The 115,343-nt window shown below is 37.5% G+C and carries 130 protein-coding genes, 1 pseudogene and 2 other annotated features (2 of these 133 running past the window's edge); of the genes and pseudogenes, 37 read left to right on the forward strand and 94 right to left on the reverse strand.

What is annotated here, in order from left to right:
* Together M3189_RS15165 and M3189_RS15170 are read left to right on the forward strand one after the other, a co-directional pair.
* Nucleotides 1-708, forward strand: the final stretch of a protein-coding gene (locus M3189_RS15165) for a nitrate/nitrite transporter (RefSeq protein WP_251634922.1). 792 nt of this gene lie to the left of the window's left edge; the window shows 708 of its 1,500 coding nt (coding positions 793-1,500); the start codon falls outside the window, past its left edge; its stop codon occupies nt 706-708.
* Between the two features lie 204 nt (nt 709-912).
* The gene (locus M3189_RS15170) at nt 913-2,214 is read left to right on the forward strand and encodes a NarK family nitrate/nitrite MFS transporter (RefSeq protein ID WP_251634923.1); all 1,302 of its coding nucleotides are present in this window, start codon (nt 913-915) and stop codon (nt 2,212-2,214) included.
* 60 nt (nt 2,215-2,274) lie between these two features.
* Here M3189_RS15170 and fdhF read toward each other — a convergent pair whose 3' ends face one another.
* Nucleotides 2,275-4,356, reverse strand: a complete 2,082-nt coding sequence (fdhF, locus tag M3189_RS15175; RefSeq protein ID WP_251634924.1) for a formate dehydrogenase subunit alpha — start codon at nt 4,354-4,356, stop codon at nt 2,275-2,277.
* 137 nt (nt 4,357-4,493) lie between these two features.
* The gene (locus M3189_RS15180; protein ID WP_251634925.1) at nt 4,494-7,037 is read right to left on the reverse strand and encodes a PAS domain S-box protein; all 2,544 of its coding nucleotides are present in this window, start codon (nt 7,035-7,037) and stop codon (nt 4,494-4,496) included.
* 306 nt (nt 7,038-7,343) lie between these two features.
* Here M3189_RS15180 and yhfH (M3189_RS15185) point away from each other — a divergent pair, with 306 nt between their 5' ends.
* The 4 genes from yhfH (M3189_RS15185) (at nt 7,344) to M3189_RS15200 (ending at nt 8,247) form a co-directional block, all read left to right on the forward strand.
* Entirely contained in the window at nt 7,344-7,478 is a 135-nt protein-coding gene (gene yhfH, locus M3189_RS15185) for a protein YhfH (RefSeq protein ID WP_095249655.1), read from the forward strand.
* Between the two features lie 82 nt (nt 7,479-7,560).
* Nucleotides 7,561-7,695 (forward strand): protein YhfH, encoded by a 135-nt coding sequence (yhfH, locus tag M3189_RS15190; protein ID WP_251634926.1) that lies wholly within the window; start codon nt 7,561-7,563, stop codon nt 7,693-7,695.
* 110 nt (nt 7,696-7,805) lie between these two features.
* Entirely contained in the window at nt 7,806-7,976 is a 171-nt protein-coding gene (locus tag M3189_RS15195; RefSeq protein ID WP_251634927.1) for a hypothetical protein, read from the forward strand.
* Nucleotides 7,977-7,995: 19 nt separating this feature from the next.
* Entirely contained in the window at nt 7,996-8,247 is a 252-nt protein-coding gene (locus M3189_RS15200) for a transcriptional regulator SplA domain-containing protein (protein ID WP_251635569.1), read from the forward strand.
* Between the two features lie 44 nt (nt 8,248-8,291).
* Here the strand turns inward: M3189_RS15200 and M3189_RS15205 are convergent, their stop codons facing one another.
* On the reverse strand, nt 8,292-8,477 hold the full coding sequence (locus M3189_RS15205; protein ID WP_179159289.1) for a cold-inducible protein YdjO-related protein: 186 nt from the start codon (nt 8,475-8,477) through the stop codon (nt 8,292-8,294).
* 101 nt (nt 8,478-8,578) lie between these two features.
* Here M3189_RS15205 and M3189_RS15210 point away from each other — a divergent pair, with 101 nt between their 5' ends.
* Nucleotides 8,579-8,725, forward strand: a complete 147-nt coding sequence (locus tag M3189_RS15210; protein WP_251634928.1) for a hypothetical protein — start codon at nt 8,579-8,581, stop codon at nt 8,723-8,725.
* 14 nt (nt 8,726-8,739) lie between these two features.
* Here M3189_RS15210 and M3189_RS15215 read toward each other — a convergent pair whose 3' ends face one another.
* A complete protein-coding gene (locus M3189_RS15215) occupies nt 8,740-10,668 on the reverse strand; it encodes an endonuclease MutS2 (protein WP_251634929.1) in 1,929 nt (642 codons plus the stop codon).
* A 494-nt stretch (nt 10,669-11,162) separates the two neighbouring features.
* Here M3189_RS15215 and M3189_RS15220 point away from each other — a divergent pair, with 494 nt between their 5' ends.
* Nucleotides 11,163-11,867, forward strand: coding sequence for a Crp/Fnr family transcriptional regulator (locus M3189_RS15220; RefSeq protein ID WP_251634930.1), 705 nt, complete (start codon nt 11,163-11,165; stop codon nt 11,865-11,867).
* 95 nt (nt 11,868-11,962) lie between these two features.
* Nucleotides 11,963-12,562: an SCO family protein gene (locus M3189_RS15225; protein ID WP_251634931.1), complete on the forward strand. Its 600-nt coding sequence runs from the start codon at nt 11,963-11,965 to the stop codon at nt 12,560-12,562.
* Nucleotides 12,563-12,614: 52 nt separating this feature from the next.
* Here the strand turns inward: M3189_RS15225 and M3189_RS26970 are convergent, their stop codons facing one another.
* The gene (locus tag M3189_RS26970) at nt 12,615-12,749 is read right to left on the reverse strand and encodes a hypothetical protein (protein ID WP_256989117.1); all 135 of its coding nucleotides are present in this window, start codon (nt 12,747-12,749) and stop codon (nt 12,615-12,617) included.
* Between the two features lie 216 nt (nt 12,750-12,965).
* Here M3189_RS26970 and M3189_RS15230 point away from each other — a divergent pair, with 216 nt between their 5' ends.
* Entirely contained in the window at nt 12,966-14,591 is a 1,626-nt protein-coding gene (locus tag M3189_RS15230; RefSeq protein ID WP_251634932.1) for an ABC-F family ATP-binding cassette domain-containing protein, read from the forward strand.
* Between the two features lie 38 nt (nt 14,592-14,629).
* On the opposite strand, the gene M3189_RS15235 is transcribed toward M3189_RS15230, so the two are convergent.
* On the reverse strand, nt 14,630-14,761 hold the full coding sequence (locus M3189_RS15235) for a YuzL family protein (RefSeq protein WP_133367054.1): 132 nt from the start codon (nt 14,759-14,761) through the stop codon (nt 14,630-14,632).
* Between the two features lie 97 nt (nt 14,762-14,858).
* Between M3189_RS15235 and M3189_RS15240 the strand changes: the two genes are divergently transcribed.
* The 3 genes from M3189_RS15240 to modB all read left to right on the forward strand — a co-directional run bounded on the left by M3189_RS15240 (nt 14,859) and on the right by modB (nt 16,691).
* Nucleotides 14,859-15,101, forward strand: a complete 243-nt coding sequence (locus M3189_RS15240) for a YkuS family protein (RefSeq protein ID WP_251634933.1) — start codon at nt 14,859-14,861, stop codon at nt 15,099-15,101.
* Nucleotides 15,102-15,240: 139 nt separating this feature from the next.
* A complete protein-coding gene (gene modA / locus M3189_RS15245) occupies nt 15,241-16,020 on the forward strand; it encodes a molybdate ABC transporter substrate-binding protein (RefSeq protein WP_251634934.1) in 780 nt (259 codons plus the stop codon).
* A 5-nt stretch (nt 16,021-16,025) separates the two neighbouring features.
* On the forward strand, nt 16,026-16,691 hold the full coding sequence (gene modB, locus M3189_RS15250) for a molybdate ABC transporter permease subunit (protein ID WP_251634935.1): 666 nt from the start codon (nt 16,026-16,028) through the stop codon (nt 16,689-16,691).
* 28 nt (nt 16,692-16,719) lie between these two features.
* On the opposite strand, the gene M3189_RS15255 is transcribed toward modB, so the two are convergent.
* Nucleotides 16,720-17,868, reverse strand: a complete 1,149-nt coding sequence (locus tag M3189_RS15255) for a D-alanyl-D-alanine carboxypeptidase family protein (RefSeq protein WP_251634936.1) — start codon at nt 17,866-17,868, stop codon at nt 16,720-16,722.
* Between the two features lie 156 nt (nt 17,869-18,024).
* Entirely contained in the window at nt 18,025-20,100 is a 2,076-nt protein-coding gene (locus tag M3189_RS15260; RefSeq protein ID WP_251634937.1) for a phosphatidylglycerol lysyltransferase domain-containing protein, read from the reverse strand.
* Between the two features lie 186 nt (nt 20,101-20,286).
* Between M3189_RS15260 and M3189_RS15265 the strand changes: the two genes are divergently transcribed.
* The 5 genes from M3189_RS15265 (at nt 20,287) to yidC (ending at nt 25,330) form a co-directional block, all read left to right on the forward strand.
* Complete coding sequence (locus M3189_RS15265) at nt 20,287-20,739, forward strand: cupredoxin domain-containing protein (RefSeq protein WP_251634938.1); 453 nt, start codon at nt 20,287-20,289, stop codon at nt 20,737-20,739.
* A gap of 328 nt (nt 20,740-21,067) precedes the next feature.
* Nucleotides 21,068-23,293 carry a formate C-acetyltransferase gene (gene pflB / locus M3189_RS15270; RefSeq protein WP_251634939.1) on the forward strand — a complete coding sequence of 742 codons (2,226 nt, stop codon included), beginning with the start codon at nt 21,068-21,070 and terminating at the stop codon, nt 23,291-23,293.
* 63 nt (nt 23,294-23,356) lie between these two features.
* Complete coding sequence (gene pflA / locus M3189_RS15275) at nt 23,357-24,097, forward strand: pyruvate formate-lyase-activating protein (protein ID WP_251634940.1); 741 nt, start codon at nt 23,357-23,359, stop codon at nt 24,095-24,097.
* 123 nt (nt 24,098-24,220) lie between these two features.
* Nucleotides 24,221-24,526, forward strand: coding sequence for a hypothetical protein (locus M3189_RS15280; protein WP_251634941.1), 306 nt, complete (start codon nt 24,221-24,223; stop codon nt 24,524-24,526).
* 18 nt (nt 24,527-24,544) lie between these two features.
* Complete coding sequence (gene yidC / locus M3189_RS15285) at nt 24,545-25,330, forward strand: membrane protein insertase YidC (protein ID WP_251634942.1); 786 nt, start codon at nt 24,545-24,547, stop codon at nt 25,328-25,330.
* Nucleotides 25,331-25,362: 32 nt separating this feature from the next.
* Here the strand turns inward: yidC and M3189_RS15290 are convergent, their stop codons facing one another.
* On the reverse strand, nt 25,363-25,953 hold the full coding sequence (locus M3189_RS15290; RefSeq protein WP_251634943.1) for a GNAT family N-acetyltransferase: 591 nt from the start codon (nt 25,951-25,953) through the stop codon (nt 25,363-25,365).
* Nucleotides 25,954-26,001: 48 nt separating this feature from the next.
* Nucleotides 26,002-26,208 carry a DUF6501 family protein gene (locus tag M3189_RS15295; protein ID WP_251634944.1) on the reverse strand — a complete coding sequence of 69 codons (207 nt, stop codon included), beginning with the start codon at nt 26,206-26,208 and terminating at the stop codon, nt 26,002-26,004.
* 221 nt (nt 26,209-26,429) lie between these two features.
* On the opposite strand from M3189_RS15295, the gene sda reads away from it, so the two are divergent.
* Nucleotides 26,430-26,555, forward strand: a complete 126-nt coding sequence (gene sda, locus M3189_RS15300; protein WP_373558151.1) for a sporulation histidine kinase inhibitor Sda — start codon at nt 26,430-26,432, stop codon at nt 26,553-26,555.
* 29 nt (nt 26,556-26,584) lie between these two features.
* Here sda and mnmH read toward each other — a convergent pair whose 3' ends face one another.
* From mnmH to trpE, 9 genes are all read right to left on the reverse strand, one after another.
* On the reverse strand, nt 26,585-27,682 hold the full coding sequence (gene mnmH, locus M3189_RS15305; RefSeq protein WP_251634945.1) for a tRNA 2-selenouridine(34) synthase MnmH: 1,098 nt from the start codon (nt 27,680-27,682) through the stop codon (nt 26,585-26,587).
* Between the two features lie 203 nt (nt 27,683-27,885).
* A complete protein-coding gene (locus M3189_RS15310) occupies nt 27,886-28,278 on the reverse strand; it encodes a hypothetical protein (protein ID WP_251634946.1) in 393 nt (130 codons plus the stop codon).
* Nucleotides 28,279-28,404: 126 nt separating this feature from the next.
* The gene (gene trpA / locus M3189_RS15315) at nt 28,405-29,190 is read right to left on the reverse strand and encodes a tryptophan synthase subunit alpha (protein WP_251634947.1); all 786 of its coding nucleotides are present in this window, start codon (nt 29,188-29,190) and stop codon (nt 28,405-28,407) included.
* Complete coding sequence (trpB, locus tag M3189_RS15320) at nt 29,190-30,392, reverse strand: tryptophan synthase subunit beta (RefSeq protein ID WP_251634948.1); 1,203 nt, start codon at nt 30,390-30,392, stop codon at nt 29,190-29,192. Before trpB ends, trpA begins: the two co-directional genes overlap by 1 nt.
* Nucleotides 30,367-31,014 (reverse strand): phosphoribosylanthranilate isomerase, encoded by a 648-nt coding sequence (locus tag M3189_RS15325; protein ID WP_251634949.1) that lies wholly within the window; start codon nt 31,012-31,014, stop codon nt 30,367-30,369. The genes trpB and M3189_RS15325 overlap by 26 nt, the downstream gene beginning before the upstream one ends.
* Complete coding sequence (trpC, locus tag M3189_RS15330) at nt 31,011-31,799, reverse strand: indole-3-glycerol phosphate synthase TrpC (RefSeq protein ID WP_251634950.1); 789 nt, start codon at nt 31,797-31,799, stop codon at nt 31,011-31,013. Before trpC ends, M3189_RS15325 begins: the two co-directional genes overlap by 4 nt.
* Before the next feature lies 1 nt (nt 31,800).
* The gene (gene trpD, locus M3189_RS15335; protein ID WP_251634951.1) at nt 31,801-32,826 is read right to left on the reverse strand and encodes an anthranilate phosphoribosyltransferase; all 1,026 of its coding nucleotides are present in this window, start codon (nt 32,824-32,826) and stop codon (nt 31,801-31,803) included.
* Nucleotides 32,798-33,409 (reverse strand): anthranilate synthase component II, encoded by a 612-nt coding sequence (locus M3189_RS15340; protein WP_251634952.1) that lies wholly within the window; start codon nt 33,407-33,409, stop codon nt 32,798-32,800. The genes trpD and M3189_RS15340 overlap by 29 nt, the downstream gene beginning before the upstream one ends.
* A complete protein-coding gene (gene trpE / locus M3189_RS15345; protein ID WP_251634953.1) occupies nt 33,406-34,788 on the reverse strand; it encodes an anthranilate synthase component I in 1,383 nt (460 codons plus the stop codon). Before trpE ends, M3189_RS15340 begins: the two co-directional genes overlap by 4 nt.
* A 68-nt stretch (nt 34,789-34,856) precedes the next feature.
* Nucleotides 34,857-35,107 (reverse strand) — a binding site (T-box leader).
* Between the two features lie 34 nt (nt 35,108-35,141).
* Nucleotides 35,142-35,396 (reverse strand) — a binding site (T-box leader).
* 176 nt (nt 35,397-35,572) lie between these two features.
* On the opposite strand from trpE, the gene M3189_RS15350 reads away from it, so the two are divergent.
* The gene (locus M3189_RS15350) at nt 35,573-36,850 is read left to right on the forward strand and encodes an MFS transporter (protein WP_285889686.1); all 1,278 of its coding nucleotides are present in this window, start codon (nt 35,573-35,575) and stop codon (nt 36,848-36,850) included.
* A gap of 55 nt (nt 36,851-36,905) precedes the next feature.
* Here M3189_RS15350 and M3189_RS15355 read toward each other — a convergent pair whose 3' ends face one another.
* The 4 genes and pseudogenes from M3189_RS15355 to M3189_RS15365 form a co-directional block, all read right to left on the reverse strand.
* Complete coding sequence (locus M3189_RS15355) at nt 36,906-37,298, reverse strand: 4Fe-4S dicluster domain-containing protein (protein WP_251634954.1); 393 nt, start codon at nt 37,296-37,298, stop codon at nt 36,906-36,908.
* Nucleotides 37,264-37,488, reverse strand: a complete 225-nt coding sequence (locus M3189_RS15360; RefSeq protein ID WP_251634955.1) for a hypothetical protein — start codon at nt 37,486-37,488, stop codon at nt 37,264-37,266. The genes M3189_RS15355 and M3189_RS15360 overlap by 35 nt, the downstream gene beginning before the upstream one ends.
* Nucleotides 37,489-37,593: 105 nt before the next feature.
* Nucleotides 37,594-37,806: pseudogene (locus tag M3189_RS27170) on the reverse strand (4Fe-4S binding protein); the annotation flags it as partial.
* Between the two features lie 28 nt (nt 37,807-37,834).
* A complete protein-coding gene (locus M3189_RS15365; protein WP_285889687.1) occupies nt 37,835-38,416 on the reverse strand; it encodes a DMSO/selenate family reductase complex B subunit in 582 nt (193 codons plus the stop codon).
* 259 nt (nt 38,417-38,675) lie between these two features.
* Here M3189_RS15365 and M3189_RS15370 point away from each other — a divergent pair, with 259 nt between their 5' ends.
* Nucleotides 38,676-38,987, forward strand: coding sequence for a DUF6509 family protein (locus M3189_RS15370; RefSeq protein ID WP_251634956.1), 312 nt, complete (start codon nt 38,676-38,678; stop codon nt 38,985-38,987).
* A 30-nt stretch (nt 38,988-39,017) separates the two neighbouring features.
* Here the strand turns inward: M3189_RS15370 and M3189_RS15375 are convergent, their stop codons facing one another.
* The 4 genes from M3189_RS15375 to M3189_RS15390 form a co-directional block, all read right to left on the reverse strand.
* Nucleotides 39,018-39,221, reverse strand: coding sequence for a cold-shock protein (locus M3189_RS15375; RefSeq protein WP_251634957.1), 204 nt, complete (start codon nt 39,219-39,221; stop codon nt 39,018-39,020).
* 118 nt (nt 39,222-39,339) lie between these two features.
* The gene (locus M3189_RS15380) at nt 39,340-39,540 is read right to left on the reverse strand and encodes a cold-shock protein (RefSeq protein ID WP_251634958.1); all 201 of its coding nucleotides are present in this window, start codon (nt 39,538-39,540) and stop codon (nt 39,340-39,342) included.
* A gap of 238 nt (nt 39,541-39,778) precedes the next feature.
* Complete coding sequence (locus M3189_RS15385) at nt 39,779-40,741, reverse strand: nucleoside hydrolase (RefSeq protein WP_251634959.1); 963 nt, start codon at nt 40,739-40,741, stop codon at nt 39,779-39,781.
* A gap of 135 nt (nt 40,742-40,876) precedes the next feature.
* On the reverse strand, nt 40,877-41,776 hold the full coding sequence (locus tag M3189_RS15390) for a Ku protein (RefSeq protein WP_251634960.1): 900 nt from the start codon (nt 41,774-41,776) through the stop codon (nt 40,877-40,879).
* 129 nt (nt 41,777-41,905) lie between these two features.
* Here M3189_RS15390 and M3189_RS15395 point away from each other — a divergent pair, with 129 nt between their 5' ends.
* Complete coding sequence (locus tag M3189_RS15395) at nt 41,906-43,738, forward strand: DNA ligase D (RefSeq protein ID WP_251635574.1); 1,833 nt, start codon at nt 41,906-41,908, stop codon at nt 43,736-43,738.
* A 369-nt stretch (nt 43,739-44,107) separates the two neighbouring features.
* Here M3189_RS15395 and dapF read toward each other — a convergent pair whose 3' ends face one another.
* The 6 genes from dapF to M3189_RS15425 form a co-directional block, all read right to left on the reverse strand.
* Nucleotides 44,108-45,088, reverse strand: a complete 981-nt coding sequence (gene dapF / locus M3189_RS15400) for a diaminopimelate epimerase (RefSeq protein ID WP_251634961.1) — start codon at nt 45,086-45,088, stop codon at nt 44,108-44,110.
* 62 nt (nt 45,089-45,150) lie between these two features.
* Nucleotides 45,151-45,936, reverse strand: coding sequence for a hypothetical protein (locus M3189_RS15405; RefSeq protein WP_251634962.1), 786 nt, complete (start codon nt 45,934-45,936; stop codon nt 45,151-45,153).
* Between the two features lie 149 nt (nt 45,937-46,085).
* Complete coding sequence (locus M3189_RS15410; RefSeq protein WP_251634963.1) at nt 46,086-46,865, reverse strand: ABC transporter permease subunit; 780 nt, start codon at nt 46,863-46,865, stop codon at nt 46,086-46,088.
* The gene (locus M3189_RS15415; protein WP_251634964.1) at nt 46,862-47,770 is read right to left on the reverse strand and encodes an ABC transporter ATP-binding protein; all 909 of its coding nucleotides are present in this window, start codon (nt 47,768-47,770) and stop codon (nt 46,862-46,864) included. The genes M3189_RS15410 and M3189_RS15415 overlap by 4 nt, the downstream gene beginning before the upstream one ends.
* Nucleotides 47,770-47,970, reverse strand: a complete 201-nt coding sequence (locus tag M3189_RS15420) for a PLDc N-terminal domain-containing protein (protein WP_251634965.1) — start codon at nt 47,968-47,970, stop codon at nt 47,770-47,772. Before M3189_RS15420 ends, M3189_RS15415 begins: the two co-directional genes overlap by 1 nt.
* A 101-nt stretch (nt 47,971-48,071) precedes the next feature.
* Nucleotides 48,072-48,395, reverse strand: coding sequence for a DUF4870 domain-containing protein (locus M3189_RS15425; RefSeq protein ID WP_251634966.1), 324 nt, complete (start codon nt 48,393-48,395; stop codon nt 48,072-48,074).
* Nucleotides 48,396-48,567: 172 nt separating this feature from the next.
* Between M3189_RS15425 and M3189_RS15430 the strand changes: the two genes are divergently transcribed.
* Together M3189_RS15430 and M3189_RS15435 are read left to right on the forward strand one after the other, a co-directional pair.
* Complete coding sequence (locus M3189_RS15430) at nt 48,568-49,692, forward strand: amidohydrolase (RefSeq protein ID WP_251635576.1); 1,125 nt, start codon at nt 48,568-48,570, stop codon at nt 49,690-49,692.
* A gap of 312 nt (nt 49,693-50,004) precedes the next feature.
* The gene (locus M3189_RS15435; protein WP_251634967.1) at nt 50,005-50,565 is read left to right on the forward strand and encodes a GNAT family N-acetyltransferase; all 561 of its coding nucleotides are present in this window, start codon (nt 50,005-50,007) and stop codon (nt 50,563-50,565) included.
* 52 nt (nt 50,566-50,617) lie between these two features.
* Here the strand turns inward: M3189_RS15435 and M3189_RS15440 are convergent, their stop codons facing one another.
* Both M3189_RS15440 and M3189_RS15445 read right to left on the reverse strand, forming a co-directional pair.
* Complete coding sequence (locus M3189_RS15440; RefSeq protein WP_251634968.1) at nt 50,618-50,776, reverse strand: hypothetical protein; 159 nt, start codon at nt 50,774-50,776, stop codon at nt 50,618-50,620.
* A gap of 125 nt (nt 50,777-50,901) precedes the next feature.
* Complete coding sequence (locus M3189_RS15445; protein WP_251634969.1) at nt 50,902-51,681, reverse strand: SDR family oxidoreductase; 780 nt, start codon at nt 51,679-51,681, stop codon at nt 50,902-50,904.
* 194 nt (nt 51,682-51,875) lie between these two features.
* Between M3189_RS15445 and M3189_RS15450 the strand changes: the two genes are divergently transcribed.
* A complete protein-coding gene (locus M3189_RS15450) occupies nt 51,876-52,304 on the forward strand; it encodes an Hsp20/alpha crystallin family protein (protein ID WP_251634970.1) in 429 nt (142 codons plus the stop codon).
* Nucleotides 52,305-52,341: 37 nt separating this feature from the next.
* Here the strand turns inward: M3189_RS15450 and M3189_RS15455 are convergent, their stop codons facing one another.
* Nucleotides 52,342-52,809, reverse strand: coding sequence for a FixH family protein (locus tag M3189_RS15455; RefSeq protein WP_251634971.1), 468 nt, complete (start codon nt 52,807-52,809; stop codon nt 52,342-52,344).
* A gap of 2 nt (nt 52,810-52,811) precedes the next feature.
* The gene (locus M3189_RS15460; RefSeq protein ID WP_251634972.1) at nt 52,812-53,099 is read right to left on the reverse strand and encodes a hypothetical protein; all 288 of its coding nucleotides are present in this window, start codon (nt 53,097-53,099) and stop codon (nt 52,812-52,814) included.
* A 96-nt stretch (nt 53,100-53,195) separates the two neighbouring features.
* Between M3189_RS15460 and M3189_RS15465 the strand changes: the two genes are divergently transcribed.
* On the forward strand, nt 53,196-53,438 hold the full coding sequence (locus M3189_RS15465; RefSeq protein WP_251634973.1) for a DNA alkylation repair protein: 243 nt from the start codon (nt 53,196-53,198) through the stop codon (nt 53,436-53,438).
* 42 nt (nt 53,439-53,480) lie between these two features.
* Here the strand turns inward: M3189_RS15465 and M3189_RS15470 are convergent, their stop codons facing one another.
* Together M3189_RS15470 and M3189_RS15475 are read right to left on the reverse strand one after the other, a co-directional pair.
* Nucleotides 53,481-54,302 carry a hypothetical protein gene (locus tag M3189_RS15470; RefSeq protein WP_251634974.1) on the reverse strand — a complete coding sequence of 274 codons (822 nt, stop codon included), beginning with the start codon at nt 54,300-54,302 and terminating at the stop codon, nt 53,481-53,483.
* Nucleotides 54,303-54,372: 70 nt separating this feature from the next.
* Nucleotides 54,373-55,311: a CobW family GTP-binding protein gene (locus M3189_RS15475; RefSeq protein WP_251634975.1), complete on the reverse strand. Its 939-nt coding sequence runs from the start codon at nt 55,309-55,311 to the stop codon at nt 54,373-54,375.
* 117 nt (nt 55,312-55,428) lie between these two features.
* Between M3189_RS15475 and M3189_RS15480 the strand changes: the two genes are divergently transcribed.
* Nucleotides 55,429-56,139, forward strand: a complete 711-nt coding sequence (locus M3189_RS15480; protein ID WP_251634976.1) for an AlbA family DNA-binding domain-containing protein — start codon at nt 55,429-55,431, stop codon at nt 56,137-56,139.
* A gap of 43 nt (nt 56,140-56,182) precedes the next feature.
* Here the strand turns inward: M3189_RS15480 and M3189_RS15485 are convergent, their stop codons facing one another.
* From M3189_RS15485 to deoD, 3 genes are all read right to left on the reverse strand, one after another.
* Nucleotides 56,183-57,679 (reverse strand): S41 family peptidase, encoded by a 1,497-nt coding sequence (locus tag M3189_RS15485; RefSeq protein WP_251634977.1) that lies wholly within the window; start codon nt 57,677-57,679, stop codon nt 56,183-56,185.
* Nucleotides 57,680-57,810: 131 nt separating this feature from the next.
* A complete protein-coding gene (locus M3189_RS15490) occupies nt 57,811-58,611 on the reverse strand; it encodes a M15 family metallopeptidase (protein ID WP_251634978.1) in 801 nt (266 codons plus the stop codon).
* A gap of 104 nt (nt 58,612-58,715) precedes the next feature.
* Entirely contained in the window at nt 58,716-59,420 is a 705-nt protein-coding gene (gene deoD / locus M3189_RS15495) for a purine-nucleoside phosphorylase (RefSeq protein WP_251634979.1), read from the reverse strand.
* Between the two features lie 160 nt (nt 59,421-59,580).
* Here deoD and M3189_RS15500 point away from each other — a divergent pair, with 160 nt between their 5' ends.
* Nucleotides 59,581-59,718, forward strand: a complete 138-nt coding sequence (locus tag M3189_RS15500) for a hypothetical protein (RefSeq protein WP_095250585.1) — start codon at nt 59,581-59,583, stop codon at nt 59,716-59,718.
* 48 nt (nt 59,719-59,766) lie between these two features.
* Here the strand turns inward: M3189_RS15500 and M3189_RS15505 are convergent, their stop codons facing one another.
* The 5 genes from M3189_RS15505 to M3189_RS15525 all read right to left on the reverse strand — a co-directional run bounded on the left by M3189_RS15505 (nt 59,767) and on the right by M3189_RS15525 (nt 62,289).
* Complete coding sequence (locus M3189_RS15505) at nt 59,767-60,075, reverse strand: YodL domain-containing protein (protein WP_251634980.1); 309 nt, start codon at nt 60,073-60,075, stop codon at nt 59,767-59,769.
* A gap of 99 nt (nt 60,076-60,174) precedes the next feature.
* On the reverse strand, nt 60,175-60,945 hold the full coding sequence (locus M3189_RS15510) for a sporulation protein (RefSeq protein ID WP_251634981.1): 771 nt from the start codon (nt 60,943-60,945) through the stop codon (nt 60,175-60,177).
* A 13-nt stretch (nt 60,946-60,958) separates the two neighbouring features.
* Complete coding sequence (locus M3189_RS15515; protein WP_251634982.1) at nt 60,959-61,720, reverse strand: serine/threonine protein kinase; 762 nt, start codon at nt 61,718-61,720, stop codon at nt 60,959-60,961.
* A gap of 44 nt (nt 61,721-61,764) precedes the next feature.
* A complete protein-coding gene (locus M3189_RS15520) occupies nt 61,765-61,944 on the reverse strand; it encodes a hypothetical protein (protein WP_133367100.1) in 180 nt (59 codons plus the stop codon).
* A gap of 171 nt (nt 61,945-62,115) precedes the next feature.
* A complete protein-coding gene (locus M3189_RS15525; RefSeq protein ID WP_081954691.1) occupies nt 62,116-62,289 on the reverse strand; it encodes a YozD family protein in 174 nt (57 codons plus the stop codon).
* A 178-nt stretch (nt 62,290-62,467) separates the two neighbouring features.
* On the opposite strand from M3189_RS15525, the gene M3189_RS15530 reads away from it, so the two are divergent.
* A complete protein-coding gene (locus tag M3189_RS15530) occupies nt 62,468-62,635 on the forward strand; it encodes a hypothetical protein (protein ID WP_251634983.1) in 168 nt (55 codons plus the stop codon).
* A gap of 3 nt (nt 62,636-62,638) precedes the next feature.
* Here the strand turns inward: M3189_RS15530 and M3189_RS15535 are convergent, their stop codons facing one another.
* Together M3189_RS15535 and M3189_RS15540 are read right to left on the reverse strand one after the other, a co-directional pair.
* On the reverse strand, nt 62,639-63,349 hold the full coding sequence (locus M3189_RS15535) for a hypothetical protein (protein WP_251634984.1): 711 nt from the start codon (nt 63,347-63,349) through the stop codon (nt 62,639-62,641).
* A 131-nt stretch (nt 63,350-63,480) separates the two neighbouring features.
* The gene (locus M3189_RS15540; protein WP_251634985.1) at nt 63,481-63,702 is read right to left on the reverse strand and encodes a YozE family protein; all 222 of its coding nucleotides are present in this window, start codon (nt 63,700-63,702) and stop codon (nt 63,481-63,483) included.
* A gap of 113 nt (nt 63,703-63,815) precedes the next feature.
* On the opposite strand from M3189_RS15540, the gene M3189_RS15545 reads away from it, so the two are divergent.
* Complete coding sequence (locus M3189_RS15545; RefSeq protein ID WP_251634986.1) at nt 63,816-64,919, forward strand: AI-2E family transporter; 1,104 nt, start codon at nt 63,816-63,818, stop codon at nt 64,917-64,919.
* A 39-nt stretch (nt 64,920-64,958) separates the two neighbouring features.
* Here the strand turns inward: M3189_RS15545 and M3189_RS15550 are convergent, their stop codons facing one another.
* The 10 genes from M3189_RS15550 to M3189_RS15595 all read right to left on the reverse strand — a co-directional run bounded on the left by M3189_RS15550 (nt 64,959) and on the right by M3189_RS15595 (nt 78,926).
* Nucleotides 64,959-65,240 carry a YokU family protein gene (locus tag M3189_RS15550; protein WP_251634987.1) on the reverse strand — a complete coding sequence of 94 codons (282 nt, stop codon included), beginning with the start codon at nt 65,238-65,240 and terminating at the stop codon, nt 64,959-64,961.
* An 11-nt stretch (nt 65,241-65,251) separates the two neighbouring features.
* On the reverse strand, nt 65,252-66,685 hold the full coding sequence (gene ablA / locus M3189_RS15555; RefSeq protein ID WP_251634988.1) for a lysine 2,3-aminomutase: 1,434 nt from the start codon (nt 66,683-66,685) through the stop codon (nt 65,252-65,254).
* Between the two features lie 323 nt (nt 66,686-67,008).
* On the reverse strand, nt 67,009-68,394 hold the full coding sequence (locus tag M3189_RS15560; protein WP_251634989.1) for a sigma-54 interaction domain-containing protein: 1,386 nt from the start codon (nt 68,392-68,394) through the stop codon (nt 67,009-67,011).
* Nucleotides 68,395-68,447: 53 nt separating this feature from the next.
* On the reverse strand, nt 68,448-69,302 hold the full coding sequence (ablB, locus tag M3189_RS15565) for a putative beta-lysine N-acetyltransferase (protein WP_251634990.1): 855 nt from the start codon (nt 69,300-69,302) through the stop codon (nt 68,448-68,450).
* 68 nt (nt 69,303-69,370) lie between these two features.
* The gene (locus M3189_RS15570; protein WP_251634991.1) at nt 69,371-70,792 is read right to left on the reverse strand and encodes an aldehyde dehydrogenase family protein; all 1,422 of its coding nucleotides are present in this window, start codon (nt 70,790-70,792) and stop codon (nt 69,371-69,373) included.
* 75 nt (nt 70,793-70,867) lie between these two features.
* Nucleotides 70,868-72,136 carry a peptidase gene (locus M3189_RS15575; protein WP_251634992.1) on the reverse strand — a complete coding sequence of 423 codons (1,269 nt, stop codon included), beginning with the start codon at nt 72,134-72,136 and terminating at the stop codon, nt 70,868-70,870.
* A gap of 34 nt (nt 72,137-72,170) precedes the next feature.
* A complete protein-coding gene (locus M3189_RS15580; protein ID WP_251634993.1) occupies nt 72,171-72,836 on the reverse strand; it encodes a 3-oxoacid CoA-transferase subunit B in 666 nt (221 codons plus the stop codon).
* Complete coding sequence (locus tag M3189_RS15585) at nt 72,821-73,513, reverse strand: CoA transferase subunit A (RefSeq protein ID WP_251634994.1); 693 nt, start codon at nt 73,511-73,513, stop codon at nt 72,821-72,823. The genes M3189_RS15580 and M3189_RS15585 overlap by 16 nt, the downstream gene beginning before the upstream one ends.
* Complete coding sequence (locus M3189_RS15590; RefSeq protein WP_251635578.1) at nt 73,514-74,860, reverse strand: aspartate aminotransferase family protein; 1,347 nt, start codon at nt 74,858-74,860, stop codon at nt 73,514-73,516.
* Between the two features lie 103 nt (nt 74,861-74,963).
* A complete protein-coding gene (locus M3189_RS15595; RefSeq protein ID WP_251634995.1) occupies nt 74,964-78,926 on the reverse strand; it encodes a tetratricopeptide repeat protein in 3,963 nt (1,320 codons plus the stop codon).
* Between the two features lie 142 nt (nt 78,927-79,068).
* Between M3189_RS15595 and M3189_RS15600 the strand changes: the two genes are divergently transcribed.
* Nucleotides 79,069-80,433 carry a TrkH family potassium uptake protein gene (locus M3189_RS15600; protein ID WP_251634996.1) on the forward strand — a complete coding sequence of 455 codons (1,365 nt, stop codon included), beginning with the start codon at nt 79,069-79,071 and terminating at the stop codon, nt 80,431-80,433.
* Between the two features lie 169 nt (nt 80,434-80,602).
* Here M3189_RS15600 and M3189_RS15605 read toward each other — a convergent pair whose 3' ends face one another.
* Both M3189_RS15605 and M3189_RS15610 read right to left on the reverse strand, forming a co-directional pair.
* The gene (locus M3189_RS15605; protein ID WP_251634997.1) at nt 80,603-82,069 is read right to left on the reverse strand and encodes an NAD(P)/FAD-dependent oxidoreductase; all 1,467 of its coding nucleotides are present in this window, start codon (nt 82,067-82,069) and stop codon (nt 80,603-80,605) included.
* 178 nt (nt 82,070-82,247) lie between these two features.
* Nucleotides 82,248-82,397 carry a YjcZ family sporulation protein gene (locus M3189_RS15610; protein WP_251634998.1) on the reverse strand — a complete coding sequence of 50 codons (150 nt, stop codon included), beginning with the start codon at nt 82,395-82,397 and terminating at the stop codon, nt 82,248-82,250.
* A gap of 119 nt (nt 82,398-82,516) precedes the next feature.
* On the opposite strand from M3189_RS15610, the gene M3189_RS15615 reads away from it, so the two are divergent.
* Nucleotides 82,517-83,107: a DUF502 domain-containing protein gene (locus tag M3189_RS15615; protein WP_251634999.1), complete on the forward strand. Its 591-nt coding sequence runs from the start codon at nt 82,517-82,519 to the stop codon at nt 83,105-83,107.
* A gap of 26 nt (nt 83,108-83,133) precedes the next feature.
* Here M3189_RS15615 and msrB read toward each other — a convergent pair whose 3' ends face one another.
* The 3 genes from msrB to rsgA form a co-directional block, all read right to left on the reverse strand.
* Nucleotides 83,134-83,568, reverse strand: a complete 435-nt coding sequence (msrB, locus tag M3189_RS15620) for a peptide-methionine (R)-S-oxide reductase MsrB (RefSeq protein ID WP_251635000.1) — start codon at nt 83,566-83,568, stop codon at nt 83,134-83,136.
* Nucleotides 83,565-84,101 (reverse strand): peptide-methionine (S)-S-oxide reductase MsrA, encoded by a 537-nt coding sequence (gene msrA, locus M3189_RS15625; protein WP_251635001.1) that lies wholly within the window; start codon nt 84,099-84,101, stop codon nt 83,565-83,567. Before msrA ends, msrB begins: the two co-directional genes overlap by 4 nt.
* Nucleotides 84,102-84,221: 120 nt before the next feature.
* Nucleotides 84,222-85,292, reverse strand: coding sequence for a ribosome small subunit-dependent GTPase A (rsgA, locus tag M3189_RS15630; protein ID WP_435368091.1), 1,071 nt, complete (start codon nt 85,290-85,292; stop codon nt 84,222-84,224).
* A 305-nt stretch (nt 85,293-85,597) separates the two neighbouring features.
* Between rsgA and M3189_RS15635 the strand changes: the two genes are divergently transcribed.
* A complete protein-coding gene (locus tag M3189_RS15635; RefSeq protein ID WP_251635002.1) occupies nt 85,598-86,344 on the forward strand; it encodes a DUF4397 domain-containing protein in 747 nt (248 codons plus the stop codon).
* Between the two features lie 34 nt (nt 86,345-86,378).
* On the opposite strand, the gene M3189_RS15640 is transcribed toward M3189_RS15635, so the two are convergent.
* The 6 genes from M3189_RS15640 to M3189_RS15665 form a co-directional block, all read right to left on the reverse strand.
* Nucleotides 86,379-86,954 carry a YpmS family protein gene (locus M3189_RS15640; RefSeq protein ID WP_251635003.1) on the reverse strand — a complete coding sequence of 192 codons (576 nt, stop codon included), beginning with the start codon at nt 86,952-86,954 and terminating at the stop codon, nt 86,379-86,381.
* A 7-nt stretch (nt 86,955-86,961) separates the two neighbouring features.
* Nucleotides 86,962-87,783 (reverse strand): SGNH/GDSL hydrolase family protein, encoded by an 822-nt coding sequence (locus M3189_RS15645; protein ID WP_251635004.1) that lies wholly within the window; start codon nt 87,781-87,783, stop codon nt 86,962-86,964.
* Nucleotides 87,784-87,891: 108 nt separating this feature from the next.
* Nucleotides 87,892-88,470, reverse strand: a complete 579-nt coding sequence (locus M3189_RS15650; protein ID WP_251635005.1) for an SCO family protein — start codon at nt 88,468-88,470, stop codon at nt 87,892-87,894.
* Nucleotides 88,471-88,546: 76 nt separating this feature from the next.
* Nucleotides 88,547-89,701, reverse strand: coding sequence for a Ger(x)C family spore germination protein (locus M3189_RS15655; protein ID WP_251635006.1), 1,155 nt, complete (start codon nt 89,699-89,701; stop codon nt 88,547-88,549).
* Complete coding sequence (locus M3189_RS15660) at nt 89,685-90,806, reverse strand: GerAB/ArcD/ProY family transporter (protein ID WP_251635007.1); 1,122 nt, start codon at nt 90,804-90,806, stop codon at nt 89,685-89,687. The genes M3189_RS15655 and M3189_RS15660 overlap by 17 nt, the downstream gene beginning before the upstream one ends.
* A 12-nt stretch (nt 90,807-90,818) precedes the next feature.
* A complete protein-coding gene (locus M3189_RS15665; protein WP_251635008.1) occupies nt 90,819-92,336 on the reverse strand; it encodes a spore germination protein in 1,518 nt (505 codons plus the stop codon).
* 195 nt (nt 92,337-92,531) lie between these two features.
* Here M3189_RS15665 and M3189_RS15670 point away from each other — a divergent pair, with 195 nt between their 5' ends.
* Nucleotides 92,532-93,419 carry an MBL fold metallo-hydrolase gene (locus M3189_RS15670; protein ID WP_251635009.1) on the forward strand — a complete coding sequence of 296 codons (888 nt, stop codon included), beginning with the start codon at nt 92,532-92,534 and terminating at the stop codon, nt 93,417-93,419.
* A gap of 28 nt (nt 93,420-93,447) precedes the next feature.
* Here the strand turns inward: M3189_RS15670 and M3189_RS15675 are convergent, their stop codons facing one another.
* The 6 genes from M3189_RS15675 to tapA all read right to left on the reverse strand — a co-directional run bounded on the left by M3189_RS15675 (nt 93,448) and on the right by tapA (nt 98,266).
* A complete protein-coding gene (locus M3189_RS15675) occupies nt 93,448-94,290 on the reverse strand; it encodes a DegV family protein (RefSeq protein ID WP_251635010.1) in 843 nt (280 codons plus the stop codon).
* Between the two features lie 129 nt (nt 94,291-94,419).
* Nucleotides 94,420-94,671 (reverse strand): DUF2535 family protein, encoded by a 252-nt coding sequence (locus tag M3189_RS15680; RefSeq protein WP_251635011.1) that lies wholly within the window; start codon nt 94,669-94,671, stop codon nt 94,420-94,422.
* 484 nt (nt 94,672-95,155) lie between these two features.
* A complete protein-coding gene (locus tag M3189_RS15685) occupies nt 95,156-95,755 on the reverse strand; it encodes a TasA family protein (protein ID WP_251635012.1) in 600 nt (199 codons plus the stop codon).
* Nucleotides 95,756-95,834: 79 nt separating this feature from the next.
* Entirely contained in the window at nt 95,835-96,674 is an 840-nt protein-coding gene (locus M3189_RS15690; RefSeq protein WP_251635013.1) for a TasA family protein, read from the reverse strand.
* 89 nt (nt 96,675-96,763) lie between these two features.
* Complete coding sequence (gene sipW / locus M3189_RS15695; protein WP_251635014.1) at nt 96,764-97,333, reverse strand: signal peptidase I SipW; 570 nt, start codon at nt 97,331-97,333, stop codon at nt 96,764-96,766.
* Nucleotides 97,334-97,381: 48 nt separating this feature from the next.
* Nucleotides 97,382-98,266 (reverse strand): amyloid fiber anchoring/assembly protein TapA, encoded by an 885-nt coding sequence (tapA, locus tag M3189_RS15700; protein ID WP_251635015.1) that lies wholly within the window; start codon nt 98,264-98,266, stop codon nt 97,382-97,384.
* 350 nt (nt 98,267-98,616) lie between these two features.
* On the opposite strand from tapA, the gene M3189_RS15705 reads away from it, so the two are divergent.
* Nucleotides 98,617-98,964 (forward strand): XRE family transcriptional regulator, encoded by a 348-nt coding sequence (locus M3189_RS15705; protein WP_251635016.1) that lies wholly within the window; start codon nt 98,617-98,619, stop codon nt 98,962-98,964.
* Here the strand turns inward: M3189_RS15705 and M3189_RS15710 are convergent.
* The 3 genes from M3189_RS15710 to M3189_RS15720 all read right to left on the reverse strand — a co-directional run bounded on the left by M3189_RS15710 (nt 98,930) and on the right by M3189_RS15720 (nt 100,706).
* On the reverse strand, nt 98,930-99,244 hold the full coding sequence (locus M3189_RS15710) for a CalY family protein (protein WP_251635017.1): 315 nt from the start codon (nt 99,242-99,244) through the stop codon (nt 98,930-98,932). The two genes, M3189_RS15705 and M3189_RS15710, sit on opposite strands and share 35 nt — an antisense overlap.
* A 400-nt stretch (nt 99,245-99,644) precedes the next feature.
* Nucleotides 99,645-100,388, reverse strand: a complete 744-nt coding sequence (gene tatC / locus M3189_RS15715; protein ID WP_251635032.1) for a twin-arginine translocase subunit TatC — start codon at nt 100,386-100,388, stop codon at nt 99,645-99,647.
* A gap of 123 nt (nt 100,389-100,511) precedes the next feature.
* Nucleotides 100,512-100,706, reverse strand: coding sequence for a twin-arginine translocase TatA/TatE family subunit (locus M3189_RS15720; protein ID WP_251635034.1), 195 nt, complete (start codon nt 100,704-100,706; stop codon nt 100,512-100,514).
* A gap of 309 nt (nt 100,707-101,015) precedes the next feature.
* On the opposite strand from M3189_RS15720, the gene M3189_RS15725 reads away from it, so the two are divergent.
* Nucleotides 101,016-101,255, forward strand: a complete 240-nt coding sequence (locus tag M3189_RS15725) for a hypothetical protein (protein WP_251635036.1) — start codon at nt 101,016-101,018, stop codon at nt 101,253-101,255.
* A gap of 62 nt (nt 101,256-101,317) precedes the next feature.
* On the opposite strand, the gene M3189_RS15730 is transcribed toward M3189_RS15725, so the two are convergent.
* From M3189_RS15730 to M3189_RS15760, 7 genes are all read right to left on the reverse strand, one after another.
* The gene (locus tag M3189_RS15730) at nt 101,318-101,818 is read right to left on the reverse strand and encodes a dihydrofolate reductase (RefSeq protein ID WP_251635038.1); all 501 of its coding nucleotides are present in this window, start codon (nt 101,816-101,818) and stop codon (nt 101,318-101,320) included.
* Nucleotides 101,815-102,609, reverse strand: coding sequence for a thymidylate synthase (locus M3189_RS15735; RefSeq protein WP_251635040.1), 795 nt, complete (start codon nt 102,607-102,609; stop codon nt 101,815-101,817). Before M3189_RS15735 ends, M3189_RS15730 begins: the two co-directional genes overlap by 4 nt.
* A 70-nt stretch (nt 102,610-102,679) precedes the next feature.
* Nucleotides 102,680-103,384 (reverse strand): anthrax toxin lethal factor-related metalloendopeptidase, encoded by a 705-nt coding sequence (locus M3189_RS15740; RefSeq protein ID WP_251635041.1) that lies wholly within the window; start codon nt 103,382-103,384, stop codon nt 102,680-102,682.
* Nucleotides 103,385-103,681: 297 nt separating this feature from the next.
* Complete coding sequence (locus M3189_RS15745; protein ID WP_251635583.1) at nt 103,682-104,254, reverse strand: TerD family protein; 573 nt, start codon at nt 104,252-104,254, stop codon at nt 103,682-103,684.
* 67 nt (nt 104,255-104,321) lie between these two features.
* Entirely contained in the window at nt 104,322-104,948 is a 627-nt protein-coding gene (locus M3189_RS15750) for a TerD family protein (RefSeq protein WP_251635043.1), read from the reverse strand.
* A 211-nt stretch (nt 104,949-105,159) separates the two neighbouring features.
* Nucleotides 105,160-106,263 (reverse strand): toxic anion resistance protein, encoded by a 1,104-nt coding sequence (locus tag M3189_RS15755; RefSeq protein ID WP_251635045.1) that lies wholly within the window; start codon nt 106,261-106,263, stop codon nt 105,160-105,162.
* Nucleotides 106,264-106,267: 4 nt separating this feature from the next.
* On the reverse strand, nt 106,268-107,905 hold the full coding sequence (locus tag M3189_RS15760; protein ID WP_251635047.1) for a YceG family protein: 1,638 nt from the start codon (nt 107,903-107,905) through the stop codon (nt 106,268-106,270).
* A gap of 219 nt (nt 107,906-108,124) precedes the next feature.
* Here M3189_RS15760 and M3189_RS15765 point away from each other — a divergent pair, with 219 nt between their 5' ends.
* A complete protein-coding gene (locus tag M3189_RS15765) occupies nt 108,125-108,370 on the forward strand; it encodes a hypothetical protein (protein ID WP_251635049.1) in 246 nt (81 codons plus the stop codon).
* Here the strand turns inward: M3189_RS15765 and M3189_RS15770 are convergent.
* The 8 genes from M3189_RS15770 to M3189_RS15805 form a co-directional block, all read right to left on the reverse strand.
* Nucleotides 108,357-109,166, reverse strand: coding sequence for a hypothetical protein (locus M3189_RS15770; protein WP_251635051.1), 810 nt, complete (start codon nt 109,164-109,166; stop codon nt 108,357-108,359). The genes M3189_RS15765 and M3189_RS15770 overlap by 14 nt on opposite strands.
* A complete protein-coding gene (locus M3189_RS15775; protein WP_251635053.1) occupies nt 109,163-110,284 on the reverse strand; it encodes a cysteine protease StiP family protein in 1,122 nt (373 codons plus the stop codon). The genes M3189_RS15770 and M3189_RS15775 overlap by 4 nt, the downstream gene beginning before the upstream one ends.
* Entirely contained in the window at nt 110,238-111,632 is a 1,395-nt protein-coding gene (locus M3189_RS15780) for a phosphoribosyltransferase family protein (RefSeq protein WP_251635055.1), read from the reverse strand. Before M3189_RS15780 ends, M3189_RS15775 begins: the two co-directional genes overlap by 47 nt.
* Nucleotides 111,574-112,770 carry an HpcH/HpaI aldolase/citrate lyase family protein gene (locus M3189_RS15785; RefSeq protein WP_251635057.1) on the reverse strand — a complete coding sequence of 399 codons (1,197 nt, stop codon included), beginning with the start codon at nt 112,768-112,770 and terminating at the stop codon, nt 111,574-111,576. The genes M3189_RS15780 and M3189_RS15785 overlap by 59 nt, the downstream gene beginning before the upstream one ends.
* Before the next feature lie 76 nt (nt 112,771-112,846).
* A complete protein-coding gene (locus M3189_RS15790; RefSeq protein ID WP_251635059.1) occupies nt 112,847-113,617 on the reverse strand; it encodes a TerC family protein in 771 nt (256 codons plus the stop codon).
* 73 nt (nt 113,618-113,690) lie between these two features.
* Nucleotides 113,691-114,272, reverse strand: a complete 582-nt coding sequence (locus tag M3189_RS15795; protein WP_095250535.1) for a TerD family protein — start codon at nt 114,270-114,272, stop codon at nt 113,691-113,693.
* A 99-nt stretch (nt 114,273-114,371) separates the two neighbouring features.
* Nucleotides 114,372-114,950, reverse strand: a complete 579-nt coding sequence (locus M3189_RS15800; protein WP_251635061.1) for a YpjP family protein — start codon at nt 114,948-114,950, stop codon at nt 114,372-114,374.
* Nucleotides 114,951-115,132: 182 nt separating this feature from the next.
* Nucleotides 115,133-115,343, reverse strand: partial view of a BrxA/BrxB family bacilliredoxin gene (locus M3189_RS15805; protein ID WP_251635063.1) — the 3' portion only. The gene runs 224 nt beyond the window's last position; only the last 211 of its 435 coding nucleotides appear in the window; the start codon falls outside the window, past its right edge; its stop codon occupies nt 115,133-115,135.

The raw sequence follows: 115,343 nt of genomic DNA on the forward strand, positions 1-115,343 counted from the left end.
AATCCATTTTTTATTCTAATGGGTGTTTTTACTGGACTTACTTTCGCCGGTTTCCTATTGGCATTTACTCCATCGCTGCCCATTTACTCATTTGGCTGTTTATTTGTGGCGATTTGTGCAGGACTCGGAAATGGTACCATTTTTAAATTAGTACCTTTATATTTTACGAAACAGGCAGGAATCGTAAATGGTATTGTATCAGCGATGGGTGGGCTTGGAGGCTTTTTTCCGCCAATCATTTTGACCATACTCTTTAATTGGACTGGACACTATGCAATTGGCTTCATGTCGCTATCAGAATTTTCATTAGCAGCTTCAATCTTAGTCGTCTGGCTCTACTTTCGTGAAAAGCAGGATATTTCCGCCCAAATTGTCAATCATGCTACCGATGGAATAACGGTTACAGATAAAAATGGAATTATTCAGAGTGTCAATCCCGCTTTTACAAAAATAACTGGTTATAGCATGGATGAGGTGATTGGCAAAACACCGAGTGTTCTTCAATCTGGAGAACACGATAATGCCTTTTATAAAAAGATGTGGGATAGTTTGATAAATGAAGGCTACTGGGAAGGATTCATTTGGAACAAGCGAAAAAGCCAAGAAATCTATCGAGAATGGTTAACGATTACTGCCATTCGCGATGACATTGGGGAAACAAAGAATTATGTTGCCATGTTTCATGAAGTTGATGACGCAAAGAAATAAGACCTTCTTCGGAGGGTCTTTTTTCTTTTACGAGCCTCCTCGAACAAAATATTACAACTTTTTGTCTTTTTCCTCAAGTTCACATTTCCTTCACTATATTTGTGACGTACGTCACAAAAATCATGTTACCATCTGTTTTATAGTAAAAACACAAACAACATCCACGTAGAAAAAAATGAAAGTGGATTTAGGGAGAGATATTAAATGGCACGAATTAATTATTGGAATCCTGAGGATGAAAAGTTTTGGAAAGCAGAAGGAAAAAAACATGCACAACGAAATCTATGGATTTCCGTTCCTTCTTTAATGCTAGCGTTTATTGTTTGGCAGATTTGGTCTGTGGTTGCGATAAGACTAAATGATATTGGCTTCAATTTTACAGATGAACAATTATTCACATTAGCAGCAATCCCAGGACTTGTTGGAGCGACTCTTCGATTTGTGTATACTTTTGCAGTCGGATCGATTGGCGGAAAAAACTGGACAGTGATATCAACAGCAGTGTTAGCCATCCCCGCTATTGGTATTGGCTTTGCGGTACAAAATCCTGACACTCCCTTTTCGATTATGTTACTGTTAGCAGCACTTTGTGGTCTTGGTGGAGGTAACTTCTCTTCCTCCTCAGCAAATATTAGCTTTTTCTTCCCGAAAAAAGAAAAAGGCACAGCGTTAGGGATTAACGGTGGTTTAGGGAACATGGGTGTTTCAGTTGTACAATTTGTAACACCATTAATCGTTACAACTGGTGCCTTTGCATTTGCAGGTAAAGGTCAAGTATTAGCAAATGGTCAACAAATATGGTTACAAAATGCAGCATTCATTTGGGTCATTCCGATTGTGATTATGACATTACTTGCTTACTTTAAAATGGATAATGTACCAGGAGCAAAACAATCTGTTTCAGATCAATTTGTTATTGTTAAACGTAAACACACTTGGATTATGACCGTACTTTATATCGCAACATTTGGTTCTTTCATTGGCTATTCAGCGGCATTCCCGCTTCTATTAAAATCACAGTTCCCTGAATATATTTCACTTGCCTTCCTTGGTGCGTTAGTTGCTGCTGCAGCAAGACCTGTTGGAGGCTGGCTGGCAGATAAATTTGGCGGAGCTAGAGTAACAGCATATGTATTTGTAGTTATGGCCATTGGGGCAGTAGGTGTTATTTATTTCTTAAATCTTAATCAGTTTGCTGGTTTCTTAGGTTCATTCCTTGTTCTATTCTTGGCATCTGGTATTGGCTCTGGGTCAACCTTCCAAATGATTCCAACCATTTTTATTCCAAAAGAAGCTGCGCCGGTTATTGGATTCTCAGCAGCGTTTGCAGCCTATGGTTCCTTCCTTATTCCTAAGCTTTTTGGATGGTCCGTTGAAACAACAGGTTCATATGTAACAGCATTTTATTTCTTCATTGGCTTCTACGTTATAGCTTTTGCACTGAACTTTTTCTACTATCAAAGAAAAACAATTGAAGTTAAACAATTGGTTAAACAAGCTGGGTAAACCCCCAGCTTGTTTTTTTACATAGTAGAAGGCACGGAATTTAAAATTCCGTGCCTTTTTTTATATTCGGGATATTGCTACTGCACATGCTTTATATTCTGCTGTTCCTGATATCGGGTCGTATTCGTTTAATGTTAAGACATTTGTTGGTGTTTCACTCCAGTGGAAGCTCATGAATACAAGTCCAGGAACAACCATATCTGTAATTTTTGCTTTAACAGTCAGTTCTCCTCTACGGGACCGAACCTGAACCACTTCCCCGTCGACAATCCCTAAAGCCAGGGCATCATCTGGATGAATATCTACCGTTTCTTCGGTTTGTTTGACCTTTACTCCCGGTGCATAGTAACGTGTTTGCGAATGTGTGTTATACGATTCATACCGTCTGCCTGTAGTTAAGGTAAAAGGAAACTCATCATCTGGGAGTTCCAATGGTTCTGTGAAATCTACCGGTACAAATGGTGACTTTTTCACAACAGGTTCCTGATTGTGAAACCTCTCATGCATGATAAATGTGCCGGGATGATCCTCAGTTGGGCAAGGATAGTGGATGCTATATTCTTTTTCTAGTCTTTCGTAAGAAATACCACCATACATCTCCCAAGCGAGTTTTCTGACTTCATTCCAGATTTCTTCACTATTTGAATAGTTCATTGGATAGCCCATTAGCGTTGAAAGCTCACACAGTATAACCCAATCTTCTTTAACATTTGGTCCCGGTTCAACGGCTTTACGAACTCTTTGAACTCTTCGGTCTGTATTGGTGTAGGTTCCATCAACCTCTCCCCATGAACAAGCTGGAAGGACCACATCTGCCATTTTTGCACTTTCTGTTAGGAATATATCCTGGACAATTAACAAATCTAGTTTTTCCATTAGCTTTTTTGTATGGTTCATATGAACATCAGCGAGTAATGGGTTCTCTCCAATGATATAAAGTGCCTTTAATTCACCATTTTCTAGACGGTCAAAGGTTCTTGTTTGCGTGTCACCAACATGAGGGTTTAGCGTAACATTCCATTCTTTCTCATAACGCGCTCGGTATTCATCATTGACTAAACTCATCGATCCTGCCAGTTGGTTTGGCAGGCATCCCATATCTCCTGCACCCTGGACATTGTTTTGCCCTCGTAATGGCATAATACCTGTACCCTCTTTACCGATATTACCAGTTAATAAAGCCAGATTCGCTATATCAAAGACATTATTAACACCACAATGATGCTCTGTAATTCCAAGTGTGTACGCAATCATTGAACCACTTGAACTAGCATATTCCCTGGCTGTGGTTACTATATCCTCAGCATTTAAGCCAGTAATGGTAGCAGCATATTCAGGTGTGTACATCTCAACATGCTTTTTTAATGACTCAAAATCGATCGTAAATTGCTGAATAAACTCTTCGTTGTACAGATTTTCCTTTATAATAACCCGAAGGAAGGCATTTATCAGTGCGATATCTGTGCCGACATTGATTTGCAAATGACGATGAGCAAATTTAACCATGTCAATCCTTCTTGGATCAATGACAATTACTTTAAGTCCATTTTTTATTGCTTTCTTTATTCGGTTCGCTATAATCGGATGTGCCTCTGTGGTATTTGACCCCATTAGCAGCAATACTTCTGCTCTATCAAAATCCTCTAACGTATTTGTTGGGGAACCGTTTCCAAAAACAGTTGCCAGACCGGCAACACTTGGTGCGTGTCAGGTTCGATTACATCCATCAATATTATTACTGCCAATCACTGTCCTCATGAATTTTTGTGTTACATAATTGGATTCATTGGTTGTTCTAGCACAAGCAAACATCGAGATTGCATTAGGGCCCCAAGTATCTCTTATTGAGGATAATTTATCTGCAATAAATTGATAGGCCTCATCCCATGTTGTTTCCACTAATTGTCCCGCTTTTCGAATAAGTGGATTGAGTAATCTATTGTTCGAATGAACGTATTCATAAGCAAAGGCACCTTTCACACAGGTCTGACCTTTATTCACAGGTGCATCTTTATCACCGCGTATTTTCATTATTCGATTATCTTTGACTTCTAACACTAAACCGCAGCCTGTGCCGCAATAACCGCAAATCGTTTTAACAAAATTTGCTTCCCCCACATTTTCCCCTCCTAATTCAAACATTTGTACTTATATAAACATATTAATCTATTTATCCTAAATGTAGCTTTGTTTTTTTAAAAAATAATTGTCTATTTTTTGAATTGTTTGAAAGGGCAGCAAAAAAAAAAAAAACGGAAGACAGTGTCTTCCATTTTTCATCATGCAGGTTTTGCAGGTAAGAGGATATTGAAAGTTGTTCCTTTATTTGGCTCACTCTCAACAAAAACTTTTCCATTATGATTTTCAATAATTTTGAATGAGACCATTAATCCAAGTCCGTTTCCATTTTTCTTCGTTGTATAGAATGGTTCACCGAGTTGTTTTAATTTTTCTTTTGGTATCCCAACCCCAGTGTCCTGAATGGATATTTGGACATTATTGTCCTGAATCATTGTTTTCACGTGCAGTTCCCCGCCATTTGGCATTGCTTCTATCCCGTTTTTAATAAAGTTCAAAAATACTTGCTTTAAGCGGTTTTCGTCACACTCAATTTGGATAATTTCATGGGGACAATCAAACGTCAGTTTAACATGCTTCTTTCTTGCTTCAAATTCTAAAAGGGAAACCACATTTTTAATTACTGGAACCACGTTCTTTTCCTCTAACTCCACCATTTTAGGTTTTGCCAAAACCATGAAGTCCTCTACAATAGTATTTACTCGCTCAATTTCATCTAAAATGATATTCATAAATTCCAAACGTTCAGGATCTTGCTCATCTAATGTTAGAAACTCTGCATAGCCCTTCATAGATGTCAGCGGATTACGAATTTCATGGGCTACACCCGCTGCTAATTGGCCAACAGCAGCTAGCTTATCCTGTCGATGGAGTACTTCTTCCGTTTTCTTACGTTCTGTAATATCATTTCGAATCGCTACATATTGATATGGCTTTCCATTTTCATTTAAGAAAGGAACAATCGTCGTGTCCACCCAATAGTAAGTTCCATCCTTGGCTTTATTTCTTATTTCGCCTTTCCAAACCTTTCCTTCACCAATCGTTTTCCACAAATCCTTAAAGAATAATTTTGGATGTTGGCCTGAGTTTAAGATGGCATGGTCTTTTCCAATAATCTCTTCCCGGCTATATTTTGAAATCTCACAGAACTTATCATTTACACTTGTAATAATTCCTTTCGCATCTGTAAAGGCAACAATTGTCGATTGGTCGAGCGCAAAACGTATATCTGTATTATCCTTTATTGATTCCTTTAAATGCTCTTCTGCTCTTTTCCGATTAGAAATATCGGTACGAATGGCAACATATTGATATGGCTTCCCATTGTCATTTAAAAATGGAACGATAGTCGTGTCAACCCAATATAGTGTACCATCTTTTGCACTGTTACATATTTCGCCCTTCCATACCGCGCCTTGACCAATCGTCCTCCAGAGATTTTTGAAGAAATCTTTAGAATGGTAGCCAGAATTTAAAATTCTATGATCCTCACCTAGTAATTCCTCCCGGCTGTATTTCGATATTTCACAGAATTTATCATTTACACTAGTAATCTTTCCCTTTTCATCTGTAATCGCAATAATAGACGATTGATCAAGGGCAAAGGTAATATCTTGAGTTTCTTTTATCGATGCTAAAAGAGACTGCTCCGCATTCTTTCGATTGGTTATATCAGAACGAATGGCAATATATTGAATAGGTTTCCCCTTTTTGTCTAAGAAAGGGACAATCGTTGTATCTACCCAATAAAAAGAACCATCTTTTGCTTTATTTCTAATCTCACCCCTCCATGTCTTCCCCATTTGTATAGTTGTCCACAAATCCTGAAAAAACTCTTTAGGGTGATACCCTGAATTTAACATCCGATGGTTCTTTCCGATAATTTCTTCCTTTTTATACTTTGAAATTTCTTCAAACTTATCATTGACATAAACAATCGTACCTAAAGGATCAGTAATGGCTACAATTGTCGATGCATCTAAAGCAGCTTTGATATCATTTAGGTTCGTATCCGTTTCGGCTAGTTGCTTACTAATTAAGGTACTAGAGGCTATTAACCCGCTTATTATTAAAACTGTTACAAATAATACCAGGTAGATTAAGAATGTCTCCTCATTAATGATTTCATTCAGTGGATTATTGGTAGAAATAATCGTCGAGGCTCTTTTTAAAAGAAAATGCCCTTCTACAATCGCACCTGAAATAATAAGGGCACTAATTGGTTTTAACCATGTCTGATTTCCTTTTGAGTATGTTTTAGATGAAAAAAGAATCCATAGGGAAAATAAAAAAGACCCAAATATTAATAGTCCCGAAAACACAAAAATCGGAACATTATATTCAATCGTCAGATTCATAGCATAAATACTTATAATATGAATAGCAAAAACTGCTGTTGTTAAAAATAAACTCCCAAAAAACAAATGAATTGCACGAACTTCTTTACCGAATAAAGGAATAAAGGCCATTCCTGAAAAGGCAATCCCTATAATGATAGACAAAATCGTCAGTGGAATTTGGTAATTAGAAAAACGATTTATATCTGCAGCTATTAACCCGACGAAATTCATGACCCATATCCCTACTCCCATCGATATAGAGCCGCCAAGATATAAAAGCCTTTTATTATTCTTTGAATTTTTTATTAACGTAAACATATCTAAACCTGTATATGAAGCCATGATGGTTAGCGCTATGGCGATAACAATTAAAAATGGATGAAATTCGCCAGAAACTGTATCCATTTACGGCATTCCCCCTTTGAGCTTTTCTCTTTCTACTCTGATTGTAATGGAAACAAATTCGGTAGGGAAGTGTTTTAGTTCACAAAATTGTCGAATTTACATTATTTTAACCAAATAATATTTTTACGACGTACATAGCAGGAACAAACTTGCACAAAATATTGATACAGGATAAATGAATCATTTTTCAAAAAAATTAAATTATTTATCAAAAAGGACTACACAAATTTACTTTTTTTGATTATACTGTACTACAACAGGTTGGTAATAAATAAACTGTATTAAAAAAGGAGGAGATTTTTAATCATGTTAGTAAATCCAGTTGAATTTTTCCGCACTTTACAAAAAAAGGAATGTCCAGAATGTGGGCAGCACATGGAAGAACAAGCAGAGAGCTACTTAATGGAATGCGATCGCTGTTTAGCCAAAAGAGAAGAATAAAGATACCATAATTTTTTTCAATATACTGTACTACAACAAATCAACGGTTAATAAACTGTATTAAAAAAGGGGAGGTATACGAATGTTAATGAGTCCAGTTGAATTTTTCCGCACTTTACCAAAAAAGGAATGTCCAGAATGCGGGCAGCATATGGAAGAGCAAGCAGAAAGCTATTTAATGGAGTGCGACCGCTGTTTAGCTAATAAAGACGAATAGAATAGAAGGTATCTGCTCCCCAAGTCGAATGGGGAGTTTTTTTGTATTCTATATTAAGGAAGGAATAAACACATTTCAGATTGCAGAAGCTTAGTTAAGGAGGTGTTTGTGTGGCAAAAGATACTACTTCTTTTAAAAAGAAGCAAACATCCATTCAAGGGGGAATATATCCTTCTCAAAAATATGTTCCAGGTGATTCAGTCGACAAACATAAGGATATAGAGGATGCGACAATCATGTTAGCTGGCGATGAAATTCGTCAACAAAATGAAAATCTATAAAAGAGGAAGGTAAATGGATATGGACATAGTTGATATTTCAAGTGCTAAGCCAGGAGATGAAGTTTTTGTCATCTATCGTAATCCACATGTACCAACTGTTGCTAATATACAGGCTGCTGAAATTGTCACTCATCCGAAGGATCCAAATGCACTTGCCTTATTCTTAAACGAAACCTTTCATGTGATTGAAGACGATGACGCTCTTTTCCCTACTTCTGAATCTGCTCAAAAAGCATACGAAGGTCATTTCTTTGATTTTGGAGAAGAATAAAAGACTGTCATTTATTTTGACAGTCTTTTTGAATACATTCCTCTTTATATTTTCGGAAGCTCTCTTATTTCTGTTGCCATTTCATTTCCACACATTGGACAAAGCAAGTCGTCTGTTACAAACTCTTTTCGCATCCAGCCAATACAGGCATTGTCCATGCAAGAATAGATTTCGGTTTCAAGCATAATTACTTCAATTTCTTCATCCTTAGCCCTTTTACCATAAAAAATGGGAACCGCCTCCTTTTTTTATAGTATGTACCAAAAATGTCCTTTTCATTTGTTCAAAAGTAATCTTTACCATAAAACAAAATTAGGAAGGAATATTTTAAATGAAATCGAACGAAAAAAAAGTAACTGTAGTTGGAACCAATATCGAAGAGGTAAAGAGATTAAACAGCCAGTCAGGCTTAAGTTATAACCAAGTAAAACAGCTGCTTGCTGAAAAATACGCTAATAATCAGCAGCCTTCCAAGTAGGAAGGCTGTTTCCTTTATATATCTGTATAATCAATGATTATCTCATTATCATGCCTTTTTGAAAGTATTTTACTTTTCTTCCTATTCTCTTTTGATTGAAAGATAATATCAAAATCATAATCGTCTGGATATAGTTCTTTAGCAGCGATATAGAGCTTTATCCTTTTGTGGTTGACGGATACTTTCTCTCCTTTGACCTGAATCAGATAATTTCCTTGTTGATCAGGACCACTATACACAATCCCGAGTTCATTAGTTGGTGAAATCTTCACATTGTCCCCTTGTAAGAATTCAGGAATCTTATCCTCCCGTATAACGGCTTTTTTTCGGTTTTTGTATTTATTTACAATTACTTGTTTTTCTAATTCCTTCTGTTTCCAGAAATCTGTTTCTTTATTAGCATAGTTTTTATTTTCTTTATAAGTTACTTGATGTGCTCTCTCTATAATTTTCGGATGAATCCCTAGTTTTAAAGCAATTGCAAATGCCTGACTCTCCCCTCCTCTTCCGATAGTAAGAGTGTACGTCGGACTAAGGGTCTCAATATCAAATTCCATCGACCCATTAATAAATCCTGGATGTTCTTGTGCAAACTCTTTTATTTCACTATAGTGGGTCGTAGCTAAAAGCATCGCTCCTTTATTGAATAGCTGCTCTAAAATTGCAGTCGCTAGTCCCATTCCTTCCCCTGGATCAGTTCCTGAACCAAGCTCATCGAGAAGAACTAAAGTCTGGTCATTTGTATTCTTAAGGATTTCAATAATATTGACTATCCGCGAACTAAATGTACTTAAATTTTCAGTAATACTTTGGCCGTCACCAATATCCACTAGGATACGTTGAAAGATATTTAGATTACTTTCTTCTGATGCTGGGATATGGAGACCGCACTGTACCATGAGAGTCAACAAACCTACCGTTTTTATACTTACAGTTTTTCCGCCCGTATTAGGTCCGGTTATCACTAGTGCATTTTGGCCAGCCTTCATTTCTAATGATAACGGAACGGCTTTATCATCAAGGAGAGGATGCTTAGCCTGAATTAATTTTATCTCCTGCTCATCATTAACCCTTACTTTAACACCATTAATAGAACGACTATATTTCGCCTTCGCAAACAAAAAGTCGTAATGGACCATTGTTTCAATGGCTAATACAATTTGCTGCTCTTTCTCTTCTACTAATCCGGTTAAATAGGACAAAACCTTTTGGACTTCGACATCTTCATCTGCAAACAGCCAGGTTAATTGTTCTTGGTAAACAGCAATTTCTTCAGGTTCAATAAATAATGTTGAACCTGAAGCAGAAGTATCTAAAACAGTTCCTTTAATTTTATTTCGATATTCCTTCTTAATTGGAATAACATATCTTCCATCTCTTTGACTGACAACATTCTCTTGTAGATACGTTTTATATTTGTTAGATCGAATCAACTGCATCGTTTTTTCTTTTAGTCGCTCTTCATGAATGGCAATCTGTTTTCTAATTTTCAATAATTCTTTTGTTGCATAATCATCTACCCTTCCATTTCGAATACAGCGAATAATTTCACCAGCAAGCTCCGGCAATTCCTCAATCACATCCACATATGAGGTTACTCTTGGAGCATAGTATTCCTTATCCTTCATGAATCTGCGCATTTTTCCGCAACACTCTAAGAAATCATAAAGCTTAGATAATTGGTCGGGTCGCAGTGCGATACCTTTGTTTAATTTAGATAATATTTGTTCCATCCCTCCCAGACCATGAACTGGTACACTCGAGCTCTTCTTGAGTATTTCGACTGCTTCAGACACTTCATCCAGCCAAGCTTCAATTTGTTTTAGATGTGTAGATGGGGTAAGATTATTGATTTTTTCTTTCCCTTCATTCGTCAATGCAAATGCTGCTATTCTTTCTTTAATTTCTTGTACTTCCAAAACTTTAAACGTATGAGTATTCAATGTTTTTCCCTCCAAAATAAAATAAAAATAGCCGCAATGAACAATGTCATCGCGGCTAAGCTAAATAAAACGAGTATTTGCTCGTTTTTGTATACATAATTTTATCCATAAAAAAACTGTCTACTTAGTAGGTACACAGCAGCATGGAGAAAAACTGTATGCTTGGTATGCCCATTGTTCTTAACTTCATTCCAAAACGCACTCAAATAGGCCTATATTCATTCATAAAAAATGAACAAGGCAAAATGGAATGAAAATATCCAATTGATTGGATTAGTTAAGAACGACACCTAACATACAACATACTCCCTTATTAAGAAGATAATAATTCCTTTAAAGAATACAATAATCAGAATCATTTGTCAAAGCAATCAACCTCTTTTAGTATATGCAAAAAGTCATAAATGTTTAACAGTATTGACTTTATATTGACTATTTCTTTACTTGTTTAGCACTTATTATTAACGTAAGTCGTATAATTACAGGTGGGATAAATGACTACTGACACACAATCAGAGAATCTGTTAACCAACGAATTAATAGAACTCTTACAGTATGCAGGAAGAATAATTGAAATAAAAAAGGGATCGTTTCTATTTCAAGAGGGTCAGCCTGCCTCAGAAATGTTCCTTATACTAGCTGGGAGAATTCAAATATCGAAAATGAATGCTGAGGGTGAAGAATTATATTTACGCTTATGCTCGGGGCATGACATCATTGGTGAGCTGACTCTCTTTACCGAGGATCCAAGATATATTTTTAATGCAAGAGTAATTGAAGATGGACATGTGGCTGGTATTCAATTAGACATGTTAGAGAAAGCGTTATTTCAAAACAGTAATCTTGGCTATCAATTTATTAAATGGATGAATGATCATATTAGAAGAACCATGACTAAATTTCGAGATTTAGTACTATACGGTAAAAAAGGTGCACTATATTCTACATTAATTCGATTATCAAATAGCTACGGCTTACATAAAGAGGATGGTATACATATCACCGTCCCTATTACCACACAGGATTTAGCCCATTTTTGTGGAACAGCTAGAGAAATCGTCAGTCGACTGCTAACGGACTTGAAAAAAAAGCAAATTATTTCTATCGACCATAAAAAAATCATCATTCATAATATTGATTTTCTTAAGGTAGAAAATGATTGCGGAAACTGTCCAGTTTCCCATTGTACGATTGACTAGATGGAGTTTTGTCTCTCCATCTTAATTTTGTTCACGAAATATCCACATCTTTTTACAAAAAACTTCTTTATCCTTTAAGATAGGAGGGAGAAAATATGAAAAAAATCTATCTAATATGTAGTTTAGCAGTGTTTCTATTGATTACAGCTGGAATCTCTTTTTTTCTCATAAGGGATGCAAGCTCCAAAGTACCTGCAAATATTACCTTGATTAATCAGAATGGTGAATCTTATAGTTTTGGTGATGATAAAAAACTTAAACTTGTTGAATTTATTTATACGAATTGTCCAGATATTTGCCCCACCACTACGCAAAAGATGGTGCAATTACAAAGTGATTTAGAAAAAAGCAACGTCTTCGGTAAAGAAATTGAATTCCTTACGATTACTATAGATCCCTACCATGACACACCTGAAGTAATACAAAAATATATGAAGGCTTTTGAAATTCCAAATTCTGATAATTGGATTTTCCTCACTGGTGATCAAGAAAACATCAAAGCTGACCAAAAAAAGATTAGGGAAGTTGCAGAATCACTCCAGTTTCAATACAAAGACCCAGGGAATGGTCAATTTGTTCATACGTCGTTTACCTATTTAATTGATGATAACAATAAATTCATTTCAAAGTTCCCAATGGGAGAAGATTTTGATAAACAAGAAGTCTATGAAGAAATCATGGATGAAATTAAATAAGTGCATAAAAAAAGCGGTTAGTCCCTAGGATTAATCGCTTTTTAATACCTATTTAATTCACGGATGAAGGAAACTTTTTTATTTGTTGCAGAGATAATAGGTAGTTGGACTTTGGTTTGGTTAAACTTGCTTTTATTCCGGCCTGTTTTAACTTGTTAACGAGTTCAGTAAGTTGCTTTTTCGACATACTTCTCACCTACTTTATTCCTTCACTTCTTCTTTACAATAATTCTACAACAAAAATATGAATAAAGTGTGAAAACGAAGAAAAAAAATTAGAAAAATTTTCTGCAATTTATTTTATTTTCTTCTATTAAATTCTCTCCTTCTACAAAGAATTCGCTCTTCATCCAATTTAATGGTATAATTAGTAGATATTTTGCTGTTGGAGGATAATGATAAAATGATAACTGTTAGTAACGTAAGTTTAAGATATGGTGACCGTAAGTTATTTGAAGATGTAAACATTAAGTTTACACCTGGAAATTGCTATGGCCTAATTGGTGCAAATGGTGCTGGAAAGTCAACATTTCTAAAAATCCTATCTGGAGAAATTGAATCTCAAACCGGTACTGTTCAACTTGGTCCAAACGAACGGATGGCTGTATTAAAACAGAACCATTATGAATACGAGGAACAAGAAGTATTAAAGACCGTCATTATGGGTCACGCAAGACTATATCAAGTAATGCAAGAAAAAGATGCAATCTATATGAAGGAAAACTTCACAGATGAAGATGGAATGAAAGCAGCCGAGTTAGAAGGTGAATTTGCTGAACTAAATGGTTGGGAAGCAGAGCCAGAAGCATCTATTCTTTTAAAAGGTCTAGGTATTGGAGAAGACTTACATTATAAAAAAATGGCTGATTTAACTGGTTCTGAAAAGGTAAAGGTTCTTTTAGCGCAGGCTCTATTTGGCAGACCTGACGTACTACTACTGGATGAGCCGACGAACCACTTAGATATTAAGGCTATTCAATGGTTAGAAGAGTTCTTGATTAACTTTGAAAATACAGTCATTGTCGTATCCCATGACCGTCATTTCTTAAATAAAGTTTGTACTCATATTGCTGATTTAGACTTTGGTAAAATTCAAATTTATGTAGGTAACTATGATTTCTGGTATGAGTCAAGTCAATTAGCTACAAGACTTACTTCTGATGCCAACAAAAAGAAAGAAGAAAAAATTAAAGAGCTACAGGCTTTTATTGCTCGATTTAGTGCGAATGCTTCTAAGTCAAAGCAGGCAACTTCTCGTAAGAAGCTATTAGATAAAATTACGCTAGACGACATTCGACCATCCTCTCGCCGCTATCCGTTCGTAGGGTTTACACCTGAACGAGAAATTGGTAATGATTTATTAATGGTGGAAGGATTAACAAAAACAATTGACGGTGTAAAAGTCCTTAATAACGTAAGCTTTTTTATGAACAAGGGTGATAAAATTGCTCTTGTTGGACCGAATGAAGTTGCGAAAACAACTCTTTTCAAAATATTAATGGGTGAAATGGAAGCTGACAGCGGAACATTTAAATGGGGTATTACCACTTCTCAAGCGTATTTCCCTAAGGATAACTCCGAGTATTTTGAAAACAGCGAATTGAATTTGGTTGATTGGCTTCGTCAGTTCTCTCCTAAAGATGAAAGCGAAAGCTTCTTAAGAGGATTCCTAGGCAGAATGTTATTTTCTGGGGAAGAAGTGCTTAAGAAAGCAAGCGTCCTTTCTGGAGGAGAAAAGGTTCGTTGCATGCTCTCTAAGATGATGTTAAATGGAGCAAACGTTTTACTTCTTGATGAGCCGACAAACCATCTTGATTTGGAATCTATTACTGCATTAAACAATGGGTTGATAAACTTTAAAGGTTCTCTTCTCTTTTCTTCTCATGACCACCAGTTTATCCAAACTGTTGCAAACCGGATTTTCGAATTAACACCAAATGGATTAGTTGATAAGCAAATGACTTATGATGAGTATTTAGAAAATAGTGATGTTCAAAAACAAGTGGCAGAGATGTATAACAATAATTAATAAGTAAAGCGGGCACATCGGGTGCCCGCTTTTCTTTATTAATCTTTCTTCTGTTTTCTACGTGAGGATGATGCTTCTCTTGTTCCTGTTTCTGTTGTTGTTGTTCCTTGGCCTTCAACCTGCGGCGACGCTAGGCCAATGGTGGATGGATCCTTTTTTCGTTTTCCCATGGTTACACCTCCTCTTTTAGTTTTTGAAGATAATCGTGACTTATACAGAATAATTATGGGGAACTTTGGCATGCTATTGATTGAGGAGGTGTTTTGTATGGCGAAAATTGGTGTAGAAGAATCTCTATCAGATATTCAACAAGCCTTAAGAGAAAAAGGACATGATGTGGTTCAATTAAGACAGGAATCTGATGCACAGAGCTGCGATTGCTGTGTTGTTACAGGTTTAGATTCTAATGTAATGGGTATGCAGGATACCTTTACAAAAGGCTCAGTTATTGAAGCAAATGGAATGACCGCAGATGAAGTCTGTCAGCAGGTAGAAAGCAGACTCCAGTAAGCCTAAATCAACACAATCATGTATTTTTTACCTAAACTGCCACATACGGCAGTTTTTTTTATACCTCATACTTTAATCAATAATTTTCTTTCGTTATAATGATAGAGACACTTTGATAGATTTTGAGAGGACGTAATACATGAAAAAGTTATTTCTTGTCGGTCTTGCCCTTGTCGTACTTGGTCTATCGGCATGTTCATCTAAGGAATCATCCCAAACAAAAACAGTAGAATTGACCATTTCTGCTGCTGCAAGTCTTAATGAGTCTCTAATAGAAATAAAAGGGAATTTCGAGAAAGAAAATAAAAACATCAAAATTTTGTACAATATAGGAAGCTCAGGGGCTTTGAAACAACAAATCCTTCAAGGAGCACCAGTCGATATTTTCCTTTCTGCATCACATGATCAATTTACCGAATTATTTCAAGAAGGTTTAATCGATGAAGAAAGGCAGATTGATTTCTTAGGTAACCAGCTTGTATTAATCACTAACAAAGAAAATCCTGTACAACTGAATGGTTTTGCTGATTTAACCAACAGTCAAATCAAAAAAATGGCAATAGGTATACCAGAGTCTGTTCCAGCCGGTAAATATGCGAAACAAACACTCCAAAATACCGGTGTTTGGGAACAAATTCAACCCATTGTCATTCAAACAAAGGATGTCCGACAAGTACTTACTTATGTTGAAACAGGTAATGTTGACGCAGGTATTGTTTATATGACAGATGTAAAAGCATCTGATAAGGTTAATGTTGTGGCAGTTGCAGGTGAACAGACTCACGATCCGATTATTTATCCTGCAGGCATAATAAAAACCACACCTCATAAATTGGAAGCTAAGAAATTTCTTGACTATTTACAAAGTGATACCGCAAAAACAATTTTTGAAAAATATGGCTTTATAGTATTGGATTGATGATCATGCTTGCATATGAATTTTGGCAACCCCTTAGATTCTCTATAGAAGTCGCTTTTATATCCGTCATTATTGTTAGTTTTTTTGGCATATTGTTTGCTAGACTATTATATAACAAGAAATTCAAAGGAAAAATGCTGCTTGAAACCTTCCTGATGATGCCTATCGTTTTACCGCCAACGGTGATAGGATTTTTACTTATTTACTTTTTTGGAAGAAACAGTCCAATCGGTGCTTTAATCGAGGGATTTTTCCAACATTCCATCATGTTTACACCCTGGGCAGCGATTATTGCTTCAAGCACGGTTGCATTTCCACTTATGTATCAATCTGTTAAATTAGGTTTTCAATCAGTCGATAAAGATATAGAAGATGCAGCTAAGGTAGATGGCGGAAGCAGAGGAAAGGTATTTTTATTAGTATCCCTGCCATTGACGCTTCCTGCAATAATCTCCGGGCTGATAATGAGCTTTGCGCGAGCTTTAGGTGAATTTGGAGCAACATTAATGTTTGCTGGGAATATCCCAGGAAAAACACAAACAGCTCCAACAGCGATTTATGTTGCGATGGAATCCGGTAACATGAGCTTGGCTTGGTCCTTCGTTCTATCAATGGTACTCATTTCTTTTCTCATGCTGCTACTTTCGAATATGATTCAAAAAAAGTCATGAAGAGTCTATCTCTTCATGACTTTTTTCATCATGGTCTTTTCACCAATTTTTTTCTTACACCCAGAAAAAGTCCTGCACATGCAAAAAGAATAATTCCATAAATAATATTTACACTGCTCTCCTCACTAGTTAACAGCTTTTCCTCTTTTACTTTACCATTTACTGGTTCAAATTCTTTTGCTTCTAGTTGTATAGTTTGAGTGACTACACCATCGTTCACTACTTCGAGTATACCTTGATTTGTAATACTTTCTTCTGAACCATCGACATGCTCTGTAATAACAATATCACTTATAGTGTAATATTCTTTTTCTTTCATTTTGAATAACTCGTCTTGTTTAATCACACGATGGTGAAAGTTTTTCAAACCATATTCTATCAGTCTTTCGGTATCCTGATAAGTATCCTTGCTTCTTTCCCCTTTTAATACGATTGCAGTCAGCTTTATATTTTCATTTTCCGCTGTTGTTGCTAATGTATGTTTTGATTCATTGACAAAACCAGTTTTTCCACCAGTAATTCCTTCAAAAGGAATCTCCCCTTTTAAAAGACGATGGTGGGTCAGGAGTGTCGTTTCCCAGGACTCCCCACTCCAAGGAAGCTCCTTGGTTCCGAAAATTTCAGTGAACACAGGATTTTTTTTTGCATAATTGGTTATTAAGCCTAAATCTTTTGCAGTTGTATAATGATTTTCATTAAACAATCCATTTGGATTAGTAAAATTTGTATTGCTTACCCCGATTTGCTCCGATAAATACTTATTGATATTTACTGCAAACTGTTCTACACTTCCGTCAATATGTTCAGCGATTGCTACTGCTGCATCATTCCCTGAGTTAATCAACATTCCTTGGATTAACTTTTTTAAAGGTACCTTTTCACCTTCAACTAAATAAACCCTTGTTCCCTCTTCCTTTACTGCCCTTGGACTTATGGTAACAACATCATCAAGGTTTCCATTTTCAATTGCATAGATGGCTGTTGCAATTTTCGTCAAACTTGCAGGGTATAATTTTTCATCACTATTTTTATTATATAAAATGGCACCTGTTTCTGAATCCATTAGCACTGCAGCTTCACATTTTATATCTAAAGGCTCGGTTTCTTGTGCGTAGCTATTTGTTTGGTTTGATAAGAGAAGAAATAATAGCATAAAAAGTGATACAAACTTTGACAATTTACAACATCCTTACTTTTTATTTATCTTCTGATTTTATCAAATTCTCATTGAATGTAAACGTTTATAGAACAATTGTTATTCAAATGAAAGGTTATTAAAGTGATTTTGAAATAATCGCAATAAAAAATAGCTCAGCCATAGCCGAGCCATTTCCTACCTTCGTCGCTTTGAAAGTAATAATGTTATTTGAGTCATTGTTAATGGTAAAGAAAATGTTGATTTTCTTCTATAACCTAAGTATGTAGACTCCCACTTGTTTGTATATTCTTCTTTAAATTTTCTTAATCCTTGAAATTGATTTAGCTCGTTTCCATGTAGATAAATTTGCGCTGCAATTTTTTCACTAACAAATGCATATTTCGAAACTCTCCCGCCTAATTTAAAAAAGGTATAGCCGTTTCCATGTAGATATGGCAGCATATCATCACTAACCTGGTAGAAGACGGGGGTGTATCCATAGCGGTCTGCTTGTTCCTGAAACTCCTCAATCGCATTCGATAATTCGTTATTATCACCTATTAGATCCCCAAGTATCACTAGTTTATCTGCATACTGCTGAAAAGGTATTAAGACATTCTTCTTGCTATTCCAATAAATATATTTATCATCGAGTAATCGTAAATGCGACAAACTTCCATAATAGGTATTTATATGTTCTAGGATCGCTTCTTCTTGACCAATCGAAGTTTCAAATTTCCACTTTTTCGGCTTACTTATTACATATCCTGTAAAAAGGATAAATAATGCAATCAGTAGTCCAATCATCGCAGAGCTGAATAAATCTGATGAATCTTCAATAACATAAGGCAAGAATTGGGACGGGATGGTAATTTTAGAAGATGGCAAATTAGAATAGCCAATCACCAAATACATTGAAATAATAACCGTAATTATCAAGATATCAACTGTAGTTTTCCCCCACGTAAGGACATAACTTTCCCGATAAAAATGTCCTTTTGACGTTCTTAGCAATAATGCAACGGTAATAAGAAAAATAGCTTCCTCGTAATCAATTCCTTTAAAGATAGAAAACAAGGCGGCAAGAATTAACACAAGCATGGTCAAATCGTAAGTTCTTTTTACGCTGTATTCTATCCCTCGTGATAACCCAAGTAAGAGGAAGCCTGCGGCCACAGAGAGCTGATGAGAAATATTAATGATTGGAAAAGATAGTATTTCCTGAGCGATTCTAAGTCTATCTATTATGCCTGGTACACTAGCAGACAATAGCAGGATTAGACCAGAAAGAAAAACGAGAATCGTAACTACGACATGACTAATATTTTGGAGGATTGTGTTAGGAATATTACTCCATGACTTGTTCCATTTCTCCCAATAACGTTTAATAAAAAGTACCGTACTGAATAAAAACGGAATCAAATAATATCCAATCCGGTAGAATAATAGGATAACTAGAACTTTTTCTTCCGGAACATGTAAGTCCTGCATTCCCCAAATAAAAACGAGATCAAATGAACCAAGCCCACCTGGTATCATACTGATAATACCAGCACAAGCCGCCACAACATAAACCGGAAAAAGCTGTTCAAATGTAACAGGTATTTCCATACTCCAAGATAAAAACCAAATACCACAAAAAACGGCTGTCCACTCTACTATTGAAATTAAAAAAAGTTTTACTCCTGCCACAAACGTGATAAAAGGCTGCTTGTCTCTCTTATTTTTAACTATATGAATGCCAAAAAATAATGGCAAGTATAAAGATATACCCAGTACGCCAAAGTAAAGCCATTTTGTTTGTACAAAAATGGGATGGTTGCTGAAACCGAGAGCTACTAATAGTCCAAACAAAGACATTCCAGTCATATAAAAAAAAGAAACAGCCGCAATACCTCCTACCAACCTTCGCTTATCCTTTTCAAATATATGATAGAAGTAGGTTCTTAACATTGCCCCGATTAAGCCGCCAAAGCCAAATAAATTCGAGTAGGTATTCACAATTAAAGCTTGTTCCAGGACTTCTTTTTTTCTAGCCTTTATTCCAAGAATTTTCATTAGCATTACATCATAGAGAAGCATAGGTAACACTGCAGCAAACATTACTACAAAGATAAGGATTAAAGTCCAAGACCGTAGTTGTACAATTTCAGTTTGAAGTAATCCTAGATCTAAATTCCCAATAAACTTTTTCAATTCAAGTAAAGCAAACACTAATAAGAGTAAGGGAAAGAGAAATTTTACAACTGTAAATGTTTTTCTTTTTTTCATACGATCGCTTACCACCTGTACTTTCATTCCTACATTAACTATAAACTTATCAGCTGGAAAATCAAAGTAATTATCACATTTCTAGAGTATATGTACTAGCAATAAAAAAAAATTATTAAAAAGAGACAAGTTTACCTCCCTTCTCTGCATAAACATGGAATAGGACAAATTATTGGGGGGTTACTAATGAAGTTTTTAGTAGTAAAGAAAGATACACTTGTTTTTATTTTGGTAACAGCATTCTTACTCGTAACGATTTCTGCCTGGTTCTTGTTAAAAGCTGGTGATACAGCAGTTTTCAATCAAACAGCTAGTGAGGATATTAGAGAAATTCATATGGTCACAGTAGAATATAACAGTACTACAAAAGATGGAAAGGAAATAGAAGTATACCGTTGGGATCCAGGAACAATTAATGTTGACGCTGGTGAAAAGGTAAACCTTTACATTAGTGGTATTAATGGCGAAGAGCATCCCTTCTATATTGAAGGTACAGACATTAAAGGTACCGTCAAAAAAGGGGAAGAAACAATGGTGCCCCTCCAAATTGATAAAGAAGGTACGTATCGTTTGATTTGTGAAGTTCATGGAGACAGAGATCATAATGGGCCAATGATTGCTGACATTATCGTCGATTAAAAGCAGGAGATTTCTCTCCTGCTTTTTTAATTGTAATTGGGTACCTGTTTCATTGGTTTACACTATAAACATGTTGGTATTATTGATTTCTTCTTATATAACAGTTTGAGTTTTTTCTCAAATAATTATAGTACAGTTTTTAAAAGACGATTTTTACTACTCCTAACACAGGGTATAAAAAACCTTGATAAATCAATAGAATTTAAGGTTCACAATATGTTAACAATATTTGTGATTCCATTCACAAGAAACCTGTTATACTTTAGTTAAGAAATAACAGCAACACTGTTATATTAAAATTCATTCAAACTTATGAGGTGAAATAATAATGGAACAATGGAAAGGTTTTACCAAAGGTACATGGACAAAAGAAGTTAACGTTCGAGATTTCATCCTAAAAAACTACAACCAATACGAAGGTGACGACAGCTTCCTAGCAAGTGCAACAGATGCAACAAACAAGCTTTGGGAGCAAGTAATGGAATTAACAACACAGGAACGTGAAAAAGGCGGAGTCCTAGACATGGATACTGAAACAGTATCTACCATTACTTCTCACACTCCTGGTTACTTAAATGAAGAACTTGAAAAAGTAGTTGGTGTTCAAACTGACAAGCCTTTTAATCGCTCTATGCAGCCTTTCGGTGGAATTCGGATGGCAAAAGCAGCATTAGAATCTTATGGATACGAACTAAATCCAGAAATTGAAAGATTCTTTACAGAGTTTCGTAAAACACACAACCAAGGGGTTTTTGACGCTTATACCGATGAAATGATGTTGGCTCGTAAGGCAGCGATTATTACAGGACTTCCTGATGCTTATGGCCGTGGTCGTATTATCGGTGACTATCGTCGTGTAGCACTATACGGAGTAGATTTCTTAATCAAGGAAAAACAAAATGATCAAAAGAATACAAGCAAGGTAATGACGGAAGACAATATGCGTCTTCGCGAAGAAATTGCAGAACAAATTCGTGCACTAAAAGAATTGAAAGAAATGGCCAGCAGTCACGGCTTTGATATTTCACAGCCAGCTACGACTGCTCAAGAAGCATTCCAATGGTTGTATTTTGGATACTTAGCTGCTATTAAAGAGCAAAACGGTGCCGCAATGAGTCTTGGACGCGTATCTACTTTCCTAGATATTTATATTGAAAGAGACTTGGAAAATGGTACTTTAACCGAAGTGGAAGCACAGGAAATTGTTGACCATTTTGTCATGAAGCTTCGATTAGTAAAATTTGCACGTACACCTGATTATAATGATTTATTCAGCGGTGACCCAACTTGGGTAACAGAGTCAATTGGTGGTATGGCATCTGACAGTCGTTCACTTGTAACAAAAAGCTCTTTCCGTTTCCTACACACATTAGATAACTTAGGTCCAGCACCAGAACCAAACCTAACCGTACTATGGTCACCACAGCTTCCTGAGAACTTTAAAAAATATTGTGCAAAAATGTCAATTAAAACTAGCTCTATCCAATATGAAAACGACGATATCATGCGTCCTGAGTACGGTGATGATTATGGAATTGCTTGCTGTGTATCTGCTATGGAAATTGGTAAACAAATGCAGTTCTTCGGCGCCCGTGCGAACCTTGCAAAAGCTCTACTCTACTCCATTAACGGTGGTGTGGATGAGAAATTAAAGATTCAAGTGGGACCACAATATCAGCCAATCACTTCAGAAGTATTGAATTACGAAGAAGTTATGCAAAAGTTTGATCAAATGATGGAATGGCTTGCAGGTCTATACATCAACACCTTGAATGTTATTCACTATATGCATGATAAGTACAGCTATGAAAGAATTGAAATGGCTCTACATGACTCTCAAATCTTACGTACCATGGCAACAGGTATCGCTGGATTGAGTGTAGTAGCTGACTCATTAAGTGCAATTAAATATGCTGAAGTGAAAGTCATTCGCGATGAAAACGGCTTAGCTGTTGATTTTGAAACAACTGGCGACTTCCCTAAATACGGAAACAACGATGACCGTGTTGACAGTATTGCGGTTGAAATCGTAAAAACATTTATGAAAAAATTACGTAAGCACCAAACCTACCGTAATTCCGTTCATACAATGTCAATCTTGACGATTACTTCAAACGTAGTTTATGGTAAGAAGACTGGTAATACACCAGACGGCCGTCGTACTGGCGAACCATTCGCACCAGGTGCAAACCCAATGCATGGTCGTGACACAAAGGGTACACTTGCTTCTCTATCTTCCGTTGCTAAACTGCCATACAGCTCAGCAATGGATGGAATTTCAAATACTTTCTCCATCGTTCCTAAAGCATTAGGTAAAGAAGAAGAAAGTCAGGTTCGAAATTTAGTTTCTATCTTAGACGGATACGCAGTCAAATCTGGTCACCATCTAAATGTTAACGTCTTTAATAAGGAAACATTAATGGATGCAATGGAACATCCAGAATTATATCCACAATTAACCATTCGTGTTTCCGGTTATGCGGTTAACTTCATCAAATTAACAAAAGAACAGCAGTTAGACGTAATTAACCGTACTTTCCACGAATCACTATAATCGTAGATTTTGGGGCTCCTTTTTAAGGGGCTCCTGCTTTAAAAATAAAGGGGGATCTTCTTCATGAACGGAAATATTCATTCTATTGAAACATTAGGAACAGTCGACGGACCAGGTATACGCTATGTAGTATTTACACAAGGCTGCCTATTACGCTGTCAGTTTTGCCATAACGCGGATACATGGGAAATCGGCAGCGGCAAACAGATGACCGTTTCCGAAATCATGGATGATCTCATGTCCTACCTTCCTTTCATCCAATCTTCTGGTGGAGGAATTACTGTCAGCGGCGGTGAACCACTTCTACAAATACCTTTCCTTACTGAATTGTTTAAGGAATGTAAGAAGAAAGGGATTCATACGACCATTGATTCTTCTGGAGGCTGTTTTTCTCACTCTAAACTATTTATTGAACAGCTTGAAGAGTTATTAAACTATACGGATTTGATATTACTTGATTTAAAACATATTAACCGTAAAAAACATATCCAATTAACGGGTATGGCAAATGACCATATTCTTGAATTTGCTAAGTTTTTATCTGATCGTAAAGTACCTGTATGGGTGCGCCATGTCCTCGTCCCTACTGTTTCAGATGATCCAGAGGATCTTCAAAAACTTGGGGAATTTATTGGTACATTAGAAAATGTCCAAAAGATTGATATACTGCCTTACCATAAGCTCGGTGTTTATAAATGGGAAGCACTAGGATTAGAATATCCATTAAATCATGTTGAACCACCTTCTGAGGAAAAAGTGGATTTCGCATATAAGATGATTACAGCACACTGGAAAAATCAGTAGCTGAGAGGGAAAATGCTGCTCTACAGTTGAGCAGCATTTTTTGATAATTTGTTTAAATTGCTTCTTAACCCTTTCTCCTTTATACTCAATTCAGGTAGCAGTTAAAAAGCGAGGTGATTATTTTTGTACCAATTGCTCATTGATTTTACTGATACAAATGCGTTAGAAGCACTATATTTAAGTCTATATTTCGGTGTAATTATTAAAGTACTCTGGGCATGGAATGTGGAATATTGCTTTATGGGATCCATAAGCGAACCCGCACATACAAAAATCAATCACCCATTGTTTATTTATAAGAAGAAATGCTCTGTAAATAGAAATCTTATTCTAAATCGTATCTTTAAATATATTCGTAGAAAAGAAAGTTCACAAGATGATACAGAAGATCCTATTTCCTCCTCCCTATTACAGCTAAAAACATTTTAACCAATTTTAGGAGGAAATATGAAAAACAAATCTTCTTTACCAATAGTATTACTGTTAACCTTAACTACGATCTTACTTTCTGCTTGTTCAGCAGCAGATGGAAAAGGTGATGGATTTTTTAATACGTATTTTGTCGAACCATTTACTGTTTCTATACATTTTCTAGCTGAGTTTTTCAATGGAAGCTATGGGTTATCGATTATTCTTGTTACCCTCATCATTCGACTGATATTAATGCCGTTTATGCTAAAGCAATATAGAAATCAAATGAACATGAAAGAGAAAATGGATGTCATGAAGCCTGAAATGGACGCCATCCAAAAGAAAATGAAAGATGAAAAGGATCAAAAAAAGAAACAAGAAATGCAGCAGGAATTAATGGGTCTTTATCAGAAACATGGTGTCAATCCATTAAATATGGGGTGTTTACCTCTTCTGATTCAAATGCCGATTCTAACGGGCTTTTATTATGCGATTCGTGGTTCTGAAGAAATTGCAAGCCACCGTTTTCTATGGTTTAGTCTTGGAGAACCTGATATCATCATTACTATCATTGCAGGTGTTATATATTATTTCCAATTTAAGGTCTCACAGTCTAATATGCCATCTGCTCAAGCGCAACAAATGAAATTCATGGGGCTATTGTCCCCACTTATGATTGTTATATTCTCTTTCAGTTCGCCTGCGGCACTTCCACTTTATTGGGCAGTAGGTGGTACGTTTTTAATTCTACAAACATGGTTAAGCAGAAAGATCTATCAAAAAGGAAAAGAAACAGAAATGAAAGCAAGTACAATGAATTAGTAACGAAAAGAAGCATTGGGCTCCAATGCTTCTTATTTTCGGTCAAGTTTCCTTCCTACGTTTAACTTTACCTTCTCCCACTCATTATCAAGGATGCTGTAGAAGACCGTGTCTCGAACATATCCACCCGATAGTTTTCTATCCTTTCGTAACGTACCTTCTTTTACAGCTCCTATTCTTTCGATTGCTTTTTGAGAACGGAGGTTTCGAGAATCTGTTTTAAGCTGAACACGCCTAACCTTCCAGCTTTCAAATGCATGTTGAAGAAGCAGATATTTACATTCCGTGTTTACTCTGGTCCTCCATGTATCAGGATGATACCAAGTGGATCCAATTTCTAGACTATTATGTTCAGGTGAAATATCTAGATACCTTGTACATCCAATAATTTTGTCTTCCTGAGTAACAACAGTAAATGTGTAATCGATACCCTTTTCTCTCTTTTGAATAGCAGAAGCAATCATTTGCTCCATTTCTGCTTTACTCCTCACTGTTGTAGCCATGTAGGTCCAAATCTCATCAGGTTTAGCTGCTTCCCATAATCCGTCGATATGCTCAATGCTGATGGGAAGTAGTTTAACTGTTTCCCCTTTTAACTCAAAAAGCTCATTCCACATGCTCATTTATCTCCCCCCTATTTGTATAAAAAAATAGACTGCAGGCTTGGCCTATCAGTCTACATTTTGGAAATATTCTTTATAAAATCCGCCGACCTTGCCGGTATTGTCAATAATATAATAAAACTCTTCTGTTTCATTTTTCACATCATATATCTTTCCAGCAGTTAAAGCTTTATTTACAATATATTTTTTAGCATCCGTATGTACACATTTTACTTTTTTTACTGTTTCACGATCGCGCCATGTTAAATGAATCATCCTAGCACCGTTCCTTTCCGTTAATAACTATTCCTTAGTTAGTATAATCAAATGGGACAGTGTAGCGCAACTAAATTTCATTGGTGGCTTATGAAATATTAATATGGTTTTAATATGACAAATTTGTGAATTGGGTTCTCAAATGGAAATAAAACGATTACAATATAAAAAACTGAATATTCAATTCACTTTCCAAAGGAGGCATTCTTAAATTGAAAATTATGAGTAACGAACTATTGGTAGTTTCGTATCGGGATGCAGTGAAGTCTGGGAAAGAAAAAGAATGGATAAAGATTTTAAAGGATGAAATTAAACGTCGTGGATTAAGGCCATTTAAAAATCGATAACTTTTGCCATCTGAATGAAGAACCGCCGATTATGTTCGGCGGTTTTTTACTGTAATACTTTCAAAGACCTCTTTCTCATTTACAAAAAGCTTATCAATTTCTGCCATTACCTTCATACTTGCTTGGTTAGCATCGTCTGCATAGACGTCAATAAACTTTCCTTCATATTCAAGAGTGGCATGATCATAGCGGGGATCATAATAATGCTCTAGTAAAATACCAATCATTGTTTGATAATCCTTATTTTCTAAAGTTTGAATCAGTGCTTTTTTCATATCCTGATCTTTAATTCTTCTCAAGATTTTTTCAATCCCAATTGAAATTTGATCATGATACCAAGGTTCATTTTGATAAGGCAATACATATTCGTATACAAGCTGTACAACCCTTTGTTCTATAGGGGTGTGGATATAAATATTAATCCCTTTCATCTTCTTATCCATAAGCTCTTCAGGCTGAACAGCTTTCCCAATTCGTTTGCTTTCTGCTTCCATAACAAAATATGCAGAACCCTGAATTTCTTGAAGACCTTTGTATAAAAGGGAATCGAATATCTTTTGATTATTTCCTTCTCCAAGCCCGATTGTGCCAAATATAGATCCTCGATGAGCAGCCATTTCTTCAAGGTCTAGTATTGGATACCCATGAGACTTCATATTCTTCAAGACTTCTGTCTTACCTACTCCAGTAAATCCATGTAATACAACTGCTCTTTCTGGAATCATCGTTGGAATTCGCTTAAGAATATATTGTCTGTATGCTTTATAGCCGCCTGTTAGTCGCATTGCATAAATCCCAGCAAACTCTAAAAAGGTGACAACTGCCTTGCTTCTCATTCCCCCGCGCCAGCAGTGAATGATTAACTCTTCCCCATTTTGCATTGCTTCTTGGATTTGCTTTAGAAGCGCAGGAATTTTAGGTGAAACAAATTCCATTGCTCGCCATTTCGCTGTTGCTTGTCCCTGATGTTTATAAATAGTTCCGATTTCCTCACGCTCTTTGTCCGTAAATAAAGGAATGTTAATTGCATCCGGAATTGATCCATCTTTAAACTCAATAGGTGAACGGATATCAATGATGATAGGATTCTTTATTGTTTGTAATTCCTCAACCGTTATTTCCTTCATTTTATATTAACTCCTCTTTTTTACATAAATAGGCTCAAACAAACAAAACTTCCAAGACTGGAAGTTTCAAATCAATAAATGAAAGGGTAAACCCTAATAAATGGTTAGTTTACAAAAAAGTTCAGTAAAAGTATAGACTAATTATATAAGAGTTATACAGAGGTATCAAGAAGACATTCCTGCCAATTTGATAGGTAGAAGTTTTACCTGAAGGGGATTCCTGTTAATTTTTCAATGGCACGACAAAATCGTTTCCAGTCTGGCGGAAAACATTCAATTCCTTCAATCTCATAAACTTTGTGTTTTGTATTTACCTTAATCGACCAATACTTCCCATCAAGAATGATTCCTCCTTCTTTTCGATAAGAGGGCTCCCATTCCCAGATTTTCATTGAATAAATTTCACTTTTAAATTCCACTACGTTACCGATTGATTTATTCTCAAGATTGGTAAATGGGAGGATATTGTCTTTATTTCTCCATTCAAAGACAGTAAATGTATTCCGAAAAAAATCAACATGAACTTTGTAGGACCTACCAGAAAAACCATCAATACCTGCAATTAATGAGTTGATTGTTTCTTTCACCTTCATCATACATCCTCATCCTAACTTAACCAAACTTAATCCTCTAACAAAATTATAGTAAATAATCTCTAGAGCTTCTGTAACAAATGACACTGACACAAAAAAATCCACTCGGTTTGAGTAGATTTTTTGATTCTATCTAATGTTTTTTTCTGGTTTAAGAACAGACATAAAGCTTTCCAATCCATGGATGTCCTTTTTATTGAGTAAATCGACAATCTTACTGCCGACAATCACTCCGTCGCAATGTGGAGTTAACTCCTTAATTTGACTTTCGGTTGATATTCCAAATCCAGCCACAACCGGAATCGGACTTACTTCCTTCACTTTCTTTAAAAATTCCACCACTTCTTGATCGAATTCAGTTCTCGTTCCAGTTATACCTTTTACCGTTACTGTGTATAAAAAGCCTTTACCACGACTCGATATCTCTTTAATTCTCTCTCTCGGTGAGGTCAGCGTAACTAGCCGAATTAATTCAATCCCGGCATTTTCAAGCTCTGCAGCTAGCAAATCTTCTTCTTCGATAGGTAGATCAGGAATAATACATCCGTCTACTCCAGCCTTCGCAATATCTTGTGCGAATGTAGAAATGCCATATGAATAGATCGGATTTAGGTAAGTCATAAGTACGATAGGGATAGAAACTACTTCTCTGGCTTTTGTAAGTTCAGCAATGATTCCCCTTAATGTTGTTCCATTTTGCAGCGACCTAATCCCTGCTTGTTGGATGGTCGGACCATCTGCGACAGGATCGGAAAAAGGAACCCCTACTTCAATGAGAGTCGCACCAAATTTCTCTAAAGTACTGAGCGTTTCAGTTAAAATATTCAGTCCGCCATCTCCAGCCATAATATAGGGAATAAATGCTTTTCGATCTTGTTCATGTAATGCCTTAAATGATTGTTCAATTCTATTCATTATGCCCTCTCCCTTTCTAACCGTTCTTTTACAGCCATTACGTCTTTATCTCCACGGCCTGACAAACAAACAACTATATGCTCTGTTTCCTTCATTTGAGCAGCAAGTTTAACAGCAAAACTGATAGCATGAGCACTTTCTAGAGCTGGAATAATACCTTCAAGTTTAGATAAAAGTCCAAAGGCATCCAATGCTTCGCTATCCGTTATCGACTGATAATTCGCTCTTCCACTGTCTTTTAAGTAGCTATGTTCTGGTCCTACACCGGGATAATCAAGTCCAGCTGAAATCGAATGTGCTTCGATGATTTGCCCATCATCATCTTGTAATAAGTACATGAGTGCACCATGGAGAACTCCTGGTTTTCCTTTTGTAAGTGAAGCAGCATGAAAGTCGGTGTCAGTCCCTTGTCCGGCCGCTTCTACACCATAAAGGCTTACTTCTTTATCTTCGATGAAGGGAAAGAACATTCCAGCGGCATTGCTGCCACCGCCGATACAGGCTACAACGGCTTCAGGGAGCTTTCCTTCCTGTTCAAAAAACTGCTTTTTAGTTTCTTTGCCAATTACACTTTGAAAATCTCTCACCATTACCGGAAAGGGATGAGGACCCATAACTGAACCTAATAGATAGTGTGTATCTTCCACATGTTCCACCCAGTAGCGTAAAGCTTCATTTACGGCATCCTTTAAGGTTGCGCTGCCAGAAGTAACGCTAACGACCTTTGCACCAAGCAGCTCCATTCGAAAGACATTTAAGGCCTGTCGTTTGATGTCTTCTTCTCCCATAAAAATAATGCAATCAAGATTTAATAAGGCGCAAACTGTAGCGGTTGCAACTCCATGCTGTCCTGCACCAGTTTCTGCAACGATTTTTCTTTTTCCCATTCTAAGTGCCAACAAAGCTTGGCCAATAGCATTATTGATTTTGTGGGCACCTGTATGGTTCAGGTCTTCCCTTTTAAGATAAATTTGTGCTCCGCCAGCGTATTTTGTAAGATTTTTTGCAAAATAAAGCGGTGTCTCTCTTCCCACATATTCCGATAAATATCCATCAATTTCTGCTTGGAAACTTGGGTCCTCTTTTGCAATTTTATACGCTTCATCTAGTTCAAGAACGGCTTTCATAAGTGTTTCAGGTACAAATCTTCCGCCATAAATACCAAATTGCCCTTTATCATTCGGCAGTGTATATGAATTCATTTTCAGTTCCTCCTGTTTGGCTCCCTTTAGCCTTAATTATGAATAATTGGATTTTGTTGAGATCCTTTTTCCCTTCTGTCTCAACACCGCTGCTTACGTCGACCATGTACGGTTTAATAAGATTAATTGCCTCTTCCACATTTTCCTTATGCAATCCACCGGCAAGAATCACTTTTTTATCCTTAAGATTCTCTGCAGAAATGCTGTTCCAATCAAAGGATAAGCCGTTTCCACCTCTGTATTTCCCTTTAGGTCCGTCAATCAAAACGTATTCACACTTATAATTCTCTATTGATTTTAAGCTCTGTTCGTCGTGGATACTTATTGCCTTAATTACCGGGTACGAAAGGGATTCACTAAACGCTGGCGTTTCATCTCCATGTAACTGAACATGAGTGAGACCCACACTTGATGCAATTTCCTCTATCTTTTCTTTCGTCTCATTGACAAAAACCCCAACTTTTACTACTTCTTTGGGTAAATGGGCAATAATCTCCTTTGCTTTTACTTCAGAAATCTTACGCTTGCTTTCTGCAAAAACAAATCCGAGGGCATCCGCACCATAATCAACAGCTGCAATTGCCGTAGTAAGGTCCGTAATACCACAAATTTTCACCTTCATTTTTTCAAACCTCCTGCAAGCGGCAGCCTGAAATCCTTGAAGGATTGTGATAGGTCAGGGCTTTTCATGAATGCTTCTCCAACTAAAATTCCATTTGCCCCTGCATCTCGGACTCGCTCCACATCCTCCTTCTGGTGTATACCACTTTCACTAATAAGAAAGGCACCTGCATCCTTAATGGATTTTGCTAAAGATTCCGTTACCTCCAGTGAGACAGTAAAGGTCTTTAAATCTCGATTGTTAACACCGATTAATTGGGCACCTAATTGAAGGGCACTCTCTAACTCAACTTGATTGTGAACCTCCACTAACACCTCTAAATTTAAGCCTACTGCATATTGATACAACTTGATAAGGGTTTCTTGATCCAATGCCGCTACAATCAGGAGGATGATGTCTGCTCCATTTTCTGCAGCCATGTCAATTTGAATGGAATCAATCATAAAATCCTTGCAGAGGATGGGCAAATCCACTACCTCTCTTACAGCTCTTAAATCTGAAAAGGAGCCTTTAAAAAAAGTTGAATCGGTTAGTACAGAAATAGCTGAAGCTCCTGCCTGATCATACCTTGCTGCCTGCATGGCGGGATCCACTCCATTGTTAATGATTCCTTTCGATGGTGAAGCACGTTTGAATTCTGATATAATAGCAATTTCATCTGCTTTGGTTAATTTTTGAATAAAGGATCTTCTAGGCTTCGCTTCGATTTTAAGCAAATTTTCTTTGCGAAGTTTTTGGACTTCTTTTTGTTTTTCCTCAATAATTCGATCTAATATGGTTTCCAAACTATATCGCCTCTCTTTGACCTTTTCTTGTCATTTCGATTAAACCTTGTAATTTCTCATAGGCAGCCCCTGAGTCAATGACATCCCTTGCGATGTTTATTCCATCAGCGATGTTTTCTGCCCTTCCGCTTGCGTAAATTCCGATTCCTGCATTTAATAGCACTGTATCTCGACAGGCACCCTTTTCGCCAGAAAGTACATTCTTAAGAATAACCGCATTTTCTTTCGAATCTCCGCCCTTAATGGCACTGTTATCATACTGTGGAAGTCCCACTTCATCTGGTACAAAGCTTTGCTTAGTTATCACTCCATCTTCTAAAAGTGTAAGATGGTTCTCCCCCTGAAGCGAAGCCTCATCCATAAAGCCTGCACCATTAATGACGACTGCTCGTTTACGCCCTAGATTTTGCAGTACTTCTGCAAATACAGGAAGTAAATCCCTGCGATAGACACCGAGTAATTGATAGTCCAAGTCGATAGGATTCGTAAGTGGTCCGATAAAATTGAAAATGGTAGGGATTTTCAACTGTCTTCTAACAGTCATTACCTTTTTAAGTTTGGGATGAACATGCGGTGCAAATAAGAATGCAATACCAAGCTCATCGAGAATCTCTTCTGTTCGTTCTACCGATAAATTTAAATTAATTCCTAAATACTCAAGCACATCCGCACTTCCCGTTTTGCTTGATATACTCCGGTTTCCATGTTTAGCAACAGGAATTCCTGCACCTGCAATGACAAATGCCGAAGTGGTACTTATATTAAAACTCGAAGAACCATCTCCGCCAGTACCGCAATTATCAATAACATTCGGAAACTTCTTACGAAATGGCAGAGTGTTCTCCTTAAGACCTTTGACGATGCCAGTAATTTCATCCACCGTTTCACCTTTTGATTTTAAACCCATTAAAAAGGCAGCAATTTCACTTTCAGAAACTTCTTCACCTAATAGTAAGTCCATCGCCTCCTTCATTTGAGGCTCTGTAAAAGATCCACCGTCAGCTAATTGGAGTAGATAATTCTTCATTTTTCATCTTCCCTTCTATCTGAGTTAAAAAGTTTTTGAGCAATTGCTTTCCTGATGGTGTGCCAATCGATTCAGGATGAAACTGCAAACCGAATACGGGATAATATCGATGTTTTATTGCCATTACTTCTTGGTCATCCATAGATTGAGCGACACATTCCAAATCAGAAGAAAGAGTATTCTTATCGATAACCAACGAATGATAACGCATTACCTCTAATGGTGAAGATAAATAGGCAAAAATTCCGAAGCCATTATGTGTGATTTGTGATGTTTTTCCATGTTTAATGAAGTTTGCTCTTCTAATTTCACTGCCAAAGGCAGCACCGATTGCTTGATGTCCTAAACAAATCCCTAGGATAGGAAATTCTTGATATAAATTTTGAATAACCTCAATGCATATTCCCGCCTCTTCTGGTTTCCCAGGTCCTGGTGACAGGATGATGGCCTTTGGATTCATTTCCCTTATTTGCTCTATAGTAAGTTGATTATTTCTAATAACCAATACGGATTCTCCTAATTCGCCTAGATACTGATAAAGATTAAAGGTAAAGGAGTCAAAATTATCAATTAGTAAAATCATTGTTCTCCCTCCAAGAAGGTTTTTAATTTATTTATCGTTTCTTCATACTCTGACTCAGGATTGGAGTCGTGTACAATTCCTGCTCCAGCCTGTATATAAGCGGTTCCTTCTTTCAAAATCATCGTACGAATGGCTAAAGCAAAATCTATATTCCCGTTGGCGGATAAATAACCTATCGCACCGGAATAAAGGCCGCGTTTTGATTTCTCTAATTTATTAATAATCTCCATCGCTCTTATTTTCGGTGCCCCTGAGACTGTACCGGCTGGAAGACAGGCAGCCAGTGCGTCAAGATTGCTATGTTCCTTGGTTAACGTTCCGCTAACTTCTGATACAAGATGGATGACATGGCGAAACTTTTCAACCTGCATATATTTATCCACCGTTACAGATCCAAATTCACAAACTCTGCCTAAGTCATTTCTCCCAAGATCAACGAGCATTTTATGCTCTGCCAACTCTTTTTCATCACTCTTTAACTCTTTTTCAATCAAGTGGTCTTCCACAGCTGTTTTTCCTCTTCTTTTTGTTCCTGCAATTGGATTGGCATACACCTGTGTACCTCTAGTCTTTATTAGGCTTTCTGGAGAAGAACCGATGACGGTATAATCCTCGAAATCAATATAAAACATATAGGGTGTAGGGTTATGGGCACGATGTTTACGATAAAGTGATAATGGTGAGCCTTGAAACGATGACTTCATTCTTCTTGAGAGAACCACCTGAAAAATATCACCTGCGACTATGTGCTCTTTGGCAATTTCTACATTTTTGATAAATTCTTCTTTTGAGGTTTCGGACTGAAAGCCTGTAAACTGAAAAGGTTTGTCATCCTGATAAACAGCAGGCTGCTTCAGCTCCTTCATTCTGCGTTCCAGCCTGTTTTCAAGTAAGTCACTATCACCATTTTCAGATAAAGATAGTCCGCAAATTGTAATTTTTTCTTCAAGATGATCAAAAACGACGACTTCTTCATAAAACATTAAATGAACGTCCGGCATTTGCAGTCCATTTGGATACTCTTCGCCAATAACTTCGAATTGACGGATAATATCATAGCCGACATATCCCATTGCCCCGCCGATAAACGGAAAAGGTGCTTCCTCAATCTGTGGCAGCAATGTCTTAATTATGTCAAGTGGATTACCTTCTATAACCTTCTTATCACCATTTCGATAATGTATTTCATTTCTGTTACCTTTGGAGATGAGTTCAAAGGCTGGGTCAGCTCCAATGAAAGAGTAGCGTCCTGAGTCATGGTATTTATGTGAACTTTCTAATAAGAATTTTTTGTTTCCACTAATCTTCTGCAAAATAGAAATTGGAGTGAATGTATCTCCTTTTAATTCCTTCAAAATAAAAGCATTTTTTGTTTTCATACTTTCTGCATCCCTTCGTAAAAAAATAAAAAATCGTCCTCTATATGCATAATTAATAACTTATGCATATAGAGGACGATTCTTAGTCGTGGTGCCACCTCATTTTGAAGCTGTTACTTTCAGCTTCCTCCTTCAGATACAGAACAAATAAAGTCCGATACCCTATCCTTTTAACGGTGGAACTCCGTGCGGCCCTACTTTACGTTCAGGCAGCCTCTCACAAGTCCATTCCACATATCCATTCATATCGGGCTCTCACCATCCCCGACTCTCTGATAAAGAATGATATAAGTGTACTACTCTTGTTCAACGATTTTATTTTATAAATTAAAAACAAACAGGGCCCTCCATCCAAAAAGGACGGAAGACCCGTGGTGCCACCTTCATTAGCCAAAAATCAGCTCACTTTACCGATATCGAAGCACTTTACATGCTTTTAATATCTGCCTCTTTTAACGATGAGGATTTCGCCAAAGCCTACTGACCCTATAGGAGGTTCGGTTTGGAGGCTCCGAAGTCCATTCACTTAAACGTCTACACTGATTTGCACCAACCATCAGCTCTCTAGAGAATCCGTAAAAGTTACTACTCTTCATCAATGCCCTTCGTATTGATTTTTATATTAAACCATTTTCAATCCTACTGTCAACATTAATTTTTAGAAAATTCAATTTCGGAGACATAAGGTTATTCCATTTAAAGGATTACTATTTAATAGTTATTTTGAAATGAAGATGTCAATATTAACATTATCACATCATGATGAAGGCGGGATAGAAGAAAAATGGATCATATTGAACAATTATGCCCAAGTTCAGAGGCTGTGAGAAATAAATCCTCCTCAGCTGGAAAAAAGAAAAAATCAGATGAAGTATCCAAACAAAAGTGGGCAATACTCTCACTTTCATCCATTCCGTTAGTTATGACTTTAGGGAATTCCATGTTAATACCTGTGCTGCCCTCCATGGAAAAAAAATTATCGATTTCTTCGTTTCAAACGAGTATGGTCATAACCGTATATTCGATTGTTGCCATTTTCTTGATACCTGTCGCAGGTTACCTATCTGACCATATTGGCAGGAAAAAGGTAATCATTCCAAGCCTTATTATTGCTGGACTTGGAGGATTACTATCTGGATGGGCTGCATGGAAACTTGATAATGCCTATTGGTTGATATTAGTGGGCCGTGCCCTTCAAGGGGTGGGAGCGGCGGGTGCTGCCCCAATTGTACTTCCTTTAGTGGGTGATATGTTCAAAAATGACGATGATGTCAGCAGCTGTTTAGGCTTAATTGAAACGTCTAATACCTTTGGGAAGGTTCTTAGCCCTATATTAGGAGCTTTATTAGCAGGAGTTATCTGGTTTTTACCTTTCTTTTCATTTCCAGTGTTTTGTTTCATATCGGTTATCTTGGTAATGCTTTTAGTTAAGTGCCCAGAGCCTTCAAAACCTATTCCCTTTAAACAATTTTTTATCAATGTAAGGAAAACCTTTACAGAGAAAGGTAAATGGTTATACGCGATCTTTTTTATTGGCGGAATCCTTATGTTAGTACTTTTTGGAATATTATTTTACCTATCTGAAATTTTTGAAACGAAATATGGTATTAAGGATGTTAAGAAAGGATTATTTTTGGCTTTACCACTCGGAGCACTTTGTTTATCTTCTTTTATTGCAGGAAAGGTAATCAAAAAAAATAAAGTCCTCATGAAATGGCTCACCTTTGGAGGGATTATTGCAGCTGCTTTATCCATTTTGGCTCTATGGTTCTCGATTAAGCTCTGGTTTATGATTAGCATGTTTTTAATTGCTGGTGTTGGAATCGGAGTTGGACTACCGTGTTTGGATGCCTTAATTACGGAAGGAATTGAGAAGGAAGAGCGAGGAACCATCTCCTCCATCTACAGTTCGATGAGATTTATCGGAGTAGCAGCCGGCCCTCCGATTATTGCTTTGCTAATGAAATCGGCTACTTACTGGATATTCATAACACTTAGCGGACTTAGTATCATTGCGGCATTTGTTGCATTAATCGCTATAAAACCAAAAGCGGAAAGTTAAAACAAAAATAGCGCTGGGGCTTCCCCAACGCAATTTTTGTTTTATTTTTATATTTCTAATATGGACTTAGCCAATCAGGGTCTCTATTCATACATACATGACATATCTCAGTTTCCACATTAAAGGTGTAAAAGGTATGCCCACAGTTCTTACACGTCTCCTGATGGATATTGTGTTGATTTTCACCTTTTCTCTTAATTTCCGGAAAAATCTCAATCGCATTTTCCGGACAAACATCTGTACAAGACGTACAATCTACACATTTTCCACTTTCAATCATAAGCTTATTGTCCTTAATTTGAAATAATTTTTCAGGACAGAGAGTAAAACAAGCCTGACAGAGTGTGCATTTCTCTTTGTTTATCTTGACTGAGTAAAATTGATAATCAGGATAATATTTTGTTAACTTCCAATCATCCTTCTCCATCTTCCATGAAGCTGGACCCATGTTTTTTTGCTAGTTGTTTCCCTTCTTTTTGAAGTGATCCAAATAAGGCTCTTCTTGTCAGCATTTCATCTATGACCTTTTCAACCACTACAATTGGACTTTCTTCAAGCAGCTGTAATTGGTCATTTGTCTCGAATAACACTGTTTCCCAGTTCTTGTTTAAAGGCTGATGAGCTTGAATTGATGTCATTCCTCTTTTTTTATAAATGAGTAATTCTTTAAGGGAGGGCACATAATTATAATCAAAAACCAGGCTCCCTTTCTCGAATACCCGATTGTTAATATTCCCCTCTATGGCAGACAATGGACAGGAGACTATACACTCACCACACATTGTACACTTAGTTGTATTGATGAAGAGCAGTTTTTCCTTTATTACGATTGCTTCATGCTCACATTTCTCTAGACAATAACCGCAAGTTGACTTCCGGCTCCGCTCTCTAACACATTTAGAGGTTACGATTATTTCTTGATGCAGGCTTTCTAGCCAATTTATGAGGATTGACATCTTTTCACCAACTCAACAATTAAAGTGTTTATACAAGTTTAGCATCACGATGGGGCGTAATGACAATATTTGGTTTTGTAATTGAAGAACTAGGCATGCCTTTAATTTGGCTAATTTTACCGTATTTTTTTCGTAGTTCTTCTATTGGTCCAAATTCAATTGCTCCTAATGGACATGTTGCTACACAGACAGGATCTTCCCCATTTTCCTGAAGATCGATACAAAAATTACATTTGTTTGATTTAAAAATCTCTTTGTTATATTGTGGTCCACCATACGGGCAAGCACTTACACATAACTGTGCTCCTGCACAAACTTCCTGATCTATTGTAACAACTCCATCCTCCTCACGTTTTACAATCGCACCAGTAGGACAGCTTTTGAGGCACGCTGGCTGTTCACAATGGTTACAAGCAATCGAGAAATAGTAAGATTTCACATTATGAACAATTCCTCCATTAGGCTGCTGAATATAAGAGCCTTCTTCTTTTGTGTAAACTCTTCGGAAGTTCATCCCTACTTCCGTATTATTCTTGTCTTTACAAGCCACACTGCACGCCTTACAGCCTTGGCAGATACTTTGATTGATATAAAACCCTATTTGACCCAAAATAGTCACTCCTAATTTTTTATCATGTGAACTTTTTCACAAAAATTCCTAATCGGTCTCCTAAACATTACTCTTCAAGATCTTTTATAACTCAATTTTACTTTATAGTTCTTAAATAAATATTAAATTTCAGAGTGTTCACATTTAATTCATAAAAACCATCCATATTTTGATAACAATTTATCCTTGAATCGTGTCATTTATTTTAAATTTTCGTCGAAATATGTATATAATAAAATAGGCAAATATTTAGCAAAGGATGATTTCATTGAATATTACTGGTCATACAGTTGAAAAACTTGTAGATCCATTCGGCTTATTAAGTGGTGACCGTTATGAATTTTTTATAGAAATAGATGTTGAAGAAGAGGATGAACTCTTTTCTGATAAAGGAATTGGAATTAGAGTACTTTTTGTAGTCGATGATAATGGTCCCAAAATCTCCAACTATCATCTTTATGAAAGAGGAACCGATAAGGTTTTAGACTTTGAACTAGAAGAAGATGAGGAATTATTAGTGTTTAATTACTGTAAAGAGAACATTGGTGGATTAGAAAAAGCAGAGGAATAGGAATATTCCCCTGCTTTTTCTCTGTTTTTATTACATGAAGTTTTTACTGTGGTTATGAATGACTTGTAGTTCTTTTGTTGATTGACTCATTTCACTTTTGCATATTGGACAGAGGGGCACTTCAGTGCTCTTAAAATTGTCACGAATCCAGCACTTACACGTCTCTGAATTACATTCCCAAATTTTAGTTTCTTCAAGCTTTACTTCTTCATCATTTCTTCTACCAAACGCCAAAATGATCACCCCTTGTACTTTTTGCAGAACAGTTTTTTGTAATTTAAAGCTAATACATCTTTATAAAGATAAAAAGGTGATGCCTTATCACTGCACCACCTTTTATTTTTTAAATGAATTAAACAGCTTTTACGTTAGCAGCTTGTGGTCCACGAGCGCCTTCGACGATTTCGAAAGAAACTGATTGACCTTCTTCTAATGTTTTGAAACCTTCTGATTGAATTGCTGAGAAGTGTACGAATACATCTTGACCGCCATCAGCTTCAATAAATCCAAAACCTTTTTCTGCATTAAACCATTTTACTTTACCGTTATTCATGAATAGTACCCCCAAAGATTTGTTCACTTTAAGTTAATAACCATTTAAACAATCAAAAAGCCGCAATACACAACAGGGTAATAGACATCACCCACATTACGTGCAGTTACGACTACTTAAACAATAAATATTTACACGAACTTAAAAGCGTATCTTTATAATACCATATTTATATCTAAAAGTCAATAAAGTTAATAGTATAGCATACTAACAAGCTACTATAAATAAATAATAAAAATTATTTTTTTCCAAAATCTCCTTGTAAGAAGACTTCCATAAAGTTAATGACAAACTTCTGGATATCAGCCTCCATACCAATATTATCTAAGGTTTCAGGAGGCTCTTTGTCTGGTTTGGGACGGAAATCAGCAATACTTTTTCCTTTTGCTTTACCAAATTCTTCTACTCTTACTCTTCTTGGAATATACCTTACAATTTCAGGATTCGTAATCGCCATTAAGGGTATTACATCATGAAATGGTGCACCTTTAATACCTGGTATGTTTTTTTGATAGGCCTTAAAATAATAATCAAAGGCAGGTTTTAGTAATGGTCTAAAAGGTGTTGGGCTGTTTTCGCTAAGATAATTGATAACCTCTGGTGTAATAATCGCTTTATTCGTAACATTTAATGGATATAAATATATATTATGTGCTTTTTCCATCACTATATTTGCCGCAATGGAATCAGAATAGAAGTTAGCTTCTGCTTCTGCTGAAATATTCCCTGGAACTAAGAAGGCACCTCCCATTATATAAAAAGCAGTTACATCCTTAAAAACATTATCCCCATATAAAACGAACATGAGAGCTAATTCTGTCAATCTGCCAACATTGACGATAATAAGATCGCCTTTGTATTCATTAATAATTTCGAGGATTTTATTAAAATCATGGACCTCTACTTTTTGAAGGGAATCAGGCGGCTTGATTGGTCCTAGTCCCTCCGGTCCATGAATTTCAGGATAAAACTGAACAGACTCACCAGATAGTGGTCCTGCTGCTCCAGCAATGATAGGAATATCCTCTCGCCCAGCTAAATCAAGTAAATAAGCTGTATTTTTTACAGATTGCTCTTTTGGTGTATTTCCATATCCACTTACAATTCCGACAATATTTAAATCTGGATTTAATAATGCATACATGATGGCAAAAGAATCATCAATTCCAGGATCTGAAAACAAAAGCACATTATAAGCCATTCCCTCTCCCCCGTGCCTCTTTAAATTTTCATTCTTACATAAGAATATGCCAAAAATTGGATTGAAAGTACTATCGGCTATAAGGCTAAATACTCAAAAAAGAACCGACTCGAGTTCGTCGAATCGGTTTCTTCCTTAGGCTTCTTTTTTTACCTTTGGTGCAGCCTTTTTTCTTGGTGCTGCCGGCTTTTTGACTATTGTTTCTTTTTTCACAGCTTTTTCCTTTAATGTCGGTTCTTTTATTCCAGCAGCTACACTTCTTGGCTTGGTTCTATCAATTGATGCCTGTAATGCCGCCATTAAATCGGTAACATTTGAAGGTGTTTCTTTCGCTGTTGGTGTCACCGTTTCTTGTCCCGAACGTTTGGCTTCGATTAATTCCAATAATGCCGTTCGATATTCATCTGTATATTTTTCAGGCTCAAATTCAGATGTTAATTGGTCAATCAGCATAATGGCTGTATCTAATTCTTTATCCGTTACTTTATCGTCCGCTGGAACATTGGGAACATCCGCTGCACGGCGAACCTCATCTGGAAAATGGATGGTTTCCATTACTAGGGTATTATCATACACACGAATCACTGCCATTTGCTCTTTTGATCGAATAACGATTTTTGCAATTCCCACTTTATGTGATTCTTGAAGAGCTTTTCGCAGCAAAGAATAGGCTTTACTTCCACCTTCATTTGGCGACATATAATAACTCCGGTCAAAATAAACAGGGTCAATTTCCTCCATTTTGACGAAATCAATGATTTCTACAGCCTTCTCTTCATTTTCCTTGCGAATCTTTTCTAGGTCCTCATGGTCGAGCACAACAAATTTTCCTTTTGTATATTCGTATGCTTTAACGATGTCCTCGGGCTTTACTTCCTCTTCACATACTGTGCAGATCTTTTCATATTTAATCGGGGCATGGCATTTATTATGCAGAGTCCGGAGTTTAATGTCTTTATCCTCAGTGGCTGTATGAAGCTTTATTGGTATATTCACCAGCCCAAAACTAATGCTGCCTTTCCACATCGTATGCATAGCGTCATTCTCCCATCTTTTTGTTATTATTTTTGCTTTTCTTAACCCACTCCATTCCTAAAAACATTTGGAAAAGGATGAATGATTAAGGTTTGTAACAAAATAAAGAAAAAGAAAGGAAATACATCAATGAAACCGATGCTGCCAACGCTAACCTTTGATTTAACCATTCAACCTGATTGGCTGTACGAGGTAAAATATGACGGGTTTCGGGCTATTTTGAATTGGGATAAAAACGGAATTACCTTAACAAGCAGGAATGATAAGCCATTGCTTTCACAATTCCCTGAAATAAAAGAATTCCTTGAGTCTCACGAGGAGTTTTTTCAACCCTACCTTCCCCTTCGACTAGATAGTGAGCTTGTATTTCTGGAAAGTCCCTATAAGGCAAGCTTTTCTACTATCCAGGTTCGCGGCAGAATGAAAGCATCTAAAAAAATTGCTGAACAAGCCGCTAAATCACCTTGTCGCTTAATGGTATTCGATATTCTTGTATTAGCTGGGAAAGCTATGCACTCAAAATCGTTTGCCAAACGCAAGGAGGAGCTTAATAGCCTATTCGAAAAACTTAGTCTTCCCATTGAAGCAGATCCATATAGTAATCAATTAATTCAGCTGGTAAAAGCACATACAGATTTTAATAAAGTATGGGAAAACGTTGTATTACAGGATGGGGAAGGAATTATTGCTAAGCATAAGAATAGCCTCTGGGAGGAGGGAAAAAGGTCTCTACAATGGTTAAAATATAAAAACTGGAAATATGTCTCCTGTTTTATTACTGCCTTCGAAAAGGCAAATGGGTACTTTTATATAGGAGTTTATCATGAAGGGCAAATCCATGGAATTGGTCAAGTGCTCTTTGGTTTTAAACCGGATGAGAAATCAGCACTTCAAAGTACTATTAGACAAAATATGGTTTCTGAGGACAGCCAATTTATCTTTGTTGACCCGGCTATTTGTCTAGAGGTTAAATATCTTGAGCTTTATGATAATCAGTTGCGCGAGCCTCATTTTCATACATTCCGTTTTGATTTAAAACCGCATGAATGTACATATGAACAATTTATTTTTAAACAAAAAAACTTACCTGAGGATTTGGATATTACACATCCTGATAAGCCTCTATGGAAAAACAATGATATACAAAAGGCGGACTTTATTCTGTACCTGCGTGAAATTTCTCCTTATATGCTGCCTTTTTTAGAAAATAGGATTTTGACCGTTATTCGTTATCCTCATGGTATGTTCGGCGACCCTTTTTATCAAAAGAATTGTCCAGAGTATGCACCAGATTTTGTAGAGACACACCAGGAAGAAGGTATTGACTATATTGTTTGTAACAATCTAAAAACATTGATTTGGCTAGGGAATCAGCTGGCGATTGAATTCCATATCCCTTTTCAGACCATACACAGTAAGGGGGCGAGTGAAATTGTCTTTGACTTGGATCCTCCCTCAAAGGAGGAATTTCACTTGGCGGTAAAGGCAGCATTGTTAATCAAAGAGGTACTTGATCAATTGAATCTCATTGGATTTGTAAAGACCTCAGGAAATAAAGGATTACAGGTCTATCTGCCGCTCCCTGAGAATGTATTTTCCTTTGATGATACACGTTTATTTACGAGCTTTATTGCCGAATATTTAATTTCAAAGGATCCTGATTCGTTTACCACCGAACGTATGAAAAAAAATCGTGGAAACCGGCTTTACGTTGATTATGTGCAGCATAGTGAGGGGAAAACGATTGTTGCCCCCTATTCGATGAGGGGAAATGAGCATGCCGGAGTGGCCACACCACTTTATTGGGAAGAAGTGAGTGACAAACTGAATCCGGTACACTTTACAATGGAGAATGCTTTGCATCGTATTCGAAAACAAGGCGACCCGTTTAAAAATTACTTTCAAACCAAATCTATTCAGGCCTTTGAGCCTGTTTTAGAAGTATTAAAAGCAAAGAAATAATCTTAGTGACCGTTACCTTGTTTCAAATTTGGTTTCGGTCACTATGGAGCTCTTATAGTTACCGTTCCTTTGTAATTAATCTAATCTCGGTAACTATACCCAGTGTCTGCATTGACCCAAATTCATTTTCGACAAGCTCTTCGGTCACTCCAGACTGCTTGCATTTACCCAAATTCATTTTCAACAAGCTCTTCGGTCACTCCAGCCTGCTTGCATTTACCCAAATCCCTTTCATACTAGCTCTTCGGTCACTCCAGCCTGTCTGCATTGTCCCAAATTCCTTTCAAACTAGCTCCTCGGTCACTCCAAGTAACCTGCACGAACAAAAAGGTCACATAAAAATTTCTATGTGACCTTATTTTAACTATTTTACAATCCTGTTTTCTTCAAATAGGCTTGGGCTTCTGCCTGTAGTCTTTCGTAGGTTTGCTGTTCAGCAAACTCCTCCTTCGAACTTACTTGAAAGGTTTTCCGAGCCAATTCAACTTCAATCTTCGCATGGTATAAGTATGTTGCATTTCCAATCAAATCAATAGAATAATTCTCGTTATTTTCATGAACCACGCATTGAACTTTACCGCCATTATTATAAACATTAATTATTTCCTCTACATGATTCAGTCCTTGTAGACATGTGACTAATGACGATGCTGACATCGCAGTACCACATGCATTTGTGAAGCCTACCCCGCGCTCAAAGGTATTTACATAAATACTTCCCTCATCCAAGGATTTAACGAAGCTGACGTTCACGCCATCAGGGAATAACGTATTTGGATTATTCACCTGCTCACTTATCTCTTTTTGCACTCCGGATTTCAATTGGTCTGTTTCCACAACCGAGATTAAATGAGGGTTCGGCACTGCAAGCGCTGAAAACGTTAATTCCTCTGACAGCTCACGGATTTTTTCATTTATTAAGTTTGGTTCATTTAGATTCAATGGCAAGTCACCCAAACGAAAAGAAACGGGTGAAATTTCTACTTGGTAGGTGGGTACACTGGGATAAATATCTGTTTGCTTACTCACCTTTAAATCCGCCTTCATCGTTTCAATAACCGCTTCATTAAGCCCCTGCATTTCACAAACATATCTAGCCACCAACCGAAGACCGTTCCCACACATCGATGCCTCTGAACCATCAGTGTTAAATACCCGCATTCTTCCATCCGCATGGTTGCTTTTCATAATAAAAAGAATACCATCTGCCCCTAATTCTGAATCTCTGTCACATAACAAAGTAGCAAGCTGCGACCTTTCGCTTTCCGAAAAGGAATAAGAATTCGTTATTTCATCAATTAAGAGAAAATCATTTCCTGAACCATGACCTTTAATTAAATCAATTTGCACCACAAATACCTCCGCCATTTTTTAACTTATTCTATCAAATAATTGGCGAGAATAACACTGCCTTACCTCTCAATAAAATATTCATGAATCAATAAGGACATCCTTACTAGTTTGTCCTTTTCTGATAATGTTTCTGAAAGCGAAAGAACGGGAGTATTTGGTTCAGGAAAACGACCACTCCATTCAACAGGCATCCATCCCCGCCTCAGCCGTCCGACCTGCTGCCCGGACTGATTCAAAACACGTTCATCCAAAAAATATTGTGAACCCTCAACAGAACCAATACTGTGACCACTCTCATCAATCATTTCTTTCTTACTTTTTAACCAAGATATTTTTTCTTTTTCATAACAGCCTAAAAAATTCATATTTCGATCGTAAACCTCAATAACTAACCTCTTTAACTGCTTTATTTTATAAAATCCAACAGCGATCTCTTGATTATTATAAAGCGCATAGATTCTAGGTTTTCTAAATAAGAAAAACCCTTTTTGCTTATATTTCCTAATTATTCCTGCTCGGTGTCCGTCAGGAAAAAAGAGATGTAAACAAGGCTGTTGGAGATTCATAAAAACTGCAACAAGGTGTCTAGCTTCAAATATACTTTGGTAATGGCTTTGTAAATGCGGCATACTACGTTCCACCGAAATAGATTGTTTCATTCTAAAAAGGTAGATTTGAAAACTAACGAGGCTGTAAACAATAAAAGGTATCAACCATAACATAATCTGCTTATTTTGAAAATAATATAGGTTCCCAACACCGATGATGATTGCAGGAACAAGCGCTGCTATGCTTCCATTTAAAGTTATATTGGCGCTGCCACGGTAAAATTCATGTATTTTCATCTTGAAAACTCCTTATCTGCCCCTCTTATATTTATTCTATTAAACGTGAACAAAAAAAATGATAGGAGTTTTTTCGTTAAATTAGTAGAAAAAAAGAAGCCATCAAATGACCTCTTCATGAAAACTGCTATATTTCAACCAAAATGCCCTTACGAGGCAAGCTCTTTTTTCTTAAATAAGAACACACTTAACCATAATAGAACAATGATGAGAAGGATACTGATTAGAATCGCTAGCAGTGTATCCTCGGGAAGTTCCCCAGTTACTAGTAACGCACTTGCATAACTAGTTAATTGTGAAGGACTCCACTCTAGTAAGTGAGAAAGTGCACCGCTAATTATACTCACAACCAGTGCGAGTGCCAGAGAAATGAATCCTGCCATACCAGGAGACAATAGTGCTGAACTAAAAAATACGGTAAGTGTTAAGATGACAGTCAACCATAATCCATACAAAACAAATGAATGGAGGAATTCACCGAAAGCAACCCATTCAAATAACTGACCCGTATAATACCAGGTTGACAGGTACCCGCTAAATAAAGAAAACCACACTAATAGCAGGCTTCCCGCCCATTTTGAAGTAACATATGATAAATAAGATACTGGTTTAACTAAAATCATGGCTGCCACGCCACTTTTTCTTTCACCAGCAATAACACCCATTGTGCCAAGAACAATAATTAACACCCCGAGAGTAGAATATTGGCTAAGACCGGAAGCTAATACGGCTCCAGCCGTTGGAGGTGGTATATCAATAACCGCCCCTTCTGGCAGGCCTCCAAATGATTTAATGATTTCCGGCAAGTAATAACTCGTTATTGGCTCTGATACGCCTAATAAGATAAAGGTAATGGGTACCCAGATCCATTTAAAATTTCTCCACATTTCAAGAATCTCTTTTTGAAAAAGCGTCATCCACTGGCTCATTTTCCCACCACCTTCATAAATACATCCTCAAGGGTCATACTGCTCACTTCAAATCTATCCAATTGCCAATCTTTTTCGTAAATCAGTTTTAAAAATTCTTTCCTGGCCAGCTCTACATTCGTAACAAAAATACTAATTCGATTTCCATCAACTAAAATGGATTGAGTTAACAAATGGTTTTTGAGAGTACTCGCCATCTCCTCGGTTTTTTTACGGAAAATAAAGTCGATTTTTGACTGCTGATGCCGTTCACGTAAGGCCTCCATTGAACCTGACTCAACAATTTCACCATTATGTAGAAATAATATTTCATCACAAACTTCCTCAGCATCATTCAGAATATGAGTAGAGAACAGGATCGTTGTCTCCTTTTTCAATCCATCTAGTAGCTCGAGTACTTCTCTTCTGCCAAATGGATCTAATGCAGAAACGGGTTCATCCAGCATTACTAATTGCGGACGGTGAATGATTGCCTGTGCAATACCGAGCCTTTGTTTCATCCCTCCCGAGTACTTACCTACTCTTCTGTTTTTCGCATCACTGATTCCAACAAGTTCAAGCAGTTCCAAGGAACGTTTCTTTGCTTCTTTACTTGTTAATCCTGCAAGTTTTCCTACATATTGCAGAAATTCCAATCCTGACATCCAGTCATAGAAAACTGGAAATTGTGGTAAATAGCCAATTAGGTGGCGTATATCTCCATCCTTTTTAGCATCACTAAAGGTAATTGATCCTTCAGTCGGTTTCATTAATCCTGAAAGCATTCGCAGCGTTGTCGTTTTACCTGCCCCATTTGGACCTAAAAGGGCAATACACTTGCCCTTTTCAAGCTTAAAATCCAGCCCCTTTATTACCTCATGACCTTGAAAACTCTTTTTTAGCCCTTTAATTCGGATGAGAGACATTAATTATTTCTCCTTCCAATCACAAAATAGAGAATGGGCCCAATAATATTGACAAAAATAATAATAAACACCCAAAGAAGCTTCGGACCATTGGTCTTTTCAATTCGCGATAAATCCACGAGTGATACAACGAGTAAAATAAGTTGAACAATAAATAATGGTGCAAGCAACCCCCAGTTAATACCTTCTAAAAATTCCAATGCTACTCCCCCTTATTTGCTTTTTATAATGATATGACGTTTGAACTATAAAAACGTTCAAAACCCAGCAAATTTTTTTTTGCTGGGCTTGTTGGTTTATATTATTTTATTACTCTAAAGACTAATGGGAATCGATATTCATTTCCTTCATAAGCTTTTACAGCAGCGATGATTGTAAATACTAAGGCCATAATTCCCAAAATCCATAAGAGGAAAATACCAACTAGTAGGAAGACTAAGATTCCGCTTATTACTGAATAAACGGTGTAAGAAATGAAAAAGTTAAAATATTCTCTTCCGTGATAATTGATAAATGATGACTCATCCTTTTTTAATAACCAGATAACAAGAGGCCCTATAATTGGAAAAAAAAGACTAACAACATAGAGAATTGCCGCAAGCATTCTTTCTTCACTTTTTACCATTTTATGATTCCCCCAAAGGAAAAATTTTTTCTATCTTTCCCTAATACTTACGCTGATGCAAAGAAAAGGTTTCGTACTTTTTTAAAAAATCACTCATTTCCTACTACCACTTCAGCAGTTCTGTTGATAAAATAGTAAAAATACTATTACCAGCGTGGGGAAAGGTTAAATTATCATGAAAATACTTCTAAAAAACGCTCATGTGTATCCAATCACATCACAGCCAATTGAAAACGGGGATGTCTTGGTTGAGAATGGGAAAATTCTAAAAATAGGAAAAAATCTTCCTTTTGATAATGATGTCAAAATTATTAACTGTAATAATCAATATCTATTACCAGGATTCATTGATGTTCATACACATTTAGGTTTATATGATGAAGGAACTGGATGGGCTGGTAATGACGCCAACGAAACGGCTGAGGCAATGACACCTCATATACGAGCCATCGATGGAGTCTATCCACTAGACCCCGCCTTCACCGATGCAATTAAAAGCGGCATCACAACAGCACATGTCATGCCTGGCAGTGCCAATGTCATCGGTGGAACCACATCTGTTATTAAAACAACGGGTAAAAATGTTAAAAAAATGATTGTACAAGAAATCGCGGGTCTAAAGCTTGCATTGGGAGAAAATCCGAAAAGAATTCATAGTCAGGGAAATAATGACTCCATTACAAGAATGGGAATCATGGGAATGCTCAGGGAAGCTTTTTATAAAGCAATCCATACAGATATCCCTGAGGATTTAAGAGTAGCTCCACTTGTTATGGCTTTAAAAAGAGAAATTCCTGTCAGAATTCATGCGCATCGTGCTGATGATATTATTACCGCACTACGTCTTGCGGAGGAATTCAACTTAGATTTAAGAATTGAGCATTGTACTGAAGGACATTTAATTGCCAGTGAGTTATCTGGAATCCATTTAAAAGTTTCTGTCGGACCGACCTTAACCAGGAGATCAAAAATTGAACTAAAAAACAAGACTTGGAAAACCTATCAAGAGCTTACGAATAATGGTGTCGAAGTATCAATAACAACTGATCATCCTTATACCCCAATTCAATATTTAAATATATGTGCGGGCATAGCCGTGCGCGAGGGTCTTTCCGAGCAAAAGGCACTTGAAGGAATCACGATACTACCGGCAAGGAACCTAAAGTTAGACACTCATTTGGGCAGCATTGATGAGGGAAAAGAAGCTGATTTAGTGCTATGGAGTCACCATCCTTTTCATTATTTAGCAAAACCAAAATGGACGATGATTCATGGTGAAATTGTTTTCTCAGAATAGTAGAAAATGTTGAAATTTGCCAATAAAAAAATGCGAAAAAACAACAAAAAACCTATTTATTTTTTACATTTTTTCTTGTATGATACTCTAAGTGAGACCGAAATAGGCCTAAAAATCTGGGGGGTAAATCACATTATTTTTCATCAACAAACAAAATGATATAGGGAAGGCAAATGGTGCGCCACCAGTAATACCTGGTTCTAGTGGGTTCGATTCCCACCCCGAAATTTTTTAGTTTATCTGAATAAAAAATTTCGAGGGTGGGCCGCTTCTTTAGACATGGGATCGGATTGCCCAATGGAGGGAAATTCAATGCTTAAGAAACGAGATCTTCATGACAGCCATGTATTATTTGAACTAATGTCGCATCCAGATGTCTTCCCTTTTGTGCGCCAAAAATGTGATTCATATGAAGAATTTATATTTATGACGAAACAAACAATAGAGGCAGAAGAGCGCGGTGAATTAATTTCACGGACGATTCTTGATGAATGGGGTAACCCAATCGGAACGATTAACCTTTTTGATATTGAAGATAATGCTGGATTTCTTGGAACATGGCTTGGTAAGCCATACCATGGAAAAGGCTACAATAGCCCCGCAAAGGATGCCTTTTTCCAAGAGGTTTTTTATAGCATGGGAATAGAAACCATCTTTATGAGGATTCGTAAAGTAAATATAAGGTCTATTAAGGCTGCCGAAAAACTCCCTTACGTGGTTAAGGCAAACGAAACGAGAAAATCACTTTATGAGCAGTTGAATGCTGATGGTGATGTGTACGATTTATATGAAATACCTAAAGACCAATACTCCTTCTATCTCATGAGAAATGTTGCTGTACCAGAAGAACCTTCTCATTTGTTAGAAGCATAAAAGCAACCGGCTTCAGGCCGGTTGCTCTTTTTATTTACATATGGAAATATTTTTAATCTGTTACATCCTGTTCTATTCCTGAATTAACCTCACTAATACCCATGTGGAGCAAAAATTCATCTAGTTCCTCATTCGTTAATGTTTCAAAACGACCATCATGAAAAAATACTTGAGTTTGATTTGGATTAATTCTGTTCATGTTAAAACTCATTTTATTTTGCTCCTTTCATAGATGTGTTACATCTATTATCCACAAAAGGAATACAATTTATCCCATAAAATCGAATAGTTCAAAAATTTGTAAAAGAAAAATCTTATCTACATTACTTTGATTTTTCATATCGTTCTTCTTCCAGAATGGACCTTCCCAAGAACATCCATTCCACCTGTTACAGGAATAATACACCCTGTAATGAAATCAGATTTCTCATCAAGAAGAAAGGAAATTACTCTCGATATATCCTCTCCCGTTCCTTGACGTCCTACTGGGACGTTTTCACTTAAGGTGGAATCTTTAATATCTTTCTCCTTCCACTGTGAGAGGATATCCCCGGGGCAAACCATATTAGCAGTTATCCCAAAAGGAGCTTCTTCAATGGCAATGGTCCTAGTAAGTGAAGCAAGTGCTGTTTTTGCTGCACTAAATGCCGATCGAAAAACCCAGCCAGGGGCTGTTTCCACTCTATCAAAACCCATGGTAATAATTCTTCCCCATTGCTGCTTTCGCATAATTGGAATGATTACTTTGGATAAATAAAAGACTGCATTTAAATTCCCGTTTATTAAATAGTTCCATTCATCGATTGTATACTCCGTCATTTTCTTTCTCTCACGTACATATGGTCCAGCATTATGAATAACAACATCAATCGAGGAAAATTCCGACAAGACTTGTTCAACAATGTGCGTACAATCCACCTGATTTGCCACATCACCTTGAATGCAAAGTACCTTATTTCCGAATTTTTTTTCAAGCTCTTGAGTTAAAAGAAAAGCTTCTTTTTTACTGTTTCGATAATTAATCGCCAACTGATAACCTTGTTCTGCAAGCTGACAAGCAGTTTTTCCTCCAAGACCAGTAGCTCCTCCAGTAATTAAAGCTGTTTTTTTCTTCATGAGACAATACCTCTCATTACTGTTTTTCTTAACTATATGTTCGATATGCTTGGTTTTAGATGCAAAATTAAATGGTAATTTATAACGCTTACTACCTCTATTGCATAGAATAAGGTAACAAATGCCCAGTGAGAGTATGCAGAAAGGGTGGGGAAATTATGTTCCCGTGGAATTTATTTCCTTTTAATAAAGACATGAAGAATAAGCTTCAGCATATGAAACCAGATGAAATTGACCAATTTATTAAAGGCATTATGGGAAATGTAATGGCCTCTCAGTCGGGAGGTACCTTTAATCCCGAAGACGGTATAAATCATTATCAATCCCAACCCACTCAAAAGGGTAATCCATTAAACTCTTCTGCCTTTGAAACGCATGATTCTGTATTTGTTAGAATACCAATTAAGGACGAATCTCGCCTTAAGGATATACGTATTTATCATACTGCAAATCAGTTGATGGTAGAACATATACCCGAGCAGGATGCTAAACATTCCATCACGCTTCCAGCTATGGTAAAAAAGAAGGGTTCCTCTGCAAAATATAAAGATGGAATACTTGAAATCAAATTAATAAAATCCTATGACATTCAATATTCGCAAATTGATGTTACAGAGATATAGAAAAAAGACAGCAATTATACACTGCTGTCTTTATTCTTTAATGCCCTTCCATATCCATGCCTTCCATTGAATCCTTTGATTTATTTGGGTCCTCTGGTTCACTTGGTGTACCGATAATAAATTCCTTCTTAGGCATATTGTGCATATCTCTAGCTGTTACGTGTGAAATAATATAATACGTTCCTTCTTGTGCAAACGACCTTTCTAAGCGATAGACTCCATTTTCAGAATGCTCAACCACTACCTTTTCGTGGTTTTCATCGTTAGCAAGCCAAATTTCAAATTTCACCTCATCTGCGTCTTCAACATTCTCTTCTCCCTGTGTTACCTTTGCTTCAAATATAATCGGTTCATTCGCTTGTCCGTGCTCGGGTGTAACAGTCAACTCGACTTCAACAAACTCAGGCAGCTCTTTATCAGCTTGATTTTGATTGTCTTTAGTACCGCAAGCACCGAGGACCAATAAGACTAAACTCAATAGACATAGCAATTTAATTTTTTTCATGTTTAACTCTCCTTTATCAAATTCTCCATAATTCCATTGTGGACATGGATAAGTGATACTTTAGTTTCATTTGAGATGGTAGACTGTGTGATTCTGCTAATCGCGGAATAGTATTTTTCAAATTTACTCTTCCGTATTCTCGGATGAGAGTTCTCATCAAGCAGTTCTCTCTTTATTGCTTCTTTTAAAGTCTCCTCACTGCTTCTATCACTAGTAGCTAGCATTCGGTTATTCCAAACCATTCGATACTCAGCTAGTAATTCATCAAAATTGATATTTACGATTGTCAATAACCCCACCTCCATATCTCCTCAATTGCATTGTTACATACTTTCCAATATTATTGCAAAAAATAGATTTTAACAACACCTTGAAAGGAGTTTTAAATGTCTACGCCTTATAAATGTCCTAATTGTAAAACCAATCGAAGTCGTTTTAATATCATTCAACAAGTTGCGCAATCGGTAAAGCTTGACCCGCAATCCGGTGAAGTGATGAAGGAATACAATCAAAATGAATTAGAACCCTTTCACCTTCCATACAAAGGACCTGATTATCGAATCCAATGTGCCTCCTGTGGTCTAATTGAGGACGAAAGGACATTCATTAAATTTGGAGAACAGGCCTAACAGAGAAAACACCTTTAACTTATGCTAAAGGTGTTTTCTCTGTTATTTAAGATTATTCTCTTTTAAAAACGATTCAGAGTCTACTTTCCATGCATCCATCGTTGAAAATCGGATTAAATGGATTACACCACGAAAGTGCTGCCCTCCTCTATTTTTAATAAACCAATCAATTTCAATGGGAACGTCCATACTTATTTCATTTTTTAAATCTTCTGCCGGTAAGATTGGCATCCGGGTAATTCTAACATTCTCAACTTTTCCTAGTACCGGTTTCCATTTAAGCTTCTGTACGGAAATCAACTTTGAAATAAAAGCATCCTGTTGCTTAATACCGGCTATATACGCTTCAACCGTCTCATAAGGTGAGGTCATACTTAAGTATTCTTCTAATTTCCCAGCTGCCTTGAGTATCATCAGCTTATGTGAAAGGTCCATAGCGTTTGTACGATGGGTTGTACTGCCGAAAAAATGGATACAAAAATGCCCTGGAAAATTATTTTTTAAGGCACCCCCACCGTGCGGCATCCCGTGCATCGAACCGGCTATCCATTGATCATCACGAATCACGATGATGGCACGCCGCTTCCAGCTCCATTTTCCTCCGTAAATCTTTTTCATGATATTTGTGTCCTTGGGTGTCAATGGCTGTACGTCGGCATGATGACTGCCTGCACGTCTTTGAACTTTAAACTTCTTCCCTGTTTCAAGATCCAAAACCGTAAACTTTGTATACTTTGGCAGCACATTATTGACTTCTTCCCATGGCAGCATTTCAACTTTGTAACTAATATTTGTTGCTGCTTGAATCCCTTGAGCACAAAGGAGGAATAGAATAACCATCACAAGAACTGTTTTCTTCTTCATCTAATCCCCCTTTACAATGAAAAAATAACTACATTAAAAGAGTTACCTGAAGAAGAAATGTTCATTCATTTTAATTTTGTTTTTTAAAGTTTCTTTCAAGTTTACAAAGCTTTTCCTCAATCTCAGACCACTCAATATTTTCACCGATAAACACCAGATTTAAGGGTAAATTCATCTCTTCCTTCATAAATAATGGCATTCCATAAGAATATTGGAAGAGATATGGTTTTGATAAAGAATCAAATTTAATATAGCCTTTGATTCGATATATCTTTTCAGGTAATCCCTTTAAGAAATCCTCGAAGTCGGAATGACTGATTGGCTCTTGAAATTGATAGACAAACGTAGTCAAATTCAGTGCCTTTTTTGAAAAATCCGCACTGGATTGTTTTGAAAAAGATGAAAGTGTCAGTTTTCTCAATTCATCAATAGAGACATTAGAATAATTGATTAATAAGCAGCGTGCCGCAGAATTGATACCTTGAATTTCGAAAATTATTTTTGACTGCTCTGATTCCGACAATTCATCCATTTTATTAACAAGGATAAAATCTGCGTGTCTAACCTGCTCAAGCAATAATTGATGAACCTGTGGACTCAACGTCTTTCTGTCACGCCATCTTAATCCATCCACCGTTGTTACAATTCCTTTTATCGTAAACTGGTCTGCAAATATGGGGGAAAGGATAGCATCTAGAACTTCAACAGGGTGTGCAGCACCCGTGGTTTCAATATAAATAACCTCTGGTTTCTCGCTCAATAATAAGCCCTGCAGCTGTGCTTCCAGCTTGTCCTGAATAGAACAGCAGATACAGCCCCCCAATAACTCCTTCAAGGCTACATCTTCGTCTCGAGCGACTTCTGAATCAATTGAAACCTTTCCTAGTTCATTCATCATCACAGCGGTTTTTCGGCCTAATAATCGCTCATTTTCAAGCAATTTCTTCAATAGTGTCGTTTTTCCACTTCCTAAAAATCCGGATAATATATATACTTCTGTGTTGGTCATCTCTCTTTACCTCTTTTTCATCTGATATTCCTTTTATTATAGCTGAAATTGGGCTATCAACCAGATAAAAGTAGCTTATAATGGTAGTAAAAGAATATTCAGAAAGGACCTTTCCTCATGATCTATGAGTATGTCTACCCAAAAAGTCTCCTTCATTTTATTAAAAATCCTTCACATGAATCCTTAAAAGACCTTCTCCTACACAATACGGGTGAAACAGATTTCCTTGATTTTAAAACAAAATGGACAGAATTTTCTAAGATGGCGAAACACGTGCTTGCAATTGCGAATTCGGGCGGCGGCTGTATTATTGTTGGTGTCAGTCAAAATGATGAGGGTTCAATTTCCTTAACTGGACTTAATGAAGAAGATTTTTTAGATAAAGCAGATATAGATAATAAATTGGCTAATTTACTGCCAAAATACTTAAAATATCGAACGGAGGATTTTTATTTTAAAAGTGACCAACAAACGTTAAGCTATAAAAGGTTTCAGGTCCTCATCATTGAATATGATCCGAAATATGTGCCCTATACCTCTGTTGTTCAGCGGAATGAGCTTCGTTATGGTGCCATTTATGTTCGACAAGGGACAAAAACCCTTGAAGCAACAAATGATAAACTCGTGGAAATTATTTTACGCAAGGTACAGTCAGGAGGGTCTGGCGTGAATGAATATACCCTGAAAGAGCACCTTGACCAATTAAAGGAATTATATGAGGAGCTTGCCTCACAAAAAAATAATGAATATAGTCAATTTATTGCAGAAGTGATAGAACGTAAAAAAGATAGAATCCGGCAATTATTAGATATTCTTCCTGAAAATTGATAATGCAAAAAACCTGAACCACAAAAATGGTTCAGGCTTTTCATTATTTCATTTCCTCTTTTAGTACCTCAATTGCTTTTTGAAGCTGAGTATCATTATTTTGAATCTGTTCTCTAAGCTTTTCCATTAATTTAAAGGTAGTTTCCCCTTTTAAAATTCCATCAGCGGGTAGATTATTTGCTGTTTGGAAGCTACTAACAGCCTCCTGTGTTTTCTCATCGAAGAATCCATCTTCACGTCCTGGATCATACCCAATAGCCTTTAACATTTTCTGTGCTGATTCAACCTCAGTTGATGAACTTGAAAGCTTCAGCTCTTTGTCGGGATTAATGATGGGTAATGTTGCATAATCAGGGAGTGGAACTTCAATATCAGGCTTAATTCCCTTCTTATGAATCCAATTACCATTTGGCGTAAGCCATTTTGCCGTTGTAAATTTAATGTTGGATTTGTCAGGGAAATCCTTGGCTGTTTGAACGGTTCCTTTTCCAAAGGAATTCTCCCCCACTAGCTTAACACCCGCAGATTCACTTACAGCCCCTGCAAGAATTTCAGAAGCACTGGCACTGCCTTTATCAATTAATACGACCAGCGGGAAGTCTGGATTCCCATCATTTTGTGATGGATATTCCTCGATTTTGCCATTCCGGTCTTCCACTTTTAATAGTAGTTTTCCTTTAGGTACGAACATACTTGAAATACTAATGGCTTCCTCTAATAGTCCGCCTGGATTTTGACGCAAATCTAAGACTAACCCTTTCATCCCTTGTTCCTGCAGTTCATTTAGCTTTGCAGTAAGATCCTTTGAGGTGTTAGTAGAAAAACTTGTGACTTGAACTTTGGCAATACCATCCCCAACCATCTCACCATAAACGGTTTCAATTGGAATATCATCTCGGATAATCGGTACCTTAACAGGAGTGTCCGTTCCCGGTCGCTGAATCGTTAATTCTACCTTTGTTCCCTTTTTTCCACGAATAATGGTTACGGCTTCAGTGGAGGTCATACCCTGCAGGCTTTTTCCATCAACAGACGTAATGATATCATTCGGCCTTAACCCTGCTTTTTCAGCAGGAGAGCCCTTAATCGGTGACACAATCAAAATATGTCCGTCTTTCTCTTGAATCTCAGCACCAATTCCTTGAAAGGAAGAACTAATTGAGGAATGGAAATTTTCCGCTTCCTCCACACTCATATAGTCAGTATAGGGATCGTCTAGAGCTTTTACCATCCCATCAATAGCCCCATTGATCAGTTTTTTCTGATCCAGCTCCTCAAAATATCCATTCTTCAGCGTATCATAGGCAGTGTATAGCTTTTCAAATTCTTGTCTTTCCGTACCAACTGTAATGACTTTTTCATCCCCAAACGATAAAGCAAAGGTTGTAATGCCAGTAGATAGCAATACTAGGAAAAACAAAATCAATATAAACTGGAATTTTTTAATGTGTATATACCCGGATTTCTTATCTGTTACCTGCTCTTGTTCAAGATTTTCTTGATCAACTTTTTGTTCATCCAAAGATTTCACCACTTTCATTTTCCAAAAAATAATATGTAAAACTAGCCCTTAGTGATTAGAATAACATCTTTTATTAAAAAAAACACAAGAAAAGTTATGTAGAAAGAAAAAGGGCACATCCATTTGGTAGGGAGTGCCTGAAATCACTATTAGATTTTCTTAACTTCATTGAAATATTCCTCTAGTGTCCAGTTATTCTTGTACATAATATTTGCTGCCTTCACACCGACATAACGGAAATGCCACGGCTCATACATATAATTTGTAATGTCCTTTTTCTCTTTCGGATACCTCAAAATAAAGCCAAAGCGATGAGCGTTTTCTTTTAGCCACTTACCTTCAGTGGTATTTGCAAAGGCTTCATTTAAATATAATTTATTCGACCTGCTCGAAATATCCATAGCTAACCCAGATTGGTGTTCACTTGCACCCGGAATAGCTACAGCCTGCTCAGCTTTTTCGATACCCACTCTATTTATTTCTGCTTCGTACAACGATTTTTGCCTGCTATAGGAGCGGTATCCCGATACAGCAATAATTTCGATACCATTTTTCGAAGCGTCAGCAAACATTTTCTCTAATGCTTCTGCCGCTTCTTTTCTCATTAAGCTTTTTTCGATATCCTCTTCCTTAAAGGAGAATTCTACTTCTGGCTTGACTAGATCCTCAGGTATATAATCTTCTGGCAAGTAAAACTCTTTGTTTACCAATGCCATGACGTTCGTTGAATTTTGGATAACATTCTTGCCATCAACCTCTTTAATTTCATTGAAGAAAATTGATTCTAAGCTGAGTGGATCATTTATCGGAGATTCGTCTTGTTGGGTTTGTTGTTTATTACTAGAGTCATTAGAAGCGAACGGCAGCTTATCTACTAGTGAATTGATTTGACTACAGCCGCTAAATACAACGGTCATTGACCCAATTAATACCATATTTTTCCATACCATTATTCTCACCTATCTATCTTTCTTTATTCTTTCTGCACTATATCTATTTTCGCCAAAAAAATCAATAAGAAACCTCTTTCCATACTAGAAAGAGGTGGTTTTACCTATTCTTTTGTCGCTGCTTCTAGTGCGACCACAATCATATCATTAAATGTTAATTGTCTTTCTTCCGCAGTTGTTTCTTCACCTGTTAAAATATGATCACTTACAGTTAGTACCGACAATGCTCTTCGGTTAAATTTAGCAGCTAACGTGTATAATGCTGTTGTTTCCATTTCAATGGCAAGAATCTGATACCTTGCCCATTTTTCAAGATCAGCATTATCATTATAGAAAGAGTCTGCAGTAAAAATATTCCCTACTTTTAGACTAAGCCCTTTTTCTACACCTGCGTCATAGGCCTTTTTTAGCAAGTCAAAATCCGCACAAGGAGCGAAATCTACACCTCCAAAGGTTAGACGATTCATATTAGAGTCGGTCGAGCTGGTCATTGCCAAAATAACATCTCTGACTTTAACATCCTTTTGAATCGCTCCGCATGTGCCGACACGAATTAAGTTTTGGACATTGTAGCTGTTCATTAATTCATTTACATAAATAGAAATAGAAGGAACACCCATTCCTGTTCCTTGAACAGAAATTCTCTTCCCTTTATATGTACCTGTATACCCAAACATATTTCTCACTTCATTGTAGCATTTTGCATCTTCTAAAAAGGTTTCTGCAATATATTTAGCCCTTAGCGGGTCTCCAGGTAATAATACCGTTTCAGCAATTTCATTTTCTTTTGCAGCAATATGTACACTCATATAAAAAATCCTCCATTCAATTATAGTGAAGTAAGCAACTTCACACTAGTCAATATATCACAACACTTTTTAGAATGAAAAACCTTTCATCGAAAACGTCATGAATTTTTCTATTTGTGGGAAGCTATTTTTAGATTATCCAAAGGAGGTTCATAAAATTATGGGAAAAAAGCATAGAGCACAAACCAATCGTCCAAAGAAAAATAATCATATTCCACCTGAGGCGATTGAGGCAGAGCATAATGCCCATGCAAAAGAAAATGAAGCATCTGGCGGTCGAAAAAGTAATGGTCAATAACTGATAGAACAAAATAAAACCTAAGGGATTTTCTCCTTAGGTTTTATTTCATCTTATTAGGATTCGATTAACAGGCTGCCACCCGCCTGGTTTTAATTGATAATAATGCTGTCCGCCGCGACCTTCATCTATTAAAATGATATCTCCAGTAGCAAGAAATCTTCCCTGATAATTCGATGGAATTCGATCGGTTACATTAAAGAGACTAAATGTTTTTTCCAAACAACTTTCATGGCTGCCTGCTTGAATGAATGTACGATAGACTTGTTTATACCCTTTGTATTCTCTGTACTTTGGAGTTTGAAAGATTGTCACATCATATTGAATACTCGCTCTTCTGGTTATCGCCTTGATCATCTTATCCCCTCCAATCATTAAAGTAAAAGTATTTACTCTAATAATTAGAGATGAGCCTAGCAGAATCCTCCAGTGAAACCTGTCTTTTTTTGTCGAAAATTAAGAGAATCTTTGTATAACATTCTGAATTTGCTGTTGAAGGGTTGGAATATCAGCCGTTGTTACCGTCATTCTGACATTACTTTCGTCCAAACCAGCTGCCTCTGCAAATAATCCACCCAATCCGCGCGCACGACGGTCAACCTGTAAGAGTAACTCGATTACACCATTTCCTGATGGTCTGAGTACTACTTCTAGCTCATCTAATCTTCCACGGAATGGTCCAGAGGTTGGTACATATTCAAATTCTTGCACAAATGGCAAGCGGCCGCGGACTTTGTAGGATGCTTCTTCACAATCAGCTTCACGCAAACGGAAACCAAGACTGTCCACAGCATTAAAAATGGCATTCATTAATTGATCAGGAACAACTTGAATATAGTCTTTATCTCCTGGGTCCACTGCGTTTTTAATATCTAATCCAGTTGTTACCCAAATTTTTGACCTGCCGATAGAAAGCGGTGTATCTAGTGGAAGCTGGAATGAAAAAGGAATTTCTTTTCTTTCATTTTTTCCAATTGTAAATGGGCTTGTAATTCGGAAACGATCGATGGTAGCTGTCACATTATACTTTTTATCATCTGATTCTTTTAAATAGGTAGTATTTAATGACAAATAGATATCATCTACTTGCTGGTCTACCTTTCCACCTCTAATTTCTACAATACCATTAACTGTTTCTCCCGGCTTATACGTATCCCTCTCGAGCTTTGTGTCAACCGTTGCAGACCCAATTCCTACACTAGCAAATACTTTGTCAAAAAAAGACATTGTTATTTCCTCCCTATACTACAATTAATTTTTGGATATCTGACTTTACTTGTGCACAGCACTCATAACAGTCTTTTATTTGTAAAAGTCTGCTGATGATATGCTTTGCCTGATATGATATCTCCAATTCCTCTTCCCAGCTGCTTTCCTTCATTTTTTTTGAAAAAGAGAAGTTGGAGTAAAGTAAAAACAACAAAAAATGACCAAGGCCATAAAAGTCTGCCTGGGGATTCACCTCTTTGCGCAAATGCCGGATTTGCTTTATCCCGCCTGCTTTCTCATGATTACATTTCCTTGCAAGCCCTAAATCTATAAGTACAATCTTAGAACCATTCGCAATTACATTTGGGATTCGAATATCTCTATGAATTAGCTGCTGTTCATGTAAATAATTTATGTGCTCTAGTAATTGATTAGCAATTCTAAACGCTTCTATCTCTGAATATTTTTGACCATCCTGAAAGATTAACTGTTCAAAATTCTTACCTTCAATATACTCCATTGTATAAAATGGTATGTTTTTGTAAATACCATCTTCGAAAAAACGAGGAAACCCGGAGTGATTAATGGATTGGAGCAGGGCTTTTTCAAGCTCAAAATCCCTTTTTCCTGACTTCGTGATTCTTTTATGGATGCGTAAGGCTTTTAGTACTTTCATTTGCTGCGAAACCTGATCAAATACTAAGTAACTATTTCCATAGCTTCCAACGCCTAAATGGTTGATAATCTCGTATCGCTCTCCAATGATTTCATTTGGCTGAAATCTACTTTCCATTATGTTAGCAGCAAATAAAGTCATTCTTTTAAACATATAAGTAATTAACTACTAAAGAAGCTGGAAAAGAAACTACCGCTTTTATGCTTCTTTTTATAGTGCTGGTGTCCTAGGTGCTTATGTTTGTGATGGTTCATTTTCTTCCAAGCATTACTTGAATGTGAATATTTTTTTTGATGATGAAGTTTACTTCCAAGAATTGATTTTAAAATCTTTTTAAGCATCCATCATTCCTCCTCATCTTCGCTATTCTTAATACGGTAAAGAAATAGTAAAGTTTCACCAATTAATGAAAAATAGCAAAAAAATATCACAAACAAAAAGCGAGCAGGTTCATATGCTCGTCTTTCGCTACTTCTTATTAAAAAGATGAATACAGTATCGTGATATTTTACCTATTCATCTTCTACTTCTTCGTCGATAATACTTTTCTCGATGAGATACTCGAAGGTGATATCAGCGATTTCTTCCAATTCTTCTTCCGTAGGAACGTATCCTCTTTTCACCAGCTCATGAAAGAAAAATTCAGCAATCTCCTCTGTATCAATAAATACTTCAATTTCTCTCATAGCATCGCCCCCTTTTTACGAATGTATGATGAATTCTGCACATTCATGCTATTTACTTCTAGAAGAATCGGTAAATATTCTGCAGCTTAAACATAGAGTGCAAAATAAAAGATAAATATGTCTTTTTTTCTTTGGACAAGCATAGGATATATAAAAAATATGATTATGAGGTGAAAGTATGTCAAACCTACAAGCGAAATTTGAAGCTATTCTTGATGATGTGAATAAGGAAGATGGATTGATCATCACTGCCTTTGAAAAGATTTTAGAGAGTCAATTTTTTCTAATAAAATGGGGTGGGATTCCTTTGGTCATTTATTTATTCATCGCAATTTCAAGGTGGTAGAAGCTAGACCTGGCTTTTACCATCGTCATTTACAATACTCTTTAATTTCCTTAAAATGACACGCATAACTTGAAAATACTCCTGGTCGTGAAACATGGTATATAAAATTTTGTAATCATTAAATATATCTAATAAATTATCGATTAGCTGCTTCTTTTCCTTTTTCCGTTCAATTTCTTCTAGTTCTGCTTTTCTCACAATATTCTTTTGTGTTTTTGAAATTGCGACCTGCTGCTTTTCTTCGTTATTGACTAAATACAGGAGTCCTAGTTTTTGAATAAACGTGTCCGCACTCTCAGCGTCTGCAACGAGTGTCATTTCCTCTTCACCCGCTTCCAGCCATTCCCCATCACTTATTCTGGAAAGTTCGTAGATAACATCTTCCCATGCATCTTCTTTGTAGCGCCAAATTTCTGTTCGAAACCCGACAATCTTAAACAAATCTGCGCCATATCCGGCGACTTGAACTAAATCTCCGAAAAAGAATTTATATTCAATATCTATTTGTTCTTGTTCCACCAAATCTCCTTCATACTCTGAAAGGAGCTGCAGTCCAGATTCAACAAAAAGACCATCACTTTTGTTCACTTCGTACACATAATTCCCGTCAATCAACTTGACATCGGTTATTTTGCCAACAGTACCATACATCGTTATCACGACCGTATCACCGACCTTATACTTCGGTATATTCCTTCTTTTCATATCCTCCATCCTCTCAATGATGAGTCGTGAATTTTGATTACAATAGTATATGCACCAATGGATGTACCCGCTCACAATGGTAAAAAAGAAAAATCGCCTCTTTTTGCAGAGACGATTTAATGAGTTTTACATAAATATAATTAACTTTCTGATACCAAATAAAGCTCCCAGGCCTCATCAAATATAGTCATGGACTCTAGATAATGACCATTCAATTCCAAGTAAGTACTGAGCTCATGGTAGTCTTCCGATGTTTTTGGGAAGCTGTGGTCCAAAAAAGCCTCATTCGCAAAAACACTGATGGCATCCTTTGGTTCTGGGTGCCGGTATTTCATTAAAAAGTGATAAAAGGATTTAAACATACATAGCGCCTTTCTTTCTATTCTGGGACAAAAATTGATTTAACTTAAAGATACTATAACAGATAAAGATTTGATATAATTTTACCAAATATATAGGAACTGAGGTACAAACATTGGCAAAGAAAAAATTTCAATACTGGTTAATTCAAGTCTTGTTAATAGTAACCATCATTTGGGTTTCAACTAAGATATCCTTCTTATTTGAACCAATCGGAATCTTTTTTTCAACGATTTTTTTCCCCATTCTGATAACAGGTTTTCTTTACTTTTTACTTAATCCAGTTGTTAATTTTCTACAGCGCCATAAAGTGCCTAGATTATTAGCCATCATTATCATTTATGTTGTATTTATACTCATTTGTGTCCTTGCAATTGGAAATTTAATTCCTGCGATTACAAAACAATTTACGGCTCTCGCTAACGAACTTCCAATATATGCTAACAAAACCATGCAATTTTTTGATAATGTCATGAAGTCATCTGAATTTAAATGGATCATGGACGAGCAAAAGGATCTTCTTGAAACTGTGCAGGAAAGGCTCATAGAATTTGCAAATACCCTGCCAAACACCATTACAGGCAGCATAACGAATATACTTGGTGTAATAACCAATATTGCTATCATTTTAGTCACGGTTCCTTTTTTGTTATTCTACATGTTTAAAGATGGACACAAGTTTCCTACAGCAATCTCGAAATTTCTTCCCAACCCATACAGGGAAGAAGGCTTATCCATTCTTAAAGAGACAGGTGATACACTATCTGCTTATATTCAGGGCCAAGTTACAGTAGCATTGGCTGTGGGCACGCTGGCGTTTATCGGATACTTGATTATAGATTTACCCTTTGCACTTGTCATGGCCTTAATCGTAGCATTTACTAACATTATTCCTTATATCGGTCCAATTCTTGGAGGAGCACCTGCGGTAATCGTAGCTTTATTCGATTCTCCAACAAAAGCATTGTTAGTTATAGTAGTTATTCTCATTGCGCAACAAGTGGAAGGGAATGTATTATCACCGCTCATTCTTGGAAAAAGCTTGGACACCCATCCAGCAACCATCATTATTATCTTACTAGCTGCCGGTAATCTGGCAGGGGTCTTAGGGATGGTACTGGCAATCCCATTTTATGCAGTCATGAAAACCATTGTCTTAAACCTAGTTAAGTTTTTACGAGCGAGAAAAAACGCAGCAAAACCTATACAAACTGAGTAAAGAAAGAACCCCTATCGGCTGCTGATAGGGGTTTTTGAGTTAGGAAGTAAAATCAAAATAATTTCTCTTCAAAAGCTTTGGAAGAGACATTAACTCTTTATAGCTGATGCTATTTCCAATTTTCTTCGTATCAATTAGGAATAATTGATCCTCTATTTCCTTCGTTATTTCATCTGTTTGATACACCATGTTACAATCCTCGCAAACGACTGCGGGGGTTTCTATAATTTGAATGGCTCTTGTGCCGTCAGGAAGCTCCCAATAAACAATATTCTCCCCATTTTCAGCAGCGCTCCCGCACCAGTCACAGACTAATCCCATCTTCATCCCCTCTATTCTTTCGATGTAGAGTTACCATCGGAATCTTTATTTTCAGCAGGTGCTGGTTTGTTTTGAAGAGCTTGGAATTTCTTTTCCTTCAACTCATCACGCTTGCTTCGTTTATCCTTCAAGGTGGTATGGGAAGGATTTTGATTGTATTCTTTTCGGCGATTTAATCTCTGTAAGCCCTCAGGGACTAGGTTGAAATGCTGGTCGTTCATAATTCCGGCAATCCCAACATTTGAGCGTTTTTCCTCCATATCTGGATAAATCTCTTTAAAATAATCTTCTGCTGTTCCAGGCTGATAATTTTCTGGTTCCGGATAAGAGGTAATCACACCTTCAAAATTCCTAAGGACAACTTTTTCTGCACTTTGTGAAATTAAATAATTCGGCTGAAGTGAAATCTTACCGCCGCCGCCAGGACCATCGAGCACAAAAGTCGGCACTGCATAGCCACTTGTATGTCCGCGGAGGCCTTCAATAATTTCAAGTCCTTTGGAAACAGGTGCCCGGAAGTGACCAATTCCTTCGGATAAATCACATTGATAAATATAATATGGGCGTACACGGATTTTCACGAGGTCATGCATAAGCTTTTTCATTATCGGCACACTGTCGTTGATGCCTGCGAGGATGACCGATTGGTTTCCGACTGGAACACCAGAATTAGCTAGCATTTCACATGCCTTTTTAGATTCCTCTGTGATTTCGATTGATGTATTAAAATGAGTATTCAACCAAATCGGATGGTATTTTTTTAAGATGTTACAAAGGTTTTCAGTAATTCTTTGCGGGAATACCACTGGGGCTCTTGTTCCAATCCGAATAATTTCAACATGGTCAATTTCACGAAGATTTTTCAAAATATATTCAAGAATATTATCATTTATCAGCAGTCCATCGCCCCCAGAAATTAACACATCCCGTACTTGTGGGGTTTGCCGGATATAATTAATCGCTGCATCTAGCTGCTTCTTTGGTACGCCCATTCCAATTTGTCCTGAGAATCTTCTTCTCGTACAGTAACGGCAATACATCGAACACTGGTTGGTGACAAGAAATAGAACGCGATCTGGATAACGGTGTGTCAACCCAGGTACTGGTGAATCTTCATCCTCATAAAGTGGATCTTCAAGGTCATATTTCGTTTTATGAATTTCTTTAGAGATTGGAACGGACTGCATCCGAATCGGACAGCGTGGGTCATCAGGGTTCATAAGCGAAGCATAGTAGGGTGTTATATTTAAGGGAATGGTTTTGGTTGAGATTCTTACTCCTTCTTCTTCATCAGGAGTTAGGTTGATTACCTTTTTTAAATCTTCCAGTGTGCGAATGGTATTTGTTAGCTGCCAGAGCCAATCATTCCATTGCTCTTCACTTACGTCTTTCCATAGTTCTATATCTTTCCAATGCCTATCCGGCTTATATAATGTCTGTTTCATTTTTTAATTCCTCCTTACCCTGCTTTACTTAGATATTATGCAAGAACTATGCCAATGCGCTTAGTCCAGTAAGGATGGGGCACCTTTATCTTTTTTTAAGTGGGCTGTGTTAAATTTGGCTGTTGTTTTGCGCTCCAGGCGCTATGCTTTCCGCGGGCTCGCCCGTGAGCCTCCTCGGTCCTTCTGACCTGCGGGGTCTCACGGTGCTCGTTCATCCCGCAGGAGTCAAGCGCCTTCCGCTCCAATCAACAGGTGCCAAAATCACATGATCCTTAAACACAGCCATAAAATATAAAACAAAAAAAACGCCGATTTTTCGGCGGTTAATCTCTTATCTTTTTTAGTTTGTATTGGAGAGTTTGTCTAGGTAATTCTAGGAGCTTGGCCGCTTGGTTGATATTGCCGTCTGACAAATTCAGTGCAGAATCGATTAGTTGTTTTTCCATTTCTTCGAGATTTTTTCTTAACGAAAGGCTGTTCTCAACATTTTCATTCGTTACACCATGCTGTTTCATCATGATTGGCAGGTTTGCCATTTGAAGGATATCATCCTCGCACACGTTCATCATGTATTCAATCGTATGCTTTAGCTCTCTTACGTTCCCTGGCCAAAGGTGACTCATAAAGAAGCTCTCCAATTTCTTCTCAATCCCTTTAATCCTTTTATTCAATTTCTTATTAAAAAACTGAATAAAATAATCCGTTAAAAACAGGATATCCTCTTTTCGTTCTCGAATCGGCAGCAGTGAAAAGGTAAAGACATTTAAACGGTAGTAAAGGTCAGAGCGAATCTTTTGATTTTCAAGGGCAGCACTAGGATGGACATTCATGGCTGCAATCACGCGGACATCAACCGAAATATTTTGTGCACTTCCGACTCTTCGCACCATTCCATCTTCTAATACCCGTAACAGCTTAGCCTGCAACTCGATTGGCATGGTATGAAGTTCATCAAGAAATAGTGTACCGCCGTCTGCCAGCTCAAAAAGCCCCTTTCTCTCAACCGCACCGGTATAGCTTCCTTTTGCCGTACCAAAAAGAATACTCTCAAGCAGCGTTTCTGGGATGGCCGCACAGTTTTGAGCAATGAACGGCCCGTCCCCGCGAAGGGATTCGTGATGCACCCCCTGCACAAACAACTCCTTCCCAGTTCCGCTTTCTCCGTATACAAGAATGGGTGAATCTGATTTTGCCAGTTTTCTAGCTTCGGCCTTCAGGCTCTGGAAAATCGGATTAACACTCTTTAAATCATCTAACGTATACTTTACGGTTTTCAATGTTTTTTTCTTATTGTTTCTATTCACACTCTTTTGTAAATCTAATAGACTTTCTGATAATTGTTTCATTCGAGTATAATCTTTCGCAATCTCAACTGCACCAATAATTTGCTTATCAACAAAAATAGGTAGCGTGGTATTAATGGTATCAATTCTCACTCCATGGATGTTTACATATACCTGTGTCTGATTATAGATGGGTTTGCCCGTTTTAATCACCCTAAGCAGTGTACTTGATTGCTCGGTTAAAGAAGGAAAAACCTCAAGCAAATCTTTACCCTGTACCTCCTTCACATTCATGCCATCATGCCTTGCTGCAACCTCATTATAAAAAATGGTTCTACCTTCCGTATTGACCACATGGATTCCTTCATCGATGGTTTTCAGGATGGCTGAAAGAACTTCCTGCGTTAAAGCAGTTAATTGAACCATTGCTACACCTCCCTTTAAAAGGTGCCGAAAATTCGTCACCTACAGCCGAAATATTAGCAGTTTGCCAGATTCTTCACCCACATATTCATATTCTCCAGCTTGTCGTAAATATAACAGTTATTCATTAATCTGCCGCGATATTTATAATCAAGCTGAAACAAAACAGCATTCATTCCAAAGGATAAACTTCTAGCAATCGAATAAGCACAGAAAATCCCCTGCGTTTTTAGCTCCCTCTCTAGCTCACGGAGGATAATTTTCATTAATCCATATTTCCGATGTTCGGTTAAGGTCGCACAATCGGTTAATTCTGCATTTTTATAAAAAGAATTCACTTCAGCAGATGCAGCACTGACAATTTTGCCCTGATAAAAATATACGTAATAGATGGTCCCATCCTTCATGGTCTTTTTCACATATTCGGGGTCATGTAAGGGTGTAGGGTAAATCTGAAACACCTGGCGATATAATCCTGAAAGCTCTTCGGCACATGCTTCATCTGCTTTTTTTAATTCATACTCCTTTGGCGGATAGGGCTTATCAATGGTGGTGTCCAATTGATAAATACTGTGAATCATGCCGTCCTCCGTAATCCAATGGTCATTCTTCTTTCGCTCCACCGAATAAAACTTTGAAAAAAAATGAGCATCAGAACCGAGAAAATAGCGGTCGACCACTGCTTCCGGTTGAAAGCCTTTTTCATATAAGTGTAAAAAATCCTCGGACCGCACTTTCATTATTAACTTTTCTACTTGATATTTGCGGGCTAACTCCTCCGCTTTTTCAATAAGTAAATTTGTATTACCGCGATAATCATCAATCCGAATTCTTTTATTAAAAGGATCCAGGTAAATCTCTAGAAAGAAATTACTTTCATCGATTTGGATAGTGGAGGTACTTTGATTCATCTTATTTACTCCTTCCCAAATAGGTAAGTGAAAAAAAGTCTGACTGGAAATCAGCCAGACATTTTCTTCTACTCTGTTTTAAAGCTGATCAGCTTGAGTTCAGTCATTTCTTCCACTGCATATTTGATTCCTTCTCGACCCATTCCGCTCATTTTCACGCCGCCATATGGCATTTGGTCCACGCGGAAGGTGGGGATTTCGTTAATCATAACACCGCCAACATGTAGCTTTTTAGCAGCTTGAAGTGCTTTATGAATGTCATTTGTAAAAATTCCGGCTTGTAACCCATATTTAGAATCGTTTACGAAATTGATGGCTTCATCAACATGACGGAAGCTATTAATATGCACAACGGGTGCAAATACCTCTTCACAACTAACCTTTTCGCTTGAAGGGACATTGACTAAAACCGTAGGCTGAAAAATCCCTTCTTCGAAGCTTCCTCCTGCCCTTAATTCTGCTCCATTGCTAATCGCTTCATCTACCCATTCCTTCGTTCGCTGTACGTCACCTCGTGTAATCATGGCTGATAGATCACTATCTTCCTCAAGGGGATTACCCGTTTTTAACTTTTGGGTTTCACAAACAAATTTCTCCACAAAAGCTTCAAATACCTTTTCATGGACATAAATTCTTTGAATCGAAATACAAACCTGCCCTTGATAGGCAAAGGCACCATTCACAATCCTTGGGATGACCTTCTCTAATCTAACCCCATCATCGACTATTAATGCCGAATTTGAACCCAATTCCAGGGTTACCCGTTTTAATCCTGAGTTTTCTCGAATATAGCGCCCTACCTCAGGACTTCCTGTAAAGGTAATCATTTTGATACAATCGTCTTTCATTAATACATCGCCGATTTTACTGCCGCTTCCAGTGATAACATTCAAAGCGCCAGCCGGTAAGCCTGCACGATGAAAGTAGTCCGCTATCTTATAGGCTGATAAAGGTGTTTGACTCGCTGGTTTTAAAACTACACTATTCCCAGCTGCGATGGCCGGACCCACTTTATGAGCAACTAAATTCATAGGGAAATTAAACGGGGTAATTGCGGCGATGACGCCTAATGGTTCCCGAATCGTAAAGGCAAGTCTTCCCTCACCTCCAGGTGCAGCGTCCATCGGCACCGTTTCACCATGAATTCTTCTCGCTTCATGTGCACTAAAGGTATAGGTCATAATCGTCCGGTCCACTTCCGACTTCGCTGCCTTTAACGGTTTTGCAGCCTCAAGGGCTATTAATCTCGCACATTCTTCTCGCTCTTCCTTTAGATATTGTGCTACTTTCTCAAGGATTTCAGCCCGTTCAAAGGCAGGCATTTCTGCCATTATTTCTTTAGCATCTTCTGCTGCCTTAATGGCTGATAGCACATCCTCCTGATTGGCCATGCCAACATGAGCAAGAATCTCTAAGTTAAATGGGTTCTTCAACTCCATATAGGAAGAAGCACTACGATATTCGCCGCCTATCCACAAATCCTTTTTCATCACAGTCCCTCCAAATACTAAAATGTCCTAATGCTAGTGTAACAAACTTTGCTGCTTCTTTTTAAGGAGGGATATCTAATCACTGACTTCACACCATTTTAATAGAGTTAGAGCAATAATTTTACTTGCTGCAAACAGATCTTCCAACTGGATGTGTTCATTTGCATCATGTGCCGTAGCGGTTATCCCCGGTCCGAAGACAACTACAGGTGTATTTCCCACATTTGATAGAATTCCGCCATCCGTCCCCCAAGGACTTGCCTCAACAACCGGTTGTTCCCCCTTGATTTCCACAAAACTTTCAGACAGTGTCTTCATTAATGGATGATCGACTTCAAGGTTGCCTGGAAGCCATCTCCCTCCAAACCATTCAATTTCAAGTGGGTTCTTTTGGAACCACTCGTCTTTTTCATTGAGTTCATTTAACACCGCAGCCATTTCCCCTTGAGCTGCAGAAATACTTTCTTCAGGAGCTACGCCCATTCTCCCTTCAATTATAGCTAGATCAGGAACAGATGATGGCCATTCACCACTAGTTATTTTTCCAATATTAATCGGGATTGGTATCGGAATACTATTAAAAAGCGGATCAGTGATTTTAATATTTCGATTTTTTTCTAACTGCTGCAGCTTTTGGATGACCAATACTGCCTTTTCAATGGCACTGACTCCTTCATATCTTGTTCCGCCATGAGCTGCCCTGCCCTTAACAGTAACCCTAAACCACATGGAGCCCTGCTGCTTTGGAAAAATTTTCATACCTGTTGGTTCTGGGATAATGGCACCGTCAGCACGATAGCCTCGTAGAACCGCAGCCAGTGTACCGGCACCGCCGCTTTCTTCCTCTATTACACTTTGAAAAATAATATCCCCTTTAAGCTTAATTCCGGTGGAAATGATTGCCTCAATCGCCATAATTAAAGCAGCCGTTCCGCCCTTCATATCCGTACTTCCACGTCCATAAAGCTTTCCACATTCAATAAGGCCGCTAAACGGATCATGCTCCCAGTTCTGCTCATCCCCAACTGGAACCACATCGATATGTCCATTTAGAATGATAGACTTACCGCCGCCAGTCCCTTTTAACACGGCAACTACATTGGGATTTCCTTCAAAGCTTTGCCGATCACAGCAGAATGCCTCATGTTGTATGAGTTCATCTCTGTCAATTTCCCAGATATCGAGATTCAATCCTAACTGTCGGCATTTTTCAATAATGACAGCCTGAGCACTACTTTCGTTTCCTCTAGTACTATTTTCTTGAACAAGTATTTGTAAGAATCTCGTTCCCCTGGCACGATTGTCCTTCAGCCATTGTTTGATGGATTCTTCATGATTAGTCAACACTTTCACTCCTTCTTTTTAAGAATGGGTGAGATTAATAGGATATCTTTCGGACTACATCACACGTCGTGAACGCACACTCTGTCTTATTTATAACCTCTTGTAAGTCATAAGGGGGAAACAGTTCTGTTAGTATTAATCCCTCCGGAGTCACCTTGAAAACAGCTAATTCCGTAATAATCATATCCACGCAAGCTGTAGAGGTTAGTGGTAAGGTACAGGATGTAAGAATTTTTGGTTTTCCTGCTTTGTCACAATGATTCATTAAAACAATCACTTTTCTCGCCTTCTGAGCTAATTCCATCGCACCGCCCATTCCAGGAACCTTTTTTCCCGGAACAATCCAGTTAGCCAAATCACCTTGCTGGCTAACCTGGAGGGATCCCAAAATCGTGATATCCACACGGCCTCTGCGAATCATTCCAAAGGATATCGCACTATCACAATAAGAACCACCTTGGTTCAAAGTAACCGGGAAACCACCGGCATTACATAAATTCTCATCTTCCATTCCTTTTTCTGGGCTTGGTCCCATACCCGTAATCCCATTTTCAGCATGGAACATCACCATCATGTCCTTTGGTAAATGATTAGGAACTAAGGACGGGATACCGATGCCCAGGTTAACAACCATACCATTCGTGATTTCTTCTGCTGCTCTTCTTGCTATTGTGTTGCGAAAGTCTACTCCCAAGCCCATTTCCAATTCACTCCCTTCGAAGGGATAATGTGATCGACGAACACTCCAGGGGTAATAATTTCATCCGGATTGAGGCTTCCAAGCGGAACAATCTCCTCTACCTCTGCAATCGTAATGTCTCCGGCCATTGCAACAAGCGGGTTTGTATTACGGGCACTTTTGTCATAAATTAAATTTCCATAGGGGTCTGCTTTTTTGGCATATACAATTGATACTTCTGCGGTTAATGCTGTTTCAATTAAGTAGTCCTTTCCATTGAGGAAAAAATGGGGCTTGTTTTTCGATACGAGTTCATTATCCATTCCAATATCACTTAGAATTGCAGGAAGACCGACCCCTCCTGCACGAATCCTTTCTGCTAAAATTCCTTGTGGTGAAAACTCCACCTCTAGCTTTCCTTCATGCATGAGTTTTCCAGCAATGGGATTGGAACCAATATGGGAGGCAATTACCTTTATTGCCCTTTCCTGACTTACTAATTTTCCAATGCCAATGTGTGGAAACCCTGTATCATTTCCAATTAGAGTTAACTTTTCCACCCCTTTTTCAAGGATAGCATCAATCAGGGTTGGTGGGGTTCCAACACCGCCAAAACCACCAAACATTAACGTCATTCCGTTAAAAAAGAGCTTCAATACATCCTCTAAGGCTGTAATTTTCCCAAATGGATTTTCCATTTAAACACCACCCAATTTCAATTGCGCTCTAAATTCATCAAAGGTTGCTTGCAGGAGTGAAACCAATACATCAATTTCACTTTTGGTAATGGTTAATGGCGGCGAAATGATAATAGAGTCACCATTGATACCATCAATACCTGAACCTGCCGGATACACAAGCAGTCCTTTTTCCTTAGCAAGGGAAATCATCCTTTGGGTTACGAGTGCCTCCCGTTGAAAAGGTGATTTCGTGGTGACGTCCTCGACAAATTCGATTCCGAGCATTAAACCTTTACCACGAATATCCCCGATAAAGGAATACTGATTTTTTAATTGTAAAAGCATATTTTTCAAGTAATCTCCCTTAGACTCTACTTCACTGACAATCTGATTTTTTTCCAAATATTCTAGTACCGCTAGAGATACTGCACAGGATTGCGGGTTGGCACTTAAGGTATGTCCGCTCATCACAACTTTTGTCCCCGCTAAAATGGGCTCAATTACCTTTTCACTTGCAACTGCAGCCGCTATCGGGGCGTAGCCTGCCCCCATTCCTTTTCCTAAAGCCACAATATCAGGAATAACTCCATATTGCTCCATCGCAAGCATCGACCCTGTTCGACCAAAACCAGTCATCACTTCGTCTGCAATAAAAAGGATATCATGGTCTTCGCAGATTTTTTTGATTGTTTTAAAATAATCCTTAGGTGGTGCAATGGCTCCGCCCGCAGCACCTATGACAGGTTCTGCTATAAAAGCTGCAATATGATTGGCACCAATCCGTTTTATCGCCAGTTCTAATTCCTGAGCGCAAAGATAGCCGCAGGAAGGGGCTTCAAGGTTATAGGGACAACGATAACAATAAGGGGGATTTATGACAGGGAAATCCTCGAGAAGTGGAACAAATCGTGCTCTCCTGCCAGTATGGCCGGACAAGGATAACGCACCTAACGTGATTCCATGGTAGCTGACCCATCTTGAAAGCACCTTCGTTTTCGTTTGGATGCCTTTCTCCTGCCAATATTGGATGGCCATTTTCATTGCAGTTTCTACGGCTTCAGAACCGCTATTAACAAAGAAGCACCAATTTAAATCAGCTGGTGTTAATGCTGCGATTTTCTCCGCCAGTTTCTCAGCACTTTCACTTGTAAATTGCGATCGATACACAAACGAAACCTTTTTTGCCTGTTCCTGCATTGCTTCGATAATTTCAGAAACCCCATGTCCAATGTTGGCAGTAACAGCGCCTGATGCCCCATCAAGGTATTTTTTTCCTTCTTTATCATACAAATAAATCCCTTTACCATAATCAATCATCGGCAAGGATTCATCGAGTAATGGTTTAATTAAATACGTACGTTCCACCACCACACCACTTCCCCTTTTAGTTCATTGTATGAGCGAGGTTTTTAATACTTTCATCTTATATTTGTATATAGAAAAAAACAGATACGCCTTCGCATCTGTTTTAGTTAGTGAGAACTATTGACTTTTCTAAATGCTGCTTTGTCAGTTGAAGCTCTTCTCTGATATCAACGTCGTATGGGTGGTATACCATTCCTTTTTCAAGGATATCCTTCGCCCCTATATGTCTGCCCTGTTCATTGAACAGTTGTCCTAACCGGAAATAGACATCATGTTCATAAGGGTTTTCCTCGATAATCCTCATCATCATGTCTTCGGCTACCCGTGTTTCTCCCATTTCACAATGACACAATGCAACCAAATAACGGAGATGGGAATCCCCTGGGTCACTGTTTAATTGACGTTCAAACAGCGGCAGAGCTGAAAGATAATCTTCTTCACTCAAATAATTCATTCCTAATTGATAGGCAAGAGGTTCTTCCCAGTGTTTCTTCAGAGCTTTTTGTAAAATTTTTACGGCATCCTCCGCTAGGTTAAAATCCTCATAAAGTTTAGCAAAATGACTTACTGCTGATAAATTATTTTTATCTAGTTTTATCGCCATCTCATATAGCTCGATGATGGAACCAAAAAGGTAAATTTGCTTGGTATGGTTTTTTAGTTTCGTAACAAACCGTCCAAACGCATTCCCATCTTCTTTACCACTCCAATTCCTATCTACAATGAACTGTTTTCCTGCCTCAGCAGCTAATAAAAATCTCTTGCTTTTAACCTCTTCTTTCCCCTCAAGTTTTGTCAGGAAATTCGGGAGCCTAGACCATTTATTTGCAGCAGCACTATAAATAATGAGTGTTCGATAGTACTCCACATTCTCAGGGTCATTATTTAAGAGCAATGTTAGGATAAACCGAGCATTCTTCCACTTTTTTGCTTTGATAAAAATCTTAGCCTGATGATGAAGCAGTTCCGAAAAGTCTGGATTTACTTGAAGAGCAGCATTTACCTTCTCTTGTTCAAGCTGCGTTTCACCGAGAGCACCATGTACGTAAGCTTCGGCATCAAGCCTCCATATTTCATTTATCCCTTTCGGTAATGATTGAATCGTAGACAGTAAGTTTCCTAATTTCTCTTCATTTAAAATCGAAACTAAATATTCAATATTTACACTTACTGGAGCAAATTCCAGCAGACTGAGTAGATATTCAGCTTCCTTCTCGTGATTTTCATTGAATGCTGCTATTTCAGCTAGCCGCAAATAGGCAGGCTCAAGGGCAGGGTCAATACTTATGCTTGTTTTATAAGCATTCGCCGCAAGCTCATACATTCCAAGCTTAAAGTATACTTCCCCCAATCGATAATAAGGAAAAGAATCTTCTCTTACCTGTATCGCAGTGTTATAACAATCCAAAGCAGGAGAGTATTGCTTTTTTTCCTCGAACAACGCTCCCTCATAGCATTTGAACTCGATCACACTTGAATTACTAGTAAACTTTTGTTTTAGAAAATCAATCGCTCGGTTTATGAAAGGTGTCTCACCAGCTATTTTTATATAAAGCTCTAAAGCTTCATTGTAATTGGAGTGAATATGGTTGATTCCACACTCTATTTGCGCTAAGGATTCTTCTATTAACGGAATATTATCTTCTTCCATCCCCCATTCAGCCATCATACTTCCACTATTAATCAAGTATTCACTATCCTTATCAAATCTGGCTGCATGGTTTTTTAGAAATTCAATTGCCTTTTCCTTCTTTTCCTGACTGCCAAGAATTTCAGCTACACCAATATAAGCAAAACCTTCATCTGGAAATAACTCGATACATTCCTGATAACAGTCCCTACTCTTTTCAATTTCCTCATGTTCACGATAGAAATCCCCGAGACGGACCAAGAGCTGGGCAGAAACAGTAGTATTTATGCCTGATTGTAATATTTCTTCTGCTTTTCGTGGCTCCTTCAACTCATACTCATATAGGTCGGCAGCTGCAAGTATGGCAAAAGGAACATTGTCTTCCAAATTAATCGCCATTAAATAACCACGCAACGCCTTCCTAATCTTCCCTAGCTTCTGGTCAAGACGTGCTCGCTCATACCATACATGACCATCCGTCGGTATTTCACGTATCAGCAGATTATAAATCTCCCGGGCCATGACGTACTCCTGTTTTTCAATTAATACTGCTGCATGATTGATAGTGACAAATCTTTCCTTCGGTGCAAGCTCCATACTAATAGAGGAAAAATACTCAGCCTTCTTTATATCACCTGAATATAGATAGGCGAGAGCAAGATAGCTCCATGTGTAGTATTGGTCCGGATCAAGCTGCAAGGAGTTCCGAAAGTAGCCAATTGCATCCTTCATCTCATCAAAGTAAAGGGCAATTCTTCCTTTGAGAAAATGATAGAGCGGAGAGAAGGTTTTTCGTGCTGTATGGGTAAGCCGCTCTCTCGAATTCTCCATCATATGGAGACGCATATAGGCTTGAGTCACATGCAGATTCATAAAGTCATTATTTGGATAAGACAAAAGCAGTTTTTCAGCACATTGAAGAATGAAATCACTATATTCCTCAAAAGAAAAATGCTTTACCACATAGATTGGTGAGTAAGGGACATCAATGGTAGCCTTTAAGAATTCTAAAAAAGTCTCTTTGTACTTTTCTTCATCCTCCTCCAGCTTTTCCCCTAAATCATGCAATCTGCGGAAATAATCATCCTCTTCTTTTGATAAAAAGGAAAGTTCATCTGCTCTTTCCTTTGGAACGCATACGATGGACATATAACTCGTTGATATATTTGCTTTTTCCAAATCATCTGCAGCTAAATACATCGTTTCCAAGAGGTTAGGTTCTTGTATATGATAAAAATCAAACATACCGTCATAACCTGTCATCACTTGAACATGGGAAGAATGCTCAAAATCAACACTTAACAATATCGGTATATTCTTTTTCAATAATTCTTGATAAAGCTCTTTTTTACCTATAAAATATCGACATTCGTATCCGTTTTCTTCAAGATATTGAACAGTCGTCGACAGCTTCGAACCAGAAAAATCAAAAATATGAGTGGCAATTTCATCCTGGGTGATGTCTTTTCCAAAATAGGTCAGAATCATCTCCAAGCTTGCTGGAACACAAAAATTGCTTTTTTGAATTATGGGATTAATAGTAAGTTTAATTAATTCACCCTGTTTATCTTTTACGGTAAAAAGGGATTTCTCCCCCTTGTCTTCGTTCCGTAAGAGATCAAATTCCCCTAATTGGTAATAAGCCGTTTTTGTTAATTGGCGAAAATATTTCTGATAAGCATGCTCAGGTATTCTTTCATTCAGTTCCTGTATCAAAACAAGCATTTCGGTCATTTTGCCGAGATCACGGTAGCGCCTTACTTTTTCTAATAGGAAGGCAGGGGTTTCCGGATAGAATTTCTCCCCTTGTTCGATTAGCGTTAAAGCCTCCTCTATTTGTCCATTTGATGCTTTTAAATCGGACAGCAGCAAATAACAAATTCGTCCTTTTTCAGAGTCATTAAGGCCTTGTTCAAAGTACTTCTCCGCTTTCTCCCTATTCCCAGTTTGCATAAATACGTAACCAATCTTGTCATATACCGGGCGGGAAGATTCCTTCACTTTTTCCAGCAGCTCTTTTGCTTGTTTAAATAGCTTCATTTCTAATAGACAACGAATCTTGCAAAAATAAAGCCGTTCGATTTCTTCACAGTCCTGAATTTCCTCTTGGTTTTCGGCAATTGTGACGGAAATAAGCTCATCTGCTTCTAACAGCTTTCCATTATCAAGAAGCTCCTCACAATACCAAGAAATCGTTAAAATGCAATGGAAACGGCGGTAAGCATAACGAGCAATAAATGAACTATATTGATACATCAAAAAATGGTCTGTCAACCGAATTAATACCTGAAATTCCTCGGCAGACTCTATTCTGTTAAGCTCTTTTTTAAATTCAGAGTAGCGCAGCGATTTTAACCGAACTATCTCTTGATTTATGATTTCTAAAGCTTGATTATATTCTTTCTGGTCGTATAAGGATTTCAGCTTTGTGATCATATCTATAGTCCCCCAGGCATCCTTTATCCTACTAACACTAGCATATATAAAAGTGTCAGAAAATTCTAGTAGGAAAACTATCTTTTACTTTTGATGGCGGTTAATATAGAATTACACTTAGATTTACATAAGGATGGATTAAATGAATATATCGAAAAAGCCATTTTCCAAAAAGAAAGAATTATCAACGATTCAACTAATCGTTATTTTTTACTTATCTGCTTTAATCATTTCAACATTACTTTTGAAAATACCATTGGCACATCGTGAAAATACGTCCCTTAGTCTTATTGATGCCTTATTTACTTCTGCAAGTGCCGTTAGCGTAACAGGTCTAAGTGTCATTTCGATAAAAGATACCTTTAACAACTTTGGAATATTTCTATTGTGTATTATCCTCCAATTAGGTGGATTAGGTGTAATGTCTCTTAGCACCTTCCTATGGATTATGATTGGTAAAAAGGTAGGATTAAAGGAACGCCAACTGATCATGGTCGATCAAAATCAATCGAATTTATCTGGTTTAGTGCAACTGGCAAAAAGAGTGTTTATTACCATTATTTCTGTTGAAATTATCGGCGGGATTATTTTAGGATTCCGCTTCTTGAAATACTTTGACAGCCCCTTACCTGCTTTCAAACATGGATTTTTCGGTTCTATTAGTGCTACGACAAATGCAGGATTTGATATTACAGGTGTTTCATTAATACCTTTTAACGATGACTACTTTATTCAAACTATCATCATTTTATTGATGATTATCGGGGCAATTGGTTTCCCGGTTATTGTTGAGATTTATGAATATTTTCTTAGTTTAAAAAGTAAGAAAAGATACCATTTCACTTTATTTACGAAATTAACCACCGCAACTTTTGTTATTCTCACAATTGCAGGTAGCATTATGATTTATTTACTCGATAGTTATCACTTTTTTACTGATAAATCTTGGCATGAAACGTTCTTCTATTCCTTGTTCAACTCGGTCACCACCAAAAGTGCAGGATTGGCAACGATGGATTTGAATGAATTCACAACGAGTAATCAGCTTTTTATGTCCGTGTTAATGTTTATCGGCGGGTCACCGAGCAGCGCCAGCGGTGGAATCCGGACGACGACGTTTGCGATTGTATTACTAGCGATTTTCTTTTATGCACGAGGAAAAGGTTCCATTAAAGTATTTAGAAGAGAGCTACATACTGAGGACGTGATTAAATCCTTTATCGTGATTTCCACAGCCGCCATGCTTTGTTTAGTCTCGATATTAATCCTATCCATTACGGAGAAAGGAACCTTGATCCAAGTAGTGTTTGAAGTATCATCTGCATTTGGAACGAATGGATTATCGATGGGCTTAACGCCAATATTAACGACATTTGGGAAAGTCTTGATTATCTTATTAATGTTTATCGGGCGATTGGGAATTGTAACCTGCTTACTTATATTAAGAGGCAAAGATACTAGCCAAGAGAAAATTCATTATCCAAAAGAGAAAGTTACGATAGGTTAGGGGCACAGGGAGATTGTATCTTCCTGTGTTTTTTCGTGATTGGGGGCAACGCAGATATAATCCAGTTATCGCAGATATAAATCATTTAACGCAGATATATCTATTTATCTCAGATTACCCCTTCTGTTTGTAGCTCAAAAATAAAAATAAACCCGCTATTTTAGCGGGTTTAGGCCATGACTGCTTCTTTTTTACGTTCGGTTGTTGCTTTTTTGATGATATCTCTTGCTATCCAGACGCCGCATGCACTTGCTTGAGCAAGTCCGCGGGTAATTCCTGCGCCATCTCCGCCGACGTACAAACCGCTGATTTCTGATTCAAAACGGTCATTAAGCTTTGGACGTGCAGAGTAGAATTTCGCTTCAACACCGTAGAACAATGTGTGTTCTGAAGCTAATCCTGGTGTAATTTGATTTAATGCCTCGGTCATCTCAATTAAACTCTTAAGTGTATTATATGGAAGAACCAGTCCAAGATCCCCTGGAACCGCCTCTTTAAGGGTAGGCTCGATGAATCCTTCTTTTATTCTTCTATCTGTTGAACGACGTCCTTTTAAGATATCTCCATACTTTTGCACAATTAGGCCTCCATTTGAAAGGGAGTTCGCAAGTCGTGATACCTCGTGCGCATATTCGTTCGGCTTATCAAAAGGCTCGGAAAATGTATGAGATACGAGCAAGGCAAAGTTGGTATTTGGACTTCCAAGCTTCGGATCCTTATAGGCATGGCCATTAGCAAGCATGATTCCGGAGTGGTTTTCAACAACCACATGACCGGAAGGATTGCTGCAAAACGTCCGTACTCGTGTTCCAACAGATGTATTGAAAACAAATTTTCCTTCATACAAATTGTCATTGATTTCTTTCATAACAATGTCAGACGTCTCTACTCGAACACCGATATCTACCTGATTACTTGTCATTTTCAGGCGACGTGACTTCAGAATCTCCGTGAGCCATTTTGAACCATCACGCCCTGGAGTAATAACGACCTTATCGGCATAAATGTCTTTATCACCTTTCAGCTTGATTCCCTTGACAACATATCCATCAGGTGTCCTTTCAGTAATTAAATCCTGAACTTCTGTTTTATAGGACATTTCAATTTTATCATTTAAGTATTCATAGATACTTTTCATTATTTTTAAGTTTTGCTCTGTTCCTAAGTGGCGAACTTGAGCACGTAACAATTTTAAACCAGCTGCAAAGGCGCGTCGTTCAATATCTTTAACCTGATCAGTAAGGGGATCGGTTATACTATCTGTTGCACCATGCTTTAGATTAATTTCATCAACATATTTAATCAAATCGACAACTTGAGAATCAGAAAGATAATCCGTCATCCAACCGCCAAATTCACTTGTGATATTAAACTTTCCATCCGAATATGCACCTGCACCACCAAAACCGCTCGTAATGGAACATGCCGGTAAACATCCAGCATACTCTTTCTTGCCCGCAGCTGGAGGACATTTCTCAATTTTATTTTCTAAAATTGGACAATTTCTCCGATAAATATCATGCCCTTTATCCACCAACAGCACCTTTGCATTCGGCATTTTTAGTGTAAGTTCATAGCAGGTAAAAATCCCCGCTGGACCTGCACCCACTACTATAACATCATATCTATTTTCCATTGTCCAAAACCTCCAAGACGTATGTATTTACTTAACCCTTGGTAAATATATCAAAGATTTTTCTTTCCGTCAACATCAAAAGCGAACTATTAATAAAATTAAAATCCTATCGTTCGTGTTTTGCTCTTTTTTAGAAAATAACAAAAAACTCAGGCTTTTCACCTGAGTCTTTTAGTGGTTAGCACCAGCTAGCGCCGATGATGATTAATAGGATAAACAACACCACGATTAATACGAAAGTGCCATATCCATACCCACATCCACCTACTGCAGGTCCTGCATAACCAAATCCACAACAATCTTGACCACCAAATCCATGTCCATACATACTTATTCACTCCTTAAGGTTTTTATCTGTTAACACTCTTACTTTATGTAATAGGTACTTGACCTGTCTGTGCATTCGCCTATATTATGAGAATCAATGATAAAATTGTAGGTGATAGAATGAAAACTCTCTTGAAGAGCTTTGTTAACGGTATTTTGACTATTGTTCCCATTATTCTTGTAATCTTTGTTATTTACAAAACGTTTCTATTCCTCGATGGACTGCTCGGAAACACATTGAGACCTTATTTAAAGGATGATTATATTCCTGGGATTGGCTTGCTGACGACCATCGTTTTAATAACGTTGTTAGGCTGGTTATCAACAAAATTTATTACAGGCAGCATTATTAAGCTTATCGATAAATGGCTTGAAAAAATTCCTGTTGTCAAAACCATCTACTCTGTCATTAAAGATACGGTTCAATCCTTTTTGGGGGAGAAAAAGTCTTTCTCAAAAGTGGCGCTGGTTGTCATTCCTGGAACGGAAATGCGAAGTATGGGATTTATTACTTCTGAACAGTTGGAGGATTTCTACAGTCCGCTCAAGGACCATGTAGCTGTTTATGTTCCACAAACCTTTCAAGTTGCCGGATTTACCTTTTTAATTCCTAAGGAGCAAGTCGAAATTATTGATGTTAAGCCAGAGGATGCAATGAAATTTATTCTTTCAGGTGGCATGACCTCCACTTCCAAGGTAAAAGGAAAATAAGAAAAGCCGCGAAGTTCGCGGCTTTTCTATTTCTCGTCAAATAGTTTCTTATAAGCTCCGTAGCCTTGCTCATCCAATTCCTCTTTTGGAATAAAACGTAAGGCTGCAGAATTTATACAGTAACGTAATCCATTTGGATCTGGTCCGTCATTGAACACATGACCTAAATGGGAATCTGCGGTTTTACTTCTTACTTCAGTTCGAACCATGAAATGACTGTAATCCTCTTTTTCGATTACTTCTTCTTCTACAATTGGCTTGGTAAAACTCGGCCACCCGCAGCCAGCATCGTATTTATCAAGTGAGCTAAAAAGCGGCTTTCCAGATACCAAATCTACGTAAATTCCATCTCTACTTTCATTCCAATATTCGTTTCGGAAAGGAGGTTCTGTTCCGTTATTTTGCGTTACTTCATACTGAATGGGCGATAATTCTTTCTTTAATTCTTCCTTATTTTTCATTTTTTCTCCCCCCAATGTGCTTGGATAAATCCAGCTCTCCCTGAACCAACGTGGTAACTTTCATAATGAGCTCTATTCTTCTTGTAGTAGTGTTGATGGTAAGCTTCTGCTGGATAGAATGTTTTTGCTGGTAAAATCGGCGTTACGACTGGTTTTGTGAATATCCCTCTATCCTGCAGTTTCTGCTTTGATTGTTCAGCAAGCTCTTTTTGTTTTTCATTATGATAAAAAATCGCGGTTTGATAGGACTGACCCCTGTCGTAAAATTGACCGCCAGGATCGGTTGGATCGATTTGCTGCCAGTACAATTCAAGCAGTCTTTCATATGGGAATATTTCTGGATTAAAGGTAATTTGAACGGCTTCATAATGTCCCGTTGCCTCTGAACAAACCTGCTCATATGTAGGATTCTCGACATGACCTCCGGTATATCCCGATAAGACACTGATAATTCCCGGCTGTTCATCAAACGGCTTCACCATACACCAAAAACAGCCTCCGGCAAATGTAGCGAGTTGTTTACTTTCTTCCATGATACCCACCCCTTTGGAATATATTTGCTATGTTAATGAGTATACCTAATCTCTATAAAGAAATACAATTTGCTGATTAAAACAAAAGCCGAACCTTTCTTCAGGTTCGGCGGCAATCTTCTACTTAATTTTCTTTTTTTGTCGCGTTTGTTTCGTGATGTTCTTCCACTTTTTCTGTTCTTCTGTTTGGGCACGTTTGTCGGCTTTTCTTTCGATATAGGCGAGTTCTTTTTGCAGCTTGTTGTAGCTGGTTAAACGTCCTTCATCCAAATTACCTTCTTCAATGGCCTCTAATACCGCACAGCCCGGCTCATCCTTATGCTTACAATCTCGGAATCGGCATCTAAAACCTAACTCGTCGATATCTGAAAACGTTTCGGTTAGTCCATCTGCACTTTCCCAAAGCTGTATTTCTCGCATTCCTGGTGTATCAATTAAGACACTGCCATTTGGCAGTTGAATCATTTCGCGGTGTGTGGTGGTGTGGCGACCCTTGTCATCCCCTTCACGAATCTCCTTAACCGCCTGCTTTTTGGAACCCAATAACAAATTTGTTAAGGTTGATTTCCCTACCCCCGATGACCCCAATAACGCAATGGTTTTCCCAGGCTGTAGGTAAGGCTCAAGCTTTTCAACTCCGCTCTTCATTTCTGCACTGATCGCAATCACTGGCACTCCGCCGAAAGCAATAGCTTCCACTTCTGCAAGCTTTTCTTCAATATTTTCACAAAGATCGGCTTTACTTAAAACAATAACAGGATTGGCACCACTTTCCCACGTGAGCAACAAATAACGTTCTATTCTTCTTAAGTTAAGATCATCATTCAAAGAGTTTACAAGAAAAACAGTATCCACATTCGCCGCAACAATTTGCTCTTCAGCTGTTCGCCCCGCCGATTTACGTGAAAACTTGCTGAAGCGCGGCATTACCGAATAAATCGTACCTTTTCCTTCTTCCACCCGGGATTTAAGCATAACCCAATCCCCGACCGCAGGATAATCCTCACGGCTTAACGCTTCAAAGTTGAATTTTCCAGAAACCTCGCAAAGTAGTTCTCCATGCTCCGTCCATACACGATACATATGCTTATGTTCTAAGGCCACACGACCAATAATCATCTCTTCACTTTGTTTTTGCACTAGAAAATCATTATTAATTTTTTCAGTTAATCCAATATTGGTTAAATTCATCCATATTCCTCCATAAATTCGCATAATAAAAAACCATAGGCGACACAGCCCATGGTTTTATTCGCTAGGAATAATGGGTATAGATTCCCCTAATGGGTGAACCTGCGGGCTGTGCAAGAATTATTGAAACAAACGGCAATTAACATTTTTTCATTTAACATTACACTTCACCCACCTTCCGACTTATTTGTATTAAGTATATGTTATCTTTATCCATTTGTAAACAAAAAATCCAAATATAGACACCTACCTAAACATGCTTGAATAAATTAATTTGTAAAGAACGAAAGAAAGGAGATAAGGGTATGTCTGGAAATAGAAATCATTCTGATTATCTTCAACGAGCTGCGATGTATGATTTGATGGCTCACAATTATAAATACTCTAATCCAAACCTACACATGCATTACTATTTGAAACACCTAAAATATATGAATAAAGCGATGTTGGAACGTACTATTCAACAATCCCAAACTGAAGGCAGAGTCCGGTTCCTTCATACTTCCCCTGATGCCCCCGAGGTTGACATTTATATCAATGGTCAAATGAAAGTGAAACGTCTTCCTTTTAGAGTGGCTAGCAATTATCTGCCATTAAAGCCTGGAAAGTACCATATTGATATTTACCCAACCGGAAATTCGGTCGATAGTATACTCAATAAGAAGATTACCGTTGAACCTGATAAATCTTATACACTGGCAATCATCGATCCTGTTAAAAAATTGCGCCTGCTGCCTTACCTTAATCAGCCTGAAGTACCAATGAATGAATCAAAAATACGTTTTCTGCATTTATCACCGGATACAGGAGCCTTAGATATAGCTGTGAAAAACCGAGATGTCGTCTTTCCGAATATCTCATACAAACAGACAACAGACTATTTAGGTATTATGCCGATGACAGTGGATTTAGAGGTTCGGGAAGCAGGAACGAAAAACATCATCCTGCCAATGCCAAAAGCGCAATTTCGTCCAAATGAAACCTATACAATTGTTTTAATTGGGCTTTCAACTGAGGAGCCTGCATTGCAAGCAATGATTTTGAAGGATTAACAAAAATAAGGTGACTCACACTGTGTGAGGCACCTTATTCAACGGGTACAACGATCGTAAAAGCAATATCATCCTTTACTAGGTCAAACTTATTTGCCCTTATTTTTACATCGCTCTTTACCTTTAATTGCTCCATGTGTACATGAATCATTTTATCATTTGGCAGAATGTCTACACCTTTTGGGAGCTTATAATTGTCTTTGATAAATTTCAATACATAGGATACTGGCAACGGCAGGCTGCCTACCGAAATCGACTTCTGCTTTAAAACTAAATCGCCATTTTCCAATGCCTCTGGTACGAAGGTAAGTTTTAAATCTACTTCTTGACTAAAGAATTTTAATGTCCCGTATAATTCCACTTCATCCTGAAGCTGGATACTGTAATCTATCGGTGAATCAGCCGCTTCCTTTTTAATATACTGATTTATTAATACATTTAAGTCTGCCTTATTCGACTTCACCTGGAAAGAAACACTCTTGTCGTCCGGAATAGTTTGAAGTTTTACCTTCTCATCGGCAGGAACCATGATTAATGATAAAAGAATGATAACAATAATAAGATTTAACCCTAATATAAGAAAGAATCCCGTTTTCCATTTATTTTTCATAGAAAGCCTAATTCTCCTCTTTACTGACCATATACGCTTTCTTAACGAGATCAGGTAATGTCCGTTCTTCTATGGTTTCATTTAACCGCTGTGCAATCAATTCATACCCTTTATTATTCGGATGAAAGTTATCACTATGCAATAGACTTTCTGTTGGGTTCTGAAACAAATCTTCGATTCCTACAAAGTAAGCATTCTGATAATTAGCAACGACACCTTGGCTGGCGACGTTCCAATCGGAAACAATCTGGTCGAGTTCCTTAATATCAGAAAAAAATTGAGAAAATGGATTGTACACCCCAACCAACACAATATATGCATCGGGATTTGCACGCATAATACTATTCATGATTTGGTATAAGTTATTAATATATACCTCTTTTTCCTTATCAAAGACAGATAGCTGTAGATTTGAGATATTATCCTTCACTACTTTCATAATGTCATTGCCGCCAATGGTCAATATGACCAAATCCGCAGTAGAAAGTTTGTCTTTTATCTCATCTGTTTGAAGCCTTTTTAATAACTGCGTGGTACGATTCCCTTTTACACCGAAGTTGTAGAAATCAACTTCCTTAATCCCCTTTTCTTCCTCGAGCAAAGTTCTTAAGTAAGGCAGGTATCCTCCAGTTTTTGTAGTATCGCCAACACCTTCTGTTAAGGAATCACCAGCGGAAATAATGCTTATCTCCTTTGGGATAAAATCGGCAGGAACCTCTTCATAAACGACAGCCGTGGCCGTTCGTTCTTTATGCAATTCCAAGCGATCGGATTGACTGCAAGAACTTAAGAAAAAAGTCGAAAGAATGAGGGTGAGAACTTTTTTCATTTTCTTCACCACCTCTTACTAATGATATTATAACATGAAGTAAATAATTCAAAACATGCTAGTCCTTATCCTATACTTTTCCAAAAAAATAGACCCTCTTAAAAAGGTCTATTGCAATGCTTTTATATCACTAATCATTTCATCATACGGTACTTCTTGATACCCATCGTAAATTTTCTTAACCTTTTCATCTGGTCCCACTAAGAAAAAGTATGTCTGGTGAATAACCTGGTCACCTTCTTGTGGTTTTTTTACTAAAGTTTTGAATGTTTCTCTTGCATAGGTCTCAATAAATTCTTGTGAATACCCCGTTAAGAATGTCCAATTATCATCCTTCAGTCCAAAGTTCGTCGCATACTCTGTGAGTTTTTCGGGTGTATCTACAGTAGGGTCGACACTAAATGATACAAACTCTACGTTTTCCAACTTTTCGTCCTCGACCATTTTTTGCAGCTTGGTCATGTTTGCCGTCATTGGCGGACAAACATCTGCGCAATTGGTGAAAATAAAGTCTGCTACCCAAATCTTTCCGTCCAAGTTCTTCTTTTCAAATGGCTTATTTTCTTGTGTCACAGCTTTAAAATCCTTCACCGGATAATCCAGTGGGTTCTCAATCCCTTTTTGTCCACAAGCTGATAGTATCAGTATACTAATTATGAATAGTAAAAAGTAAAATTGATGTTTCATATAATATCCCCCGTAACCTTTATTCTTTATGTGATTAGTTTAACAAAGATTCGGGAAAGAGGAAAGGAAAGCGCTTTTAGTCAATGACTCCTGTCTTCACAATGGTATTATCTACGCGCACCTCGAATTTTGCATCCTTATACAATTCTCTCCATTCCTTTTTAGAGAGTGGTTTTTCACGTGAATTAGCCATATATTCATTCCCAATGCCAATAGGGTCAACCTGTTTCTTTTTGAAAAATTCAAGCAGCTGTTTGATTTGACTTTCCATTTCTTTGTTTATTTTTTTTTCAATAAACTTGATGTTTTTAGTGGAAGTTAAATCTAGTGGCTCGGTTGCTTCAAGTAAACGAGAATCTAAGGTAACCTCCACTCTAAAAAGAAGTTTCTCTTTGTCAATCAATTTAATTTTCGCATGGCTTCGAATATTATCAATACTGATAAATAACCTATCGTATACCTCCTTATTTTCTCGGCCTTGATTCTTAATAATTTGTTTAAAATGAGAACGGTTAAATCCCAGCTCATGAGTCCCAGATTTATACTTATCATAAAGTACTTTTGCATAAAAGAGCTTGTTACTTGGCAATTCACCTACAATACGATCACCTTTAAAGAGAGCTATTCCCGAAATGGTCACGCCTTCACCTTTAAGTTTTAATATTGGCAATACGGGGTCCTTCCCATGGTCCTGTAAATTATGATTAAATTCATGCAGTGTAGGAGATGTAAGCTGTTCACTTTCAACATTTTGTTTAATTAAATTATATAAATAGGTCCCTAGGTTAACCTTAAGTTTACTCTGATCTATATTCACTATCGATAATGCATCGTCGTCTGCAACTGTTAAATAAACCATATTCCCAATTGTAGGATCACGATTTAGAGCATCAACGAGCTGCGAAAGTCCTCTTTTCGCCAGCTCTTTACTATAAATCACACAACGAAGCTGCCCAGTTACGAGCTTTTGGTCGATTTCAAGATTCTGCTCTTGTCGTAATGCTTTGCTTGTATGTGATTTAACCGTGATGACCTTTGTCAAATTTTCTGCTAGCGGATCAAACTTATGAACCACGACTGTTCCTTTAATTTCATTTTCTTTTTCTAAATCATAACCCTGAGCGGTTATTAGTCCCAATTTCTCCAATTGTTTGGTTTCCACACAACTACACAAGGTCAAGACACATGCAATATTCACCATGATTAATTTCCATTTATGACGCCTTTGCATGACTATTTCTCCTCTTTGTCCACCATTTTTTCACAAGGACAATAATAGATAGAAACACAGGATAGCATATCACAGCATAGAACCCTGATTTTGCAACCAAATCTGTCACCATATTCATTTGATATCTTGCTTGTATGAAAAAGGTTGCCCCAAAAGCCAGGATGGCAAAAACCCAGACTCCCGTTTTCTGCTTTCTCTTTAGCACTCTCGAAAACCCTTTTGATGCTGCCCACAAATAGAGGCACATATTAGGTAAAATAATTAACATCCAAAAAGATACAGCGATAAATTCAAATCGCTCTAGATTGGGAAGACGGACAATTTTAAACATGGATAGTACGGGCCAGATTGTGGCTTTTAAGCTATCCCCGGCAAAAAACACAATCGAAATAAGTGTCACAAAAGCCGAGAGGAAGGTGGTATACATATTGGCAATTTGAACATACTTCATGCTTTTTTTCTTTTCCCTAACATAGGGATAAACAAACATGATTAATTCAAAACCCATCATGGAAAGGGTGGTACTTTTTGCTCCTTTAAGGAGTTCCCCAAAACCAATATTCATAATGGGAAATAAATGACTGAAATCAGCATACCGTAACGGAACAAATGCAACCACTAGAATCCACATCGTACCAACGACAGAAAGAAACGCAACTCCTACTATAATTCTGATTCCACCAAATACTGCATACACTGTCAAAAAGATAAGAACGAGAGCAAGCTGCCAGGTTGCTAAGTTAGGAAATATCCATACTTGAACAATTTCAATATAATTCATAAAAATAATAAAAAAACTGCCAACCATGTATAGCATGTAAATGATGCTAAGTGAATTCCCTACCCATTTCCCAAATACATCTACATGGATACCATACAAATCAGCACTATCGTATTGCTTAAGCATCGTTATTATAAACCATAGAACAATAGAAGTAAGGACTCCCGCTACCAAAACTGAAATCCATGCGTCATGTTTTGCTTCTAAGAACACAATTCTTGGCAGCCCTACAATTCCTACCCCAGTTTGCACGCCATGTATGACGAAAAATAAAAGATAAGCGCTAAAAAGTATTCCTTCCTTTGGATGTAAATTCACATTCATTTTTGACCGCTCCTATTCATCTACATCCTTTTTCTCTTTCGCTTTTTTTGCCGAATATCTCTCTTTATCTTCAGGCTGGTTTGTTACAGGACGGTAGGAAAGAAATTGACTCGGAAATCGAAATATACTATACCCCAAATCCTTCAAGTTCAAAGGATAGATTGGTGCAAGATAGGGCCTGCCTAATGTATCCAATTTCAAAAGGTGAATGATGAAAAAACAAAATGCGACCATAATTCCAATCCCCCCCCAAAAGCCAGCCATTAGTATGATGGGAAAGCGAATAATCCGGATGGCTGTACCCATCAAATAACTAGGAGTCGTAAATGAGCCCAGGGCACTTAATGCAATAATAATGATCAAAATATTACTTGTAAATCCTGCTTCTACCGCCGCTTGTCCGATAACGATACCGCCTACGATACCCATCGTCTGACCGACCTTTGTTGGCAGCCTTGCTCCGGCCTCACGTAATAATTCAATAACAAATTCAAGAAGAAAGGCTTCAAAGACCGGTGGAAATGGTACATTCGACCTTGATTGACCCAATGACACAAGTAATGGTGATGGAATAACTTCATAATGATAGGTCAGAACTGCTACATAAGCTGGAGTCAATAGTACGGATAAAAAGGTGGCTACTAAGCGTAAAATCCGTAAGAAAAATCCCATATTCCAACGCATATAGACATCTTCAGTTGATTCAAAAAAAGTAAAAAAAGGTGTTGGACCATAAAGGGCATCTGGACTACGGTCCATTAAGACGGCAACCCTTCCAGACATTAATGCAAGTGTAATCCGGTCAGGAAGCTCGGTTGTCATCAATTGGGGGAAAACAGACCAGCTGTTCCCTTCAATCAACTGGCCAAGCACTGTGGTCCCTTGCACATGATCAATCTCTAGTTGACTCACTCTTTGTCTGAATGTGTTAATATTTGCTTCATCAGCAATGCCCTTTATATAAACGAGTTTGGCACTCGTTTTTGACCTGGTTCCAATTGCTAAATCTTCCATACATAAATTGGGATCTTTAATATTGTTCCTGATTATGTTGACATTCCCGAGGAGTGATTCGGTAAACGCAATTTTCGGACCAAATACAAGTGATTCCGTTTCTGCATGTGATAAACTTCTTTCTACCGTATTACTTAAATTGGCTAGAAAACCGAATGGTTCTCCTTCCGAATAAATGTACGTTTTCCCATCGATTAAGGCCATAACAATTTCATTTAATTGATTAGCCCCTGTTAAATCAGTTATTGGAAGAATTTGTGCGAGCTCCTCCACACTCCAGCCTGATTGTGTATTCTCTTGAATTGGCTTTAGAATGTAATCATCCACACCCGTTTTATCGATCAGGCTGCTCACAAAACAAATTACTATTTTTTTATCATTTCTTTTTAAGGTTCGAAACATTAAGTCTGAACATGCAACTAGTTCTTTTTTTAATTGTTCCTTTAATTCATCAATTTGTAAGCTATGTGCCTTCTCTCCTTCGGGCGTTTTCTTACCTGACATCCATTTAAACATTGGCAGCACCTTTGAAAAATCAATTTTTTATAGCTTTACCAAATATTCTATTTTTACCCAAAATCGACTCTGCACAGATAAAGCAATAGACATCATGCAATATGGTTTATTGAATAGAGAAGTTATGGTATCATGAATGAGTATTCATTCAGTAAGACGGAATATTATGATAAGTAAAAATTGAGGTGAGAAGTGATGAAGCGCTTTGGTCCAATTATGATTATTGAAGGAGCTAATAATAGTAAGGTTCCTTTTTCAAGGAGCTTGTATATTAATAGTAAAGATAAGGTACTGATTGATACCGGTGCAGACCCCGCAGAGCTACTTGCATTAAATGAAGAATATGGAGTGGAATTGGTGGTGAACACTCATTACCATCCAGATCATACATTGCATAACCATTTGTTTCAGGATACTGAAAAATGGATAAATCCATTGGAGTTTGAAACCATTCAATCCATTGAAGGAATTGCGAAAGGAAACGGAGTCTACCAGGAATGGGGTCCTGAAGGTGTAGAAGCCTTGCAAAAGCTCATGCCAAGGAAATGGGTCCAAAACCTCGGAGAAATTTCTGGAACGTATCAATACGATGAAGAATACAATTTTGGTGGTGTAAAGGTAAACTTTCTACATACACCCGGGCATACAAAAGGATATACCTCTCCCTATTTTCCGGAACTAGGCGTTGTCTATGTCGGTGATTTCGATATGACCACCTTTGGACCATGGTACTTTGGAACCGATGGGGATATTGATGAATTTATTGCATCTAGTAAACTTTTATTAGAATTGGATGCTGAAACCTATATTACTGGTCATCAAAAAGGAGTTTTTGCAAGACAGGAATTTGTAGGTGCAATGAAAAATTTTATTGGGATGATTGATCAGCGTGACGAATTGATTGAAAAGTATGTGCGTCAAGGGATGAATTTTGAAGAAATAACCAATATCGGAATTTTTTATCCAAAAAAAAAACTTGATGTGTTGATTCTGAAGACGTGGGAACGGAGCGGGATTCGCAAGCACTTGCAGCGGCTTGGGTTTTCAGTACATGGTTCTGAGATACAGTTAGTTAACAAATGAGGATGGTGCAGGCTGCACCATCCTCATTTTATTCATAGTAGTACATGATTGCAATCGTACCTGGTCCTGTATGGGTACTGATTGTTGGACCAGTCTGATCAACAGAAATATCGGTGTAGCCTGTTAATTCAATGATAGAGTCTTTTAATTTTGTAGCCAATTCAAGTGCATCTGCATGAACAATGCCCACGCGTTTGACAGTCTTTGCCTTTACATCCTCTACAAATTGCTTGGTGAGCCATTTAACTACTTGTGAATGACTGCGGACCTTTGCGACTGGATTGTATTCGGCACCTTCTAGTGAGGCAATCGGCTTAATATTGAGTAAGGAACCAATGAAGGCCTTCCCTTTCCCAATCCGTCCGCCTTTCACCATATTCTCTAATGTATCTATCATAATATATAGCTTCGAGTTTTGGCGGACAGTATCGAGGCGGTTGAGGATTTCCTCAACACTTTTACCCTGCTTCGCCATTTCCGCCGCTTCTCGAACCTGGAACTGAAGGGCAATCGAAATAAACTCAGAGTCAACCACACTTACCTTGGTCTTCGTCATTTGCGCAGCGCTTTCAGCAGATCGAATTGTCCCGCTCATTTTACCTGTCATATGTATAGAAATCACTTCATAGCCTTCTTCCCCAAGTCGGTCATACACTTCAAGGAAGGTTCCAGCGGAAGGCTGCGAACTTTTCGGTAAATCCTTTAAGCCCTTCATCGTTTCCATAAATTCAGCAGGTTGAATTTCTACACGGTCTAAATAGGTTTCTCCATTTATCGTTACGGATAACGGCACAACCACAACACCTAATTGGTCAGCCTGTTCTTTTGTCATATCCATCGTTGAATCCGTGACAATCTTAATCTTGCTCATTTACTCACATCCTAAGGAATTCTCCATTGTATTATACATGTTCCCTAATCTTAATGATATAATTTCCCTATTTTCATGAAAATATTGTGTAAAATAAAAGAACACCGGAAATCCGATGTTCGAAAGGTATTAAGCGTTATTCTTTAATTCATCTACTTTAAACAGTGCTTCATAATCAGGCCATTTCATAACCTTTTTCAAATACTCTTTGAACGAATAGCATTTTTTCGGTTTCTTTTCCTGATAAATCGCAGTAATAAATTTTTGTAAACGGACTTGGATCATAAATTTATAAGTGCTACCTTCCTCCAATACAGGAATATCCATGACTTTAACCTTCTGTCCAACAACATTTTTGAACTCTAGGCTTTTGAATAACAAAATATCAATCCTCTTTTTCACCCGTTTGTATATATTATACACCTAAAGGGACTCGAAATGTGTCTAAATCTGTTTGGATTGAAAAATAATTATGAATATTTATTGAAATATTTTAGATGGAGGAATGAAAACGGGTCATTTGTTGGATGACCTGTTTTTATTGAAATGTTATATATGTATACTTATTAATCTTGGGGTTATCTACGGGGATTTATTTATAATTATATATAATTGATGTTTATTCATGCGAGTTTTGAACATCCTGAAGCTTTACGTCAGTAAGGTCAGTGCAGCAAGAAGGACAAAGCCATCATCCAGAATAATAGCAGCTAAAAGAAGATCTACAGTATTTCGGGCAGAGTTTTTTTTACATTAAGAACAACTCCATTCAACTCTATTTCTAAACATATATAGAACATTTGTAAAATATGTATCTTAATAAAATTAGACCCTGATTTTCAACTTTCGAAAAATCAAGGTCCATCTAAACTTGTTTATCTAGCCTATTCCTCCTCTTAATGAAAAACTGAAGTGTAGAGCCAGTTAGAACTAACACTGCGCCCACTACTAAAATATTAAACATATCAGATCCTGTGTTTGGAAGCTTGGGTCCGTCTGCGGGGAGGATGCCGCCTAGAGTGCCTTCCACATATAGTTTAATTTGAAACTCACATTCTAATCCTTGAAACTCATTTCCTAACTCCATCGGCATTTTAATAAAAAAAGTAAGCTTCTCACTTTGTTTACTTTTTAATAATCTTGGAGATAGTTTGTCAAATTCAAACAATTTACCTTGATAAATTGGTCCATTTTTATCTTCAACAATTAAATCTAATTTATTGTAGAAGATTTCTGATCCGGAAAGGAACTTGCTTGAGGCGACATAGTTAAAATCCTGTTTTCCATTATTTCCAATAGATAGATTACGAGTAACAGAATCTCCTGGTTTCATATTTGTTAAGTCGAAAAGAACTTTTCCAGGGTTTGTTGTGAGATCAATCTCGTTATGGTTTATCTCTCCATACGATTGTGTTGGAATAAGTAATAAGAAAAATATTGTTATGAATAAAATTTTTCTTTTCATAAGATACCTCTTTATCTTTAAAAATATATAGAAAAGGTGGTAAGCCCACCTTTTCTATACTTTTAAAAATTATTGTAGATTAATCCTCTACAATACTACCACCAGGAACAGTGAATCCAGGGTTAGTTCTAGGGTCCGGTTGAGTTGTACCATCAGCTGAATTCTGTACTCCATTGTTTATAGTACCATTTTCATCATTAGTAAGTACTTCTACACCATCCCACTGAGTTGCCTCAAGGTCGAAGGAGAAGTTAACTGCATTTCCTTGGTATTTATTTTGTACATATTCAGAGAATGGATTGCTTGGGTCAACCTTTGTAGTATCATTTTTAAATGTAATCTTCACATGCACATCATCTGTATCTACAGGTGTCACTGGAATACCTCTTCCTTCACTACCAAGCAAGTTAGATAGTGGTGCAAGGTTTATCCGTTTTGTGCCATCTGTTGCTTCGTAAACATCTTTTACTGCGTTAAAATCATAGGATTCATTAACAAGTTGTTTTAAAGTAATTGTTTTTCCAGAAAATACACCCACAGTTTCGCCAGTCTTTCTTTCAACTTTAAAGAATTCAATTTCAAACTGGTCAAGGAAAGCATTCATATCTGTATTTGTACCTACACCAGGAACAAAACCAGAGGCAGATCCGCTTAGCAATACCTCTTTAATGGCTAATGACCCTTTATTAGTTAATGTAAACACTCTTTCAACACTATCCCCAGGTTTCATATTTCTTAAATCAAAATTAATAGGTTCAGTTTGTGAGTTTGCTACAACACCTAAATCTAATGTCCCTGCAGCAAAATGATTGTTAATTGCTCCAGTGTCATTGAATGCTGCCCATGTTCCTCCACCAATTAATGATAAACCTAATGCTGCAGATGCTACTCCCAAACCTAATTTCTTTTTCATACTCATTTCTTTTTCCTCCTCAATTTTCCCCTCGTTTTTCGAGGTATGTAATTTTTATATTGAACCCCTATGTTTACATAAGGAATACAACCAATTTAAGCAGTTTTTTCAGTTTCTTTTTGTGATTTATCTAATTCTCTTAAGCCAGTCATGATTGAATATGCTGAGTATACTAGTAAGAGAACACCTGGGATAATTAGCAATGCTGCCATCCCTTTACTTGATTTAGCAAAATCTATTAAATATCCTAGGAAAGGAATCGTAAAACCTGTGTATTTTGCAACCACATTTTGGGAAAGCACTGGTTGAGAATCCGTATCTTCGTTGTTATCCCCTTTTGTTTGATACATTACCTGGTCACCTTGTTTAATAACCTCAATAATTCTATGAGTAACAAGACTTTGATCTTGTTGCATATAAGTAATAATGTCGTTCTTTTTTAAGCTGGACGAATCACTTACTGGCTTAACAGCAATTATCGAACCAGTTTTAAAAGTAGGTTCCATGGAACCAGATAATACAGTTTTTAATTGGTTACCCAAGAAATTTGGTTCACCACCAGAAGCTTTAGATGAAACAACTACAAATATCATGAAGATTAGTAGTAGGAATAATAGACCTGTTATCACATTACTTGTAATCTTTAAAACTTTTTTTGGTGTCATATAAATATCACTCCATTATTCTGATAAAATTAATTTTTTTACTGCTCACTATTTAATAACGACTACATTGTCTTCTGAAATAATTACTTTAATGCCTGCAGATTCATTTTTATTTGATTCGTCAGCAGCAGTAATTCTGTATGTAGCTGGTTGAATATTTTTCATTTCCAATTCTTCTATTGTAATGTCATCCATAATTGGTTGGTCATTTCCTTCAATATAGACCCTCACATGATGGAAAGAAGGATGACTTGGATTTATCCATTTTAAATTTACAGTTACTTTTCCACTGCCGCCTGTTTTTTGTATAGTAGTCAAATTTTCTGAAATTATAATTTCTTGCATAGGTTGATCAATAACTGGTGGTTCTGGTTCTGGTTGTGTTTGAGTTCCATTGCCATCACCTTCTATAGGATTATTACATCCTGTTATAGTTATTTCTCCACTCCATGGCCCTGTACCATTTCCATTACCATTTGCATGACCTGTCTCATGGTAAGCTTTAATATTGTACCTTCCATCTTTTAAAGGTTTGTAATAAATATCAAAATACTCACCCTTATCTGGAATTGGAAAGGTTCCATTCTCTACTACTACACCATTCTTTGGATTATCTGATTGACTCCAATAGACCTCATATCTTGTTAGTTCATGACTTACACTTTCGCCAGTATTGGTAAATCGAGCATAAATACCTTCTTCACAAGTTCCACGGATGCTAACTTCACTTAAAGAACTATTCCCCCATACCCCGTCGTCCTCAGGATATTTGTCCCAATTGACATGGAGGGAGTTTTCGATAACTTCAACATCATTAAAAGCAGCACCAGTGTTAGATGTTAGATACGATCCAGATATGACAAGGAGATACCAGATGGCTACGATTTGAGCTGCAATTATTACTTTTTTGCTTTTTGTCCTGAACTTTCTCAATCGAGTTTTTCGTATGGTACTCCCCTCCTCATTCGTTCTATCTAATGAATAATTTTTCTTATGTAGTTTATTAAGAACAAAGTTGGTGACTTTTTTTTTCATTTTCATCAACTTCCTTAGAACGCTTATTTGTTCTCTGTAACGAACTTATGAATTGAGTATAAAACAAAATAACGAACTTGAAAAACCTCAAAAAAGACCATTTTTTCTTAATAAAGAACACTTTCGTTCTATTTACTCGATATATCTCCTGTTTTCTTATTATTTTGTATTTTATAAAGAATGTATTGTTCTATATAATGTATTTTGTAAGCGAATTCCTTTGTTCTATTTTAGGAGATGAAGGTGATATGATCGGGAAGAGGATTAAAAGGTTACGGCAGCAGAAAGGGTATTCCATTACTGAATTAGGAAGGTTAGCTGATGTTTCGAAATCTTACTTAAGCCAGCTTGAGCGAGGTTTACAGACCAATCCGTCTCTTCAATTTCTGGTAAAGGTGTCAAAACCTTTGGATACAAGTATTGATTTTTTATTACAGGAATCAAAAGTACATAAATGTGTAGATATCGAACTTGATGAGGAATGGAAGATATTAATTCGCCAAGCTATTAAAGACGGGTTGAAGAAGGAAGATTTTCATGAGTACCGGAACTACATTAAATTCAAGGAATGGATGAAAGATCAAGAAAAGTCATAAAAAAATGCCCCCATTCGATTAAGAGAATGAGGGCATTTTTCTTGTTTAAGTTTTTCAGTTTAAAATCAAGGTTACCTTCATTATTAACTTCTAAAGTGGATGTAGACCAATCCCCTGGTTTCATGTTCTTTACATCAAATAAAAACTCTGCGGGGGTTGTTGAAATATCTACCCCATAGTCTGACTCATCAGCTTTTGTATCTTTAACCTGAATTAAGAAAATCATGACCATAGATAAAAGAATGGCAACACTAATAAATATAAACTTGACCCTTTTCATTTTAACACCTCTCAGTGCCTACACCGAAAGTAATAGTGTAGTAAATAATTTAGAATAGTTATTTAAAACTCTACTCTCTTAAGCTAATTAACCTTCAGGATATTTTCTCCCCTTTCATACTTAATTGGTTTTCAGCTTCCTAAAAACATTATTCTATATGAAGGTTCGTTCTCTTTAAAGAACAGTTAAGTATATTATAGATCATTATGGAAATTTTGGGTATATTTTTCAAGACTTTAGTCCTATTATACTGTACGAAGTAAATGCTTAAGTATTTTCGAGGTTTCGTGCCTTCGTCTCCAATCAACAGAGTTAGCATTATCCACGATTTTGCTATAGTACAACCACAAAAAAAGGCCGTCAGAGAAATGAATCTCTGACGGCCTTTTTTACTCTTTTATTATGCTTCTGCAAACTCTTCTTCTTGTTCCTGAAGCTTTTTCATTCGCTTCTTGTAGACAACTTTCGATAAGTTAATCGAGATTTCATATAGTAGTAATAACGGTAAGGTTACTACAAAATCCGACATAAAATCCGGAGGTGTAATCACTATTGCGATTAGGATTAAGACGAAATATGCATACTTACGAATTTTTGCTAGCACGAACGGGTTAATAATTCCTAGTGACGTTAAGAACATAACGACCGCTGGCAGCTCGAACAACACTCCAAACGGAAGGGTCATATTCATAATAAACCGGAAATATCGTTCTGCTGTAAAATTCGTTACAAACATGTCAGCTCCCATACTGACTAAAAACTCGAGCACCATTGGGAAAATGATGAAATAACCAAAAGATATTCCAACAATAAAAAGAATAAACAACGCGGGAATATAAGATAAGGTAATTTTTCTTTCAATCGGTTTGAGTGCAGGCTTCACAAACATCCATAATTGGCTGGCCAACACTGGAATCGTACCCGTAATCGCAATAACCGTCGCAATCATAAAATAAACCCAAATAATATCACTTGGTCCGAGTACAATCAATTTGACATCAAGATCTCGAACAATCCAATCGTAGATATCGGTCACATAAATGAATCCAACAATGAAAAAAACAACAAAAGCAACTGCGGAAATAATAATCCGTTTACGCAGTTCATCTAAATGATCAACTAATTGCAATTCTTTATCTTCCATGTATTTCCCCTGCCAATTTCAAAGGTTGAAAAGTAATCCTTCTGTTGAAAAACTAGATTAACACCGTTTTTATAGTTTAAATAACATTTGAAGAAAAAAAGGTGCAAGAAAGATTCTTACACCTTATTTAGTCAATTTTTGTTTTTCCTCTTCGACATCCTTCATTACATCGTCTGTTAATTCACGAGTTGACTTCTTGAATTCCTTCAAAGTTTGTCCAAAGGCACGACCGATTTCCGGTAATTTCTTAGGTCCAAAGATGATGAGGGCTAAAGTTAAGATAAGAATTAATCCTGGTACTCCAATATTTGAGAACATGCGTTTACATCCCCTTAAGTTAATTATCTTTCTACTACGATTATAGTATTGATATACCGTTTTGAGTTAAATATACGTAATAATTCATATTAATTTCACATTATTTATGAAATATTACCTAGTTGTGATATTTGGCATTTATATATGAACCTTTTCCTCTTAACAATTTACCAAGAACAGCTCTTGAAGTCAATGTAAAATGGTATGTTGAATTGTATAAATATTTTGACAATTAGGTGTTTATTCGTTTATAATTTCATCAATAGGAACATATACTATTGGAAACTTAGATGAATGGATGTGATGAAGATGGAATTTTCACTCAGTAGTTTTGATGGAGCCCTGCCAGTAGAAGTCACTATCGATGAAGATAACGGAAGATACATGATTCGCAAGAGCGACCGAAGTGGGGAATACTTTAATAGCCCCAATGAATTAATTCAATGGGTGAAAGCTCATTTCCATGAGGAAGACTTCTGCCATCCAGATGAATTCAGAGGAATGCTTGATAAACTTACTGATTATGAATTAAACGGCGCATATTTTTAACAGTAAAAGAAGCATCGGACCGATGCTTCTTTCTTTATGACACCCAACTTTAACCAGCGTGATTAACGGTTGCCTTTTTTAATGTGATCATAAATTCTATATTCGTACTTATAAGGATTCTTCTCATCTTTTATTCCCTTTTCAGAGGAGATAAGCTCCCACTGATGTTCATTGAACTCTGGGAAATAGGTATCCCCCTCGAACTCTTCTTCGATATGTGTGATATAAAGACGGTCGACATATTCAAACGTTTCTTTGAAAATTTCAGCCCCGCCAATTACGAAGATTTCATCTTCTTGATTTCTACAATATTCAACAAAATCCTCGATTGAGTAGAAGATTGTCACATCATTACTCTTATAATCCAACTGCCGGGTAATCACGATATTCTCCCTGCCTGGAAGAGCCCGTCCAATGGATTCATGCGTTTTCCTGCCCATGGCAATCGGGTGACCCATTGTCGTCCGCTTGAAGAACTTTAAATCCTCCGGTAAATGCCAAGGCAATTGATTGTCCTTGCCGATTACTCTGTTTTCATCCATTGCCACAATAAAGGAAATCATACAGAGACAGCTCCCTTAATATGCGGATGTGGATCATAACCTTCTAAAGTAAAATCTTCAAATGCAAAAGAAAAAATATCTTTTACGTTTGGATTAATTTTCACTTTTGGTAATGAGCGAAGTTCGCGGCCCATTTGCAAATTGACTTGTTCAATATGATTTTGATAGATATGTACATCACCAAACGAGTGGATAAATTCTCCCGGCTCCAAATCACATACTTGTGCAATCATCATTGTCAATAACGCATAAGAGGCAATATTGAACGGTACGCCAAGAAATACATCCGCAGAGCGTTGATACAACTGACAGGATAATTTACCATCTGAAACGTAGAATTGAAATAAGCAATGACATGGTGCCAACGCCATTTTATCAATCTCAGCAACATTCCAAGCATTTACAATCAGTCTTCGTGAATTAGGATTTGTTTTTATTTGATGGATTAACTCACTAATTTGATCTACCGTCGTTCCATCAGCACCCGTCCAGGAACGCCATTGGTGGCCATATACAGGACCAAGCTCCCCATTTTCATCCGCCCATTCATTCCAGATTCGTACACCATTTTCTTGTAAATAAGTGACATTGGTATCACCGTTTAAAAACCAAAGCAACTCATAAATAATTGATTTTAAGTGAAGCTTTTTAGTTGTTAATAATGGAAAGCCTTTTGCTAAATCAAATCTCATTTGATAGCCGAATGTACTAATCGTCCCGGTTCCAGTACGGTCTCCCTTTTGCTGGCCATTTTTCAAAACATGCTCACATAGCTCTAAATATTGCTTCAAAACTGACACTCCCCTTGTTTTACATATGTTTTTCATTTTACCACAAAAGCCCTTCATTTTTCATGAAAGGTTAGTGTAGCTTTCTAATAAATTGATACGTAAGAGGTGCAACTGATTTTAATTGTTTATTTGTATCATTATTTAAGTGGTACATCGCAAATGTTTCTGCAAAATATTCTTCTACATGGAGGATGAAATAAGAGTTTCCAGGAAACAATATTCCTCTCTCCGCCTCCCAAATCAGTTGAAATTCTTTATTCTTGCTGACATTCTCGAAAACTAGCTTATCAACTGAATGTGCCATCTCGTGTAATTCTAAGTTTACAGAGCCATGACCTTTTCCTTTTTCACTATGCCCTATTTTCACCAGAACCACCTGTGAACCGCCGATTCCCGGTACTGAATCCCACGTTGTTTGTGAATGATAGCCTCTAGGAATCTTCCCTGCTAAATATCTAGCGGTTTGGTTATCTGTTAATTTCCCAGTAAAAAGCTTTAGCGTGATGTCTTTATTGTTTATTTTTTCTAATAGAGTTTCAGGTAGATTGGCCATTCTATTAATAATTCCGGCTGCTGCTTTTTCATCAAAAAGGCTGTTTGGTAATATAATTATTTGGTTTAGTTGTTGGAGGGAGTTTTCATTTTTAATTAATTGGTAGAGTTCAGAGTTTCTTGGATACTCACCTAGTGAAATACTGTCAAACGAAGCTTTAGAGGTGGTAATCATCGACATAAATAATCCGGCAATAACGGAGGAGACTACCCATTTTCGCATATTATGATCCTCCTAGTAGTTTAATCACATACTAGAATTATAACATGGTAGATGAGTAGAATAATTGGTAATTAGTAGGAAACCGCCGTGTGAGTTCTCGGTAAAAATGGGATCGCAGATATATTTCATTTAACGCAGATATATTCTGATTATCGCAGATATAATTCACTTTAAGCAGATATATCTGACTTATCGCAGATATATTCTACGAAGTTACCTAGTTTCATAACACCAAAATAATATTTTCCCCAATAAATGCAGAAAAGCTGCCCAATTCGGCAGCTTTTCTGCATAAGTCTAAACTTCTAGTCCATAATTGCGGCAAAGTGACGCTAATCCCCCTGAAAATCCGCTTCCGATGGCGTTGAATTTCCATTCGCCATTGTGACGATATAGCTCACAGATAACGACGGCGGTTTCAACGGAAAAGTCCTCGCCTAAATCAAAACGGAGGATTTCTCGATTGGTTTCTTCGTCAAACAACCGGGCAAAGGCATTGGAAACCTGTCCAAAGTTTTGATTCCGGGAGTCTGCATCGTGAATTGTTACTGCAATCGCAATACGGTGCACGTGCGAAGGAACCTTACTGAAATCAATACGAATTTGTTCGTCATCCCCGTCACCCTCACCGGTGCGGTTATCACCTGTGTGCTCGACTCCGCCAGACGTGTGAACTAGATTATTATAGAAGATAAAATCTAAGTCCTGTGTTACTCGGCCATTTTCGTCTGTTAAAAAAGCTGATGCATCAAGGTCGAAGTCGTTTCCGCCACTATAGCGGTTTGTATCCCAGCCAAGGCCAATAACAGCCTTTGTCAATCCAGGATTTGTTTTTGTTAAATCAATTCTTTGTCCTTTAGATAAATTGATGCCCGCCAACTAAATCACCTCTTTAGAACTATTGGAAGGAACAAGCAGGGCTTGTTCCTAAAAGATATTAACTATAAGAACGAACTACTTCACTTAAGCTTGCTGCAGTTGTACCAGTTCCAACTGCTGCGAACTTCCATTCAGTGTTGTGACGATAAATTTCTCCAACCACTAATGATGTTTGACCATTGTAATCATCAGATAAGTTGTAGCGGATTAATTCGTTATTATTCGATGGGTTTACCACGCGAATAAAGGCATTGCGAATCATGCCGAAGTGCTGTTTTCTTTTTACACAATCATAGATATTAACAACGAATACAAGCTTCTGTACGCTTTGTGGAACACGGCTTAAGTCAACCATTACTTGTTCGTCATCACCGTCTCCGTCACCTGTTAGGTTGTCACCAGAGTGTTGTACACTGCCGTCTTTACTCTTAAGATTACCGAAGTAAATAACGTCATTGTTGTTTTGAATTTTGTCGTTAGCACCAAGCATGATAACGGAAGCATCACAGTCGACATTGGCACCGCCGCCTGCTCCTCCACCGCCAAACAATCCGCCGAAGAGACCGCCGCCTCCGCTTTTACCGCTTTGAACTGGGTCCCAGCCTAATCCTACCATGATTTTAGATAATCCTGGATTCCCTTTTGTTAAATCTACTCTTTGACCTTTTTGTAAGCTAATAGCCAATTTCATTCACCTCATAATAGAATTTTTTATTGGCTGTGTATAAAATATCTGTTGATTTCCACTCTGGGCACTTCGCTTTCCGCAGGCGTTGCGGTGAGCCTCCTCGGCGCTAGCGCCTGTGGGGTCTCACCTGCTCCGTACTCCTGCAGGAGTCTCGTGCCCTCCGTTCCAATCATTACAATTAGCTTTAACACAGCCTTTTATTAAACAATTAATATTGTTGTTTCAATTTTTTAAAGTTATCTTGGAGTTGTTCTAGGCGCTGTGTTCCTTCTACACGCAGACGCTTGTTTTCTTCTTCAATAGCTCTTGTTTCCTGCATACCTTTGATGATAATGTTCCAGGATTCTTCGATGGTTTCGATTTTGATGCTTGGACCACCGGCGAGCCTTGCAATATCTGTGCTTTGTTTAGAAATGTTTTGCGCATTTTTCAATAGCATCTCGTTGGTTCGGCGATCAAGCTCACTCATCGAATCAGCAACAAGCTTCTGCCTTTTTGCCGCAACTGCCTGAATAAGACCATTTTTAAAAATAGGAATTGTTGTTACGAAGGCGGAATTAATTTTTCCAATCAGCTTCGTATTTCCTCGTTGCAGCAATCGGATTTGCGGTGCTGTCTGCAGAGATACCATTTTTGCCATTTCAAGGTCATAAATTCGCTGCTCTAGGGCCTCAATAGAATTTTTCAATGTATCTAATTGCATCGAGGCAATCTGGTCACCTGCGGCAACACGTGCTTCTAGCTGTGGCAATTGATTGTTTTTAAGTTCTTCTACCTTGATTTCGCCGGCAACCACATATTTTTCAAGGGTCATATAATATTGATAGTTTTGCTCATACATTTGCTCGAGCATTTTCGTGGAATCGACCATTTCATGCTGGTACTTGGAAATTTCCACGTATACCTTATCAATCTCAGAGCCCATCGATTGGTATTTGCCGAAGACCTTTTCAATCATCTTCTCGCCCTTTTTAAAGAGCTTCCCGAAAAATCCAGGTGAGGTTTTTTGAAAATCCTTCGGGTCGAACCTATCCATAATTTTGGTAAGCTGTTTCAAAAGCTCACCTGAATCTTCCACTTTTGTGGTCCGCATATTGCTTAAGATTTGATCAGAAAAGCGAGATATTTGAACGGCAGGCTCTTTGCCGAATTCCAAAATTTTAATTTGGTCTCTTTCATCAATCGACTTCGCCAGATTCTGAACTTCGTTTTCCTTTCGAAGGGCAAGCTTAATGTCTGAAATCTTTGCTTCACTCAGTGTATCTTCTGTGGTTGCCGTCATTAAGTCCGCAGATTTCTTTTGTAGATTCATTCTTTTAATCTCCCCTTAAATTTTTTAAGATTCCTTGAAAGAACCCTTTCTTCAACTTAAAAGGTTCCTTATATTCTAGATCAAAAACAACATCCTCTAGCCAGTGGGTATCAAATAAACTATCCTGGAGGAAATTTTCAATATCGTTATGACCTGGCGGGTTATACACAATAATATCAATTCCAAATTGGTTTAAAAGAAGAATAAGAGCTGCATCAGATCTTGATAGGATACCGCGACACTCATTGTTATAAATAATAAGCTTCGGTACATGCTGTGAATAATCAAATTTCTCAATCAATTGGGTAATTTCTTTAGGTGTAAACATCGCTTGACTAAATAAATAAATGCTTACCTCTTCCATGCTTTCCCCTGGTAAAGACTTTAAACCCGGTTTATCACAAATTCGCCGTATCGCATTGGCAATCCCTTTTTGTAAACCTGTTGGCAAAAAGGAATACGGCCAATAATGAGCCTGCATCATCACTTCAGGATTCAACAATCCATCCCTTCCAAGCGCATTTCGATAATGGAAGCGAAAATCGTTGGAGCTTGACCATGTAAACGGCAGCTGACGAATCAATAAGCTATGTTCGAATTCTGTAAGGTTTTGAATTCGATCCCAATACTCTTTACGATTTTTGCTTACACCCTGTATTTTCGCAAACAGCGAAGGTATCTTCACCTGTCCAGCCTCTACCTCAAACCCGGGGCGAACCATTGCGATTTCTCTTCCAAGTATAAACAATTCATCATAGGTTGTTTTTAAGGTAATAGAAGATGGCGTGTAATCCCGTAACTGCCAAGGTTTATATAACCCAGAGCCCTCCTGATTAAGAATGGTCTCAATTTCCCTTGAAGCCCGGTAGGCGACAGTGGTTTGGCGATTTCTTCTCTCCGTTGGGAATGGCTCAGCCTGCTGTTTGTTTGGAAAATGGTGTGTAAAGATTTCCTCTTCAAGATAGCCTGCTAACACATCACTTCCATCGGGATGGAAAATCACTAAATCACAGCCTAGCTTCATTAAATAATAAACAAAATAAGGCTGACTTCGTTTCATATCGCCGTACCAAAGGAATTTTGGCATTCCCTTTTCCAAGTCAATACCCTCTAATAAAGGATTTAGATGGTTCATCGACCACTTTATTACGTCGACTAGAACCCTTCTTAGTTCATGATTTTTCAAACCGTCCTTTTCACGATGGGTAAAAAGTTCGAGCGTCGCAATCATGGCTTCCCTTACTTTTCGATGTATGGCTGGGATTTTTAACTTATACAGCAGCTGTTCACCATCAAGAAAAGCTGTGAACCGATTAATTGAAAGCTTCTGTTCCTGACCGATATTAAACACCTTTTGAATCGATTGAAAATGCTGATTATCTATACTTTTATTTAGTGAATCCTCACTTAAAAGATGTAAGTGGGTGTCAGGTGAGGAAACATACTCAAAAAGCTGATTGTAATACTCATCACTATCAATCGGAATTCCAAGGAATTTCCCCAGTACTTGCCCAATCTGAATAGTTCCCTTGTCTATCGAAAATTCAGGACGTTCTGACAGGGGCGTTTTCAGCATATCAAGCCAATTTTCATATGAAAGGGATACAGGTCGGACATTCAGTTGGTTGTATGGTAAGTTCATTCATAATCCCTTCCCTCAAATAAGCGAAAGATTTTTATTCATTACAGTAAAATTATGTAAGGGTATTCTTTACCATCATATCACAGTTAAATAATTGGTTCATTGTTTATACGAAAGTAATCATAAAATGTTTCACTCTCATACGTAATTCCCTCATTTTTCACCTTTTTCCCTGTCCTTACATATTATTGGAGTACTCACATAAAAGTAGGTGACCTCATGAGATTCATATTTAAGCGGCCAAGAATGGAAGATGTTAGCGAGGAATTAAATATTATTATGGAATTAATGGTCTCCAAAACCTTCGTTATCATCGATTTGTTCTGGTTATGCTTACTTTTTACACTGTTACTATCTCCCGTTCTTGCCACTGTTAGTATGTCAGTTTTATTTTTCTGCGCTTCTTTTGCTGTGTTCAATGGTATCTATTTTTATTTCTTTTATCCTTATATTAAGAAAAGTTAGCTTGAGTGATAATACACTCACCGAAACGTTTGAGAATCTCTTCCCCTGCAGCAATGCCGAGCTGGTTTGTCAGCGTGATATCAGCTGGTCCCATTACTTTAAGCAGTTCTCCATGACTTGGGACGAATCGATAGGTGCAGTTCTTTAGAAAATCCCAATCTAGAACAGAATCACCCGCACCTGCCATTGCTTTCATTCCTTCTCGGTTACAAATATATTCAAGTGCCTTCCCCTTGCTTATAGCAGTTGGAATAAAATAAAGTTTTCTTCCTTGAAGACTCATTTTCCATCCATATTGCGCTGTTAGCTCACGGATTTCTATCAGTTCAGATGGAGTCGGAAGACAATTTAAGATAAAGTAAAAAAATAGATTCTCAGCATGCTTTCTTTCCCCATCTAAAATAATTTCAGCATTTCTCAAGGCAGAAAGTAACTCTTCCTCAGGTGCACATCCATTTTTCAAATGAATGATTAATTGATCTGACCATTCCTTTAAAGGTTCGCCTTTATACAATATCTGAGCTCCATTTGTCGTAATCGCATAGGTCAAGGGTACTTCTTGTTCAAAAATCACAAATCTCTTAAATTGTTCCGTTGTTCGTGTTGTAACGGGTATAAACAAGCTGTGCGAGCTGACTTCTTTTAACATCGAAAAAGCAGCTTCCGTCATATATCCAGTCCAGGATCCTTTATGGAATTCAACCGGCTTCAATACGATATTCTCCGGGATACCGAATTCTTCGAGTGCCCGATTGGAATACATGAGTGTTCGATCAAGATCTGATGCTGTTATCATTTGCTAGTCCCCTTAACCGATTTAATTAAGCCCATACATAAATAATTCATTTGCGGATAGGCAATGACCTCTACGTCCTTTTCTTCTGCCAGCATGAGGATATGTTTCACAAATGGGCTAGAAGGATCGCGCATGAGGATTTTCCAAGGGACTCTTCGGAGAAGGACACGTGTGGTCTCCCCGACTCCTGGTTTTATTAAATTCGTACTATCAATCTCAAATTCTGCCTGAATGTTTTTAACATCCTGCATACCTAAATATTCAGTTTTAATCTCTTCTTTTACCCTTTTTATTGCGGCTTTCTCCGCCTTGTCCATAATGGCTGGAAATTCAGCTGCAATCAACTCGATATATTTATTGGAGACATCACTGGATAGAAGCTCCCGGTAATATTTAGCGCCGTGAAAATCAGATTCACCAATATAGTGAGAATTTAATACAGTCCGGCTTACAAGTCCTGAGACGGTCGAATTTAAACAAGCACTCGGAATCAAAAAGTCCTCTCGCGTGCCAAAAAGCGAAGTACAATAACCTGGATCGGCAATGACGGCAAGTTTATCATCCAGTCTAATTTGATACTTTTCTTCAAACTCCTGGCATGCTTTTGTAAGTTCAATCGAAATGGCTCCTTTTCCTGTCCAGCCATCCACAAATTGAATTTTGCCTTCAGGATGTTTAGCGAGGATATAATGGAGCGCATTTTCATCTATTCCTCTGTCACGGATAATAGAAATACTATAATGTGGTAAAGAGACACCATACCGTAAACGAATATATCTTTTTATCAGAATCCCAACTGGCGTTCCTGCTCTAGCTAAGGATACAAGAATGGCTTGGCTCCCCTTAAGACGATAGATTTGCTCTGCAACAATCCCAACGCATAAGGCCACCTTCGTTTTATATTCACTGGTGGTATTCCAAAACAAATCTACATATTCCTTTGGCGGCTGGTATTCAATCGGGAGTGACTCACTATAATGCTGACCAGATTGAACTCTCAATTCCCGATTTGCGGTCGAATCTTCCAGTTCAATATCACTTAAATCCTTTAATAGAAAAAGAACATCTTCCTCAGAATAGCTTCCCATTTTCGCAGGCTGATTGGTTATGATTGACATTCGTTTCACCCCTTGCATGCGAGAAAAAGACGATTTTAATCGACTTTATCTGTAATTTTTCTACTTGTTTTACTAATGGCTTAAGGTTTTCTGCAGGTACTTCTCTCTCTAAAAAAACAAATAATTCATCATATTCTCCAGGCGGAATATTGTAAACAAAATGAGCAATATCCAAGTCCTCTGGATTAGGAAAACTGATTCCATGTCTTGCACCATAGTCAACTATATCTTGAATATAGATAGGACTTCTCGTACTTGATTGATAAAAGACATTATTGCCCATTTCCGCAGCCAATTTCATTGGAATATACATAAATTCTCCGGTACCTAAACAAAGAGTCTTCGCTCCCGTCCTGTGTTGTCTTAACACAGCAGCTGCAGCACTTATTTTCTTATGAAGTACTTTATTATCGTGGCTATCGGTCCCGAAGCGACCTGTTTCTTTGATAAGAGAAGTTGAATTATTAATCGTGGAGCATGCTTTATCAAAGAAATCAGATAATGATACTCTTTCAATACATGGTCCAATTTCTTGATATGTATGTGGCTTCTCTTGTTCTTGAAGCTGACCAATTGCTTCTACATGAACATTACCACTCATCAAACTAACAATGTTAATGCTTATCCCAAGTGTTTTTTCTAGTTGGGCAAACTGTTGTTTGTTTTCCTCTGAACGCCAATCCAAAATCGATACAACACTGTATTCCTTCCTTGGAAACTGAGCATGGATGGATTGAATAATATTGATGGCTGTTTTTCCCGTTGTCATTTCATCATCTACTAAAATAATTTCCCGTTCATTATTAATCATGTCGAGCGGAATATAACAGCGATGCGAGGTAGCGTGAGAATGCTCTTCTTCAAAGGTTATACTAGGTGTTAAACTACTAATCTCTTCTCGCGTCGTGTGGAAAAACTCTGCACCCAGAAAGCAATCAAAAAAAGCGTGCCCAAGAGCGGTCGCAGTCTCAGCAAATCCGATAACAACCGGGTTAACAGACTTGGGGATAAAAGCCACACTTTGAAACTGTGTTTCTTTTTGAATAAAAGCTCCGATTAAATCTTTTGTAACCTGACCATTCAAACCTTTTACATTTTCAGCATATCTTGCTGCAAGTAATGAGGCTGTTAACAGACCTTTTTGGGGATGAATGGGTAAATGCTTCCCAAGTACTTTACTGACAAATAAAAACGAACGTTTTTTATTAATTCTTGCGGCCATAGTAAACAGTTCTTCAAGAGGTAACTGATATGGATTTTCAGTAACTTCAATGTCTACATTAATTGCGTCAAGAATTGTATACGTATACGTCTTTTTTGATAAGGTCGATATTTGTGTATCCTTCATGCAGCACCCCATAAAGCTGAGATTTTAATAGAATTTTTTTTGCCCAAAATAAATGGGGCTTAATTTCATTCATTTTATTGGAAAAATCACTCTTTTTTACACCAATTTCACCGTTTGCTGCTTCAACAATTGAACATGCATCGATGTATTCCTCGTACGTTACAACATTAAGGGCCTGGACTGCTTTAATATGGGTAGGATGGATGATTGTTTTTCCCGTTAACCCATTGGCAATGTCCATTAATACCTCTCTAATAAGACCGTCCAAATTTTGATCAATTAGTTCAGCCCGCCATTTCAAGCCTTCATCACCATAACGTTCACGAAAAGGCGTTTGCCTCAGCTGAGGCTTTAACATTCTTGGTTTTGAGGAGAAATACTCCCAGACCGGTCCTGAAATCACATAGGGGCTCTCTGATCGTTGAAAAACATTAATGATATCGGCAATGCAATCTCGTAAAACAGCAATCTCGTAAACCGTGGTATCTACACTTCTGCGAATGCCATATAACCCGCAGAAATCCGTAGCCCCAATTCGAACATTCAAAATATTATTCTTATACTGATCCAAGAGATGTTTAATATCCATTAGTTCAGTCATTCTTGTTTCTTTTTGTATAATTCTATCACTTTCAAGTATAGGCATGGCGTAAAAAGGCTTGTATTCTGTATGTATTTTCACAATCTCAGCTAATAAAGCTTTACCAGATTCCGCATTAAATTTCGGTAAAACCACACCTGTTAACAGTTCAATGGCATTCCCTAATTGTTCTTTGATTCTTCTAAGCTGCTCTATATTCCGAATCCGGATAAACATGAGCGGCAGGTCGTCAATCGTTAAATAGTTTTTGTTGATTTCACCATATAGCTTAAGCAATTCCTCTACTAGCAGTACTTCCGCTTTTTCAACTTCAATATCACCAACGGCATCCTCTAGGTCAATCACGAGCGAAGTTAGTCCTTCATGCTTTTTTGAGAGGAGGTCTTGATGAATGTTTGGACGAGTTGCTGGCATATATAGCGTTGCACCTAAACCATAGGATAAAAGCTCTCGATCACTGTACTTGTTAAAGTCCTTTGGCGTTTGAAAAAACAATGCCTTTAGCTCATTTTCATAAAAATAAGTAAAATACTTCATTCTAAATGACTCCTTTAATAAAAAAGAATGGGGACTGACTTTCGTCTGTTCCCCATTTTATGTCTTACGTTGATAATTATGATTCTTTGCCGACTTCTTTCTTTTTGTTCATGTAGTGAATAACGAAAGTGGCACCGAATGTAACTAATATAATAATAAAGAAGGCCGCATGTGGAACATGAATATCGAAAACAGCGACAAGCATTTTTGCTGCTATTAACAGAATTAAAACATAAGCAGCTGTCTCAAGCTCAGGAATGCGGTCAATTAATTTCAAGAAAACTCCAGCAATACCACGCATCATTAATACCCCAAGCATACCGCCGACTAACAACACCCAAATCTGTTCACTAACACCAAAGGCAGCTAGAACACTGTCAACAGAAAAAGCAATATCCATTATTTCAACAGCAACTACTGTTCCCCAGAACGTTCCAAACAGACGGATAAGGAGTCCGGTTTGGTTCATTCCATGTGCTTCTTCCTCTTCACTCTGAGCTGCTTTTCGTTTATCCATAAAATATTTAATAGATAACCATGCAAGATACGCTGCACCTATAATCTTTACCCACCAAAGTTTAATTAAGAATACCCCAACGCCAATTGCAATAAAACGGAACACATACGCTCCTAATAATCCATAAAAAAGTGCTTTTTTACGTTGATCCGGTGGTAAGTGTTTTACCATTACAGCTAGAACAAGTGCGTTATCCGCAGAAAGTAGTCCTTCTAGGATAACGAGTGTTCCAATCAAGCCCCAAGAAACAGGGTCTGTTAAAACTTCTCCCCACATTTCCCAGTTAAAGAATTGTGCATACGTATCTAAAATTCCTTGCAAAACAGACATAAAAAAAATTCCTCCCGGATGTTATATGTTTTTTGTAAAAGACCCAGCAAGTGCTGGGTCCTTATTCTAGTTGTTATCCTACTGATAATCCAAAGTCTGTAGCAAGTGCTGCAAGGCCGCCTTGATAACCGCTGCCAATTGCACTAAACTTCCATTCGCCGTTATGACGGTATAATTCACCAACTACAACAGCTGTTTCGATAGAGAAATCTTCTCCTAAATCATAACGAATCAATTCTTCACCATTTGCTTCATTGAAAATACGTGCATATGCATTGGATACCTGACCAAAGTTTTGGTTTCTAGCAGCTGCGTCATGAATAGTAATAGTAAATGTTACACGTTGAATGTTAGCTGGGATTGCAGTTAAATTGATATTTACTTGCTCATCATCCCCGTCACCTTCACCTGTTCTGTTATCTCCATTATGTACAACTGCTCCATTAGCACCTTTTGGATTATTGTAGAACACAAAGTCTGTCTCGTTTGTAACTTTACCATTTTCACCTAATAAGAAAACGGATGAATCTAGATCGAAATCATTACCGCCATCATATTTATTCGTATCCCAGCCTAATCCTACTACTACATTTGTTAACCCAGGATTTGTTTTTGTTAAGTCTACTTTTTGTCCTTTTGATAAACTAATTGCCATTTTTTCATTCCTCCATTTTAGGTAATAGTCTATATACGAGATTCTCTAGAAAAGGTTTCACAATTATAATAAAACTTTTTCATAGTATTACGCAAATCATTAACTCATCCATTTCGGCGGTGTATTTTTATCCCAATAGATTGACCCTAGCTCATGATGGCTTTGGAACCCGTCATGATAGGTATGGTAATGAAAGTTAAACCAGTAACCTGCTTGCGGCGGGTTATCTCTTCTAACATGAAACCGAAGAACATCGCTGTTTGAATCACTGTTTTTGATGTTGAAAATCTTTTCAGACTGCCCTTTGCCCGGAGACTCAGTAATAGCTAAGTTTATTAAATCCTCAGTTGGAAACTGTGCTGCTGTTTCCTGTAAGGCTTTTTCAATATTTGGCAAAATGATTTCCCTAAATTCATTCTCTATTACAGGTTTAATTCGAGTACCAAATTTTTGATAGGACTGCTGCTCCGCTTGTTTAAGTAACTCCTTTAAAATCTCTTCTTTATCTACACGCGATTCTTCAAAATAGCTAGTCTGCAGCGATGATATTGATTCAAAGGTATCTCTCTCATTAGGTTTCTCAGCATTTACGTTATTTATTAATTGAGTAGGTGTAATTAGACCAAATGTTAAAAGTGAAACTAGTACGACAACCGATTTACGAATCCATTTATTCATCTCTATTCCCCTTTGTACCTGGAAGAATTCAACTAATTTTTCCGAAATTTTTTGACTCTTACAAATGATTATACCTCTTTTGAAGGTAAAATGGAAAAATCATTCCCTTTCGAATAATAGAAATTTTTTCAGAACCTTAAAAACCTCAAAAAAAATAGGATGTCAAATGACATCCTTTTCTTTTAGCAATTGGCTTCAAACGCAGCCTTTAAATTATCCATAATAGATTCCATTGGCATGCCTTCAATATCATGACGAGGTATAAAGTGAACTACTTTATTCCCTTTCAACAATGCCATTGATGGAGAGGAAGGCTCAATTCCCTCGAAATACTCGCGCATTTTTGCTGTTGCTTCTTTATCCTGTCCGGCAAAAACAGTTACCAGATGTTCT

The sequence above is a fragment of the Neobacillus niacini genome, assembly GCF_023715415.1.
Taxonomy (GTDB): Bacteria; Bacillota; Bacilli; order Bacillales; family Cytobacillaceae; genus Neobacillus; species Neobacillus niacini_C.

Coding starts and splice junctions, on each gene's coding strand:
- M3189_RS15170 (WP_251634923.1), top strand. CDS start 913: ATGGCACGAATTAATTATTGGAATCCTGAGGATGAAAAGTTTTGGAAA.
- M3189_RS15180 (WP_251634925.1), bottom strand. CDS start 7,037: ATGGATACAGTTTCTGGCGAATTTCATCCATTTTTAATTGTTATCGCC.
- yhfH (WP_095249655.1), top strand. CDS start 7,344: ATGTTAGTAAATCCAGTTGAATTTTTCCGCACTTTACAAAAAAAGGAA.
- yhfH (WP_251634926.1), top strand. CDS start 7,561: ATGTTAATGAGTCCAGTTGAATTTTTCCGCACTTTACCAAAAAAGGAA.
- M3189_RS15200 (WP_251635569.1), top strand. CDS start 7,996: ATGGACATAGTTGATATTTCAAGTGCTAAGCCAGGAGATGAAGTTTTT.
- M3189_RS15210 (WP_251634928.1), top strand. CDS start 8,579: ATGAAATCGAACGAAAAAAAAGTAACTGTAGTTGGAACCAATATCGAA.
- M3189_RS15220 (WP_251634930.1), top strand. CDS start 11,163: ATGACTACTGACACACAATCAGAGAATCTGTTAACCAACGAATTAATA.
- M3189_RS15225 (WP_251634931.1), top strand. CDS start 11,963: ATGAAAAAAATCTATCTAATATGTAGTTTAGCAGTGTTTCTATTGATT.
- M3189_RS26970 (WP_256989117.1), bottom strand. CDS start 12,749: ATGTCGAAAAAGCAACTTACTGAACTCGTTAACAAGTTAAAACAGGCC.
- M3189_RS15230 (WP_251634932.1), top strand. CDS start 12,966: ATGATAACTGTTAGTAACGTAAGTTTAAGATATGGTGACCGTAAGTTA.
- M3189_RS15235 (WP_133367054.1), bottom strand. CDS start 14,761: ATGGGAAAACGAAAAAAGGATCCATCCACCATTGGCCTAGCGTCGCCG.
- M3189_RS15240 (WP_251634933.1), top strand. CDS start 14,859: ATGGCGAAAATTGGTGTAGAAGAATCTCTATCAGATATTCAACAAGCC.
- modA (WP_251634934.1), top strand. CDS start 15,241: ATGAAAAAGTTATTTCTTGTCGGTCTTGCCCTTGTCGTACTTGGTCTA.
- modB (WP_251634935.1), top strand. CDS start 16,026: ATGCTTGCATATGAATTTTGGCAACCCCTTAGATTCTCTATAGAAGTC.
- M3189_RS15260 (WP_251634937.1), bottom strand. CDS start 20,100: ATGAAAAAAAGAAAAACATTTACAGTTGTAAAATTTCTCTTTCCCTTA.
- M3189_RS15265 (WP_251634938.1), top strand. CDS start 20,287: ATGAAGTTTTTAGTAGTAAAGAAAGATACACTTGTTTTTATTTTGGTA.
- pflB (WP_251634939.1), top strand. CDS start 21,068: ATGGAACAATGGAAAGGTTTTACCAAAGGTACATGGACAAAAGAAGTT.
- pflA (WP_251634940.1), top strand. CDS start 23,357: ATGAACGGAAATATTCATTCTATTGAAACATTAGGAACAGTCGACGGA.
- yidC (WP_251634942.1), top strand. CDS start 24,545: ATGAAAAACAAATCTTCTTTACCAATAGTATTACTGTTAACCTTAACT.
- M3189_RS15290 (WP_251634943.1), bottom strand. CDS start 25,953: ATGAGCATGTGGAATGAGCTTTTTGAGTTAAAAGGGGAAACAGTTAAA.
- M3189_RS15295 (WP_251634944.1), bottom strand. CDS start 26,208: ATGATTCATTTAACATGGCGCGATCGTGAAACAGTAAAAAAAGTAAAA.
- sda (WP_373558151.1), top strand. CDS start 26,430: ATGAGTAACGAACTATTGGTAGTTTCGTATCGGGATGCAGTGAAGTCT.
- mnmH (WP_251634945.1), bottom strand. CDS start 27,682: ATGAAGGAAATAACGGTTGAGGAATTACAAACAATAAAGAATCCTATC.
- M3189_RS15310 (WP_251634946.1), bottom strand. CDS start 28,278: ATGATGAAGGTGAAAGAAACAATCAACTCATTAATTGCAGGTATTGAT.
- trpA (WP_251634947.1), bottom strand. CDS start 29,190: ATGAATAGAATTGAACAATCATTTAAGGCATTACATGAACAAGATCGA.
- trpB (WP_251634948.1), bottom strand. CDS start 30,392: ATGAATTCATATACACTGCCGAATGATAAAGGGCAATTTGGTATTTAT.
- M3189_RS15325 (WP_251634949.1), bottom strand. CDS start 31,014: ATGAAGGTGAAAATTTGTGGTATTACGGACCTTACTACGGCAATTGCA.
- trpD (WP_251634951.1), bottom strand. CDS start 32,826: ATGAAGAATTATCTACTCCAATTAGCTGACGGTGGATCTTTTACAGAG.
- M3189_RS15340 (WP_251634952.1), bottom strand. CDS start 33,409: ATGATTTTACTAATTGATAATTTTGACTCCTTTACCTTTAATCTTTAT.
- trpE (WP_251634953.1), bottom strand. CDS start 34,788: ATGAAAACAAAAAATGCTTTTATTTTGAAGGAATTAAAAGGAGATACA.
- M3189_RS15350 (WP_285889686.1), top strand. CDS start 35,573: ATGGATCATATTGAACAATTATGCCCAAGTTCAGAGGCTGTGAGAAAT.
- M3189_RS15355 (WP_251634954.1), bottom strand. CDS start 37,298: ATGGGTCCAGCTTCATGGAAGATGGAGAAGGATGATTGGAAGTTAACA.
- M3189_RS15360 (WP_251634955.1), bottom strand. CDS start 37,488: ATGACATCAATTCAAGCTCATCAGCCTTTAAACAAGAACTGGGAAACA.
- M3189_RS15370 (WP_251634956.1), top strand. CDS start 38,676: ATGATTTCATTGAATATTACTGGTCATACAGTTGAAAAACTTGTAGAT.
- M3189_RS15380 (WP_251634958.1), bottom strand. CDS start 39,540: ATGAATAACGGTAAAGTAAAATGGTTTAATGCAGAAAAAGGTTTTGGA.
- M3189_RS15385 (WP_251634959.1), bottom strand. CDS start 40,741: ATGGCTTATAATGTGCTTTTGTTTTCAGATCCTGGAATTGATGATTCT.
- M3189_RS15390 (WP_251634960.1), bottom strand. CDS start 41,776: ATGCATACGATGTGGAAAGGCAGCATTAGTTTTGGGCTGGTGAATATA.
- M3189_RS15395 (WP_251635574.1), top strand. CDS start 41,906: ATGAAACCGATGCTGCCAACGCTAACCTTTGATTTAACCATTCAACCT.
- M3189_RS15405 (WP_251634962.1), bottom strand. CDS start 45,936: ATGAAAATACATGAATTTTACCGTGGCAGCGCCAATATAACTTTAAAT.
- M3189_RS15410 (WP_251634963.1), bottom strand. CDS start 46,865: ATGAGCCAGTGGATGACGCTTTTTCAAAAAGAGATTCTTGAAATGTGG.
- M3189_RS15415 (WP_251634964.1), bottom strand. CDS start 47,770: ATGTCTCTCATCCGAATTAAAGGGCTAAAAAAGAGTTTTCAAGGTCAT.
- M3189_RS15425 (WP_251634966.1), bottom strand. CDS start 48,395: ATGGTAAAAAGTGAAGAAAGAATGCTTGCGGCAATTCTCTATGTTGTT.
- M3189_RS15435 (WP_251634967.1), top strand. CDS start 50,005: ATGCTTAAGAAACGAGATCTTCATGACAGCCATGTATTATTTGAACTA.
- M3189_RS15440 (WP_251634968.1), bottom strand. CDS start 50,776: ATGAGTTTTAACATGAACAGAATTAATCCAAATCAAACTCAAGTATTT.
- M3189_RS15445 (WP_251634969.1), bottom strand. CDS start 51,681: ATGAAGAAAAAAACAGCTTTAATTACTGGAGGAGCTACTGGTCTTGGA.
- M3189_RS15450 (WP_251634970.1), top strand. CDS start 51,876: ATGAAGAATAAGCTTCAGCATATGAAACCAGATGAAATTGACCAATTT.
- M3189_RS15455 (WP_251634971.1), bottom strand. CDS start 52,809: ATGAAAAAAATTAAATTGCTATGTCTATTGAGTTTAGTCTTATTGGTC.
- M3189_RS15465 (WP_251634973.1), top strand. CDS start 53,196: ATGTCTACGCCTTATAAATGTCCTAATTGTAAAACCAATCGAAGTCGT.
- M3189_RS15470 (WP_251634974.1), bottom strand. CDS start 54,302: ATGAAGAAGAAAACAGTTCTTGTGATGGTTATTCTATTCCTCCTTTGT.
- M3189_RS15475 (WP_251634975.1), bottom strand. CDS start 55,311: ATGACCAACACAGAAGTATATATATTATCCGGATTTTTAGGAAGTGGA.
- M3189_RS15480 (WP_251634976.1), top strand. CDS start 55,429: ATGATCTATGAGTATGTCTACCCAAAAAGTCTCCTTCATTTTATTAAA.
- M3189_RS15485 (WP_251634977.1), bottom strand. CDS start 57,679: ATGAAAGTGGTGAAATCTTTGGATGAACAAAAAGTTGATCAAGAAAAT.
- M3189_RS15490 (WP_251634978.1), bottom strand. CDS start 58,611: ATGGTATGGAAAAATATGGTATTAATTGGGTCAATGACCGTTGTATTT.
- deoD (WP_251634979.1), bottom strand. CDS start 59,420: ATGAGTGTACATATTGCTGCAAAAGAAAATGAAATTGCTGAAACGGTA.
- M3189_RS15500 (WP_095250585.1), top strand. CDS start 59,581: ATGGGAAAAAAGCATAGAGCACAAACCAATCGTCCAAAGAAAAATAAT.
- M3189_RS15505 (WP_251634980.1), bottom strand. CDS start 60,075: ATGATCAAGGCGATAACCAGAAGAGCGAGTATTCAATATGATGTGACA.
- M3189_RS15510 (WP_251634981.1), bottom strand. CDS start 60,945: ATGTCTTTTTTTGACAAAGTATTTGCTAGTGTAGGAATTGGGTCTGCA.
- M3189_RS15515 (WP_251634982.1), bottom strand. CDS start 61,720: ATGGAAAGTAGATTTCAGCCAAATGAAATCATTGGAGAGCGATACGAG.
- M3189_RS15520 (WP_133367100.1), bottom strand. CDS start 61,944: ATGCTTAAAAAGATTTTAAAATCAATTCTTGGAAGTAAACTTCATCAT.
- M3189_RS15525 (WP_081954691.1), bottom strand. CDS start 62,289: ATGAGAGAAATTGAAGTATTTATTGATACAGAGGAGATTGCTGAATTT.
- M3189_RS15530 (WP_251634983.1), top strand. CDS start 62,468: ATGTCAAACCTACAAGCGAAATTTGAAGCTATTCTTGATGATGTGAAT.
- M3189_RS15535 (WP_251634984.1), bottom strand. CDS start 63,349: ATGGAGGATATGAAAAGAAGGAATATACCGAAGTATAAGGTCGGTGAT.
- M3189_RS15540 (WP_251634985.1), bottom strand. CDS start 63,702: ATGTTTAAATCCTTTTATCACTTTTTAATGAAATACCGGCACCCAGAA.
- M3189_RS15550 (WP_251634987.1), bottom strand. CDS start 65,240: ATGGGATTAGTCTGTGACTGGTGCGGGAGCGCTGCTGAAAATGGGGAG.
- ablA (WP_251634988.1), bottom strand. CDS start 66,685: ATGAAACAGACATTATATAAGCCGGATAGGCATTGGAAAGATATAGAA.
- M3189_RS15560 (WP_251634989.1), bottom strand. CDS start 68,394: ATGGTTCAATTAACTGCTTTAACGCAGGAAGTTCTTTCAGCCATCCTG.
- ablB (WP_251634990.1), bottom strand. CDS start 69,302: ATGAATCAAAGTACCTCCACTATCCAAATCGATGAAAGTAATTTCTTT.
- M3189_RS15570 (WP_251634991.1), bottom strand. CDS start 70,792: ATGAAAAAGGATTTGTGGATAGGCGGCGAATATCGTAGTGCTTCTTCC.
- M3189_RS15580 (WP_251634993.1), bottom strand. CDS start 72,836: ATGGGCTTGGGAGTAGACTTTCGCAACACAATAGCAAGAAGAGCAGCA.
- M3189_RS15585 (WP_251634994.1), bottom strand. CDS start 73,513: ATGGAAAATCCATTTGGGAAAATTACAGCCTTAGAGGATGTATTGAAG.
- M3189_RS15595 (WP_251634995.1), bottom strand. CDS start 78,926: ATGATCACAAAGCTGAAATCCTTATACGACCAGAAAGAATATAATCAA.
- M3189_RS15600 (WP_251634996.1), top strand. CDS start 79,069: ATGAATATATCGAAAAAGCCATTTTCCAAAAAGAAAGAATTATCAACG.
- M3189_RS15605 (WP_251634997.1), bottom strand. CDS start 82,069: ATGGAAAATAGATATGATGTTATAGTAGTGGGTGCAGGTCCAGCGGGG.
- M3189_RS15610 (WP_251634998.1), bottom strand. CDS start 82,397: ATGTATGGACATGGATTTGGTGGTCAAGATTGTTGTGGATTTGGTTAT.
- M3189_RS15615 (WP_251634999.1), top strand. CDS start 82,517: ATGAAAACTCTCTTGAAGAGCTTTGTTAACGGTATTTTGACTATTGTT.
- msrB (WP_251635000.1), bottom strand. CDS start 83,568: ATGAAAAATAAGGAAGAATTAAAGAAAGAATTATCGCCCATTCAGTAT.
- msrA (WP_251635001.1), bottom strand. CDS start 84,101: ATGGAAGAAAGTAAACAACTCGCTACATTTGCCGGAGGCTGTTTTTGG.
- rsgA (WP_435368091.1), bottom strand. CDS start 85,292: ATGAATTTAACCAATATTGGATTAACTGAAAAAATTAATAATGATTTT.
- M3189_RS15635 (WP_251635002.1), top strand. CDS start 85,598: ATGTCTGGAAATAGAAATCATTCTGATTATCTTCAACGAGCTGCGATG.
- M3189_RS15640 (WP_251635003.1), bottom strand. CDS start 86,954: ATGAAAAATAAATGGAAAACGGGATTCTTTCTTATATTAGGGTTAAAT.
- M3189_RS15645 (WP_251635004.1), bottom strand. CDS start 87,783: ATGAAAAAAGTTCTCACCCTCATTCTTTCGACTTTTTTCTTAAGTTCT.
- M3189_RS15650 (WP_251635005.1), bottom strand. CDS start 88,470: ATGAAACATCAATTTTACTTTTTACTATTCATAATTAGTATACTGATA.
- M3189_RS15655 (WP_251635006.1), bottom strand. CDS start 89,701: ATGCAAAGGCGTCATAAATGGAAATTAATCATGGTGAATATTGCATGT.
- M3189_RS15660 (WP_251635007.1), bottom strand. CDS start 90,806: ATGAATGTGAATTTACATCCAAAGGAAGGAATACTTTTTAGCGCTTAT.
- M3189_RS15665 (WP_251635008.1), bottom strand. CDS start 92,336: ATGTTTAAATGGATGTCAGGTAAGAAAACGCCCGAAGGAGAGAAGGCA.
- M3189_RS15670 (WP_251635009.1), top strand. CDS start 92,532: ATGAAGCGCTTTGGTCCAATTATGATTATTGAAGGAGCTAATAATAGT.
- M3189_RS15675 (WP_251635010.1), bottom strand. CDS start 94,290: ATGAGCAAGATTAAGATTGTCACGGATTCAACGATGGATATGACAAAA.
- M3189_RS15685 (WP_251635012.1), bottom strand. CDS start 95,755: ATGAAAAGAAAAATTTTATTCATAACAATATTTTTCTTATTACTTATT.
- M3189_RS15690 (WP_251635013.1), bottom strand. CDS start 96,674: ATGAGTATGAAAAAGAAATTAGGTTTGGGAGTAGCATCTGCAGCATTA.
- sipW (WP_251635014.1), bottom strand. CDS start 97,333: ATGACACCAAAAAAAGTTTTAAAGATTACAAGTAATGTGATAACAGGT.
- M3189_RS15705 (WP_251635016.1), top strand. CDS start 98,617: ATGATCGGGAAGAGGATTAAAAGGTTACGGCAGCAGAAAGGGTATTCC.
- M3189_RS15710 (WP_251635017.1), bottom strand. CDS start 99,244: ATGAAAAGGGTCAAGTTTATATTTATTAGTGTTGCCATTCTTTTATCT.
- tatC (WP_251635032.1), bottom strand. CDS start 100,388: ATGGAAGATAAAGAATTGCAATTAGTTGATCATTTAGATGAACTGCGT.
- M3189_RS15720 (WP_251635034.1), bottom strand. CDS start 100,706: ATGTTCTCAAATATTGGAGTACCAGGATTAATTCTTATCTTAACTTTA.
- M3189_RS15725 (WP_251635036.1), top strand. CDS start 101,016: ATGGAATTTTCACTCAGTAGTTTTGATGGAGCCCTGCCAGTAGAAGTC.
- M3189_RS15730 (WP_251635038.1), bottom strand. CDS start 101,818: ATGATTTCCTTTATTGTGGCAATGGATGAAAACAGAGTAATCGGCAAG.
- M3189_RS15740 (WP_251635041.1), bottom strand. CDS start 103,384: ATGCGAAAATGGGTAGTCTCCTCCGTTATTGCCGGATTATTTATGTCG.
- M3189_RS15755 (WP_251635045.1), bottom strand. CDS start 106,263: ATGAATCTACAAAAGAAATCTGCGGACTTAATGACGGCAACCACAGAA.
- M3189_RS15760 (WP_251635047.1), bottom strand. CDS start 107,905: ATGAACTTACCATACAACCAACTGAATGTCCGACCTGTATCCCTTTCA.
- M3189_RS15765 (WP_251635049.1), top strand. CDS start 108,125: ATGAGATTCATATTTAAGCGGCCAAGAATGGAAGATGTTAGCGAGGAA.
- M3189_RS15770 (WP_251635051.1), bottom strand. CDS start 109,166: ATGATAACAGCATCAGATCTTGATCGAACACTCATGTATTCCAATCGG.
- M3189_RS15775 (WP_251635053.1), bottom strand. CDS start 110,284: ATGTCAATCATAACCAATCAGCCTGCGAAAATGGGAAGCTATTCTGAG.
- M3189_RS15780 (WP_251635055.1), bottom strand. CDS start 111,632: ATGAAGGATACACAAATATCGACCTTATCAAAAAAGACGTATACGTAT.
- M3189_RS15785 (WP_251635057.1), bottom strand. CDS start 112,770: ATGAAGTATTTTACTTATTTTTATGAAAATGAGCTAAAGGCATTGTTT.
- M3189_RS15790 (WP_251635059.1), bottom strand. CDS start 113,617: ATGTCTGTTTTGCAAGGAATTTTAGATACGTATGCACAATTCTTTAAC.
- M3189_RS15795 (WP_095250535.1), bottom strand. CDS start 114,272: ATGGCAATTAGTTTATCAAAAGGACAAAAAGTAGACTTAACAAAAACA.
- M3189_RS15800 (WP_251635061.1), bottom strand. CDS start 114,950: ATGAATAAATGGATTCGTAAATCGGTTGTCGTACTAGTTTCACTTTTA.